Below are 115,343 nucleotides of genomic sequence, written 5' to 3'. Positions count from 1 at the left end.
TTTACAATCCCAGTGACCTGATTCATTGCATTCATCATTTGACCAGCTGTATTCATCATTTTATTCACATCATAGTTACCATCTGCGGTCTTAAATTGAGATACGAAACTAGAAAATTGACTTGGCTGTTGTTGTTGTTTTTGTTTGTTCATCGTTGGATATGGTTGAAAAGGCTGTTTTGGCGGGTAAAACATTGATGGTTGATTCATAAAGGATTGGGGTTGCTGTGGTACATAAAATTGTTGATTTGTATATGGCTGTTGTTGCTGTTGTGCATCAAATTGTTGATTTGTATATGGCTGTTGTTGCTGTGGTACATAAGATTGTTGATTCGTATATGGCTGTTGTTGCTGCGGTACATCAAATTGTTGATTCGTATAAGACTGTGGTTGCTGTGGTACATCAGATTGTTGATTCGTATAAGACTGTTGTTGCTGATTCATAAAAGATACTTCAAATGGCTGATAATAATTCATTTGATTTCCGTAATTAGGAGCGAATGGATACATATTATAACGTAAATATGTATCCTCATTATATTGATAAGCATTGGGGTGTGTATATACATTTTGCTGCGTATATGCATGTTGCTGCGTATATGCATTTGGTTGTTGAAACATGTATTCTCCCTCCTCTAACTAAGTTTCTACCTATAGAATATGTACCTATAAAATAAAATGTGTAACCTGATAAATGTCTGTTTTTGTCGGAAGTTTAAATTTTTAAAAAAATAAGAAAGTAAGCCTTTTCATGTTACGATAATAGCGAGGAAGATTCTCATAGGGGAGGAATCAACATGAAATTAGGGGATTTAAAACAGGCTTTCACTCAAAAAAAGGGGTACGCTACAGAGGATATGAATGAGTTGCTTGATTTTGCTAGACATCACTACTTAGAAGGAAAAATCTGCATCTCAGAATATCGAGTATTAATACGTGAATTAGAAATAAATGGGGCGAAACCCACACATACAACTGTAGAATCATAAAAACAAGAGGGTTTCCCCTCTTGTCATTTACATTGTTCTACTATATTTTGCAATGTATATAAAATCGCCTGATGTGTTTCATAAAATCGCTTACCTTTTCCCTTATTTACAAAACATTGCAGTGCATTATTTTGTAAATTCTCATATACTTGATCAATTTGTTGCACATGTATATACTTAGGCTTTTCATGTTTTATCCATTGATAAGCTAATTCTTTCCACACTTCTAACTCCCGATCAACCATATCCACAAAAGGCTTCATATCCTGATAAAAATCAAACTCTTTTTCTGCTCTTTTTTTTATAATTGTTTCATCATTGTACTGTATTAATTTCATTGAAGACTGCATTAATGTTTCATAATCCAATTTATTTCCACCCTCTTATGCGCTTACTATGACATTTTGAAACGTTTGGAGCCAACTCCCTTTTTCTTCGTGATGTAATAATTTATCCTCCATATGTTGAATGTGCATCTCTGTTACTTCTCCTCTATTACATATATCTTCACGTTTATCTTTTAAAGAATGATTAACTCTAATTGAGACATTCATTTCCAGCAAATCAAGAGCACTTAACATTTGATCCATTTTTTTCATTACATTTTCCTTCTGAACCATCGCCATTTATAAAACGCCTCCTTCTTTGCTTTTCCTTTGTCCTGTTATTTCGACGATTCCCTTATCACTCCTGCACGACTGACAAAACTAGTTGATATTCGGCAAAGAAATCGGTTTGTATGGGTTTTATAGAAATGGTAACAATACAAAAGGGAGGTGTTTACAATGGTTAAAAATAAAAATGAGAAGAAGAAAAAACAAAACAAACAACAAAATAAACCTGAAACTGGAAATCCGAAGCTAGATGGCCCGAACTTTCCTGCTACATAAAGCGAAACAATAATCAATTTGAGGGATTCATTCCCTATTGGTTAGTAGCTCTTATCTTCACGGGCAACTTATCTTCCATCTAGCTCCTTTGCTTCCGCTAAATTTTAAGGCGGGAGTATGAATGCCCATGAATAGCGGGATAAAGTGAAATTTAAATGGTGTGACTTCTCCTTTCACCTAGCTTCTTTAATTTTTCGTACCTTTGTATAAAAAATGTCGATTCATTTATGTAATCAAGTAGTCCCACCTCCCTATAAGAGAGTGGGACTTTTCCTATTATATCATGAAGTCATTATTCCTTTTAAAAAAGCTATTCAAGGCAGAAAAAATATGTATTTGATGTTGTTTTTGTAGAAACCATTCTGTAATATCTATTTCTTCTTTCGGTTCCTGGAACAAAAATAATGGCTCAATATTCATTTTTGTATGAAACCAATCTTTCTCTAAGCTATTTTGATGCAGAACAACTGGAAAAGCATCTCTTAACCGGGGTGTATCTTTTTCTTTTGGATTTGTAAAATACTGCTCGTAATCCACTCTCGATCCTGTAGGAAATGTTCGCAAAGAAAAATCATAAAATAACACTTCATATTTAGGGTGAAATAATAACCACGCCAATTTTTTTCCCAATTCTATCCGTTTTTGTAATTCTTCAAATTGATAAACCGAAAAACCATATAGCTTTCCTTTTGTTGTCGGAAAAATTACAGCATTGAAATGAAAGAGCTCTTGAAATTTAAACAGTAAAGTTTGAAATACGTATTTTTGAAAATATGGGTGTTCAATAATCGGTTTTTGAATCTTATTTTGTTCATTAATAACAAGTGCTGTAATAAGACGTATGCAATCTCTTTTATTCCAAAAATCTTTCCATTCCTTCTCCATAAAAATGGATACATTAAAAAACTGTGATAAATGAAAAAGTGGTCTATTCATTTTTTTACTATACTCATATAACAACAATTGTGGGTATGCATCTGAAAAAATAAGCCAATTTGCACTTTCGTAAGTAAGGAACAATTGCTTTCTCATTCTTTCAGATAAAACATTCGCATAGTATTCCCCCCCTAGATCTGTTATATTCCACCCAGCGTTTCTCGAAACCATACTCGCCAAAAATGACCACCGGATTTCTTTATTTCTTAAATAATATTCTTGATAAGTATGTGTACGTGAAATATTATCAATATTCGCTAGAGCTGTCTGCTGTTTAATATGCGTTATTAAGTACTTCTCTTCCATTGAACAAGCTATTCCACTACGCTCTCTATTTATTTTCTCATACTCATTCTGCATGAGCATATATGAATCACCACATCTCTCTTGAAAAAAATCGCATCTTTTTTGTTTTTTTTGATATAATCACCTTTGTAAGTGATTCTATGTAAGTTGGAGTGGACAAACTATGACCATTCGTTATCCAAACGGAAAAAGGTATAATCAAGCATTGCAACCTCAAAAAACACAATTTAAAAAGCATACTTATAGCAATAGAGGTATGTCTCTTGAAGAGGAATTAAATGAAACAAATCAATATTATTTAACTCATAATATTGCCTGTATACATAAAAAACCCACCCCTCTTCAAATTGTAAAAGTGGATTATCCCGCTCGAAGTGCTGCAGTTGTGAAAGAAGCTTATTTTAAACAGCCTTCTACAACAGACTACAATGGTGTATATAGAGGAAAATATATCGACTTCGAAGCAAAAGAGACAAAAAATAAAACAAGTTTCCCGCTGCAAAATTTTCATCTTCATCAAATTAAGCATATGGAACAAGTAATGGCTCATAACGGAATTGCATTTGTTATTATTAAATTTACACTTTATGATGAATTTTATTTACTAGATGCAAAACATGTCATTTCATTTTGGAATCGCCAAGATGCTGGTGGACGTAAATCGATTAAGAAACAAGAAATCGAAGAACACGGATACTTGTTATCATGCGGTTATCATCCTCGAATTGATTATATTCGTGTACTAGACATGGTTTATTTTTCGTGATAGAGTCAACAATAAGGCTCTTTTTTCGACTTTTGGGGAGAAAATGAAAGGTAGGAGAAAGTATAATGTCAGAGAATTATCGTTCTCGTACAGAACGAAAACATGCACAACATCAAAAACAAGAAACAAACAAAACGGAGAAACCAAAGAAGAAAGGTTCCTTTTTCAAGAAATTTTTAATTGGCTGCCTACTTCTTGGCATTGTTGGTCTTATAGCTGGAGTTTCCGCCTTTTTTATAATGGTAAAGGATGCTCCAAAGCTAGATAAAGCTAAACTTGTCAACCCACTATCAACTAAATTTTATGATAAAGACAAGAACTTCATTTATGAATATGGTGCCGAAAAACGAACGAATATCACTTACGATCAAGTTCCGAAAGTAGTAGAAAGTGCATTCCTAGCGACAGAAGATGCTCGCTTCTATCAACATAATGGAATCGACTTTAAACGTACAGGAAAAGCAATTCTTGAAAATGTCACAGGTGGTTTTGGTTCTCAAGGTGGTAGTACAATTACCCAACAAGTAATTAAAAACTATTTTCTAACGATGGAAAAAACATCAAAACGTAAAGTACAGGAATGGTATCTAGCTTATAAATTAGAGCAACAATATTCCAAACATGAAATTTTAGAAATGTATTTAAACAAAATCAACCTTGGCAATCGCTCTTATGGTGTTGCAACGGCAGCACAAAATTATTACGGGAAAGAGTTAAAGGATCTAAAATTACATGAAGCTGCGATGCTTGCTGGATTACCACAAGGTCCTAATATGTATGATCCAACAAAAAAAGAAAATATCGATCGAGCAACAAAACGTCGTAATACAGTCTTATCATTAATGAATCGACATGGCTTTATTTCAAAACAAGAAATGGATGAAGCGATAAAAATCCCAGTAACAGAAGGGCTTCTTCCATCTAAAGAAGTAACCGAAATGCCTTATCAAGCATTTATCGACGCGGCTGTAAAAGAAATCGAAAAAGAAATGCCCGATGTAAATATTGGATCTGACGGATTACAGATTTATACAACAATTGATACAAAAGCACAAGAATACGCTGACCAATTACTAGATGGAGATATTATTAACTATCCAAATGATCGTTTCCAAGGTGCTTTCGTATTTATGGATACAAAAAATGGTGAAGTTCGTGCAATTGGTGCTGGCCGTAAAGAAAATAAAGCAGCATTTAAAGGACATAATATGGCCGTTGATATGCAACGCCAAGTAGGTTCAACTATGAAGCCAATCTTTGACTACGGTCCTGCTATTGAATATATGCAATGGTCTACATACCATCAATTAAATGACTCAGAATATACGTATTCTAACGGTAAAAAAATTCGAAATGCTACAAACAGCTATAAAGGTGACGTATCGTTACGTGAAGCATTGAAAAAATCATTAAACATCCCTGCTTTAAAAACAGCACAAGCAGTTGGATTAGACAAATCAAAAGCATTTGCTGAAGGACTTGGAATGACTTTCAAGGACAACACAGTATACGAATCAACAGCAATTGGTAGTAACACCGCTTCTCCCTTACAAGTAGCTGGTGCATATGCCGCCTATGGTAACGAAGGAAATTATAACAAGCCACATTTCGTAACAAAAGTTGTCTTTCCTGATGGAAAAGAGAAAAGCTTTAAACCAAAAGAAGAACGAGTAATGAAAGACTACACAGCATTTATGATTACGGATGTTCTTCGTGATGTTGTAAAACCAGGTTCTGGTGGTACAGGTCCAACAGCTTATGTATCAGGAATTGATGTTGCTGGTAAAACAGGAACACAAAACTTTGATCCAGATACATTAAAAAAATATAATATTCCAGAAAGTGCTAACAGAGATAGTTGGTTTGCAGGTTATTCACCGCAATATACGATGTCGGTATGGACAGGGTATGAAAGAGATTCTGAAGAAAACTATATTCCAGATAAATCACCTTCGGTCCGAATAGCCCAACAAATTTTCAAAGAAATGATGAGTAAGTTCGCAACAGATACATCTCGTTTTGAGCAACCTTCTTCTGTAGAACGTATAAATGACGAACTCTATGTGAAAGGTGCGAAAAAGGATGCTGTTAAGCAGATCAAAGTAGATCCACCGACTGGTGTAACGCCATCTTATGACACAGCATCTAATACGATTTCACTAAGCTGGTCCGGTCCTTCAGATGCTGAATCATACTCCGCAAGCTATAAAGCGACTGATGGTTCTAGTGGCGGTCTCTCCGTAAGCGGCACAAAAGCTTCACTTAGCGGAGTGAAACCAGGTGTAACTTACAGCTTCTCAGTAGTAGCGAAAAAAGGAACAGGCACAAGCAATGCGGCTGGTGTATCCTTTACTGTTCCTGGCGAGAGTGAAGATGCTAAGAAGAAAGCTGAGGACGAAGCTAAGAAAAAAGCTGAAGACGAGCTGAAGAAAAAGGCTGAGGATGAAGCTAAGAAAAAGCAAGATGAGCAGAAAAAATTAGAAGAAGTCAATAAAAAAGCTGAGGATGAAGCTAAGAAAAAAGCTGAAGACGAGCTGAAGAAAAAGGCTGAAGACGAGCTGAAGAAAAAGGCTGAGGACGAAGCTAAGAAAAAAGCTGAAGAAGAAGCTAGAAGAAAAGCTGAAGAAGAAGCTAAGAAAAAGGCTGAAGAAGAAGCCAACAAGCCAAAACCAGATCAACCAACAGGTGGTGGAGATGTTCCTCCAGCAGAAAATGTTAATCCAGCACCATAATATAAAAAAGAAGTCACCTTTCTCTATTGAGACGGTGACTTCTTTTTTATTATAATTTTTTTCGCATATAGTTTTTCTATTTCTAGATACAGCTGCGTTAATTGAATATATGAATGATAATGATTTGGTTGCTCTATCATATATAAATATCGTTCCATAAAATTAACAGGTTTTATATTTAACTCTTCAATTTCTCTACACATATCTTTCAGCCCTGGTACGTGTTTTCCATTTAACCAGTATAAAACTGATAATACATGAGCGATAAATTGAATCATGGGATCTCTCGCTTCTTTTCGCTTTCTATTTCGAAACAATCTAGCTATATCCTCTTGCTTACTTTTCCATACATCTAATACAATTGGAATACTCTTATCAATTCCATTCCATGGCTCGTATTGTTTTTCAATATCAAATAAAAAATAAGTACTTTGTAACAGTTCTTCAAAAGTTTGCTCTGAACAATATACAATCTTGTCTATATTCCCTTCAAAAAAAGGAGTGCATCGAAATTCATCCGGTATTTGTACGACTTGTTCCATCTTTTTATTTTCCTTTCGTTCGCTTCTTACCTTCACGGCACACTTCTAGTAGCGGACATACTTCGCATTGCGGTCGCTGTGCTTTGCAATGATAACGTCCAAAGAAAATCATGCGGTGATGCGTAACTCCCCACTCTTCCATTGGAACTTTCTTCATTAACGTTTTCTCTACCTCTAGCACTGAATCTTTCCAACGGCAAATAGCCAAGCGTTTACTTACCCGTTCCACATGTGTATCAACAGCGATAGCTGGGATATCAAAAGCTACAGAAACAACTACATTTGCAGTTTTTCTACCGACTCCTGGTAGTTTTGTTAGTTCATCACGATCTTGTGGTACCTCTCCATTATAGTCTTCAAGCAACATTCGGCATAACTTTTGAATATTTTTCGCTTTGTTCCGATACAATCCGATCGAACGAATATCCTGTTGTAATTCTTCTAAAGATACATTTAGATAATCTTGGGGTGTCTTATATTTTTGAAATAAGCTTTTCGTTACTTTATTTACAAGGACATCTGTACATTGTGCAGATAATGCAACCGCAATTACAAGTTCAAATGGATTGTCATAATTTAATTCACAATGTGCTTCTGGATACATTTCTGCCATTGTATCTAAACAGTAACGAATTTGTGTCTTGTTTAACATACCTTTCCTCCTATATCACTGCTCCAACCAATTATAAAAGGGGACTTTCCCTGTATATTTCGTCTCTTGTTTCGTTACTTGTTGCGCTCGTTGTTGATTCGCTCTAAATTTTCGCCCTTGATCTTGCGCTTGATCAACCGTCTTAATTCCGTTCTTTTTCCACTCAAAGAGAATGCGATCAATATATCGAAAATTAAGTTTTCCACTCATTACAGATTCTCGAAGGGCTGCTTGAATTAAATTCGGATGATGTTGATCCTGATCTTGCCACATCGCTAATGTTTCACATTCAAAAGGCGATAACGGTCTACCAAATTCACGTTCAAAAATTGTATATAAATTTACTTGGAGCTGCTTTTGTTCTTCTTTTTCTTCTTCTATTGTCTCGTTCATTAAAAAATGCAAGATCTTTTCCCAAAGCGGTTGTAAGGAATAACTTTCGCACATCATCGCTTCAGATTTTTGACTACCTTCTAAGGCTAAAAAACCTTTTTGAATTAATGCTTGAATGATCTCCATACATTTCATTTCTGTTATTGTCATTCGTTCTGCAATCTCTGAAGGGGTTGGAAAAGAATTCCCCGACTCTAAAAAGGTATGGACATGGAGTACAACCATAAATTCCATCTCATTTAAACCTAATTTTCTATAATGCATCATAAGTAATTTCGGAATTGCGATGCTGCCTTGTTCAAACCATTGTAACATCATTTTTTTCTTCATAACCATACACCTCGCTTTCTAGTATAACACACCTGTTATGATTTCCTTTTACCACAATTCGTCAAAAAACCTCCCTATAGAATAGATAGGGAGGTCATTTTCATTTGCTCAGAGTTACTTATGTGATAAAAATGAACATAAGTAACTTTTTAAGCTTGTACTTTACTTCTCATAAACGTATTAATTCGCTCTAACGCTTTCTCTAATTGTTCAAGAGATGTTGCATAGGATAAACGAACATTGTTTGGTGCGCCAAATCCTGTTCCTGGAACAAGAGCGACTTTCTCTTCTTCTAATAACGCTTTTGCCCATTCATCAACTGTTTCATATCCAGCTAGCGCTACAGCTTCTTTTACGTTCGGGAATAAATAAAATGCACCTTGTGGTTTAATACAAGTGAAACCAGGAATTTGAATTAATTTATCATAAATAATGTTTAATCGTTCTTCGAATGCTTGACGCATCATCTCTACAGGCTCTTGCGATCCAGCATACGCAGCAATTGCACCGTATTGAGCAATTGAAGTAGGGTTTGACGTACTATGACTTGCTAAGTTTGTCATCGCTTTAATAAGCTGCTTATTTCCTGCTGCATAGCCAATGCGCCATCCTGTCATAGAGTGCGATTTTGATACACCATTAATAATAAGTGTTTGTTCCTTTAATGCATTAGAAAGCTGAGCAATAGATGTATACTCGATTCCACCATAAACCAATTTCTCATAAATCTCATCAGAAACGATTAAGATATCGTGTTCTAAACATACTTCTCCAAGCTGCTGTAATTCTTCCTTGCTGTAAATCATCCCTGTTGGATTGCTCGGCGAATTAATAATAACAGCTTTCGTTTTCTCTGTAATTGCCCCGCGCAGCTGCTCTGGCGTAATTTTATACTGATTGTCTTCTAAGCCTTCTACATAAACCGGTTTACCACCAGCAAGCTTTACTTGTTCTGGATAACTTACCCAATAAGGAGTCGGAATGATAACTTCGTCTTCTTCATCAAGTAACACTTGAAACAACGTATAAAGTGCATGTTTTGCTCCATTACATACGATAATCTCAGTAGGATCATAGGATAATCCTTGATCACGACTAAATTTCTTCGCAATTTCTTGTTTTAATGTAGCTAATCCACCAGTTGGTGTATATTTTGTATGTCCTTCTAGCATTGCTTGATGTGCGGCATTCATAATATGTTCTGGTGTATTAAAGTCAGGTTCCCCTGCACCTAATCCTATTACATCATGCCCCTCGGCTTTTAATGCTTGTGCCTTTGCTGTAATTTCTAAAGTTGAAGACGGTGTTAAGGCAGCTACTCGCTTTGCTAATTTCATTTGTGGTTCCCCCTGCATCTATTTTTCAATGCTGTAATATCCAGCATATTTCCCATCTTGAAATTCTAGATAATAATACGTATAACGACCTTCTTGATCAATATATGTAATTTCCCACAACGGAACATCGTTTTCAGCACCTAATTTTACCTTTACAAATTCTTTTGGATTACGGTCACTAGCCACAATCTGTAAAGCTTTCTTTTCAGAAATGCCTTCGTTCTTTTTTCGTACTAGAACATTTCCTTCTTTCTCAGGTACCCAAACGATAGTTTGTTCTCTTTTTTCATTTAAACCTTGTACGACTGTATATGAAGATTTTCCATTATAATAGTCAACGGTTTTTACCTCTGAAAGTTTTCCTTTTTCTTTCGCAATCTCTACGACTTTTGACTCTTTCGGAATTTTCTTTTCCATTGTCGCATTATAAACATGCACCCCATATAGCACAACGGCAACGATAACGATAATGATGGCAAAGATCCACTTTTTCATTGTATCACTACGTTCTGTATATCGTAAATACTGCTGTTTCTTTTTCGTTTTCGTCTAATGCCAATCCGAACATGAGGTCTTGCTCTTTTAAAGTGCGATTTAAACTATCAACGATTTTATATAAGTCAGACGAATATTTAATACGCGTCGTTGATAGCACTTCGATTTTCTTTTCCATGAAAACTCCTCCGTTACACAAAAATTTCTAATTATAGAAGAACGCAATGCGGTTACAATAAGAGTACATTCTTTACAACCCCTGCTTCATCACCCATCTATTATAGCAGGACATGTTCAGCAAAAAAAGGTTTCAAATTGAAAACCGAAACATTTGTATACAAGAAGTAAGAAAAAATAAATTTCCTCCTACCCACATTTCATGCCTGAAGTACATCGTACTTCAGGCATATTTTTATTTATTCCACTACTTATGGATCGTAACCTTTCCTACCTCTAGGAATAATACTTAGACAAGAGTACACTTTTCGTCTAAAAACCATTTGTAAAAACGAAGAACCGGTATAGAATGAAGAAACTCCTACTAACTAAAGTTTCCTTGTTTCGGCATTATTGTTCTAAGTGCTCTAATAGTTGTTCTAATGTCCCTTCATAAAGAGGAACATTCGGAATAGATTGCATAAACCTTTTTCCATAAAAAGAATTAGTTAAACGACGGTCTAACACAAACACCGTTCCAGTATCCGTCGTTGTACGAATTAATCGACCAAATCCTTGTTTAAAACGAAGAATCGCTTGCGGAAGTGCCAACTTCGTAAATACATCGTCCCCTTTATTTTTCAACCATTCGCTTTTAGCTTCCATCATCGGCTGATGAGGCGGTGTAAATGGTAATCGAACAATAACGAGACAGCTTAATGCATCTCCAGGAATATCAATCCCTTCCCAAAAACTACTTGTTCCTAACAAAATTGATTTATCAAACTCTTGAAACTTCCGAACTAAACGACTTCGACTACGATTATGAACACTTTGTGTTAGTAATACAAAATCTTCTAATTCCTCCGCTTGTTTTAAGTTTGTATATGTTTTCTTTAACATTTCATATGATGTAAATAATACGAGCATCCTTCCATTTGTCGCTTTAGCAATCTTCGTAATATGATAGGATACTTCTCTTATATACGTATCCTCGCTTACTTCCTTAATAAGAGGGACATCAGTAGGAACCATTAATTTCACTTGCTCCTCATAATGAAATGGCGATGAAACTGTTAATGTATCTGGTGCAAAGTCATATAAGCCAAGTTGTTCCTGCATATAATCAAATGTATTATTAACTGTCAAAGTCGCCGAAGTAAAAATAACGCTTCTCTTTTTTGTTAAGAACTCATCCGCAAATCTTTCGCCTATATGGACAGGTTGTGAATATAACACAGTGGAATGAATTGTACCTTTCGTTTCTGTTTCCATCCATGTCACATATGCTGTTTTTTCTAGTATAAGCAATTGTAATGAGTCGGCCATTTTGCGCAATATTTCAAGTAAATGCATAAATTCGCCTGTAACAACATGTATCTCCCATTCAATTTTACTTTGTAATATATCCGCTTGTTTATCTAGCACAGTAAGTATTTTTCTCAACTCGTATACGAAGCGATTAGTTAACTCGACTATACTCCTCCATAGTTTTCCATCCTCTTGATCCGCATTATATCGATAAATAAGTGGTATATTATTTGCCCCTTGTTCTTGCTGTGTTTGCTGAAATATAAATGTACGTAACATTTGAAATAATTCATCCGCATCAAATTTAATTTCTTTCAACCTATGACTTAACATCCGAAAAGTTGATCGTGGTGAATTTTTAGATTTTCCCACCAATTCATACACCTTTGATAGTACATCATCTGTTTCTAACGTACCCAATCGTGATAAGATCAATTGAAAATACATGCATGAAAACTGGTCTCCAAGTGTCCGAGTCGCTGTTTCTTCAATATGATGAGCTTCGTCAAAAATAATATATTCACATGATCCCAACAATGGATCTTCGCTAACAAAGTCTTGAAATAGTAATGCATGATTTGTAATAACAATATCTGCGAACAACGCTTTATTTTTTGCACGTTGATAAAAACAGCGACTAAACCAATTGCTTTGCATTCCACCTGGACTATATGTGTCACTACATATACGATCCCACAGTAACTTCCCACCCTCTGGGATATTAAGCTCATCACGATCACCAGTCTCTGTTTGCAGTAACCATACTAAAATTTTTGCTTTCGTAAGCGCAGCATCATAGTTCTTCTCTTCTTCTTGCAATGCATATTCAAATTTATGTAAACAAAGGTAGTGTTTCCTTCCTTTTAAGAGAGCCACTTCGAATGGAAATGGTAGTATACTTTGCAATAAAGGAATTTCATTTTCAATCATTTGTTGTTGCAATTGTACCGTTTGCGTACTAATAATAACTGGCTCTTCTTTTTTCTTTGCAAAATAAATACTTGGAAGCAAATAAGCAAGTGTCTTACCTGTACCCGTACCAGCTTCAATTAATGAAAAACGAGAATCTCTTAACGCTGTATATATTTCCTTCATCATTCGCTGTTGACTTTCCCTTTTTTCAAAAGTTGGCATCTTTAATTCAAGTTTTTCCATTGACTTGTATAAAAAAGCATCAAATTTAGATGAACAATCATCACCCATTTCTAATGCATAATTTCGTTTTCGCAGCGCAATATTTCGGTATACTTCGTACTCATTTGCCTCTTCTGTACCAAGCATCACTTTATTTAAAATATTTTCTGAAATGATATTCGCTATATCACTTTGTAATACATCGCTTAGCTCATAAAAAGATTGTAAGGTGACAAGGGGGAGTTTTTCTAATTGATTTAGAAATTGTAAAAATAATTCTGCTGTCACAAGAGCATCGCTATCCGCACGATGCGGTTGATCGTGTTCCAATTCATGTTTTTTTGCTAAATCGCGCAATTTATAGCTATCAGCTGTCGGCAATAAAATTTGTGCCAATTCAACCGTATCAATTTTTGGGCAGTTTACTTCTCCATATCCAGCCTGCTTTAATTCTTCCTTCAAAAAATTCCAATCAAAGTGAACGTTATGTGCAACAAAATAAGCACCATGTAATAGTTCAGCTACCATTGGTGCAATATCGCAAAATAGCGGGGCTTGTTTCACAAGATTTTCATCAATCCCTGTTAATTCTGTAATAAATGGGGGAATCTCTCTCTTCGGGTTAACAAAAGACGAAAAAATTTCCAGTATTTCTCCATCTTCTACTACAACAGCTGCAATTTGTGTAATTCTGTCCTTCCCATCTTTCCAGGAGTTCCCTGTCGTCTCTAAATCGACAACGACATAACGCTTACTCATATGTAACACCTCAATTTCTTACCCTTTCAAACAATAAAAATTCATATATTGTTACTATACCACGTTTTATATCATCTTAATGAAAAGATGCACAAAATGAAATGATTTCATTTCAAAATAAAAAAGCTACTCCATAAGGAATAACTTTTCTTTTGTTTCTCTCAATCGGTGAGGATGAAGTCCCCGACTAATTAAAATTCTACTTTATAAAATCGTGCCAGCTTTTTCAGCACCTAACATTTCAATAATTTGATTGTTATCATCTAACACCGCAATTTTTGGTGCTTGCTTGTATACTTCTTCTGCCGCTACGAGGCCGTAGCAAATAATAATAACTTTATCTCCAGGTTGTACAAGCCTTGCAGCTGCACCATTTAAACAAACAACACCGCTTCCACGTTCTCCTTTAATCACATACGTCTCTAAGCGAGCTCCGTTGTTATTATTTACAATTTGTACTTTTTCATTTTCTACAATCTCGACTGCATCCATTAAGTCTTCATCAATTGTAATACTACCTACATAATTTAAATTTGCTTCCGTTACAGTCGCGCGGTGTAACTTCGCTCTCATCATTGTGCGAAACATAGATGATCCCCCTTATTTAACTGTTAATGTTATATTGTCAATTAATCGTGCATTTTCAAATTTCACTGCAATTGCAAGAATAATACGTCCTTGAATTACCTCTAACTCTGTCAAAGCTGGATACGTATATAGATCTGCATACTCAACAGTACCTTGTGTATTTTTTTCAATGTATTCTTTCACGAGGTTTGTAACCACTTGTGGATTACACTCTCCCTCTTCAATCCGCTCTTTCGCTATACATAAGCTACGATATAAATGCGGCGCTTCCTCGCGCTCTTTCTCCGATAAATATACATTGCGAGAACTTCTTGCTAATCCGTCTTCTTCTCTAACAATATCAACAGGTACAATTGTAATTGGAATATTAAAATCACGTACAAACCCTTCAATAACAGCAACTTGCTGTGCGTCTTTCATACCAAAATAGGCACGATTCGGCATTGTAATATTAAATAGCTTCATCAATACAGTCGCAACACCAGAAAAATGAACTGGTCGTTGCTTACCGCATAACACGTCTGTCCGCTTTACAACCTCAACTTTTGTAGTCTGTTCTGCTGGGTACATTTCTTCCACACTCGGATAAAATAAATAATCGACTCCAGCTTCTTTTGCTACCTTCTCATCCCTAACAATGTCCCGAGGATAGCGATCCAAATCTTCATTCGGTCCAAACTGCAATGGATTTACAAATACACTTAAAATAACCACTTCATTCTCTTCTCGTGCTTGACGTAATAAAGTAGCATGCCCTTCATGTAAATATCCCATCGTTGGAACAAAGCCACTTTCTTTCCCACTTGCACGAATTTCACTGGCAATTCTCTGCATCTCTTGCACTGTTGTTACAATTTTCATTACTGTTTCCCTCCGTATAACGCTAAGCACTCTTCCTCTTTCATTGTGAATGAATGTTTTTCTTCAGGAAATTGTCTTGCTTTTACTTCAGCAACATATTGTGAGATCCCACGTACAATTTCTTCCTGAACAGACGTATATTGCTTCACAAATTTTGGAACACGCTCCACTCCATACGTAATGAGATCGTGATAAACAAGCACTTGGCCGTCTACTTTACTCCCTGCACCAATGCCTATTGTAGGAATTGTCAGTTGCTGTGATACAAGCTCTGCTAATTGCATTGGTACGCATTCTAAAACGATTGCCATCGCACCAGCTTCTTCACACCTCTTCGCATCTTCTAACAATTTCTTTGCACTTTCCGCATCTTTTCCTTGCACTTTATAACCACCTAATACCCCCACAGATTGAGGTGTTAAACCAAGATGGGATACAACAGGAATTCCTGCATTCGTTAAGAAGCGAATGATTGAGACTACTTCATCAGCCCCTTCCACTTTCACTGCATGTGCTCCGCTCTCTTGAATAATACGACGTGCATTATGCATTGTTTCTTGCAAAGATACATGGTAAGACATAAACGGCATATCCGTTACAATAAAAGTGTCCTTAGCTCCACGGCGCACTGCTTTCGTATGATGAATCATATCATCTACAGTTACTGGAATCGTTGAATCGTATCCAAGTACAACCATTCCAAGAGAATCCCCTACTAAAATCATATCGACTTCAGCTTCTTCTGAAAGCTTAGCAGATGGATAATCATACGCAGTAAGCATCGTAATCGGCTCACCTTTCTCTTTCATTTTCAAAAAATCTGTTGTCGTTTTCAAAAATTACTCCTCCTTTATTTCAGGAGAGAGGAGATGACCGAAATCATATAAAAAACCCCTCTGGCCACAAAAGAGCAGAAGGGTTGTGTTAGTCGGCAAAATTCATCCCTCTGTCCCAGTCCGTTGTTGGATCAAGGCAGAATCCAAATTATTTTTCTTCATCGCTTGAAATAACGGTGCAGTTCACTCAGATACTGCCCATGTTCGAACTAATTATAGCAAACAAAGAAATAAAATTACTACATTTTTTTGAAAAAATAATTTTCTATTTTATTACAGTATGTGAAATTTTCAAAATACCAATTAACGGTTATCCACAATTTGATTCCTATCCATCAAATATACAAATAAAAAGAAGCTCCCAAATTGGAACTTCTCTTCACTTAATTTCTATATCCGCAGAATGAATATGATGAATCTGCCCTTTATCATCTTCTAACATAAGTACACCATCTGCTGTAATTCCTCTTGCGATACCTGTAATCGTATCTTTCATCGTTCGAGCCGTAATTTCTTTTCCTATACTTATCGCATAACTTTCCCAAAGAAGTTTAATAACCGAAAAACCATTCGTTACATATTCTTGATATAACTTCTCCATTTGTAAAAAGATCTGTTGCATCAGGTCCGCTCGAACAATTGGTTTACCTGATTCAATCGCTAAAGAAGTTGCGATTTGCTTAATCTCATCAGCAAAATGCTCTTGCCCCTGGTTTGCATTAATACCTATTCCCATAATAACAGCGTTAATTTTATCTGGATCAGCCTGCATCTCTGTTAAAATACCAACAGCCTTTTTACCTTGTATTAAAATATCGTTAGGCCATTTAATTCCAACATGTACACCTACACATTTTTCAATCGCTTGAGCTACACTAACAGCTGCTAATAGTGTAAGTTGAGGCGCATGATGAACTGGAATAGCCGGACGCAAAATGATACTCATCCAAATTCCCGTCCCTTTTGGTGAATGCCATTTTCTACTCAAACGACCGCGCCCTGCCGTTTGTTCTTCCGCCACAACAATCGTTCCTTCTGCTGCACCTTCATAAGCAAGTTTTGCTGCAATATGCTGCGTAGACTCTACAGATTCTTCAAAATAAACCGTTCTCCCTATAAATTCTGTCTGTAAGCCTAATTGAATTTCATTCGCTGTTACTTTATCTGGTTTACTAGCAATCCGATAGCCAAGACGGCGTACAGCTTCTAGTTCATACCCTTCACTTCGAAGATCCTCCATATGTTTCCAAACAGCGGTTCTTGAGCAGCCAAGCTTGTCACTAATTATTTGACCAGATACAAACTCGCCATCTGCTTCAGAAAAAACTTGTAATAATTGTTTTCTTATAGTAGATTGCATCCGTGTAGCCACTCCCTTATTTTTTCTTTCTCATTTTCTAATCGTTCTTGTAAAATTTCTTCTTCAATTCTTTGCAATACTTCTGCCACCCATGGTCCTGGCTTTTTTTCTGTCCAACCTAATAAATCATTACCACTTACCTTCATTTCCTGACGATTATGGATAGATAATGAATTAAATAATGACTGCACTTGATTTACAGAAGACATATCATATTTTTCTATAATAGCTTGATATACTCTTTCAGCCATTAAAGCAGTCTGCAAACCTGTTTTGTATAGAAAGACTGCATCCCAAGACTTTGTTTTTCTAGAACGGATTGCTAATATAACAGCTACAATATCTTTTATTTTTTTATTTGAAAATTTCCATTGACGCAAGAAAACTGATGGATGTTCTTCACCAATACAATATAGGAAAAATGCCCACGCCTCAATTTCCGTTTCAAAAGAATCCCATTTATATTGCGCAGCTTTTAAAATTCTCTCTTCTGACATTTGTAAATACGGTAAATGCGTAAATAATTTTGTCTCTACTAGTTTTTGAAGCCCCTTTACACAATATGTACCTGTCAACAGCTTTTCAAACTCAACCGTAATTCTTTCAATCGCTATATGTTCCAACAAATGTCCATACTTTTCAATCGCATACTTCGTTTGTTCCTCTAAAGAGAAGCCTAAAGTACTAACAAAGCGAATACCACGCATCATACGTAGTGCATCTTCTTGAAAACGAGAAGATGCATCTCCTACAGTTATAATTTCTTTCGTTTTAATCGCCTCTTGCCCACCAAATAAATCAATGATTTTTCCCTGTTCAGTCATCGCAATTGCATTCATTGTAAAATCACGTCTCTGCAAGTCCTCTTCTAATGAACGCACAAATTGAACACTGCTCGGTCGTCGAAAATCCTCATATTCGCTTTCTGTTCGAAAGGTCGTCACTTCATAAGGAACTCCTTCTTGTAAAACAATAACAGTACCGTGTTCAAGACCGACAGGAACATGACGTGGAAATAGATTCATTACTTCTTCTGGTAAAGCCGATGTTGCAATATCAATATCACCAATTGGTCTACCAATAATAAAATCACGAACACTTCCACCAACGAAATACGCCTCATGTCCATGTCGGTTTAATATTTCAATAATCTCTGCAGCCTGCTTAAATCGTTTCATGTTTGTCATCCCTTAGTATGTCATAATAAATCTCCTCATATTGTGAAACAATTTTTCCTGAACGAAATTGCTCATATACAGCTGCCATCGCTTGCTCTGCCATATTTTGATGAAGCTCTTTATTCTTAAGGAGTTGTATTGCTTGTTTTGCTATGCCTAACGTATCACCAACTTTGCATATATATCCCGTTTCACCATGTTTAATAACCTCTGGAATGCCCCCAACCCGTGTTCCAATACATGGCACACCACAAGCCATTGCTTCTAGTAAAACAAGACCAAAGCTTTCTTTTTCCGATAAAAGTAACATTAAGTCACTCATGGCAAGAAGCTCTGCAACATTATCCTGTTTTCCTAAAAACAAAACATGTTCTTCAATATGTAAGCTTTTCACCAACTGTACAATTGTACAAAATTCTGGTCCATCACCAACAAGTAATAATTTCGCATCCACTTCTTTTACAATGTTAGCAAATGACTGGACAACATCTTGTACACGCTTGACCTTACGAAAATTCGAAATATGGATTAATACCTTTTCACCTTCACGTATGCCATACTCTTTTTTTAGTTGGGACATATCTCTCTTAAAATAGACACGCTCATCAATAAAATTATATACAGTCTGAATTTCTTTATTTGGCTTTACAAGCTCATTTGTTTCTTGAATTAACGAGTGAGATACAGCTGTAACAGCATCAGATCGCTCAATACCAAACCGTATTAAATTATTTAGAGAAGGGTCTGAACCAAGTACAGTAATATCAGTTCCATGTAACGTCGTAACGATTTTAATATCGTCTCCAATCATCTGCTTCGCTAAGTATGCACAAATTGCATGTGGTATTGCGTAGTGCACATGTAAAATATCCAAGTTTTCTCTCTGCGCCACCTCTGCCATTTTACTTGCTAATGCTAAATCGTAAGGTGGATATTGAAAGACAGAATATTGATTTACCGTTACTTCATGAAAATAAATGTTTGGATATACTTTATTTAATCGGAATGGAACTCCAGAGGTAATAAAGTGAATTTCATGACCTCGTTCAGCCAATTGCTTTCCAAGTTCCGTACCCACAACTCCAGAACCACCCACAGAAGGATAACATGTTATACCTATTTTCAATTTCATTTACATCCCCCTATTAAATCAGCATGTAATAAAACTGGCTTTTTACTCATAAATCCTTCAGCATACATAACTCCAACTTCTTTTCCAAACATTTTCTCACGAGCGATAATCGTTTCAACATACCCTTCCGTTAAAGGTGTCTTAACCCCATCACTTCCAGTTGTAAACTGACTTTCATACGCTTCTAACGCTGCTATCTTTTCAGAAAGCTGCTTACTAATATCTATACAGAAATTGGGTTTATGAAAACCATTAATCATATAATAATAAAAAGATTGCGCACGGTGTGGCGGAATTTCTGGCATATATTTACGAACACCCGCTGAAAATACCGCTTCTTCCACAAGTTTTGCACAATTCGCATGATCTGGGTGACGATCTTCATAATATGGTGCAAAAATTAGCGTTGGTTTATATGTACGAATAATCTTTACGATTTCCCGTATATATTCTTCTTTCATATACAAACCACGGTCCGGCATTGCTAAATTAATCCGCGTTTCTACTCCCATAATACGAGCAGCTGTCTGGGCCTCTTTTTTTCTTAATTCGACCGTTCCGTTTGAAGATAAATCAGCCTCTGTTAAATCACAGATGCCAACTTGATATCCTTGTTTCGTATATTTTGCAATGGTGCCTGCCATGCCGATTTCAACATCATCGGCATGGGCACCAAACGCTAATATATGTAATCCACTCATAATTGTTCCCCTCATTTTCTTAACTTTCGGTAGTCCAAATCCCCTCGATCTAATGCGTGCATTAACATTTCTGCACTTGCCATGTTCGTTGCAAGCGGAATTGCATATACATCACATAAACGAAGCAACGCATTTACATCCGGTTCATGTGGTTGTGCTGTTAATGGATCTCGGAAGAAAATCACCATATCTAAATCATTTTTTGCAATCATTGCACCAATCTCCTGGTCACCACCAAGAGGACCAGATTGATATCTTGTAACTTCTAAACCTGTCGCTTCCATAATACGAAGACCTGTTGTTCCTGTTGCAAAAAGTTCATGTTGTTCAAAGATTGGTTTATATGCGTATGCGAACGAAACCATATCATCCTTCTTTTTGTCGTGTGCAATTAAAGCAATCTTCATCCGTTTTCTCCCCTTTAGTCGATGATATTCTCTAATCCATATACAAGATGATCAAGATTCATTACTGTTTCGATAGATAATTTTACTCCAGACATAAATGATGCTCGATTGAATGAATCATGACGAACCGTTAACATCTGTCCGTCTCCACCAAACAATACTTCTTGATGCGCAATAAGGCCTGGTAAACGTACGCTATGAATGTGAATCCCATCTACATTCGCACCACGTGCTCCTTTTAATTGTTCTGTTTCATTTGGATGACCTTGTTGTTTTGGTTCACGATTTTGACGGATTAAGTCTACTGTTTTTACAGCTGTTCCCGAAGGAGCATCTAGTTTTTGATCATGATGTAATTCAATCACTTCAACATCTTGGAAATATTTCGCTGCCATTTGCGAAAACTTCATCATAAGTACTGCACCAACTGCAAAGTTTGGAGCAATAATTGTACCTACTTGTTTTTCTTTCGCAGTATCTGTTAAATGTTGAAGTTCTTCTTCTGTAAACCCTGTCGTACCGATAACAGAACGAAGACCATGTTCAACAGCAAGTGTAACGTGTTTTTTTCCGATTTCTGGTGTCGTTAAATCTAGCAATACATCCGCTTCTACTTCATTTAAACAAGTATGTAAGTCCGCATAGATTGGGGCATCTAATGCTGGCATTCCTGGAAGATTTGAAATTTTGTCACCACCATGTTTATAATCAACTGCTGCTACTAATTGAAAATGTGGTGTTCTCTCCATTAGAAGTACAGCTTCATATCCCATGCGTCCTCTTGGTCCAGCAATAATTACTTTAATATCTTTCATTACTCTTTCTCTCCCTCTTCAATACGTGTCCAGCGATCTTTATCACGTATATTAAATTTATTCATTACAATGTTATGTGCTGTTTCTAAATCAATATGTAAGCTATTTGCCATACAGATCATAACAAATAATACATCTCCAAGTTCCTCTTCAATTGTTCGAGCTTTTTCAGTCGTTTTCTTCGGTTTTTCACCGTAATAGTGATTCACTTCTCTTGCAAGTTCACCCATTTCTTCTGTCAAACGTGCCATCATTGCAAGCGGACTGAAATAACCTTCTTTAAATTGACTAATATATGCATCAACTTCTTTCTGCATATCTTTCATCGTTTTTTGTTCCATATTGTTCACCTCTAATCCTTCCTCTTTCATGTTAGCCAATTCATGGCGATTTGACAAATATTATTCCTCTTCCCCCCTATTTGCCACGTATTTTTGGATAGACTATAATAAAGTGAAACTTTCTTTCGCAAACGCTCTTCTTGCAAAAGATTAGCCCTAGCCAATCTGGCTCTTACGGATGGTCCGCCCATTCTTAGCTTTATCTCCTACCAACCGTTGGCGCAGGGCAAAGTAAAACTATTTTCTGTATTTTATCGTTTTAGCGGAGCAAAGTAACAATTACATATTAGGGGGCTTACGGCATGAAAACTAACTTGAAGATTCAAAACATTATATTTATTTTGATTGGTTCCGCTATCTTCTCTTTTGGCATCGTAAATATTAATATTGAAAATCACTTAGCAGAAGGTGGCTTTACAGGAATTACGTTATTACTTTATTTTCTATTTTCACTTGATCCATCATATACAAATTTACTCTTAAACATCCCTCTCTTTTTCGTCGGTTGGAAGTTACTAGGACGAACAACTTTCTTATATACATTAATCGGAACATTTAGTGTTTCTTTATTTCTTTGGATTTTCCAACGCTATGAATCATTAAATTTACATTTAAATTTGCAAAACGATATGACGTTAGCTGCATTGTTCGCAGGTGCCTTTATTGGCATTGGCCTCGGAATTATATTTAAATACGGCGGGACAACTGGCGGTGTCGATATTATTGCGCGATTAGCACATAAATATATTGGCTGGAGCATGGGAAAAACGATGTTTATGTTTGACGCTGTTGTCATTGTCATCTCAATTCTCACATACTTATCTTATCGCGAAGGCATGTATACGTTAGTTGCTGTCTTTATCGGAGCGAAGGTGATTGATTTTATGCAAGAAGGGGCATATGCAGCGAAAGGAGCAACCATTATTTCTGACAAAAATGACGAAATCGCAGCCAAAATTCTATCCGAAATGGAGCGCGGGGCTACCTTTTTAAAAGCTGTTGGTTCCTATACAAAGATTGAACGAAATGTCCTTTATTGTGTTGTTGCAAAAAATGAAATCGTAAAATTAAAAAATATTATCACTTCTGTGGATCCTCATGCATTTGTTGCAGTAAGCGATGTACATGATGTAGTTGGTGAAGGATTTACACTAGATGAGAATAAAAACCCGTTACATAATTAACTACATGAATTCTTCAAGCGTAAACCCATATGTGTACCTAGAAAAGCTTTCAAGCCCAAATAAGCTTTTCTAGGTGTTTTACCATTCTACTTTATATACTCCCTCAACTTTTCTAAATCAGCATAAATTAATTCCAATAAGCTTCTATTATAAAAAATTGAAGCTGGATGAAATGTCGGAAAGATATTATACACTTGCTCAGTCCATACAAAATCTGTGCTTTGATTATTTTTCAATTTCCGCACTGGTTGTTGTAATAATTCCCCATGAACATCAGTAATCTTTTTACCTGATCCCACTAAACGCTTTAGTGCAATATTTCCAAGTGTGACAATAACCGGCGCTTGCACATGCTCTATCTCATAATCTAACAAAGGAGCATGTGCAAGTACTTCTCTCTGATTAGGAGTTCGATTGTATTTCTTCTGAATAATTTGCCCGCTCCGCTCTCTTTTCTCTCTCCATGTATAAGGCCGACTACGAACAGCACTTGTAATATATACTTCTTCTCTTTTTAGACCAATATGTTCTAAAAAAACCATTAACTGCTCTCCTGCTCTTCCACTAAATGGAATACCATTATGAATTTCAGTTTCTCCAGGTGCTTCTCCAACAAGCATCAATTTCGGCTTTTCAGGACCCTGTCCACTTATAAATCCCTCTACGGCATAGTTAACACTACGCTCTTTCACATGCATCACTAATGAAGCTGGATATTGCATACTCATCACCTTTAATCTTAATCATTCTACCTATTCTTATTATAACTTTCTCTCTAGAATTCTATTACCGAATTACACGTAGAACAAAAAAACAAATGAAATTAAACCTAGTAAAAAAATTTCCATCTTCTTATTCTATAAAGATGAATTTCATCTCTACAAAAATTCACATTAGAATTCGTTCCAACAGTTAAGTTTGAGTTACCAAATTCCCCTAAAATCCAAGCATAATAAAAAAGACTATCAAAATTGATAGCCTTTAATCGTCACTACGTTGCATACCCGTATATACTAACACTAGACGAAGCAATTCAAATACTGCAACTGCTGCTGCTGCCACATATGTTAATGCTGCTGCGTTTAATACTTTACGAGCTTGCCCATATTCATCTGTCGATACAATTCCAAGAGCTTCAATTTGCTGCATTGCACGTTTGGATGCATCAAATTCAACTGGTAATGTAACAAGTTGAAACAGTACACCTGCAGCCATTAAAATAATCCCTAGTAACAATAAACCAGTCATTTGTGCAAACATACCAATTAAGATAAAAATCCATGACATATTTGATCCAAAATTCGCCATAGGCACTAATGAATGACGAAGACGCATAAAGTTATAATCATTTGCATCTTGAATCGCATGTCCTACTTCATGAGCCGCTACCGCTGTTCCCGCAACAGAATGACCATAATAGTTATCCGTTGATAAACGAACGGTCTTTGCTGTTGGATCATAATGATCTGATAAATGACCTGGTGTTTCTTCTACAGCTACATTGTATAATCCATTCTCATCTAAAATTTTCCGAGCCACTTCCGCTCCTGTCATACCGGATGTTGAATACACTTGTGAATACTTACTGTAAGCACTACGTACTTTAGACTGTGCATACAACGGTATGATCATAATGATCGCGAAGTAAATTAAATAAAACATCATGAACCTCCAGTGAAGTCTTAATTATTTAGTACTTTCCATTCTATTTTCTTCTTTACACATTGTCAATAAAGAAACCTTACAATCCTTGTCTATATTCGTAATATTATCGATTTTTAGAATGCATCCCGCTGGTACGCTTTGCTTTCTCTCCCTTATATTTTCTCCAGCCAACGTATGTTAATGTAAACAAAATGATCCCACCTGTAATTGTCATAAACCATATGAGAGAAGAATCCACTTCATCTTTCTTTGCTGTTTGGAATATTTTTTGTAAATCTTCTTTTATAATCCCTAATTGCGTTTGTCCACTTTTATTTTTTAACATAACATTACGAAATTCATCCAAATACGATAAATGCGCATTTACACGCTGCGATTGATTTTCTGGCAATGCAATCATTAAACTTGGATAAATCACATCAAATTCACGTAGAAATGTATTTAACGATCGTTGGAAACCTTCATTATCTCCTGCTTGAAGTGTTTTTTCAACTTTAGCAAAAGCCCCCATAACACGTCCTTCTCGTTCTATCCAAAGCGGTTGATACTTAGATACCTCCGCATCTACCGCCAGTTGTAATGCTAATACATCATCTATTTTTATTTGACGATCTACACTTTCTTCTCCAAGCGATTGCTGTGCCTTGTCATATGCTAAAGAAATTATCCGAAAATGCATAGGTGTTAGTTTATTTTCCTTTGTGTTCTCTCGTAATACAAATCGCTCTGAAAAACTTCGCAATACTTGCATTGCTTTCTCATATTCTTCCTGTTTTACAAGTTGTAAGGAATCATCTAGTAGTACCGTTAACTCAGTCCATTTTTCAGCATATATGCGTACTGGAAACAATATAATCAGAAATGCTATCATTCCAATTAAGACTCTTTTCATCCCGGTCCCCCCTATAACTACTAGTACAAAATATGTTAAGGTGGACAAGAATAGAACAGAACAAGGTTGAAAAATATTTTATGTTAATTGTTAAGGGGTGAACTCTCGACTAATGAAAGTTTTACTTTATGAATAAAGATTCTTCATTGAAGTTTTACTCTTTTTTCGTAAATAACGATACATAAAATAACAAATCGCACTACCGCATAAAATCAATAATAAAATAACACATGCTGCATGCATAAAAAACTGTTCTGGTAGCATTAAAATAACCGGATCCGTTTCACTATCAAACTGCCAATAATCATTAGTAAAAAGAAGTTTATGAAATAGTACAAAACTCTTTTCAAAATTAATGGCAATGGGTAAAGTAAGCGCAATCGGAAATATAATAGTCAAAATTGCACCATGTAATAAAAACTTCACCTTTCTTTTTCGTAATAAGTACCATCCACCCAATAAAACAATACCAAGCGCCATACACATTCCGTATTGAATTTTCACTAAAATATTTTTCACATCAACAAAATGAATTCTTCCGCTTGTTGACATATCCAGTGTAGGAAACTGTAATGATCCTTGATAAAAAGGAGAAAGATATGTAATCAGCACATCATAGTTTCTCTTAATTTCAGACTCTGTCATATTTGCTAAATCTGGTATATTTAAAAAATGTATATCTGCATAATATATCCATTTTCCATATACAACAATTGTAGTTGCAGCAGCAAAAATAAAAAATGCGATACAGTATGAAACAATAGAATTTATACAGCTATCCAGCACTCTTGGTCCTATCTTATTTGCATTCATTCATTTCCCCCAATTCCTCATTTAAATTCATAACAAAAACTGCTTTCGATTCCTTCTCAAACAATAATAATATGTAATAGCTAGTACAACAATACTTAGCCAAAATGTAAAATAACCAATCTGTTCAACAAACAAATGCATAATACCATATCTCGGCATTTGCCAAAATAAATAGTCGATTACATCATTATGTAATGTCCATATACTCGCTACAATAAAATGCCACTTTTTAATACGATAAAACGGAGCATACAATAAACCTTGCACGGCCATTGCAAAATGAGAAAATACCAACATATAGCCCATAAACCCAAGATCGCCCTGAACCATAAACATAATACCATTTACAACAACAGCCCAAATACCATATTTCATTAACGAAACGATTGCTAACGCTTCTATTAGTCCCCAATTTTTATTTCGTAAAAATGCGAATAACACGATTACAAAAAATAAGCTTGCGATAGGGCTATCCGGAACAAATGGCCAGAATATCATTGAAGTTTCCATCAGTTGTTCTCCATACCAAACAAAACCAAATATTGTTCCTAGAATATTAATAATAAGTAAAAATATTAAAACTGAACGCTGTCTTAATAATGCATACAAATAAGCCAATCTATATGTACAACACCTTTCAAATATAGTAATTCTTTATAAAAACCAGTCCTTTTAAGTAGGAGAGAGCATCCGTTCATGCATAGTAGTGGTCAGATCCTTTACCTCATGCCAAGTGAGAAACACAACGAGAAAACAAATAGCGATTACCTTTTGTTCTTCATAGCAGACACTTTTAAATTGAAAAACAAAATGTATATATATTATAACAAACTTCCTCTTCCAAATAGAAAAGCTGACTACAAAAAATTGCAGTCAGCCTTCACTTATTTCTTATTATATTTTGCAATAAATTCTGAAAGTTTCTTTACCTCTTCATCCGTACCTTTAAATACCCCTTTAGGCATTGCACCTTTTCCATCTTTCGCAATCTTTGCAATTTCTTCTGGTTTTAACGTTAAGTTTTGTAATGCTGGTGCTGCTGCACCCCCTTGTAAGTTATCACCATGACATGTTAAACATGTATTTTTTTGCATTAATTTATAACCATCATCATTTTTATCCACCTGTGTCGTTTTAACAATTGCACCCTGTTTTTTTGCAGCTTCCCAGTCATGATGTGCCACAGACTCCCATGTTAAAAAGATGATAGAAGCTATCGCTAATAGCATAAATCCAGTTGCCACTGGACGCTTCAACGGACGTCTTTCAGGGCCTCGATCGAGAAATGGAGCCAATAATAATGCTCCAAACGCAATTCCTGGCATAATAAATGCACCGATTACAGTATATGAGCCTGATGCGTATGAATATTTTAACAATTGATATAAAAATAAGAAGTACCAGTCTGGAAGTGGTATATATCCTGCATCTGTAGGATCCGCCATTCTCTCAAGTGGTGACGGATGCGCCACTGTTAAACATAAATAACCGATTAAAAAAACCGCACCAACCATCCATTCTTTTAACAAGAAGTTCGGCCAAAAAGCTTCTGTTTTCCCTGGATATTCAGAATAATCTTTTGGGATATTCGGTTTACGTGCTACAGGTACTCGTGAATCTCCCACAAACTTCATCCCTTTACCGCGATGCATAATCTCCCTCCTTTAATTCAGTTTTTCTTCTATTCTTTTAAATTAGCAATCTCTTATAGCGGACCAGAAATACCTTGTTTGCGAATCATGATGAAGTGGAAGGCCATTAGACCTAGAAGTGCTGCTGGTAAGAAGAAGACGTGAATAGCAAAGAAGCGAGTTAATGTTTGAGCCCCGACAATTTCGGAGTGACCAGCAAGTAATGTTTTAATATAAGGGCCGATAAGCGGTGTTTGCTCCGCAATTTGAATCCCTACTTTTGTTGCAAATAGTGCTTTCATATCCCATGGTAATAAATATCCAGTAAAACCAAGACCTAGCATAACAAAGAAAATAAGAACACCGACAATCCAGTTTAATTCACGAGGTTTCTTATATGCACCTTGGAAGAAAACCCTAAGTGTATGTAAAAACATCATTACAATTACCAGACTGGCACCCCAATGGTGCATGCCACGAACAATTTGCCCGTATGCAACTTCATTTTGTAAATAATAAACTGATTCCCAAGCATTTTTAATATCAGGTACATAATACATTGTTAAAAACATTCCTGACAAAATTTGAATTACAGTAACAAAAAACGTAAGTCCCCCAAAGCAGTAGACGAATGCAGAAAAATGATGCGCCGGATTTACATGTTCGGGTACTTCATGGTCTGCAATATCACGCCATATCGGTGTAATATCTAGCCGCTCGTCCACCCAATCATAAATTTTATTTAACATCTATTTCGCACCCCCTCTTGGCTTTGCTTTTCCTAAATAAAGCGTTCCATCCTTCACTTTAGATTCATACACATCAAGTGGAGCAAGAGGCGGCGTTCCTTTTATGTTTATGCCATCTTTTGTGTAACGTCCTCCGTGACACGGACAAAAAAATTGATTAGGATGCGACTTATCCGAATTCCAGTTAACCGTGCACCCCAAATGTTTACACACTGGCGAAAACGCTACAATGTCTCCGCTTTCATCTTTGTGCACCCAAGCAGATTTAGGTTCTTCGGACTTGTACCAACCATCAACCTGCTTTACCTTAAAGTCAAAGCGTTTTGGTTCTGTTGTAATCTCTTTAACTTGTGCAACAGGAACCATCTCTCCCCCCGCCTCTTTCCTTAAAACCGGATCAAGTGCAAAACGCGTCATCGGCATTAAAATACCAGCTGCCATAAACCCCCCTACACCTGTAAGCGTGTAGTTTAAAAACTGTCTTCTTGACACACGATGTTCTTTCTCGCTCACGAAAATTTCCCCCCTCTATCAGAAATTGTCCCCTCGTGACAAACCAGTATAAAAAATAAAAAATAGGACACTTTCATGATATAATACCCACATGCACAGGTCAATATCATACTACTCATAATCATAAGAACTATCTGTTTATTATTTATTTTCCCACTTTTCAGTCAATAGAGACATTATATTTTTTACATGTGCCTGAATTACTTCTCTTTTCGCTTGATCACTAAATTGTTCTAACGATAGAGATGGTAACCAAAACAAATGACCTGGTAGCATATCTTCAGCCTCTTTCCATCCCAAATCACTGGTAACATACGCAATATGTTTCAGTCCTTGGTCTTGTAAATGGCTTGCCCACTCTTGCAATCGCGCTTGCTCTTTCTTTTGTTGCTCCGCTAAATAAGTAAAAGGAGGTAGTAAGAGTACTCTTCCTTTATATTCTCTTTCTAATTCCATACTTAAAGTTTGAATAAATTCTCCTTGCTCTACAATCCCCTTCATTTCTTTTGCTACGGAAATAGAAAGAAGGGGTATAATACCAGTATCCACATACTCCCTAGCTTGTTCAAATTGCTCCGCATCTTTTACAACCCATTTCATCATAATTCCCTCCTTTACTTGTTATTTCAATCTAAATGACAGAACTTTCACTTTATATCTATTAAACCATACTAAAACGGGTAAAAAAAGAAAAACTACCTAATATAGGTAGTTTTTCTTTAAGTAGTCGGAAATTTGTCAAAATTAAATAAAAAATTATTCCTTATAAGCTTTTTAATTCCTCGGTTAACTTACAAAAAGTTTCCTTATCCTGATTGTCGAGCGCTTCATCAATTTGCTTTAAAAGTCGGTCTCTTCGAAATGAAAATACACTCTCTTCTAAAAATCGTTCCGCAAGTAAACGATCTTTTTCATTTACTTCAATATGCTTTGGTAAGTACGGATTTTCTTCTAATACTGCTACATAATTTGCATTTTGGAACGATGATTTAAAATTAAGCTGAATATAAATGTCCTCATCTCGATTTAAACGGATGTCATGAAACGATTTTTCTGCATCCGTCGTCATAACATTTTGTTTAAAGAAGTGAAACGGTGTATCTTTTACACAATTTGCTGACATCACTAAACCACGAGGACAGTATTTTGCATGTTCTACGAAGTGGACTTTGTGCATTAATTGATCATGACTCATTAAATAATTTAAAATCCATACACATTCACGCTGTTTCAGTTGGTAATTGTTTAAGAACCACTTTACAAAATCCTTCTTCTCGTTTACAGAAACAGGGGTATTCATAGCGCTTAGTCCCTCCTCTGTCTTTCTTTTTTTATTTAGATTCAAGAAGCAGCATGCACTTTCCTTCCAACTTATGAAAAATCCTCTAAATTATATAGCAATTCTTCGATGTGAATTTGTGTCGGGTCCAGTTGTAGTAAGCGTGTAAATACTTCTTTTGCCTTTCTTCGTAAGCCTTCTTCTAACAGGAAATAACCGTACTCTTCCAAGAAATCTGGATGATTCTTAAAAGAAGTATATGCACTCTCATAGTGTTTTAATGCATCAGAATACATTTCTAATTGTTTTTTCGCAAATGCTAGATCCCAAAGTAATTGTGTATCTTGCTCTCCACTATCCATTGCATTTTCTACAGCAGCAATTAGTTCTTCATATTTTTCTTGTTCTTTTAAGATATATGCATATTTTAATATCGCACCTAAATGTCCCGGATCAAGCTGTAATGCTTTTTGAAGCAATTCTTCTGCTTCTGCTAGCTTTCCTATCTTCGCTGCAATATTTGCAAGTTCTACATAAAGAGGTACGGATAATTCATCAATTTTAATTCCTTCATGAAGTGTTTCATAGCTTTCTTGAAGCATCCCTTCCTTTTCATAACATTTAGCTAAATACATATATAAAGAAGCATATTCTGGATCTAATTCTTTTAATTCTTTCCAAGCTCCAATTGCTCTTTGATACTCTTCGCCTTGATAGAGTGTAAATGCATAGCCGAATAAAGAATGAATATCTTTCTGCTCTTCTAGTCCTTCTTCATAATACGTAATGGCTTCTTCCCAGTTTCCAATTGCACTTAACGTTTCAGCTAAACGAAGAGCAATCACAACGCCTCCCATTACTTTATGCTCAGCAAGTAATGACTCATAATAGGCAATCGCTTTTTGCTCTTCACCTTTACTGCTATAGAGTTCTGCTAATCCAAAAGTAATAACAGGCTCTTCTGGCATCATTTCTTTTGCTTTTAATAGTTTTTGTTCCGCAACATCATCGAAACCCTGCATTTGAAATAAATCTGCAACAAGTAATAGAGATTGAACATATAGTTCATCATCTTCAGGAATATCATGAAGTACTTCGATCGCCTCGTCTTCTTTATCTAAATCAATGTATAATTCTGCTAAAAATATTGTAAACTCGCTTTCTTCGGGATATAACAAACGTAGGTCTTCTGTAATAGCTAACGCTTCATCAATAAATCCAAGTGTATGATAGTAACGGGCGATATCATATTTTTCTTCGTCCGTCCCTTGTTTTACCAATTCTTTTAATAGTTCTAATCCTTTTTCCGCTTCACCGTTTTCAATGTAAGAAACAGCTTGTTCAAACTTTTGCATAAATTTCTCCTTTAACTCTTATAATATTCTCTTCTGTTCATTAATAATAAACAACTGTCACCACGTACGCAACTAAAAGGAAACAGCAAAGAATCTTTCCCAACTGAAAAAATTCTTTTGCTTCACAGAGATTCTAACTGATCAAAAAATTGCGGATAGGATACAGCGACTGCATTACCATTTTCAATTTGCACTTCGCCTTCTGCTATACAGGACGCAATTGCAAGCATCATACCAATGCGATGGTCTCCATGACTATCAACAATATTTCCTTGTAATTTCTGATTTCCATTAATAATCATGCCATCTGAAGTCGCTTCAATTTTCACTCCCAGTTTTTGAAGCTCATACACAACTGTATCAATACGATTCGTTTCTTTTACTTTTAACTCCTCAGCATCTTTAATAATTGTTGTCCCGATCGCTTGTGTCGCCAGTAAGGCAATAATAGGAATTTCATCAATTAATCTTGGAATAAGTGAACCGCCAATTTCCATTCCTTTCAGCTCAGAAGTTTCAATTGTAATATCTCCACATGGTTCAAACTCTTCATTTCGAACATTGTGAGTTGAAATACGCGCTCCCATCTCTGATAACACATCTAGAATCCCTGTTCTTGTTGAATTTAAACCAACATTTTTCAATACAAGTTTACTATTCGGTACAATTGCACCCGCTACTAAGAAAAAGGCTGCTGAAGAAATATCACCTGGAACCTCAATTTCCAATCCCGTAAGCGATTGACCACCTTGTAATGAAACTGTTCGACTATTTACATCTACTTTACATCCAAATGCCCGTAGCATTCGCTCCGTATGATCACGTGATTGTAGCGGTTCGGTTACTGATGTTATCCCTTTTCCTTGTAAACCAGCAAGTAAAACCGCTGATTTCACTTGCGCGCTTGCTACAGGAGAATGATAGTGTATACCTTTTATATTTCCTCCACGTATCGACAAAGGCGTATATTGTCCCTCTTCCCTTCCGTCAATTTGTGCATTCATTTCGCGAAGAGGGGCCGTAACACGTTTCATAGGACGTTTTCCAATAGATTCATCGCCAATGATAGTGCAATGGAAAGGAGTATTTGCTAAAATACCGAGCATAAGACGAATGGTGGTTCCTGAATTACCTACATCTAGTACCTCTTTTGGTTCCTGTAATCCAGCTAATCCTTTTCCATATACATTGACATCGTTACCATCTTGTTCAATCATTACGCCTAATTTTTGAAAGCAAGCAATCGTACTTAAACAGTCTTCTCCTAATAAAAAATTTGAAATTTTTGTTGTACCCTCTGCTATAGCTCCAAACATCACAGCACGGTGCGAAATTGATTTATCTCCAGGTACAGCAATTGTGCCATTCAAACCATTCTTCCGCCTCATGATTCTCCTCATTTTTTATCACCTCTATTACAAATAATATATACTTTTGTACACCTATATCATCTATATATATTCATGTTGATTTTTTAACATATCAGTTGTTATAAAGAGCAAAAGGTGATCCATACTCTTTTACTCTCTTGATCTTCCCTTAGCACATGGCTAAAAAAGACACTGATCGGTTCCATGCACGGCCGAATCCTCTCTCTCACCTAAAGATTAGATTTTATGTCAGTTTTTCAATTTATATGTACATATCTTTATTGTACTGCTTTCCGTCTTCATCGCGCAAATATGGTCTAAAAGAAAACGACTCCTATAATGAGGAGCCGTGGCTTTTCTTAAGAATATGTTTCTTCTTTCTTTTTCTGCTCTTTCACAAGTTCCGTAAGCAATCCAATAATCTCATCATTCTCTTCTTTTAAACCAACAGTAATACGAATACCATCTGGCAATCCAAACGCAGCACCTGAACGAACTATATACCCTTTTTGCATTAATCTTTCAAATGCTTCATTACCAGGGATCCCAAGATCTAAGAAGATGAAATTTGTTTGTGATGGATAGTAAAAAACGTCGTACTCCTGACAGAACGTATAATATTGATTTAGCCCTTCAGCATTTCGTTTCACACATTCTTGTAAAAATTCTTGATCTTCTACCGCTGCCAAACCAACTGCTTGCGCAATAGATGAAGTATTAAATGGTAATCTTGCTACTTCTAATTGCCGTATAAGTTTTTCATTCCCCACAGCATATCCAATACGAAAAGCAGCTAAACCATATGCTTTTGAAAATGTACGTAACACCATGAGGTTTTCATATTTTTCAAGAAGCGGCAATGTTTGAGGATAGTCTTCCGCTCCTGCGTATTCATAGTATGCTTCATCCATAATAACAAGGGCAGTTTTGGGAACTGCCTCTAAAAATGAAAGTAATTTTTGTTTTTCTACATATGTTCCTGTCGGGTTATTCGGATTACAAATCCATACGATTTGCGTTTTTTCATCAATTTCCTTTAGCATCGCATCCAAGTCATGAATACCATCCTTAAGCGGCACTTCACGAACCTCTGCCCCTTCAATTACAGCATGGTGATGATATTGTGAAAATGTTGGGTTTGCCATCACAACATTTGTACCTTTTTGTAATAAGGCGCGACTAACCATTTGAATCACTTCATCTAAACCACTACCGAATAAAAGTTGTTCTGGTTTCACATGAAGGTGTGCAGCTACTTTTTCACGAAGTTCAAACGCTGCTCCATCTGGATACAGAGCGGATTGTGTACTTAATGCAGCTAACGCTTCTCCTACACGTTTTGAACAACCAAACGGGTTTTCATTAGATGCTAATTTTACAATTTTAGATAACCCATACTCTCTTTTTACTTCTTCAATGTTTTTACCAGGCACATATGCTTTCAAAGTTAACAATTGCTCTTTTACTCTCATTTTAGTTCCCCCTGTCATTTTACTAGATCAGACCGTAATACAATCGCCTTTTCACAATACATATGCTCTACTTCATGCTGCAACTTTTTTGTCATGACTGTCATCATACGAATACATTTCTATAAAGCATTCGATGTATCTATGTCTTTTACATACATCACTCATACATAAGTAAAGCCTTCCAAGCGTCTTCACGATGCCAGAAAACATGCATTTATGTCAGCCATCGATACAGTATCAGTGGGATAGGGTTCCATTATCATTTTTTATTCTTTTCATTAAACGCTCTGCTACAGTCAATATCTCCTCAACTACACGATCCTTACCTGTAATTGCGCCGTAAATTACACAAATCAAATGGATTCCGCATCTCTTTGAAATGCTTCTAATGCAGTATGAACAGTCTCATCAGAAATAGATACGACATTCACTACCCCATATTCCTGCATAAGTACCATACGAATTGTTCCTGCGTTCGCTTTTTTATCTTGCTTCATTACTTGCACAAGACGTTCTATATGTAGGTTCTTTGGCATATGCGGATAACCATACTGAGAAAACCAACGCTGTATTGCTTTATAACCAAGGTCTACCTTGTAAATTTGTTCACTTAAAAATATAGCGAATAACATACCAATCGCTACTCCATCACCATGTGTAATTTTTCCATACCCCATCTCTTTTTCAAGAGCATGTCCTAATGTATGTCCAAAATTCAAATGAGCACGTACACCTTTTTCCGTTTCATCTTGTGCTACAATATTCGCTTTTACAGGAATTGCTCGCTTTAGTATATAAATTAATTTTTCATCCCGTATATCTTCTAATCCTTTTACTTCTCGCTGTAACCAATGATACAATTCAACATCACCGATAAAGGCATGTTTAATTACTTCAGCAAACCCTGAACGCCACTCTTTTTCCGGTAATGAATTTAGAAATGGAGTATGATACAAAACTGCTTCTGGTTGATGAAACGCTCCAATCATATTTTTCCCTAGCGGATGGTTAATGGCAACTTTTCCACCAACTGCGCTGTCATGTGCCAGTAAAGTTGTCGGAACTTGAATAAAGCGAATACCGCGCATAAATGTAGCCGCAACAAAACCAGCTAAATCACCAATCATTCCTCCTCCAAGTGCAACAACTAGAGAATGTCGATCCATCACATTTTCAAGTGCTGATGTATGAGCCGCATAAAAATTTTCAAATGATTTTTCTTTCTCTCCACTTGGAACAATAAATGAAAAAACATGTTTTTCTACTTGTAATGCATTCATAACTGCTTCTAAATGGAATGATGCCACAGATTCATCAGAAATGACCATGATATTAGAAACAATTGGTTTCATATTTCGAACAAGCGTTGTCAAATGTGACAGCGCATCTTTTCCGACATATACATCATACTCTTTAGACTGTGTTTGAATATGTATTTTTTCCATTAAAACTCCCTCGCATATTCATTATGTTTCTTTATATTTTCACGAATACAATCCATACGATCTGCTCCAAATTGTTCTACTAAAGCCGCTGCTAATTCCCATGCAACAACTGCTTCTGTCACAACGCTAGCTGCCGGTACAGCACAGCTATCAGATCGTTCAATACTCGCTGAAAAAGATTCTTTTGTATCAATATCAACACTCTGAAGCGGTTTATATAGAGTTGGAATTGGTTTCATGACGCCGCGAACAACAACCGGCATTCCTGTTGTCATGCCACCTTCTAATCCACCTGCATGATTCGTTCGTCTCGTATATCCTTTTTCTTTATCCCAAAGAATTTCATCGTGTACTTGACTCCCTGGCTTATGTGCTGCTTCAAATCCAATACCAATTTCCACACCTTTAAAAGCATTTATACTCATTACTGCTGCTGCTAATTTCGCATCGAGTTTTCGATCATAATGTACATAACTCCCTACTCCAATTGGCATCCCTTCTACAATTACTTCTACAACCCCACCAATTGAATCTCCACTTGCTTTTGCATCATCAATTGCCTGCATCATCTTTTCAGACGATTCCTCATCTAAACACCGAACAGGAGATGCTTCTGTAATTTCTTTTAGTTGTTCTATTGATTCGTATGTAAACTTTTCTGCTTGCACACCACCAATTTCAATTACATGTCCAGCAACTTTTACACCTAGTTCTGCTAAAAGTTTTTTTGCAACAGCTCCCGCTGCAACTCGAACCGTTGTTTCACGTGCTGAAGAACGTTCAAGTACATTTCTCATATCACGGTGTCCATATTTAATTGCACCATTTAAATCAGCATGACCAGGTCTCGGTCTTGTAATTTGTCTCTTCATCTCTTTTTCTTCTTGTTCAGTTAACGGATCTACTCCCATAATCTTTGTCCAATGAGTAAAATCTCGATTTTCAACAACGAGTGTAATGGGAGAACCAAGCGTATGACCATGTCTGACACCACTAACTATTTGCACTTGATCTTTTTCAATTTGCATGCGTCTGCCACGTCCGTAACCTTTCTGCCTTCTTGCTAATTCTTCATTTATATCATCTGCTACTAAAGGTAACCCTGCTGGAATACCTTCCAAAATTGTCGTAAGTTGCGGACCATGAGATTCACCAGCTGTAATATATCGCATCGGTTATTCCCCCTTTTCTTGTAATTCTTTTATCCCACATTAACGGGCGGGAAGAGGCTCTGACCGCTTTTATGCATGGCCCGATGATCTCTTCCTAAAAAAGAAAAAGTTTATATCGTTTTTTCAATTTGTATAGTTATTCCAAAGTTATTCTTCATTTATAGAAGTTCCACTTTATGTATCAATATATCATACCAACCTTTACTTCGTAACTATTTGAAACTAAAAAAGTGCAAGAGGAGTATTCACACTCCCCTTGCACTTTTCACTGTTACCACAGTAATTAAAGCGTTTACAAATTATTTTAAAATAATTAGTAAATCCATTGATTCATTAATTTTGAGTAGTCTACTAATTCTTCTTCTTTAAAGAAAATACCAATCTCACGTTCTGCACTTTCTAGAGAATCAGAACCATGGATAATATTTTTCGCAACTGTTACACCAAAATCGCCACGAATTGTACCTGGTGCCGCTTCATGAGGTCTTGTTTTACCCATCATATTACGAGCAGTATCTACTACACCTTCACCTTGCCATACCATTGCAAAAACAGGACCAGATGTAATAAAATCTACTAATTCACCAAAGAAAGGTCTTTCTTTGTGCTCAGCGTAATGTTCTCCTGCAATTTCTGGAGTAACCTGCATTAATTTCGCACCAACTAATTGAAAGCCCTTTTTCTCAAAACGAGCTACAATTTCCCCAATGAAGGCACGTTGTACACCATCTGGTTTTACCATTAGAAATGTTTTTTCCATAAAAAATCTCTCCACTTCTGAATTATGTATGTAATTGTATATCCCCACACACATATTATCACCCTTGTCACAATTGTGCAATAGTTTTGAAATAGAGAGATTATTTTATTTATAAAAGAAAGTCATTAAAATTTTCGTTTCCCAATATACTTTGCAACATTTTGCAAAGCATATTTTGCTTGTCCACGTGGCAATGGTTTTATTACCTCTAATGCTTTATGTAAATAACGTTCACTAAATGCAAATGCCCGATCGATTGCTGAGCTTGTTTTAATATCATGAATAATTTCTTTCATCTCACTTGCAGTTGTATTTTCATGCACAGAAACTATTTTCGCGCGAAGCTTTGGATCTTCCATTGCATACAAAACTGGGAGTGTAATATTCCCTTGCAACAAATCTCCACCAGCAGGTTTTCCTAATTTTTCTTCTGTTGAAACGAAGTCTAAAATATCATCAATAATTTGATAAGACATACCAACAAAATAACCATACCAAAACAAACGATTTACTGTATCACGGCTCGCACCAGAAGCAATAGCTCCCAACTGACAACTAGCCGCAATCAACAATGCTGTTTTTCTCTTAATCCGTCGTAAATATGTTCTTAAATTTTGATTATAATTATATTTATCCTTAATTTGTTCGATTTCACCTTTACATACTTCCAAAATTGTATACGATAATGCCTGGTGTGCTTCAGGAACTTCTAAATTTGTAATACACTCAAGAGACTTTGCAAACAAATAATCTCCCGTATACATTGCAATACGGTCTCCCCATTTTGCATTTACGGTTGCACTACTTCTTCGTAAGAGTGCTGCGTCAATTACATCATCATGAACAAGAGAAGCCATATGAATGAGCTCTAAAGCAACTGCAACATGTTTAATTGCATCTAACTTGTAGTATCCAAACTTGCCTGCAAGAAGCACAAAAACCGGACGAATTCGTTTACCACCAGCTTCGATAAGCTGTAATGCCGCATCTTCTATTAGTTGTTGCTCTGAGGCAACAACCTTTTTTAATTCTTTTTCTATTACATCAATATCCGATCGTAAAAAAGAGTACATAAGTTGTAACTTCATATTGTTCACCTTAACCTAAAAACGTCTTTTTTCTTTTTTCTATTTTGATTTTGGTTTGAATCCTAAGTGCATAGCTGCTACACCAAAGGTAAATGGTTTCACTTGTACATGCTCAAGCCCTGCAGATTCAAACATCTTCCCTAATTCTTTCATCCCAGGGAATGTGCTAGCAGACTCCTGAAGCCATGAATATTCCTTATAGCTTTTCGCAAACATTTTACCAAACAACGGCATAATATATTTGAAATACAAAATGTACATCTGACGAAAACCAATCATTGTTGGTTGAGATGTTTCTAAACAAATTACTTTGCCGCCTGGTTTTACTACTCGAGTCATTTCTTTTAGTACATGCATATAATCAGGAACATTACGAAGACCAAAGCCAATTGTTACATAATCAAATGTATTATCTTCAAATGGAAGTTCCATTGCATTCCCATGCATAAGTTCTACCTGTTTTAAATTTAAAGCTTCAACTTTCTCTTTCCCAACAGATAGCATATTTTCACTGAAGTCTAATCCATATACTTTCCCAGTCGTTCCAACCGCATCAGCAAGTGCAATTGTCCAATCAGCAGTTCCACAACACACATCTAACGCCTTGCTTCCTAACTGCACATCCATAATTCGCATCGTTTCTTTTCGCCATGCTTTATGCCTTTGAAAACTTATAACTGAGTTCATTACATCGTATTTATCAGAGATTTTTTCAAATACGTCATGTACTCTTTCTTCTTTTGATTGTTGCATGCGCTTACCCTTCTTCCAATATAAAGTTGCTTATGTTTTCAGTTTATCTTTTAAAGTAGAAACTACCCCATCAATTTCTTTATGACTTTGTAGAAATATTTTTTCTTGTTCATTCATTTCTTCCATCCACTCTGTAAAGACAGCTTCCACATTTTTGTCATCATTTGACAACACTGCTTGAACCGCTTGAAAAACAGGTGTATTTTTTCTTTCAGCATGCAATTGATACTCTTTTTGAAGCCGATTATTCCCTAGCATATACGCTATAAACGGTTTCCAATGTGATAAATGAAAATGATCACACGTTTTTTGTAAAAGTGCCGATTCAATGGTCATAACACTTTTAACTACTTCATCTACTGTTTCATATGCTCTCTGATATAACATAATTTTATGTTCATTAATTTCTTTAATCCCCTCAGCAAGCGCACGAATTAATACAATATCACAATTCATTGAAAGTAAATAATAATACAATCCACTATAGTAATCACCTGCAAGTACTGTAAGCTGACGACGCTTATGGAATCCACTTGTTTCTTCATCTGCCTTGTTTGATACTTTTTCATGTGTATCAAGAGCGATTTGTACAAGCATAATCGTCACAACATAGTGATCGATTTGGTCTTTATGTAAATTTGCACTTTTTAAAGCAGCATATAAAAGTACTACCTTTTCTTCATCAATAAATGGTTCTTCAATATAGTTTATAAAATAAGGATGGCGCAGGTTTGATAACAACTGCTCCTTTATATCCGCATACCCTCCGTAGATGTCACACACAAAAAATCACCCTTGTTTTCTAATTCATAAAACCTATTATAACACATACACTCTATTTTCTATAACCAAAACTTAGGGAATCAAAACAAACTACAATTTAGAATTCTATTCGTGCGATACGCATAAAAAAACAAAATTTCATTCACCTATAAGTTTTTGAACAACCATAAAAAAATATAACCCTTTTTTAAAGACTATATTTCCTTAATAAATTCACATTAAAGTGAAGGTTTCCTTTCTATCTACCTCACTATAAACATGTAAATTTTACAAGCAGTAGTCCTCCACCTAATCTCTTTTTTTGATACTGATATTTCTTCTTACAAATAGCCTGCATCGACAGGAAACTCTTATTAAAATAAAATAATATAAATAAAAAAGAAAAGCAGTTTCCCGCTTTCCTTTACTTTGTCTTAATAAAAGACAAAATTTCGCTACGTGCCGCTGCATCATTTTCTAACACACCGCGCACTGCTGTAGTTACCGTTTTTGCACCCGGCTTTTTCACGCCGCGCATTGTCATGCACATATGCTCCGCTTCAACAACTACCATCACACCATGAGGTTCTAGTACTTCCATAATAGAATTAGCGACCGTTGACGTAATACGTTCTTGAAGTTGTGGACGACGTGCAATTGTATCTACGGTACGAGCTAATTTACTTAAACCTGTTACTTTTCCACCACGTGGAATATATGCAACATGAGCAACTCCGTAAAACGGAACAAGATGGTGCTCACACATCGAATAGAATGGAATATCTTTTACTAATACAAGCTCCTCGTGATCTTCTCCGAACACTTTGTGCAAATGTTCCTTTGGATCTTCATGCATACCTGAAAATACTTCTGCATACATTTTCGCAACACGTTTCGGCGTATCAAGTACTCCTTCACGATTTGGATCATCTCCAATTGCTTCTAGAATAAGACGCACTGCTTGCTCGATTTGTTCTAAGTTAACTTTTGCCATCCGCTTAACCCTCCCGAAAAACCTAAAAGTGATACGAACACATTCTAGCATATTTATGATTTTAAAAGCAAAAAGAAGAGTTCCCAAAAAGGAAACTCTTCTTCCCTGTTAATATGTAAGGATTATTTAACCGCATCTTTTAACGCTTTACCAGGTTTGAATGCAGGTACTTTACTTGCAGCGATTTCAATTTCCTCACCAGTTTGTGGGTTACGTCCTTTACGAGCCGCACGCTCACGAACTTCGAAGTTACCGAATCCGATCAATTGTACTTTATCACCTTGTTTTAAAGCTTCTAAGATAGAATCAAAAACAGCGTCAACTGCTTTTGTTGCGTCCTTTTTAGAAAGGGAACTTGCTTCTGCAACAGCATTGATTAAATCTGTCTTGTTCATGCCATTCACCTCCTCCCAAAGATAAGACTGTATAATGATCATAAAATGAGTCTTACTTTCATTTGTAGGCAATTTTTACAAATTCTATACTACAAAGATGTAGATAAATCATTATCAACGCCTATATTATACGATTCTCCTGTATAATTCAATATTTTTAAAGAAATTGTTACCGCGAAAATGTGAAAAAACGATGAAACTTGACAATATGCTACAAAGTATTAGATAATGTCTATTTCTATCTATTCCCCTACAAAGTAAAACTCTCCTTACGAATCAAGTATTTACGAATCGTTACCTTCCCATCTATCTTCCTCTCTTTTCTTTGAACCTTACCGTGAGCATCCTACCACCTGCAAATAGCGAGATAAAAAAACAAAAGCCCCCTGCCAGCAGGGAGCTTTTGTTTATAAAATAATAGCAATTAATCCGCCAGATCCTTCGTTGATAATTCTTTCTAGCGTTTCTTTTAATTTATAACGTGCATTTTCAGGCATTAAAGACAATTTTGCTTGAATCCCTTCTCGGACAATTGAACTAAGCGAACGTCCAAAGATATCAGAATTCCATATAGAAAGCGGGTCATCCTCAAAATCTTGCATTAAGTAGCGAACAAGCTCTTCACTTTGCTTTTCAGTACCAATAATTGGTTCAAATGTGGATTCAACATCTACTTTAATCATATGAATAGACGGTGCAACTGCCTTTAATTTCACACCAAATCGCGATCCATGACGAATTATTTCCGGTTCATCTAGACTCATATCAGCCAAGGCGGGCGCAGCCACACCATATCCTGTTTGTTTGACCATTCTTAAAGCATCTGAAACTTGATCATACTCCGTTTTTGCATGAGAAAGATCAAGCATAAGCTTTAACAAATGGTCTTTCCCTCTAATTTCTACTCCTACAACTTCTTTTAATATTTGATCGTACAGTTCATCTGGTGCGTATAAATCAATTTCCGCAACACCTTGCCCCATATCAATCCCAGCTAGGCTCGCTCGATCAATAAACTCATATTGACTAAACTGCCAGACAACGCGGTCTACATCTCGCAGGCGTTTTATATCTTTAACCGTCTCTTGAACAGCTTCTTGATAACTTTGGCGTAACCAATGCCCTTCATTTAACACCATGACCCAACTTGGAAGATTCACATTCACTTCCAAAACAGGGAATTCAAATAAAGCTTCACGAAGTACATTGTAAACATCTGTTTCTCGTAAACTCTCCACACTCATTGCTAGTACAGGAATATCATGCTCTTCTGATAAACTCTGGCGCAACTGTTCTGTATCTGGATGATATGGCTGTACTGTATTAATAATCATGATAAACGGTTTACCTACTTCTTTTAACTCATTAATAACACGTTCTTCTGCTTCTATATAATCCCTTCTCGGAATTTCTCCAATCGTTCCATCAGTTGTAATGACAACCCCAATAGTAGAATGCTCTTGAATTACTTTACGCGTTCCAATTTCAGCAGCCTCATGAAACGGGATAGGCTCTTCATACCACGGTGTATTAATCATTCGTGGGCCATTCTCATCTTCATAGCCTTTCGCTCCAGGAACCGTATAACCTACACAATCTACTAATCGAATATTTACTTCAAGACCATCATCAACATGGATGGAAACCGCTTGGTTTGGAACAAATTTCGGTTCTGTTGTCATAATTGTACGTCCAGCGGCACTTTGAGGTAATTCATCTTGTGCTCTCTGACGATCTGAATCATTTTCGATATTCGGAATAACAACAAGCTCCATAAATTTTTTAATAAATGTTGATTTCCCTGTTCGAACAGCTCCTACAACCCCTAAATAAATATCACCGCCTGTGCGCTCAGCAATATCTTTAAAAATATCGACCTTTTCCAATTGATTCCCTCCCTCGAAATTTTTGGGAATAATACAAGTTTGTATTCACAAACAATACCTTTCATTGATGTTTCCTATCCTATAAAGGATTCTAGAAGTGCGGACAATATATCATATGATTTTGTCCTAAATTCATATGACTATTTAAAAAGAAACTTTTTGTTTTCATCATAAGTTGTATTACATGAAAAAAACCTTTCTTCTAGAATTTATTCGCTAAAAGAAAGGTTCATGACTTATCATTTAAAAAAAATTGGTTCTCCGTTTTTTACTGTATACGGTAAAGAGTATGCAGGCACAAATGGTGTATCTTTTAAAAGCATATCCCGAATATCTTCTCCCTCTTTCATTTCTTCTCCATTTTTTTGTAATATTTCATATAAATCCATTCGGTAATCAACAAAAATCTCTCCTTTTTCATTGATTACAAGCGGTAATCCCTTTCCAGAATACGGACTTTTTACTTGTGGTACATCTTTATATCCCATTTTTTTGAAATCCAGTTCATAAACACCATCTGCAATCACCTTTTTAAAAGGAGGATATTGATGATCATCGCGATACATTTGCAACTTCAACTGAACATCTCGTATTTGTTCCGCCATTCTGACATCAAGTAACTTCACTGTTGGATTTGTTTCTACATCTACTAATACGTATTGATACACCCCACCACTTTCATACGCATTCCCAGGCGCTTCTTGTATATAACGTGGTGCAATTTTTTGAAAATCAATGGGGTATTTTTGATAAATCGGTGTGTTCATATCACGTGTTTTGATTGGTAATAAACCACTATTTTGTTCCTTATATGTATTAACTGCCTTTTGAACAGCTTGCAATTGATCTTCATAAGGGACAGCATTTTGTTTCAAATTTTCTTTAGGATACATACACCCCGATAAAAGGCTTATACAACAAAATATTAAAATAATATAAGTTTTTTTCACAGACAATCCATCCTTTATTTTCTCACTCATATCCATTAAAATTTGTTTACACATCTGCACCTACCTCCTCACAATCTATTTGAAAACAAAGAGTGGTGATGATTCATTCTTATTGTTCAACCGGTCCACTAAACACTACAAGGAAAATAACAATCCCGGATACAATCATAAGTGTATAGGCAATACTTGCTGTAATCCCTTTCAAAATTTTATTCTTCATTTTATGTCTGCTTAATAAAATGAAAACCACAGCAATAAACATAAAACCCATAGCCCCTAAAGAAAACCACATTTTGATAAGTCCTTCAGACATATGTACACCCCTTAATTATTAATCTATTTTTATATTATTTTAACAAATTAAAAATTTTAAACAAATAGAAAAATAATATAAGACCATTCTTTTTTAGGTGGGAGAGAGCAGTCCCATGTCATATAAAGGCAAAGAGAGTATATGAGTACGGGTCACCTTTTATTTTTCGTAGCAGTAACTTGTATATCTAAAAATCAAAATAGATTTCTATACAATCAATAAAAGTAAGCTTCCATTAATGAAAATCCCTTTTTCTCTCACTCCTTTACTTTCAGTTAAACTTTAAGACAAAATATTACCGCTCACAGCTAATCGTAAAAAAACAAAAATAAAACCGAAGCGAATATATCCCCTTCGCCTCGGTTGACCAAATATGCCCACAAACAGCTCTAACCCCGTTTCTTCATAGCTATCGTATGCAATCCTTAAGTCCTTTGTTTCCCATACTTTATTTTTTAAACATTTTACTTAACGAGCTAAAGTCTGTCGGCATGTTATTATTAATAATCGCTTTTACAATTTGATCTTCTTGTTCTTTTGGTACCTCTCGCCCTGCCATTACTGCGACTTGATGGATTAATTGACGTAGTACTTTCTCATCGCGTAAATTTGCATTTTGTACAGATGACGCTAATTTAAAAATATCGTCTTTATTTACTTTTGCTTCTTTCTCAATATTACTGAAAATGTTATTATCCATTCCCTTCACCCTCTCTTCAAGTTACAATCCATCGTATGCAAAAAGAAACAAATGGTGAAAAGACCCAGAAAAACAAAAAGCTGTATACGCGCTTTTCTGCACGTATACAGCTTTTACCTATAATAAATCAGGTATCGCTTCAACTTCGTGTTTACGAACACGTCCCATCAATGATCCTACTGCATCTTTCACATTATTCCCATTGAATAGTACATCATATAAAACTGACGTAATCGGCATTTCAACTTCCATTTTCTCAGCCATTTCGTATGCCGCTTTCGTTGTTCGTACACCTTCAACTACCATACCCATACTATCGAGTACTTCTTCTAATGAATATCCTTTTCCAAGCATATTCCCTGCACGCCAATTTCGGCTATGCACGCTTGTACAAGTTACAATCAAGTCACCCATTCCTGTTAAACCAGCAAATGTTAACGGATTACCACCCATCTTTCTTCCTAAACGGGCAATTTCCGTTAAGCCACGCGTCATAAGAGCGGCTTTTGCATTATCACCTAACCCAAGGCCATCTGTTATACCAGCGGCTAATGCGATAATATTCTTTAACGCTCCACCGAGCTCTACTCCAACAATATCAGGATTCGTATACACTCGGAAATAACTATTCATAAATAAATCTTGTACTTCTTCAGCCGCTTCCATTCGCTTCGCAGCAGCAGTCACCGTCGTCGCTTGACGAAGCCCTACTTCTTCCGCGTGGCTTGGCCCTGATAAAACAACAACATCACGAATAAGATGCGCTGGAATTTCTTCTTCAATCATTTCTGAAATACGTTTTGAAGTACCTGGTTCAATTCCTTTACTTGCATGAATCCAAGTAATTGGCTGTGAAACAATATCTTTCATATTTCTTAATACTTCGCGATAAGCTTTCGTCGGTACAACTAAAAGTACCGTATCTACATCTACTAATGATTCCTCTAAAGAAGAGTAGGCTACGATTGTGCTTGGCAATGTAATTCCTGGAAGGTATCGACTATTCTCATGTTTCATATTAATTTCATCCATAAGCTCTGAACGATTCCCCCAAATACGTACATCATGACCATTGTCAGCTAATACCATCGCTAACGCTGTTCCCCAGCTACCTGCTCCTACTACTGTGATTTTTTTCATAAAATCACATCCTCTCCATTAGTCTCTTGCTCTAGAAATAATTCGAATTGGCGTTCCTACGAAGCCAAACGACTCACGCAAACGATTTTTCAAGAAACGTTCATATGAAAAATGCATTAGTTCTGGATCATTTACAAACACAACAAATGTTGGTGGTTTCACTGCAACTTGTGTTGCATAGAAAATTTTCAAGCGACTACCATTATGTGTTGGTGTTGGATTCATTGCCACCGCATCCATAATTACATCATTTAGTACATTCGTTTGTACGCGAATGCTATGACTTTCATTGACTTCATTAATAACTGGTAATAATGTCTGTGTACGTTTTTTCGTTTTCGCAGATAAGAATACGATCGGTGCATAATCCAAGAATTGGAAATGTGCACGAATATTTTCTTCAAATGCTTTCATTGTCTTTTCGTCTTTTTTAACTGCATCCCATTTATTCACAACGATAATAACAGCTCGTCCTGAATCATGTGCATAGCCAGCAATTTTTTTATCTTGCTCAATAATTCCTTCTTCGCCGTCTAAAACAACTAAGACAACGTCAGAGCGTTCAATCGCTCTTAGTGCACGAAGTACACTATATTTTTCAGTGCTCTCGTATACTTTTCCCTTTTTACGCATACCAGCTGTATCAATGATAACGTAATCTTGGCCATCTTTACTATATGGTGTATCGACAGCATCACGTGTTGTTCCTGCTACATTACTTACGATTACACGCTCTTGACCAAGCAATGCATTTACTAGTGAAGATTTCCCTACGTTTGGGCGACCAATTAGTGAGAAACGAATTGTATCGTCATCATATGCTTCCTCTTCAATTTTTGGAAAATGATTTGCTGCTTCGTCTAATAAATCACCTAAACCTAATCCATGTGTACCTGAAATTGGGAATGGTTCACCAAATCCTAATGCATAGAAATCGTAAATATCATTACGCATCTCTGGATTATCAACTTTATTCACCGCTAGTACAACCGGCTTTTTAGAACGATATAAAATCTTTGCTACTTCTTCATCCGCAGCTGTTACACCATCGCGACCATTTGTCATAAAAATGATAACATCCGCTTCATCAATCGCAACTTCTGCTTGTTGACGAATTTGTGTCAAAAACGGCTCATCTCCAATATCAATTCCACCCGTATCAATAATGTTAAATTCATGATTTAACCATTCTCCCGCACTGTAAATACGATCTCTCGTTACCCCTGGGATATCTTCTACAATTGAAACTCTCTCTCCAACAATTCTATTGAAAATAGTAGATTTCCCTACGTTCGGGCGTCCTACTATTGCCACTACTGGTTTCGGCATATCATTTCATCCTTTCAACTTGCTTCTGTTTATTATGTAAAAAACCCTTCTTTGTGCAAGAAGGGATTTGCATTCCAGAATATTTCTCATCGTATCAAAACACCTCATATTATATCACACGTTACTAATGTTTCACAATAATATATACATTCTCTTGTAGGCGGTGTGCAATGCCGTCTAAAATCGCTTCTAAATTATTTGCTACAAATTCCATTTCTTCTTTTGAATCACACATAAATAAAGGCGCTCCACCAGCGAACTTTTCTGGCGTTGTTGTAATTACAGCAAGAATATAACTTTCTAACCTCATCTCATATCTCGCCTTCCTTTCGGGGCCTCTGATGACATGTGAACAGCACTTTCTAACGTTGGCACACTTCCTATTACTGCAATCGCTTTTTTTACATCTTGGTCTTGTGGGAGTACAAATAACCCTACCCTTCCATCTTCTAAATCACGTTTAGCCAATGGGACTAACGCTGGAGTTCCAGAATCTCTAAATACGCCTAATGCAACCGAAACATCATGCAAGATTGCTTGTCGCTGTCCAAGATTGGAAATCGTTACCCTTGCGTCAATAGACTTAGGCTTTAAAATAAAGCCCATTCCATACTTCATAATTTCTTCTTGTCTTGCTGGCAATCCAATATTCATAATATAAATATTATCAATATATAGTCCTGCTCCTTCAAAACGGAGAGGAGCATGTTCAATGTCTACAAGATCACGTAACCTTTTACCAGACATCAATGTTTTTGCAATAAAGAATCCCACTAAGCCAGCAACTACACCAGCAATCCATGAATGAAATCCTATATATGTAAATGTTGTCACAAACGCTGTTAACATCGCTAAATAGTTACGACTTTCAAACACAAGGGCTATCCCCTCAATATACGTATTTCCACGTGGTACAAGCTCATATCCATCTAATTGCTGCAGCGTATTCCTTTCCATATTTCGAACATCTCGAAATTGAGACGCAGCTAACGTCAAAAAGGTGATTGCTGAAAAGTCCTTCTTCAAAATAGACGGAATAGCAATCGCTCCTAAAGCTGCTGCAATTAGCCCCATAGCAACGTGAATGATTTTTCCATGTAAACGTGTCGGATACTGCCTCGTATCTGTACGAAGCATCAAAATTCGTGTTAGCGTTCCAGCTATGACGCCACATAAAATGGCTGATGTATATTCAGTCATGTATTACCCTTGCCTTTCTTTTACATGTTTTTTCCTAAACAGTCCTCTATACGCCGATATTTTTACGATATAAAACATCAGCATTACAAGTAGCGTAGAAACAGCAATGATATCAAAAAATGTCAAACTACCAAATTCGTATGGAAAATGAAGCCTGCGAAAAATAAATGTTACCAATATTTCTCCTTGTAGCGCTCCGGCATACAAGGAACATAGACGCAATAAACGATCTCTATGTAATAAAATCGATGCATACACAAGAGTACCACTTAACATAAAGGTTCGATCAATAACAATCCAAATCGGGTCGTACACCTCTAATAAATGAAAACTCGTGTATAACATAGCAATAATAAGTGCCGACAATAAAGCGTACATTTTTTTCCATATAGAATATAGAGCAACCCCAAAAAAAGAAATAACACCAAGTATAAGAGCATTTACTGATATAGTGAAAGAAGCAATAGATACGGTTATCTGGGAACAAATAATAAACATTAATATAACAGCACTGACTTTCCAACGAATTTCATCTTTTCTCAAAAAAAATGTTGTAACAATCCAACCCATCCATGCTACGAAATAAAAATAACTTCCCTCCATATTTTTCCCTCCTATCATTTCCATTATGGGAACTTTTTATGAAAACTAATCCTTTTCTTCTTTTTGCATAGTTTTTCTTATAACAGCAACACTTTCTATTAAGGAGGTGTATACAACAATGGGAAAAGACCGCCAAGAAAAGAAGTTAAAACAATCACGCCGTGTTGAATCAGATCGTGACCAATCATTACAATATCCTGGTGCAACTGGTCTTGATACACCAGAACAAGCTCGTAAACAAAATCAGCATTAAACAAAATGAAATGAAAAAACAGCCAATGTTGGCTGTTTTTTCATTTCATCGCCTCAAAGTTCATTATGTTATTAAACCAATTTTCATCGCTTTCTTAATTGCTTCTACACGATTAGAAACTTGAAGTTTCGTGTATATATTAATCATTTCACCTTATAATTAACAAATAGCCCATAGAAAAATCCTGATGTAAGAGTGTATTATCTCTGACTATAACATGTAGTATCAATTCCACGTTGTGCTAACCAATGATACGTATCACCTTTCACAATAAGTGGCACTCGCTGAAGCTCCGAAATCGTTCTCGCTCCAAGGGCCGTCATAATAAATTGTAAATCTGTATGTAAAAGTTCTATTTCTTCGATTAACTTGTCTACACCATCATTCATTAATATACGTAAAAAATAACCAGCAAAAGCCGTCGCTTGCGCACCTAGCGCGATTGCTTTTGCTACATCAAGTGCCGTTTGTATACCACCAGATGCAATAAGGGAGAGGGTGTTATTTGTAGAGGACGCTTCTATTATTGAGGTAGCCACCTGAATGCCCCAATCATTAAAATAAGAAAGCATTCGCTGCCTTCGTTCATTTTCAACTGCGGCAAAGTTTGTGCCACCATAACCACCAATATCTACAGCTGTAACGCCAACATTAACTAGTTGTTGTACCGTTTCTTTACTCATACCAAACCCTACTTCTTTTACTATAACTGGAACCGGTGAACTTATTACGATTTTTTCAATTCGCTCCAATACGCCTGTAAAATCTCGGTCGCCTTCTGGCATCGTTAATTCTTGAATGACATTCAAATGTATTTGCAACGCATTTGCTTCAATCATATCAACTGCACGCCTCGCTTGCTCAACGCTTGCTTCACTACCCAAATTTGCAAAAATGATTCCATCTGGATTCACCTTTCGAACAATTCGATAAGAGGAGGCTTCTGTTTCATCTTTTAAAGCAGCCATTTGAGAACCAACAGCCATCGTAAGATTGTGATACTTTGCCACATGTGCTAACTGCTCATTAATATGTAATGTGTGATCTCCCCCACCACCAGTCATTGCATTGATAAAAATCGGCGAACTTAATGAAAGTTCGCCGATTTTTGTTTCAAATGTAATGCTTTCATAACTTGAATTTGGCAAGCTTTGATGGACAAAAGCAATGTCATGAAAGCCATGTATACGAGACTGTCCGGTGGAAAGAGCATATTCAATATGTTCTAATTTTCGTTTCGCCCTTACCACTTGTATCCCTCTTTATTTTTTTAATTTTTTCAGTTGTTCACCAATAATATCACTAAATTGGAAAGTTGCAGATTCAGAAGTCGGCTCATATTGGCTATAATCTTCTGTTTCATTATTTTCTTCAATAGCTTCTTTTATACTTAAAGAAATTCGTTTTTCTGCCGCATGCACTTCAAGTATTTTCACTTTCACTTGTTGTCCCATTTCCAGTACTTCATTTGGGTTTTTCACATGACGATTTGCAATTTGTGATACATGCACAAGACCTTCTACACCTGGTAAAATTTCAACGAAAGCACCGAAGGTAACAATTCTCTTCACTACACCTTCTCGAATATCACCTGCTTTAACTTCAGCAGAAACGTTTTCCCAAGGTCCTGGCTGTGCTGCTTTAATCGATAAAGAAATACGCTGCGTATCTGCATCAACTGATAACACTTTAACTTTAACACCTTGTCCTTGTGTTAACACATCAGAAGGCTGTGCAACACGATCATGAGAAATTTGTGAAATGTGTACCAAACCATCTACGCCACCAACATTCACAAAAGCACCGAAGTCAGTTAATCGTTGAACTGTACCTTCCACAACGTCCCCCTCTTTTAAAGAAGAAATTGCTTCTTTTTTCTTCGAATCTAATTCTTGTTCGACAACTGCTTTATGTGAAAGAATAACACGATTCTTTTCACGATCTAATTCAACGATTTTCACCGCTAATGTTTTTCCTTTATAATCAGTAAAATCTTCTACATAGTGCATTTCTACAAGTGAAGCTGGAATAAATCCACGGACACCGAGGTCCACAACTAAACCACCATTCACAATATCTTTTACAGTAACATCAAACACTTCACCTGAAGTGAATTTCTCTTGCAACTCTACCCATGCTTTTTCTGCATCAATAGCACGTTTCGATAACACAAGATCATCATCTTCTAATTTAATAACTTTTAATTCCAGAGTTTGGTCTAATTCTACAACATCGCTCGCTTTTTCAATATGAACGTTAGCTAATTCACTAATCGGAATAACGCCATCTGTTTTGTATCCAACATTTACAAGAACTTGTTTTTCTTCAACCTTTGTTACAGAACCCGTAACAACGTCACCCACTTGTAATACTTTTGAATCCATAACTTCTTCATTCATTTTCTCTACCATGGAAATACCTCCCTACAGAATTGACAAAGCTTTTTTATGTATACACGAAATGAAAACAAATGCTTTCATTTGCATGTTATAAGAATGTTTTAGCATATACTCGCTTCTAATACATACAACAACCTATTGTTTATCCTACACTTTATAGAAGATATAGTAACCTATATAAATAGTATACAGCAAAATCTCCTTGAATAAAGTATGTTTTAAAATATAATAGCGAATATATTCTGACAGTTCCTCTTCTTTTACTAACTTCTTACAAATTGACTTATTTGTCAAGGAAAGCGTCTCACTATACTGATATTTTCAAAATAAAAAAGAAAGAGGATTCCCCCTTTCTTTATTTTGCAAATGCTACAGAAACAATATCCATGATTTCTCGGACAACTTCTTCAATTGATAAAGAAGTTGTATCTAATTCCAATGCATCATCCGCTTTTTTCAGTGGAGAAACTTCACGCTCTGAGTCCAACTTATCACGCTCAGCAATCTCTTTTTTCAGTTGCTCTAAACTAGAAGCGAAACCTTTCTTCGTGTTTTCAAGATGTCTCCGCTCCGCTCTTTCTTGAACAGAAGCAAGCATAAAAATTTTCACTTCCGCATTAGGTAGCACATGCGTACCAATATCACGCCCGTCCATTACTACGCCGCCCTTTTCTGCTAGAGCTTGTTGACGACGTACCATCTCTTCACGAACAAGACGATGCTTAGCAACAATTGATACGCGATTTGTTACGTCCGGTGTACGAATCGCGTCGGATACATCCTGGTTGTTTAAGAAAACTAGCTGTGTATTTTCACCTTGTTGAAACTCTATATTTACATTTTTTAAAACTTCCATTAAACTTTCTTCATTCTCAATATCTACATTTTGCTGAAGAGCAGCGTATGTAAGTGTACGATACATTGCACCTGTGTCAATATACACATAAGAAAGTTCTTTCGCAACAATCTTTGCAACTGTACTCTTTCCAGCAGCCGCTGGACCATCTATCGCAATTGAAATTCGTTTATCCATTGTAACACCTCATTTTTTCACTTGTAAAACAAAATGAAAAGCAGGTACAAATCCCCTGCTTCTCTGCGCTTGTTTCATGTCGATTAAATCCTCAATTATTGTAGCACAATCCTTACTAGAAGAAAATGAAAACTACTTATTCACTTGTAAAACATTCGTTATACCTTTATCTACAACACCTTCATAATAAACAATTTTCGATAAATATTTCACTGTAGATTCTTGCATAAAAAGCAATTGAATAATGCAAAGACAAATAAATTGAACTAATACTATACGAATTAAAACTCCCTCAATTTTTTTCAAAAAATGTCCTCTTCTCATTTTTTTATTCATTTCAACAACCTACAATACAAAACTAAAAATCCTCTCACTTCTATATATCTCAAATATAAAGTAGCTAACTTTATTTTCATTTTTAATACAAACTTTTATACATTTCCATTGTCGAATCTAGCAAAAACGTGGTATGTTCTTAATGTATTTTTCGACTAGAAAGGGGTATAAGCATTGAAAAAAATCCTAGTTTTACACACAGGTGGAACAATTGCAATGGAAGAAGATAAAGAAACTGGGGTTGTACAACCTGGAAAACAAAATCCTCTTTTAAAGTTCATTCCTGATTTAGAGGGTAATATTGATTTAATTGTTGAAGATGTCTTTCATCTTCCATCACCTCATATGACTCCTAGTGAGATGTTACAATTACAAGTCATCATTGACGAAAGAGTAAAAAATGAAGACATCCATGGTGTTGTCATTACACATGGTACAGATACATTAGAAGAGACTGCATATTTTTTAGATTTAACTGTACAAGCGAACATTCCAATTGTTGTAACGGGGGCAATGCGCTCTAGCAACGAATTAGGCGCTGACGGTTTATATAACTTTTTATCCGCTGTAAAGGTTGCAAGTAGTAGCGAAGCACTTGGAAAAGGTGTTCTTGTCGTGTTGAACGACGAAATCCACTGTGCAACAAATGTAACAAAAACACATACAAGTAATGTCGCAACATTCCAAAGCCCTCAATACGGACCAATCGGTATGGTAACAAAGCGCGGGGTTGTCTTCCATCACGCTCTCGTACATCATGAAACATACGAAGTCGGACAAGTTTCTAAAAATGTCGTTGTGTTAAAAGCTTACGCTGGTATGGATGATACATTATTAACAGCAATTGAAAGCCTACCGGTAGATGGGATCATAATTGAAGCACTTGGTCAAGGTAATTTACCACCACGAACGCTCTCTAGTTTGCAACGCTTAATAAATAAAGGAATTCCAATTGTTCTTGTTTCCCGATGCTTTAACGGAATTGTCCAAGATGTATATTCCTATGAGGGTGGAGGAAAACAGTTAAAAGATATGGGTATTGTTTTCACATATGGTTTAAACGCCCAAAAAGCTCGTATTAAACTACTTGTTGCTTTAGAATGTACTGATTCTAAAGACAAAATCCAACAAATGTTTATGCAGGATTAAAAAATAAGCTGTCGAAATTCGACAGCTTATTTTTGTTCTCTTGATACAACTGTTTGTGTAATTGCTCCACCATGAAATCTTCCATTCTCAATAAAAATTTCATTTGCATTATTGCCCGCTGCAATAACACCCGCAATAAAGATATTCTCAACATTCGTTTCCATTGTTTCTTCTGTAAATATCGGACGCCCTGTTTCTTTATCAATTTCTACTCCCATTTTTGTTAGGAAACTATGATCTGGGTGGTATCCTGTCATCGCAAATACAAAATCATTTTGAATTGTAAATGCCTCTCCTTTACTTGTATACGTAAGTGTATGTTCGGTAATTTCTTTCACGTGAGCATGGAACTGCATTTGAATTGTACCATTACGTACTAATGCTTCAAATTCAGGTAATATCCACGGCTTAATACTCGGTGAATATTCCCCCCCACGATACAACACCGTTACACGCGCTCCAGCTTTTACAAGTTCTAGCGCTGCATCTATACTTGAGTTTTTCCCTCCTATTACAACTACATCACGATCAAAATATGGATGTGCCTCTTTAAAATAATGGGAAACTTTATCTAAGTTTTCTCCAGGAACGTTCATATAGTTTGGATTATCATAATACCCTGTTGCCACTACAATATATTTTGCGGTATATATCTCCTTGTTCCCATCACGCTTCGTCGTATTTACTCTAAAAAAGCTCCCATCTTTTTGCACTTGTTCTACGCGTTCAAAGGCATTTACCCGTACTCCTTTACGCTTTACCACTTCACGATAATAAGCAAGCGCTTGATTACGAACTGGCTTACGATTTTCTGTAATAAAAGCAACATCACCAATTTCTAGTTTTTCACTAGAAGAAAAAAAAGTTTGGTGAGTTGGATAATGATAAATTGCATTCACAATATTTCCTTTTTCAATTACTAGTGGATTGATTCCTTCTTGCTGCAGTGAAATCGCTGCTGCTAATCCACACGGTCCGCCCCCGATTATAATAGCTGTTTCTTTTTGCATACCCGGTTCACTCCTAGTCTTCTGCTTCAATCTCTATTTATTATAAAACAAGAAAAAACCTACTTTCAGCAGTAGGCACCTATCTTCATTGTATTCATTTTTCATATATTTGTCATCTATACGATACGTACATTCGATAGACGTCCGCTAAAAACTGTCTAAAACTTATTCCTTGTTGCCCTAATACATTTTCTGGATCAATTTTTCTCGTAGGATCAAGCGTTTTATGAGATACAATATCCTTTTTAGGATTTAGATTGAATGTATGACATAAATAGGCATGGTACCATGTAAACCGCGTGTAAGAATCCCAAAAATTAACATTACCCCCATAACACATTTCAACACCAATCGCTGCTTTGTTCGCATCATAACCAAACAAATCATTATCCGTTGGTACACTATATCTTACGTGATACGCTACCTCATCAATTGGGATAATTTCTAAAATGGTCCTATCATCTACAAAAGTATGCGCCGATGCCTTTGGTTGTACTTCGTTAAAGTAATCACGATTTCCTATCGCGTTGCTCCCAGGATTCCCCGTATCATGACTTACAATAAATTTCACCTTCGAAAGGCGAATTCCTGGCCGTGAGCTTCCGTACCCAATATAATTCCGCTCTATAGGGAACATAACCATGTCTATCAACTCCGCTCTAGAAAATTACCTTTCTTCCTTATATATGTATTCGACCTCAATATCTATATAGCACATTTCTTTACGCAAAGAGAAAATCAAAAATGTTTGAAGTAAACACCATAAATAATAAAATACTTACAGCTGTTCCATAAAACCCATAAAACCAAACACGATCTTCTTTAGTATCTAAACCGAAAAATTTATTCACAGATTGTAACAAAGATGAACGTTTCACATCTTTTTTTCGTAAAACCTCTACCCGTTTCATAACATCTGTTGGCATCATAAGTCTTTGGTCTGCTATCATTTTCATTATTTATCTCTCCTTATTTTGTTTCCGTTTTGTTTATCTAAGGAAAGTATAGCACAAACGTTCTATAGGAACAAGTGTTCTTTTTTATTTTTTATAATCGTACATCCATTTTGAAAATAATATTTTAATCCCTATTATATATTCCAATAAAAAACGTGGTTCCCTCAAAAGGAAACCACGTTCTCTCTAAACTTTCCGTTCTATTATACCCAACCTCTAAAGCGGCTAGCTTCTGCCATTTTGCGTACACCAACCATATACGCTGCTAAACGCATGTTCACTTTACGAACTTGTGATGTTTCATAAATAGAATCGAATGATCTTACCATTACTTTTTCTAAACGTTGTTCTACTTCTTCTTCTGACCAGTAGTAACCTTGGTTATTTTGTACCCATTCGAAGTATGATACAGTAACACCACCAGCACTTGCTAATACGTCAGGAACAAGTAAAATACCACGTTCTGTTAAAATCTTAGTTGCTTCTAATGTAGTTGGACCATTTGCTGCTTCTACAACAATTTTCGCTTTAATATCTGCAGCGTTCTCTTCTGTAATTTGGTTCTCAATTGCAGCTGGAACTAAAATATCACAATCAAGTTCTAACAGCTCTTTGTTTGAAATTGTATTATTAAACAATTTCGTTACCGTTCCGAAGCTGTCGCGGCGATCTAGCAAGTAGTCGATGTCCAATCCATTTGGATCATGTAATGCACCGTAAGCATCAGAAATTGCAATTACTTTCGCACCAGCATCATGCATAAATTTAGCTAGGAAACTACCCGCGTTCCCAAATCCTTGAACAACAACGCGAGCGCCCTTAATTTCGATGCCACGTTTTTTCGCAGCTTCGCGAATACAGATTGTTACACCTTTCGCAGTCGCTGTTTCACGCCCATGAGATCCACCTAATACAAGCGGTTTACCTGTAATAAATCCAGGTGAATTAAATTCATCGATGCGGCTATATTCATCCATCATCCATGCCATAATTTGCGAGTTTGTAAATACATCTGGAGCAGGAATATCTTTTGTTGGACCAACAATCTGGCTAATTGCTCGTACATACCCACGACTTAATCTTTCTAATTCACGGAAAGACATTTCTCGCGGATCACAAACGATACCACCTTTACCTCCACCGTATGGTAAATCTACAATACCACATTTTAAACTCATCCAAATAGAAAGTGCTTTCACTTCGTTTTCTGTTACGTTTGGATGGAAGCGAATTCCACCTTTCGTTGGACCAACAGCATCATTGTGCTGCGCGCGATATCCTGTAAATATTTTAACAGTCCCGTCATCCATACGAACTGGAATTTTCACTGTCATCATACGAATTGGTTCTTTAAGTAATTCATATACCTCGTTTGGATAACCCAACTTTTCTAGGGCTTCATTAATAACAATTTGTGTTGAATTTAATAATTCAAAATGTTGTTCCCTCTGTTGTGTTTGTGTTTGAGCTCCCTTTTCGGCTACCATAGTAAGTAAACCCCCTGTAATTTCACTTGTTTAGTAAACCTTCATTGCCTAGTATACACCGTTAAATTTGGAATGCAATAGAAAACGCTAACAAATGTATACAAACTATTTTTTATTGCAAGCGTTTTCACTATTATTATAGTCCTTTTATTGCTTTTAGAAAAGTAAAATACTTAAATATTTAAATGTTTTTTATACCATACTGTATTTTAGTCTCTCCAATATCACAAAATACTAATAAAACCTCAAGCTATTTATATTAGCTGAGGTTTTGTTTTGAGACAAAATACTTGTATATTTGCTGAATTGCTTGAGAATCCATTAACTCTTTTCCATATTCCATAATGCGATAAATTGTCACCGTTGAAGAATTACCATATTCCGCTAAAATCGCAATGATATCTGCCTTTAATAATGGTGTTTCCTCTTCCATCCAAAGATAAAAACGTCCATCCCATGTGTAAAGTCTGCCTCCGGTTACTCCGAGATGATACAAACGTTTTGCCAAAGTAATCACATCTTCAAACGTTGCAAATTCATATAATATATGCTCACTCTCATCTAGAGTTACTTGCATCTCAATATACTCATCACGAAACTCATCTTCTGTATCTGTTTCATGATTTTCTTTTGTAACAATCACAACCATTCCTTGCGCCTGTAAAGAAAATACTTCAACTGCAATTGGACCATCTGCTTCAAACCCAAGTTCTTTATTTGCTTCTTGCATCATATCGCGAAATAACTGTTGCACTTTTGGAGCATTTTTCCACAAATCCTCCTTCGTCAACCCTCGCTCAGATAAATCATCAAACGTTATGAAAATTTTGATTTTATTATAATTCAAACGTTCCAGCCTCATCTTGTAACCTCCCTACGTAACCATTGTATCTAATTTTTATTATATGAAATAGAAAATAGATGGTTCTTTTCGAACAACTATTCCGACAGTTTTAACCACCTATTTCATTTTTTATTGTATAAATAACAAATGCCTCGTTTAATAATTCACGGGCATGTATTTCATCAAATTCTAGCAAATACTGTAGGATATCGTCTACTAAAAACACTTCTTGACTGTACGCCCTCTCAACTAAATTATGATTTTGCAACCGATTGTTCTCTGATAGCTGGACTGCTTGATCGATAATATGATATGATCTCTCCCAAGCTCACAGCGTACTTGGCTGAATTCCGTGCATATTCGAAACAACTTTTATATTTCCCTTTTAAAGTTGGCGTATGTTCTATCCTTTAAACCGAGCATCTCCTAATTTCCCCTTGCAACGTAATTAAGTGCGTTTGAGATGGAGCCCGAAAACGTAGCGGTATAAATGTCGTTCCATATCCGTTACTCACAAACAAAGTTGTATTCGGATACTCATACACACCACCTTTTAAATAACGTTTAGAATGAAATATACGAATTTGTCCTCCATGTGTATGACCACTTAATACGAGCGAAATTTGTTCTTGTCCAGACATTTTGTTCACAATATCAGGATTGTGGCTAATAAGAATACGAAAGCCATTTTCTTGACAATCTGCTAGCGCCAAGTCTAAACGATCCCTTTCTAATCCAACATCATCCACTCCTAATAGACAAAGCTTGTCGCCGCACTCTGATTCAAATAGTACTCTTGTATTATCTAAAATTTTGACACCATGTTCTAGTAATAACGCATCTAATTCATGATAGTCAATTTCATAATCGTTATTCCCCCATACAAAATATACGGGACCAATTTCACTTAACGTTTGAACATTAGCCGCAATTTGTGATAACGATACACCTTTCTCTGCTAAATCCCCACCAATAATAACAAGATCAGCTTTTCCTTTTACATTTTCAATTAAAGAAGGAGAAACAACTCTCCTATGAATGTCTGAAATAAAGAATATCCTAACTTTTCCAAAGCTTTCCGGGAAATTCATAAATGATAAAGTGTGTTCTAGCAATGTATCACGTAATGCTTCTCTATACATCATAAAAAGACAAATAAAGCCTATACATATGAATATACCACCTAAAATCCATACCATATACTTCCCTCTCAACAAAATGTAATAGAATCTCTTGAAATCATATTGCTATAAAATTGAATGCTTCATTCATTTTTTCAATTCACTCATATTAAAACTGTTTTACCTCTATTCTTTCCCGTTCTTTTCTTTAATAGGAATTTTTAATTCTTTTCCCACTTCTAACTGATTATCTTGTAAATTATTATAATTTTTAATGATTGTAGCCCCATCTTTATTCGGAAAATACTGTTTCCCAATACTTTCGAATGTCTCGCCTTTCTTTACAATATGCGTTTCAAATTTTTCTGAGTGCTTCTTTTCTCCTTCTCCATGTTTATTTGAATCGAAAAAAATCACATCAAATGCATTTTTTCCAGGGGCATTATTCTCTTTTGCACTTTTCACCTCGATATACTTATCCGTATACCATAAAATACTAAGTGGCAACAAAATAAATAGAAATGTTAAAACCCGAACAAAAAAATGGTTAATCTTAAATTTAGATTTTTTCTTTTCTTTATTTTGATGAATTTCACTTCGCGGCGGTAAACCTTCTTCCGTCTGCTCGTCTTCTAACGTTTCTTCAAGTTCTTCTTCAAAATCAGGAATTTGTTTTCTCATGCTGTTCACCCCACCTTCCATTTATCTCCTTAATTGAAGACCCATTATAAAATCAACAAGAAAATGTGCAAAGATTGTTATAAACAAATTTCCTGTCCATTGAAACACATACCCAAACACAAAACTGATCATACATACAAAGCAAAATAAAAATGGCTTCTTCACATACCGAACATGTAACACAGCAAAAATAACACTTGCAATTACAAGTCCAAAATGAGTCTGCAATACCCCTCGAAATAAAAACTCTTCAGCAAAGCCAATAACAAACGTAATTACGAATAATTGTATTACAGAAATTCCTTTGAACATTCGATCATTAATTCCACCATCATCAAACCAGGATTCTGGTAGTATTTGCATTGCAATATAATCAAGTAAGACAACACCGCCTGCAACCACACTGCCTATTACGAGAATGGAAACAGGCTCCCATTTCCACAAATCATAAAATTCATTCCTATTTGGAAATAGTATATAGGCCAACGCGCAGCCAACACCTATAATTATTAATTGTGTTATATAGAGATTAAGCCGTATTTCTTTCGGACCTATGTCTTCAATACTACGCCTTTGAATGTTCATCATTCCTCCGTTCTCTCATACCAAAGAGCAACTGTAACTCTGCTTCCCAATTATATTCGAAAATTGGTTGTCTTGCTCGTCTTTTTTTATACTCTTCTTTTGAAATACCACAATAGTCACAACAGTTTTTTATCTCAAATTCCTTCCTATAACCAAATTGCTGTAGCATTTTTTCACGTCTACACCCTTTAAACTGTATCCAGGATTTCATATTTTCTAATTGACTATATTTATTCCGAAGACGCCCTTCCACTTCTAACATTAATCTTTTCATTATCTCATCTGACAAGGATTCCATAATGAGCTTCTTCCCTTGTATGATTTTCATCTTTTCTAAATGATATCGTACAAAACGCCAATGTTGTTCACTAAACCTTGCAGCATTATAACAAATTTCTTTCACATCTTCTATTGGCAAGGCTTTCGTTTGGTACATCTTTTCTTGTAGTAAGGAAAACAAAAATTGAATTTGCTGTTTATTTGGTAATTCATCCTCAATAATAGAAACTGGTAGATCATGATCCATTGGACTACAAAGTAGAATCGCAATACTGGCCTCTTCATCTCTTCCCGCCCTACCAATCTCTTGCAAATAAGAAGCAATATTTGTTGGATAATGAAAATGAATAATATACCTTGTATTTGGCTTGTTTACCCCCATACCAAATGCACTTGTACATATAACAAGTTGCAGTTGATCATTCATAAATTGCTGTTGAATTAGCATTCGCTCTTCATGTTCCATTCCACCATGATAAAATGCAACATCCGCTATACCTTTACTCCCTAAATATTCTGTTAAGCGCTCCGTCCAAGCCCTGCTAGAGCAATAAATGATTCCTGGTCCTTGTAAATTAATCACTTGAGTAAGAAGTGCTTCCTTTTTTTCCTCTATCGTTTGTACAAATTGTACTTCCATTGCAATATTGGGGCGATCAATCGAATACAAATGCTCTGCTACATTCGTAAGTTTTAAAGTTTTTATAATATCTTGTAATACTTCTTTTGTTGCAGTAGCTGTTAATGCTAATACCGGAGGATGTCCAATAGCCACTATAACTTGATCTAGTTTTTTATAGTCCGTTCGAAAATCATAACCCCATTGGGAAATACAATGTGCTTCATCTACGACAAATAGCGAAATATGAATCCTTCTTAGTTCTCTTACTATTACTTCAGATTGCAACATTTCAGGTGAGACAAAGACAAATTTATAAGTAGATAATTTCCTTAGCGCTTCCTTTTTTTCGTTTAATGTGCGAAAACTATTAAGCGCAATCACACGATTCTTTACTACATATTTCAGCTGTGCTACCTGATCTTCCATTAAGGACAGTAATGGGGAAACAATTAGTACTGTTCCTTCTTGCATCAGACCAGGCAGCTGGTAACACATTGATTTTCCCCTTCCAGTTGGAAGCATCGCTACAACATCTTTTCCTTGCAATAAATCTGCAATCACTTCTTTCTGCCCAGGCCGAAATTCGCTATAACCAAACCACTTATACAGATAATCCTCAAGACTCATTTACAACCTCCATTTGCGCTAACACAAGACGGATCTCAAAATAAGAAATCTCTTCTCCTACAGCTTGCTTTAATACACGTAACTTACGTGTTTGCAATGTCTCAATAATGCGCTGTACATGCTTGATTTTATTTTTTCCCATAAATATTTCAATAGAAAAGTCTCTTTCTCTTAATGCAATTTCAACAAAATGATCTTCTATTGTTGCAACCTTTAAATTTCTAATTGTTGCAATCTCGTCTAAAGAACGCCCTTGTCTCCAAAGCTGATATGTTTTCTTTGTTGATAAACTAAACAAATCTGCCCTTTCATTCGGATAAGAAATAATCTTTGTTAATAATGGAAAATCTTTTTCATTATCTCGAACGGATTGAATAAAGAAATGAATGGTACCCCAAAATAAAAGATATACACGAAATACATCTTGGTTTGTAATTTCTGCAAGTTGTTTTACTGTATATCCAATTCGTTCATATCCTGTTAGTCGATATGTAAAAATTGTTGCTTCTATTGGCAAGGTATCTTTCAACAGCATATGTACCTCTTTCCATAAACCTTCCGCAAGTTTACTTCTTGCATATGGTATCTTGGTGAGAAACTGCTTGACCCACATCATTACCTCTGTATCTTGTTGAATTGGAAGAAATTTCGCATTCTGTTGTTGTAAATTTGACACAGTTTGGATAATTAATGAAAGTCGTTTCCAAAAGATTTCACCAATATCTCCATAGTTCAAACCGTGTAAATACTGCGGAAAAGGAAGTGCTTTCCCAAAAATTACCAGTTGATTCTTCCCAGCATTAGTTAATATGTATGTATTTTCATTTACAATTTGGATCCAACCCTTATGTAATACATTTTCAATTTCCTGATCATAATCAGAACGTTGTAATGATTTGTATATTCCAAATAAAAAAGAAATGTGAAATATATTTCCGTCTTGTAACGTTTGTGAAGAACGTTTTCCTTTTAAAAGGTGATAAATGGAAGAAACAGTTCGTTCACCATCTAATTGTTTTATACAATACAATAAAGTATATTGTAACTGCATCACCGCTTCCACCTTTCAATTACATTTATCTTGTTATGCGCTGACAGTAACAGCCTAATTGGTGAAGGTTCCCCATCAGCTAGGGATGAAAAGCTTCCATTGATGGAAGCTTTACTTTATATTGTCTATTGTATCAAACTGTACACCATTTAGGCATTTTGAAAATCTTGTGAAATAAATCAAAAATAAGTTGACACTCTAATTGATAAGCATTATCATTATAATTTTATGTTGAAAAGTTCGAAAAACCGTTTTACAATAAGGTTATAATTTTTATGGCGACTATTTTCACATACATATTATCAGGAGGGAAAAAAATATGGCAAAATATACAATCGTTGATAAAGACACTTGCATCGCATGCGGAGCTTGTGGAGCTGCTGCACCAGATATTTATGACTACGATGATGAAGGTATTGCATTTGTAACATTAGATGATAACCAAGGTATCGTTGAAATTCCAGATGTATTAATTGATGACATGATGGACGCATTTGAAGGTTGCCCAACTGACTCAATTAAAGTTGCTGACGAATCATTCGATGGCGACGCTTTAAAATTCGAATAGTCTTTTTATTAACTTCAAAAAATCCCCCCTCATAAAATGAGGGGGATTTTTTGTTATTCATCTAACTCACAAATAAAAAGACCATCAGCGGTACGCTCCCGCTGATGGCCAAAGTCTCTATGCATTTTTCATTTTTGCAAATACCCACACTTTCAAACGTGAAAACAGTGCTACAAATACAACTGTTACAACAATTCCCTTAATTAAATTAAATGGTAAAATTGCCGCTACAATCATTTGTCGCATACCACTACTAGACATAGCAGGCTGATTTAAAAACCAAGTGTAAGCTGGTAAAATGATAAAATAATTTAACACACTCATAATTACCGCCATTGTAACCGTCCCTAACATTAACCCTGTTGTTAAGCTTTTTACTGTACGATACTTTCGGAATAAGAAAGCTGCTGGTCCAATAAATAAACATCCCGCAATAAAGTTCGCTATTTCTCCAACTGGAACCCCCGTTAAACTCCCCTGAATTCCGTAGTGAAGAATATTTTTTATTGCTTCTACAATTACACCTGCAATCGGACTAAAAATAATCGCTGCAATTAAAGCTGGCACATCACTAAAGTCAATTTTTAAAAACGGCGGAAGTCCTGGAAATGGGAAATCCAACATTATAAGTAAGTATGCAATACTACTAAGCATTGCTACGCTCACCATTTGTACTACACTGTTTTTTTGTTTCATCCTTCTCTCTCCTTTTCCATCGATCATCTCATGGAAAGTGGAAAGGTTCTGCTATGCCTATTTTTTCATGAGATGAAAAAACCCTTTGTGTTTTACACAAAGGGAGAATTTTTAGGCACATCAAACAGACGTTCAAAGAACTATCTTTTTTGAACGCTTGAACCTCCATCTTCTCCCATCCAGACTGTACTGTCGGCTTTGGAATCTCACCAAATCCTGCCTTAACGGCTCGCGGGCTTAGAACGAAAAACAACTGTTCATCACCGCCGGTCGGGATTTTCACCCTGCCCCGAAGATAGACCGATATTCTATTTTCTTCACTATTATACAACATCATCATACAATTGTGAACAAAAACGTTTATAACTTACAAATAGTAAGTGTATTTTTTATTTTGAAGACCATATAAGGTGAAAATTTACTCAGTAGGTTTATTCTTCATCCTACTGATTATTAACCCTTACCAATCGAGCCTTACTGCCTACAAATTTTAGGATAAAGCATCCGTCGAATTATTTGACAACTTAACCCATATTTTTTTACAATCCGACTTTTTCCTACGCTACTCCCTAGTCATCTATACAGAAAAATGATAAGATGTTGAATTGTTAAGATAAGAGCATTTTCTTAATACGGAGGAAATGTCATGAAAAAAGAAAAAAGACACTCTATTCAAGAAACGATGAAAAAAAACCTTAGAAAAGAATACTTTTATTTAAAAAAGGTGTTACTTTTCTACTGTCCAATTGATTTAGGCGCATTTTCAAGAGAAACATACTATGCTACTTTTGATGAAGAAGGAATTAGTGTTTATCAGTATGATAAAACAACAGAAAGTAAACTAAAGCTATGTGAGCGTCATCCATGGAGCAGTTGGGATAAAGTGAAAATTGATCACTATTTAACAACATCGCAATTTATTTTCCAAGGAAAGCGTAATTGGATTCTTTCTCTCTTTCATAAAGGAAAAGAAGCACAAAAAATAATAGAAGAGCATACTTCTTTACAGACAGAAGTTGTTTCCCGATCCTTTTTGAAAAAGCTTCCTGGTTTTCGTTCTAATACAACTTTAAACAAATACATTGGTAGCATATGTTATACCGTACTTATTGCATTTTTATTAAAATGGATTATTCCATTCCACAAAATACAAGTTGCCTTGTATTCTTTTTCTATCGGTTGTATGCTCCTTGGTCTACTTTGCTTTACAATTGGACTAATCGAACCAACTATTGTATTATTTCGAACGAAGGAAAAAACGAGGACAAAGGTCTTTTATTATTATAGCTATTTAGTCATTTCCGGATTTATATGTGTCTTTATTTTTTGGTAAAAAAGGAGCTAGTTTTGCTAGCTCTTTTTTAATTTATATATAACTTTTGATTTGGATAAATTTGATCTTGTTGCAGTGTGTTTTTCACTTTTATCTCATGAACAGTCATGCCAAACTTCCGTGCGATACTGACCAATGTATCCCCTTTTTGTACAATATACATTGATACTGAGGCTACTTGATCTCTTTCTTCATTTAAAACAAGCAATGGATTCATTGCGTTTCTTTTCCCAAATGTCCAAGTACCTTTATGAACTTCTAAATGCAAATGTGCCCCGCGTGATTCACCTGTGTTTCCCACTTCACCAATTATCTCACCTCTTGCAATCTGATCCCCTTGAAATACATATCTCTTATTTAGATGAGCGTACACAGCCTCATATTCTCCATGTTTAATAAACACTACATGTCCATAACTATTGGAAAAATAGGATTTTGTTACTGTTCCACCTCGAATCGCTGCAACCGGCGTACCAATTGACGCTGCTATATCAATACCATAGTGTTTTCCATTTCTCGTTCCAAAATAGTCACTAATTCTTCCGTCTACAGGCCATATCCATCTCCCATCCTCGGCATAAGCATATGCTTGAGAACTAAAAAACAATCCAAAGACAAGTACCACGATTTTTAAGCCTTTCATATACATCCTCCATTTTTTAATAACCGTCACACTTTCTCTATTGTTGTATATCTCGGAAAAAAGTATACAAAAAAAGAAAGTGAATTACTCCACTTCCTCCTCTTCCTTACTACGAAAAACAATTGCACTTCGTTTATATTCGACGTCGTTCACATTAAGTCGGGCGTTTATCACTCTAGCAATTGCAAATAGATAATCGGATAATCGATTAACATATCGCAAGACAATTTCATTTATTTCTTCTTGCTTTCCTAACAATACAATATGACGCTCAGCTCTTCTCGTTACTGTACGTGCAACATGAATCATGGCGGATGCCGAGCTCCCGCCGGGCAAAATAAAACGCTCTAGTGGCGGAGCCTCTTCTATGTAGCGATCAATTCGTTCTTCTAAATACACCACCATCTCTTCCGTTACTGTATACGGCATTTTTTGCTGTACAATTGCTAAATCGCCACCGCAATCAAACAACTCATGCTGAATCTTTTCAAGCTCATCACATATGTCTTGAAAGCGTTCTTCTTGAATCATAGTCATCGCATATCCAATATAAGAGTTCGCCTCATCAATGGTTCCATATGCTTCTACACGAATATGATCTTTATCAACTCGCCCACCAATAATACTCGTTTGTCCTTTATCTCCTGTTTTTGTATATAGTTTCAAATATTCTACACCTCTCTTTTCAACTTTTATTCCATCACAAATGTAAGTATACATTGAAAAGACGACCTAAACCTTTCTCTTTGATGGAAGAGAGCATCCGACCTGTATAGAAACGGTCAAATCCTTTTTTCAGCACCATGCCGTGTGAAACAACAGGAGTAAATAAGTAATAATCTCCTTTTATTTTCAAAGCCGCGACTGATATGCCAGCAAATCAACATGGATTTATTCTTTATTCTATTTATCCTTCAATCAACTTTCATAAAGAGACTATCATCTACAAATAGCACAATAAAACAAAAAGCTCTAATATTCTTCATTCCATTGAGAAAATATTATAAACTCAAAAAGAATAAAAAATACTAGAACTTCAATATTCACTCATAACAATATCATTTATATTGATTGACCTGGTAAATATACTGAGAATGTTGTCCCTTCTCCAACGGTACTTGATATAGAGATTTTCCCATCATGACCTTGAACAATGTTTTTAGCAATCGCAAGACCTAGACCAGTCCCACCTGTTTTCCCACGTGTTCTTGCTTTATCAGCTTTATAGAAACGATCAAACAAGAACGGAATATCTTCTTTCGGAATACCAGCACCTGAATCTTGTACTTCAAAGACTAAACCATTATTTTTCGTATCAATTACAAGCTTAACATGACCACCTGCATTTGTATGTCTAATCGCATTATCAATTAAGTTTGTTAATACTTGTTCCATACGATCTGGATCAAACGGATGCTCTACAATTGGATTACGGAACTCAACCGTTAACTGCACTTCTTTATCCTGCGCAATCCCTTGAAATTTCCGCCCAATTTTCTCAACAAATGGATGAATATCCACTTCAGATATATGCAGCTCTACATGACCACTTTCCATTCGGGCTAAATCTAAAAGTTCATTCACAAGACGACCTAAACGAACAGACTCATCATAAATAATTTGTACAAACTCGTTTATTTCTTCTTTCGACTGAACAACATCATCTAAGATTGCCTCACTATACCCTTGTAGCATAACCATCGGTGTGCGCAATTCATGAGACACGTTCGCAATAAAATCTTTACGCATTTTTTCAAGACGACGTTCTTCTGTCATATCTCGAAGTACCGCCACAGCACCACGAATTTTCGTTTGATTATATAGCGGCGTCATAAGGACAACGTAATTACCCTTTTGTAAGTTAATTTCAATAACTTGCTGTTGCTCACTTTCTACTACAAGGTGGAACAACTCTACAAGTTCAGGTGGTAAATTCCTACTTAATTCTAATTCTTTTTCTTCTTGCCAAACTTGTAAAAAATGTTCTGCCGGCGGATTAATAACAACAACCTCACCCTCTTGATTCAGCGTTACAACCCCGTCAGCCATACTACTTAAAATACTAGAAAGTTGCTCTTTTTCTTGCTGCAGTGCATTAATATTAAACTTTAATTGTTTCCCCATTTGATTTAAGGCCGTTGCTAGCTCCCCTATTTCATCTTGTGAAACCATAGGGGCTTTCGTATCAAATTTCCCACGCGCTACTTCAAACGCCACTTCACGCATTTTACGAAGTGGGGCTGTGATTCGTGTCGATAAGAAAAATGCAAAGAACGTTGTTAAAATAATTGCAATTCCCGCTGATAGAAAAATAAAATCTGTCGCTTTTTCCATACCTTGTTTCGGAACTTGCAATGACTGATACACGAACACCGCACTATGCTTTGATGATTGCAGTGGTTTGCCAACAATCATAATATCATTTTCGGAATTTTTATTCGTTTTGTTATCAGACATTTTTTTTATTTTTTCTTTATTTTCTTTTTTATCTATAAAAACTGCAGCCAAATCTTTATCTTTTTTCAAGTCCTCTATTGTAAGATCTACTAATCCTTCTTGTTTCGGTGAAGAAGAAGCTTCACGATCCTCTTTCACAACAATAATACGGGAGAGTGGATCGGCAAACTTATATGCGATATTCTCAATCGTCTTTTCGTCTGCACCTTCTTCAATTAATTCCGAAACGCTTGTCGCTACTTTTGTAAGCCTTGTTTCACTCATTTCAATATAGTAATTATCAAAAAACTGTGAAAGCAAAATGGAAACAAAACCTAGAACAAATGAAACAAGAAGCAATATTGTCATCCATAGCTTTCCTACTACACTTCTCCAAAGCATCAGTCGTTCACAACCTCAAACTTATAACCAACACCCCATACAGTTACGATCATTTTCGCTGCATCAGATGATTTTTTACTTAATTTTTCTCGTAAACGCTTTACATGCGTATCTACTGTACGTAAATCTCCAAAGAATTCATATTGCCATACCTCTTTTAACAATTGCTCACGATCAAATACTTTATCAGGAGCCTTCGCTAAAAATAGTAACAATTCATATTCTTTTGGTGTTAAATTGACTTCATCACCATCAGCTGTAACGCGATGTGCATCGTTATCAATTGTTAAATGCGGGAATACAATAACATCTTTTGTTGTTGTATCTTGTGTAAAGAATGTTGTTGGCACAGAACGTCGCAGGACCGCTTTTACACGAAGAACCACTTCACGTGGACTAAACGGCTTTACGATATAATCATCCGAGCCAACTTCAAATCCTTGCACCCTGTTTACTTCTTCACCTTTAGCTGTAAGCATAATAATTGGCGTTGCTTTTTTCTCACGAATCCCTTTACACACTTCAATTCCATCTATTCCAGGCATCATGATATCTAATAAGATTAAATCATAGTCATTTTGCAATGCTTTTTCTAAAGCTGTATCACCATTATCAGCCTCATCGATTGTATATTGTTCTCTTTCCAAATACATTTTCAATAAACGACGAATACGATCTTCGTCATCCACAATTAAAATTCTCGGTTCATTTTCCATTGTTTCCCGCTGCCTCAAAAACATGACAACGGTTCACACCTACCTTCCTACAATATAATACTGTTTTTACTCTTATCTCATAATAGACAATTCTAAAGTGTTAAATTTCCACTTTAACAATTATACTTCACAAGAATAATAAAGTTTGTTCATTTCTTTTCCAAAAATATGTATTTTTTTTGACCAGGGCATTTAGGCCTCGACATCATTTTACAAAACCAACCTTTATTTTGCCATGTTTTTCTCAAAAAAGAAAAGAAATTGACAAAAATAAAATAGGAAAGTGACAACCACTTTCCTATTTTATCATGTGCAACTAAACAGTATGCCTCTTCTAAAATAGAGATAATACCTTACGCATATGAGTGTAAACCAGCAATGATTAAATTCACGGCTATAAAGTTAAACATGATAATAGCAAATCCAATTACTGCAAGCCATGCCGACTTTTCACCATGCCAACCTTTAGATAACCGTAAATGTAAAACAGCAGCGTAAAAGAGCCATGTAATGAGTGCCCATACCTCTTTTGGATCCCATCCCCAAAAGCGCGTCCATGCAATTTGCGCCCAAATCATCGCAAAAATTAAGGCTCCTAACGTAAAGACTGGGAATCCAATTGCAATAGATCGGTATCCAATTTCATCAAGCAAATCACTGTTAACATTTTTAACCACTGGCTGAAGAGCGGCTGATACTCTTTTTCGTAAAATTAATCTTAATACAATATATAATCCCGTCCCAATAAGTAGTGACCAGATTACTGTATTTAATTTCTTTGCATTAATGATAGCTGGCATTTCTGCAATAGGTTCAAGTTTTCCGGTAGTTATTAACTTCCCTTCATGAGGTCCAACAAGCGCAGGAAGGTTATATTTCATCTCGGCTTTTTGTTCATTTTTATCCACCCATTGAAACGTCGCTTCATATTTCGTTGCCGAATAAACTGTTGTTATCGCTATGAACCCGACAGTACAAACGAGCGTAAACACAACTGTTTCTAGCCAAAATGTTCGTTTAGTCCTTTTTGACTGATCTACATTTTTAAGCAGATACATGACACCTGTAATAAAACTAATTGCTAAAATAGCTTGTCCAGCTGCCGCTGTTGTTACATGAATATGTAGCCAGTTACTTTTCAGCGACGGAATAAGCGGTGAAATTTCTCTCGGAAACATACTTGCATATGCGATTAATAAAAGTGCCACTGGTAAAGCGAATAATCCCACTATACTTACACGATACATGAAATACATAACAATAAAAGCACCAACAAGCATCATGCCGAAGAATGTACCAAACTCAAAGAAATTACTTACTGGCGCATGCCCTGAAGCGATCCATCTCGTTACAAAGTATACAATCTGAGCGGCAAATCCTAAAATTGTTATCGTTATACCTATATTCGCCCACTTCCGGCCTTTTTCTTTAATTGCTCCCCCGAAGAACAGTGTTGCAATTAAATACAAGATGAAAGCAGCAAATAGGAAATTACTACTTATTTGCACCATATATTCTCCCCACCTTAACTAATTTTTTGATCATTTACTTTGTCGTATGGTTGTGGAATTGTTGTTCCTTCAAGTACTTTTTCAATATCTTTCCGCAAGCCAAACCAATTTTTATTTGTGTGGCCAGCAATCCACCATTCATCTTTAACACGTTGTATCCAGATACGACGATGATTCCAATACATTCCTTGAATCACACCAATCATGAAGATAAATCCGCCAACTCCAAGAATCCACAGTGTCAAATCTTTTCTTACGATAAGCCCTGTTGCATTTCGCATTTCTACTCCTGCAAAGGTCATTTTATATTGATTATTTCCTTCAGGTTCTATATTTTGTTGTATACCTACAAAACTCACTTCTCCTTCTGGCGTCTCTGGTGTAAACATTTTAAAAACGAAAGCTGGGTTGTTTGGAATCTTTGTTTTTGTATTTGGCTGACCATTCTCATCAAAATAAAAATCAGGAAAATAACTTAATAATTTTATAGAATATCCATCCCCTAAATCATAGGTTTCTTTTGGATTTTCTAAGTTAACTTTAATAGGTCCTCGCTTTTGATTATTATCTTTTTTCTGCAGAGTAAACGACATGCTACTAAACTCATTCTCTTTAAAATCAAGTTGGTATATAGCAAACTGATCAAATTTGAGTGGTTCATTTACTCTAATTTCACTTTCTTTTACCTTTTCTAACTTTGGTTTCTGCCCTGCAACATTTTCTCCTACCGTTTTATATAATACGGCATTTGTTTGATAGTTTTTAGCAATCATTTTATCGCCTACACGATCAATTGCATCATTGAATACTTTATCATCTTTACCTTTGTCATAAACCTCTTTTATAAACTTTTCATTCTTCAAATAATATTTCCCATCTGTTCCTGGTATTTCTTTTGTTTCTCCATCACGTAGCCATAGCGATTCATCCACATACATACTTGGAAGAAATCGTAGCATTGCTCCAAATAAAAAAATAATAAGACCAATATGATTCACATATGGACCCCAACGAGAAAATCTTCCTTTTTCCGCTAAAATATTTTCGCCTTCGACTCTTACATTATAATTTCTCTTCTTTAAATTAGTTTGAAGCTGTTCTAGATCCCCCTCTTTCGGAGAACCTGTCCCATACAACCTTTGTCTCTTTAAAAAACTTGGGTGTCTTTTTACTCCCTGCTTTTTTAAAGCTTTATAAAGTGGAATTACTCGATCTAAACTACATATCACAAGTGATACACCAATTGAAGCAATTAAAATCATATACCACCATGAGCTATATAACTTATTAAAGCCTAATTGGTAATATAGTTGTCCTAGAAAACCATATTCCTGTTCATAATATTCACTCGGCGTAACACCCGGAGGTATGTACATTTCTTGTGGAAATATAGTTCCAACTGCTGATGCTAACAGAGTGATAACAATGAGCCATACCCCTACTTTGACAGAAGAAAAAAAACTCCAAACTTTATCGACTATCGTTTTTGTATGAGTAATGGAGCGCCTAGCACTCCCCTCATATCGCATATCTAATAATCTTGTACCTTCTTTGTTTTCAAAAGGTTTCCCACAAGCTTCACAAAAAATTGTGCCTATTGGATTTACGTGCCCACATTCACACTTAATTTGTTCCAACATCCTCACCGCCTCTTGTTTCTATTGTACCGTCAAAGCACAAGTTACCTCAATACTCAGAATTTTAAAAACAGGCACTAAGACGAAGCAAAGCACCTTCATCTATCAAACTTACTATCACATTATATAAAAACTTTCTTTATTAAGGAGTAATTTTCTTTAAGTATTCCTCCATTTGCTCCTTCGTTTGCGTACCAGTAATTTTCTCGATTACATTTCCTTCTTTATCAATTAAAAATGTTGTCGGGAGTGGCCCAACGCCATATGTACCGATTATTTCTTGCCCTTTATCAATTGCAACAGGGAACTTTAATCCATATTGATTCACAAAATTTTTCACTGCAATATTCGTTTCATCGGCATCTAATGCAATGATTTCAACGCCCTTTTCTTTATATTTAGGGTATAACTCATTCATATAAGGCATCTCTTTTTCACACGGTTTGCACCATGTTCCCCAAAAGTTTAAAAACACACCTTTTCCCTTTAGATCATGTAACTCGATTTTCTTTCCTTCTAAATCTGAAACAACAAAGTTAGGCGCTTGTTTCCCGATTTGCATTTTTTCCTTATCAACAAAAAAACCTTGATAGAGTGTAAATCCTACCGCCACGCTCAAAATAAGCAAAATGAAAATCCGGAATATTAAGCGATTCTTCTTCATACTCTCTCTCCTCTCTTTGATGAATTTATATGTAAACAATTTCTGTAACTAATGACTTGTCCTTCGTTCACTTTAGTATTTATGTTGCCATAACCACTCACCAAAACGGGCGATTTAATTAACCATCCGAGGGATATAAAGTACCCCACGGATGGGAGTTTCACTTTATCGCTTATCTCGGTTTTGTAGAGGCAAGCGCACGTAATTGTTTCACTTCATGAGGTGATAGCTCTCTTGCATCACCTGGGCGTAGGCTTCCTGCTTCTAAGAAAGCATAACGTTCACGTTTTAATTTCATTACTTTACAGCCAAGCGCTTCAAACATGCGACGAACTTGACGATTACGTCCTTCATGGATTGTTAATTGCACAATTGCCATCTCTTTACGTTTATCCCAAGAAAGGATTTTCACACGTGCTGGCGCTGTCTTTCCATCTTCTAATACAACACCTTTTTCTAACATGCGAATTTTCTCTCCTGTTAATGGACCTTTCACCTTCGCAACGTATGTTTTCTCAACTTTATATTTCGGATGCATTAATATATTTGCAAACTCTCCATCGTTTGTCATAAGGAGTACGCCAGACGTATCATAATCTAAACGACCAATTGGGAATAGACGTTGCGTAATTTCAGGGAAAAAGTCTGTGACAACTTTTCTTCCTTTGTCATCTGATACACTCGAAATAACACCCGTTGGTTTATATAGTAAGAAATAAATCGGTTCTTCTTTTTCAAGAGGGATATTATTTACTTCTACTTTATCTTGAGGAGTTACCTTCGTTCCTAACTCAGACACTACTTTACCGTTAACTTTCACTTTTCCTTGCTGAATAAGTTCTTCAGCTTTTCTTCTTGACGCAATTCCAGCTTGCGCAATCACTTTTTGTAATCGTTCCATTTCCTTAATTCACCTCAAATTTATCTTACCTTCATTAGAAAGAGTTGGCAACCGCCTAAGGTTTACAGCGTTTTTCCTCTTCCACCGTAAACCACATAGCTATAGTGCAAACTTTTAAAGGTCAAATGCTACTTTTATCCTTTATTATTGTTTACCTGCTACTCACTGCTTACAACAAAAGTTCATTATTTTGTCAAAAACACCCCACAAAAAAAACCACTATTAAGCTACACCTTAATAGTGGTCGTATACGTATTATAAGCGAATGAAAGCAAAAAATGAATAGGTTTAACGAAACAATAGGGAAACAAATACGATTGAACAAATGATACCTATTAAATCTGCAAATAATCCAACCTTTAATGCATCTCCCATTTTACGAATTCCAACAGCGCCGAAATATACCGTTAAAATATAAAATGTTGTATCTGTGCTACCCTGCATCGTAGACGCTAACCTTCCAATAAATGAATCCGGTCCATATGTAGCGATTAAATCTGTCGTAATACTTAAACCGGCCGACCCAGAAATCGGGCGTATAAGTGCGAGCGGGACAATTTCTGCTGGTACATGAATCATATCTAACATCGGCTTCATTACTGATATCATCGCATCTAGTGCACCTGATGATCTAAAAATAGAAATAGATACAAGCATTCCTACCATAAATGGTAGAATAGAGACAGCAATTTGAATCCCTTCTTTTCCACCTTCTACAAACGATTCGTACGTTGGAACTTTTTTTATCGTTCCATATAATAAAATAAAACCAATAACACACGGAATCACCCATAATGAAATTGTATTCACAACGCTCACTTTTTCCGCCCCTTTCTACTCCGTCTTCGGTAAAAATAGCGGTCAATCCAAATCGCTCCAATCATCGATAATACTTGTGCGATAAACGTAACCCCAACAATTTCTGTCGGATTTGCCGATTCATACGTCATCCGAATTGAAATTACAGTAGTTGGGATTAATGTAATGGCAGATGTATTTAACGCCAGAAACGTTACCATAGAACGGCTTGCAGAATCCTTTCCCCCATTTAATTCCTTGAGCTGTTCCATAGCCTTAATACCAAGTGGTGTCGCTGCATTTCCTAGTCCAAAAAAGTTTGCCATCATATTTGATAAAATAAATCCCATCGAGGGATGATCCTTTGGTATTTCTGGAAATAGTCTCTTTACAACTGGCATAAAAAACGAAACCAATTTCTTTAATAAGCCAGCCTCTTCAGCAATCTTCATTAAACCTAGCCAAAAGACTAAAACACTAATCAGCCCAATACAAATTGTTACCGCATCTTTCGCCCCTTCAAAGACCGCTTTATTTACTTCCTCCATCGTACCGTTCACCATCGCATATACGATCCCAATAACCGCCATTGCTACCCATACGATGTTAACCATCTGTTCCAACACCTAACATATGAGAAAAGATTTCTCTCACGTCATTCCAATATACTCCGGTTGTAGCAACCAACTTGCGCTTGCTATAAAATAAGTTACGCTCTCCTACTTTCTCTTCATTAATATACACAATTGTCTTACCCACTTTTTCTCCATCTACTAATGTTGCATTTCTATCAAGTTCAAGCTCTAGCCTAACTTGCTTCTTCTCCTCTTTCCTTAGCGGCACTGAGAAATCATTTTTTATATAAACATGATTTATATATTTCTTTTCCTGTAGTCCAGGAAGCGCCCCTTTTCCTAGAACTTTCGTTGACTCATACTGTTCAAATCCTTGATTAAATAACGACATATGGTCGTCCCAATCATTAGATGCATTAAGCGTCACTACAATTAAGTCTAAACCATCTTTCGAAGCTGTTGTAACAAGTGTACGACCAGCTTTCTTTGTAAATCCCGTCTTTCCTCCTGTTGCAAATTCATAATAAGAAGTTACAAGTTTATGCTTGTTTTTCCATGGATAATCCCATGCTTTCGATTGATATGTTTTTGTTCCGAAAATTTTCCGAAACGTTTCATTTCCCATTGCATAACGTGTTAAAAGGGCCATATCATATGCAGACGAAAAGTGCGTACCGTCCCCATCTAAACCATGTGGATTTGAAAAATGTGTATCTTTCATTCCGATTTGTTCCGCTTTTTCATTCATCAAATAAACAAATCCTTCTATACTCCCTCCAACATTTTCAGCAATTGCTTGTGCCGCATCATTACCTGAACGAAGCATTAGGCCATACACTAAATCCTCTAACGGTACTTTATTTCCAGGTTTTAAATAAATGGCCGAACCCTCTACTCGAACAGCCTTATCGCTAATAGGTACAGCCTCTTTCATTCTTCCTGATTCAGCAGCAAGTAAGGCAGTCATAATTTTTGTAATGCTAGCAATCTTTTGTGGTTCATGTTCTAGCTTTCCATATAAAACACGTCCTGAATGTTCTTCCATCAATACGGCATTATGGGCGCTTACATCATTCATTTGTGCATATGTATGAACCGGTATAATACTTGCACCCATTAAAACAAGTGCAATTACAATCCAAATTCGTCTCATATTCCCCACCACGTCCTTTTGACACTTTTTGTACAAGTGTATGCTTGACCCTTTAAAATATGAACGAAATATTCTTTTTTACCAGCAAAAAAAGACGCACAAATATGCGTCTAATACGGTGTCCACTCAAGCTGTTTTGCACTTTCATAGCGCTTTTCCACATCCGGCCAATTTACAACATTCCACCAATTTTTAATGTACTCATCTTTTCGATTTTGGTACTGCAAGTAATATGCGTGTTCCCATACATCAAGCACAAGTAACGGTATTGTATCCCACTGTGTGAATAATTGATGAAGGGTACTTTGTAGAATTTCTAACCTTCCCGCACGAGGAACCCATACAAGAATAGCCCACCCAGATCCTTCTACCTTCGATGCAGCTTCTGTAAAGTGCTTCTGAAAACGTAAAAAGCTTCCAAAATTATTCTCGATTTCTCGAGATAATGCCCCTCTTGGACCTCCGCCCCCATCTTTTTTCATGTTATTCCAAAATATCGTGTGTAAATAATGGCCTGAACCGTGAAAAGCCGCTTCTCTTTCCCAATGCTTTATTAAATCAAATTGGTTTGTTTTCCTTGCTTCTTCCATCATTTTTTCCGCTTTATTCAGCCCTTCCACATAACTCCGATGATGTTTATCATGATGTAACATCATAATTTCTCGAGAAATATATGGTTCTAGTGCATTGTATGGATAGGGTAGTGGCGGAAGCGTGTGACCCCCTATTGGAACAGATCGTTCAGCATACGTTCTTTCATGCAATTCATATTGTTCACTTTCTTGCATAAATACTTCTTGTAAATGATTTTGAATATGTTCCACATCATCACTTATCTCATACAGTAATTCAGCATCTGTTTCATACTCATTTTCTTTCATACGATCTAGCAGCGTTTGAATTTTATAAGCAAGCATATGGACGTCATACACTTCAGTTGCACGACTATCTAATACATGTAACACACTTTCACACCAATTTTCTACTTCATAAAAGTAATCCGTAAATACCCCTTGCTGATTCATACGACACCCCCTCAACGCTATCCACTTTAACTATATTCAGCGTCCGCATTGTATATACCCTACAAAAAAGTAAAAGAAGCTAGTCTTTCGCTAGCTTCTTTTAGCATTCTCTAATACTTATGTAAATTGAAACTTTAATCAACCCTCACCAATCGAATGTTTACGTTCAGCCCAACCCCCATCTAAAAAATAATTTTCTATCAGTTCGTCAATTCAGAAATGCTTTCTACCTGCAAATCACTGCTATGTAGATAAAAAGAAAGCCCTACTGATGTTCTTCTTTTGTTCTCACTTCGGATAAGGCTGAAAAAGGATCTGACCACCTCTATCCATGGCCAAATCCTCTCTCCCACCTAATGAAAATAATTTCCTTCCAATCTTATACTAATACTTGTGTAACATCTTTGTTTGATAGTCCGTTTCGTAATATTCCAGCTCCTCACGCATTGTTTGGAACTTACTTTCTAATTCTTGCATTACTTTTTCGATTGAGCGAGGTGGTATTTGTTGAAATGCAATGGAATTTTTCCCTGTATATGCCGACCGACTATTTTCATACCACTGATCACTTTTTGGTGAAAAGAATTCAGCAATTACTTGATGATAAATTTTATATAATGTTTTCTCGGCAGCCATTTTTCGAAATGGTTGACTACTCAATAAAACAAGACACGCATCCAAGCCTTCTTCACAAAATACAAGGAGTCGTCTTAATGATGATAATAAACCTTCATAATAATGTTTATTCCCTTCTGGTGACTCTTCTAATAAAGAAGGTAATGTATGATAATTAACAAAATCCGTCATTAAATCAACAACTTCTTCTAAAAATTCAGAAACTTGATGCGTTTGATTTTCAACCATTGAATTAGACATATCCTTTTCTCTCCTTTGCCATTTTACGCTAGTTCTACTTTTTTATTTTTATGTAACTGAATCATTATGTCTTGTACTTTTACCACTGTTTCATCATCAAAATATTTTTGAAACTCCTCTATTCCATTAATATATACACGCTTTTGTCCACGAAGTTCTTTATTCTTAATAAAGCAAGCTAAAGCAACGATATCACGTAAATATATGTCTTGTTCTTCTATTTTAAAAACTGGATTTCCTTCAAACGGAGTAATTTCTTGCAAAATTTCTTCAAAATAACGCACATATAAGACAGAAAATGTTTTTTCTTGTTCACCCAAAATATACGTTACTTCAGATCGATTAAAGAAATCTTCTGATGTATTAGGTTGTGCTTTTTCTAGCTCATAGCCTGCGTAACCTATAATAACCATCCACTTTCCCTCTCTTCCTTATTTTGTTTCATTTTAACTTATTTTTCTGAATAAACAAATTTTAATTCATTATTCATTCTTAGTAAAAAATATATGATATTTTTATATTTATATAAAAAATAGTTTATATATCCTTCAATTTACCTTTTTATTTTCCATGAAGTTTGTCATAATAAGAATATTGTCTCAGTTTTCTTATGCAAGGAGAGTTGTATTTATGTCGTTTTCGTGGAAACGTTTCTTACAAATTGGAAAAATCATTTTCCCATTTGTTGTCTTGACAATTGTATTCTTTCAAGCTAAGAAAGAATTGTCAGGTATTTCATTTCAAGAAGCTATTGAAACAATTAAAAACATTCCGACTGGAGGAGTCTTTTTAGCTATTACGCTCGGTGCATTTGCTGTTTCAACAATGTTCTTTTATGACTTTGTTATGCTCCGCTATTTAAAAGCAGATGTGCCTGTTCAAAAGATCTTCCGTGTTTCTTGGATTGCTAACACCTTGAATGGATTTATCGGTTTTGGTGGACTTGTTGGAGCGGGTATACGGACAATGTTATATCGCCCTCACGTAAAAGAGAATGGTAAACTTATCAAAAGCATTGCTTGGATGACAACTGCTTTTATAAATGGATTATCCCTTCTCTCATTCCTCGGTCTTATAGGAATACTAGATACAACCTTTATATTACATGAAAAACCTTGGCTATGGCCTGTCCTCATCTTTTTTGCTCTTTTTGTACCGCTTTATATTGGGTTCTCCAAAATTAAAAATCGAAAAAAGCAACACATAGAAGGACAAGAAGAAACAAAGGAAAAGAATCCAACCGTTCTATATTCACTTGTTTCGTTAATGGAATGGGTTTCTGCCGGCATCGTCATGTATGTTATTTTAATTTTATTTGGAATTGACATTGATTTCCGAAAGTTTTTAGGTGTTTATGTTATTGCTGCATTAGCAGGGGTGGTCAGTCTTGTACCAGGTGGTCTCGGTTCATTTGACCTTGTCTTTCTATCTGGGATGGGTCAATACGGTATTGATACAGGTGTACTGTTACCTGCCATGTTATTATACCGACTTGTATACTATATTTTACCATTTTGCCTCGGTTTAATTTTTGCGGCTTTCGAAATGACTGGAGCTGCTCTAAAAAAGATTGAAGATAAACCATTTATTGCACCTGCCCTGGAAACAACAGGTGTCATTTGGACATTGCAACGTGATTTTTTAGGAAAGCTAGGCTCATGGGCATCCGCTGCTTTAACAGTTTTTGCTGGCTTAATGGTTATCTTATCAACCATTTTACCGACGAGTGTAAATCGTGCTCATGCATTACATATTTTAGCTCCAAAATATCTCATTCAATTTTCTTTTAGCTTATCATTAACATTTGGAATTCTACTCCTTATTCTATCAAGAGGTATTTATTATGGGACAAAACGTTCCTACTATATGACGATTATTTCTTTAATTGGAGCAGCCATTTTTAATACGCTAAAAGGAATCGACATTGAAGAGACTTTTATTTTACTAATCGTACTTGCCGTATTATATATGCTTCGCAAAAGATTTGTGCGTGAGAAAATGGAAGTTTCACTTTCTGATGTAGTAAAAGTATTTATATTTTTACTGCTAACATTATACTTATATAAAAATTTAGGTATCCTATTTGCAGGAGCAAAAGAAGCTTTCAAACCTGATTTTGTCGTTCGTAACATTACACAAGTAAAGCAAAGTGCACTTGCAGCTGCTTTCTTTGTTCCAACCTTTTTACTCATCGCTTCTCTTATCGCGAATCGGTACCGTAGCGTATTTCCTGGGCAACCAGCAAGCGCTAAACGTTTGCAAAACTTCTTAGATGAATATGGCGGAAATGTACTAAGTCATCTCGGTTTTCTAGGAGATAAGCAATTCTTCTTTAGTAGTGATGGAAAAGCACTTCTTTTATTTTCAACAACAGGGAAAAGACTTGTTGTACTTGGCGATCCAATTGGGAATCCGTCTTCATTCCGCATAGTACTACAAGAATTTTTAGCTGAAGCAGATCGATTCGGATATATTTGCGTTTTCTATCAAATTGAAAGCAAATGGATGAGCTTATATCATGACTTTGGCTATAACTTCTTTAAACTTGGTGAAGAGGCTGTTGTTGATTTAAACACGTTTACTATATCAGGGAAAAAACGTGCTGGATTACGTGCAACTTTTAACCGTTTTGAACGGGAAGGTTATACATTTTCCATCCATCAACCACCATTTTCAGATGAGTTATATGAGGAATTAAAAATAGTTTCAGACGCTTGGCTTGGAGGAAAAAAAGAAAAGGGCTTTTCTCTTGGATACTTTGATCGTGAGTATATAAATCGTGCCCCTATTGCAACTTTATCTGATACTGAGGGAAAAATCATTGCATTTACAACGTTTATGCCCGTTTACCAACCTGGTAAACTTTCTGTTGATTTAATGCGCTATTACCCTGATGCCCCTGGAGGGATTATGGATACAATCTTTATCCATTTATTCCAATGGGCAAAAGAAAACGATTATCATTCCTTTAACATTGGTATGGCTCCACTTTCTAATGTTGGTTTATCTACACAATCCTTTTGGTCTGAGCGTGTCGCTGCAGCAATTTTCAATAATGTTCGTTATACGTATAGCTTTAGTGGATTACGACATTTTAAAGAGAAATACAAACCAACTTGGAGCGGGAAATATTTAGCATTCCGAAAAAATCATTCCTTACCAATTACAATGCTTGCCGTAACAAAATTAATAGGAAAACGAAAAAACAGCTAGAGATACTAGCTGTTTTTTCGTTTCTGAACTCTTATTATAAATTCCTTTTCATACTTTTTTTCATTTATATAAAATGTGCCCCACATTTTATATGTCCCTTCTTCTGGAAATGTAATACGATATTGCAGCTGCTCTTCTTCATTTACAGGGAATGCATATAAGAAATGTTCACGTTTTTCATCTACGATATAAAGTGCAGCATTTTCTCCAGTACCTGAACTAAATTTCGCACTTTCTCCTTTTTTCATTTGCAGCTGAAATGTCAGTGTAGCAGCTTCATTTGGGTGTAACGCTTCAAATAAAAGTGACATTTGGTAATCACCAATTTTTTTTGTAAGTACTGTGTCTTCTATTAAATCCTTTTGTTTCTTCTCTTTTTCCTCTCCCCCAAAATTTTTCTTAGAAAAGGACTGTTCTGTTTTACTATGATCCTCATATAAGAAAACCGTATAAGCTTTACCTTTCGCCCCACTTGCCGATAGCTTATAAGAGCCATTTCCAGCAAATGCAGGTTTAATGTGCTGAATTCCCTTTAACTGCTCATCTACAATAATAGCCCGAATACGATCATTTACTCCACGAATTTCGTTGTTATTCTTATTAAACAATTGAAATGTAATATCTACCTTTTCAGTTCCCTCTCCATTTTTCATATCCCATTTTACTTCTCGAATGTCTCCTGCTGTTTCTTTCGTTCCTTTATACTTTTGCATGTAGAATCCACCAGCTACAATAAGTAGTAAAGCAATTAGCCCAATGACAAGATTTTTCAAACAATCACCTGCCATACTATTTTATAAATCGTGACGCAATTCATACAACTATCTTTCTGAACAGAATATTATAAAAAAATTCATTCTATTTTTTTTATAAAAATCCTCTATGAAATACAATAAAGTTCCTATTAGAAGAAAAATATCGCCAAATTGCAAATTACATAGCCAATTATTGAAAATAGGGTATCTTATATACTACAAACAAGTAAAATTTTTCAACAAACTTAAAGTCTTCTTCTGTAACTCATGTGAAGGTGCATTATCCAAACAAATAGACGGAGGATGTATTGACTTTTTACGTAGCAAAGCATATCTTTTATTGTTATACTCTAATTATGAAGTGTTCTTTGACAATTGATTATATACAGTTAAGTGGACAATTAAAATGCGAAAAAAAGCGAACGCTTCTACTCGTGAAATAATCCAGGCACCAGAAAGAATCTCCAATCGTCAGTTATCTACCGTAGAGACTACGGAAAGTAGCGCTTAAGCAGATAAAAGGTTACTTTCGGCTTGGAACTGAGAAACTCCCAACTTTACGCATTAGCGTGGCGAGTAGTTCACTTGATAGAATTCCTAGTATATAATGCAAATGATGTTGATTTATATCGATACATAACAAGGAGGATTTTTATGAGCGTTCATATTGAAGCAACACAGGGTGAAATTGCTGAGTCTATTTTACTACCTGGTGATCCATTACGTGCAAAATATATCGCAGAAACATTTCTAGAAGATGTAACTTGCTATAACAATGTACGTGGTATGTTAGGATTCACGGGAACTTACAAAGGGAAACGTGTCTCTGTTCAAGGAACAGGCATGGGTGTACCTTCTATTTCTATTTATGTTAACGAATTAATCCAAAGCTATGGAGTGAAAAACTTAATTCGCGTAGGTACATGTGGTGCGATTCAAAAAGATGTAAAAGTTCGCGACGTAATTATTGCAATGACGGCTTGTACAGACTCTAACATGAATCGTTTAACATTCCCTGGATTTGACTTTGCACCAGCTGCAAACTTCGATCTTTTAAAGAAAGCATATGATGCTGGAACAGAAAAGGGATTACACGTTCGCGTTGGTAATGTTTTAACAGCAGATGTGTTCTACCGTGAAAGCATGGACATGGTAAAAAAACTTGGTGAATACGGCGTATTAGCTGTAGAAATGGAAACAACTGCACTTTATACATTAGCGGCGAAATACGGTGTAAATGCATTATCTGTATTAACAGTAAGTGACCACATCTTCACTGGAGAAGAAACAACATCTGAAGAACGTCAAACTACATTTAACGAAATGATTGAAATTGCTTTAGACGCGGCGATTCAATAATAATGCAAAAAGAACTTGTCATACGTCTGGCGAGTTCTTTTTTGTCATTTTCTAAATTAAAGAATTACTTTATATGACTTTTTTAAAAAAACTGCTTCAAAGAGAGACAGATTTTTAGTCTCTTCTTTCTTTTTTCGTTTGTTATAATAAAGAAAATATTTATACGGGTATTCTTTTGTGAGGTGAAGAAGTGAAAAAGAGAAGTATTGTCTTTAAACTATTTTTATTAACATCAACATTATTTACTGTTACCTTCCTCCTTTTTTTCCTTGGGCAATCGTTGTTTTTAGAAAAATTTTATATTAATAAAAAAGTTCAAACCGTTCAAACTGCTTTTGAAAAGTTTTTATCAAATTATGAAAAAAGTGACAGGACATTTGAGGAAATAAGGAAGCTCAAACAAGACTTTCACGAAAAAACAAACGCTGATGTCGTTTTATTAGATCCAAATGGAATTATAAAAGATGAAAATAATTACTATATTGAGATTGTCGATAAATCCAATAAAACGTATTCCATTCCACTCAACAATATTTTAACAATTGATGAATATACCAAGTTTATGAATTTACAGTTAAAAAATAATGATGTTATTCTCATAGATGGAATTTTAAAAAAAGACGTAATTATACCCGTTACGATTACGACTCGTTATAATTCATGGAAAAATGATAATATCATTTCTGACTTTAAATTATTCAATATTGATTGGACAAACGCTAAGAAAAACAAATACGCAAAAGACACAAGACTTGGCATTCATACATTTGAAGGAATTGTATCAAAAATACATCTTCCTTCTAAAAACGACCTTCGTCTCGCAAATAATTTAGAGACATTACAAGGGATTCAACATTGGGAATTATCTGTAATACTAGGCAAAACCAATTCCAATGAATTGACAACATTTACAATCGGAGAAGAGGAGAATGGAAAAAGCCAAATTTTTGTAAAGCCAGTCATGGAAAACGGTAAAATTAAAGAATTTGCTTTTGCAACGACCTCCTTACAACCTGTAAATGAAGCAATGCTTGTTTTAAAAGATTATTATGTCTATGCATTAATTATCGTATTTCTCGTTATTATTTTATTATCTTTTTATTATTCAAAGATGATTGTCAAACCGCTTATTAAAATAAATCGAGTGACCAAAAAAATGGCTAACTTCGATTTCAGTGAAAAATTACCTGTTTCAGCGGATGATGAAATCGCTGGTTTATCTAGTAGTATTAATACGTTATCCGTAAACCTAAAAGACCGAATAGATCGATTAAACGTTGCAAATACAAAATTACAGCAAGACATCGAGCGAGAACGTCAATTAGAAAAGACGAGAAAAGAATTCATTTCTGGTGTATCTCATGAATTAAAAACGCCACTTAGTGTGATTAGAAGCTTTGCTGAAGGAATTAAAGATGGTGTCAGCAAAGATACTACTTACTATACAGATGTGATTTTAGAGGAAACAGAAAACATGAATCGACTCATCGTCGAAATGTTAGAATTAGCAAAACTAGAATCTGGTACGTATAAACTAGAAATGAATACTTTTTCAATCGGTGAACTTGTTCACCAAGTGTATACAAAGCTATTATTTAGTATGGAGGAAAAACACTTACAAGTAGAAATTGATGCAAATCCTTCTATACATGTTGAAGCAAATCGCAATCGAATTGAGCAAGTTGTTGTAAATTTACTCAGTAACGCAATTCGCTATACACCTGATGGTAAAGAGATTCGTATTCGCATCATAGAAAATGAAGAAAAAGTAAAAGTGGAAATTGAAAACACTGGTAATCCAATCCCAAATGAAAGTTTAGAAAAAATATGGGATCGCTTCTATCGTCTAGATGCTTCCCGTAGCCGCCATACTGGAGGAACTGGCCTTGGTCTATCAATCGTAAAAAACATCTTAGAACTTCATCATGCCGAATACGGTGTGTATAATACTAATGATAGCGTCGTTTTTTATTTTGATTTACAAAAAATAAAAGAAGTCAAATAATTTGTCTTAACTTCACCAGGAGTTCACATGAAATTCACACTCTCCCTTTATAGTTATAAACAAGTTAATCCTTTCCTTTACACACATAACAGAGGAGAGTGCGTGAAATGAAACAAGCAGGACAACCTATTCAAAACGAAACACAATTAGAAAAAATCAAAAATATACTTTTACAATCTTCGAAACGTGATGGCTTACTATTCGTACTAGCTGTAAATTCCGGTCTAAAAGTAAGTGAGATTTTACAATTAAAAGTCGGTGATGTCATCGATGAAAATGAAAATGTTCGTCACTCCATTTTATTTTACAATGAAAAAGTAAAAAAACATAAATGGTTTGCTGTAAATGAAGATTTACAGCATGCAATCGAAGATTATATGAGAGAGCGTAAAATATGGAAGCGAAATGAACCATTATTAAAATCGCAAAAAGGAACAAAATCCATTACAAGACAGCATGCATGGTATATTTTAAACAAAGCTGCAAAAGAAGTTGGTTTAGAAGGGATTAGCTCACATACACTGCGAAAAACTTGGGGATATTGTGCATACAAATCTGGTGTTGATATTGCATTCTTACAACACTTCTTTGATCACAGTACCCCATCAAAAACTTTAAAATATATCGGTATTGCATAAAAACAAACATGGTTCTTATACATAAAAAAGGTTGCCAACTTTAAACTTGGTAACCTTTTTTATGTTTCATTTTCTCTTTTCTTGTTTCTCTTATTTCGTAGTGGTACTCTAGTAATAAGGGGGAGAAATTATGAACACACTAACAATTGAATTACCAAAAGAAACAGCAGAAAAACTCGGCTTATTAAAACAAGCATATCAAAAGAAAACAGGTGCTACAATTTCAGAAAGCACTCTTGTTCAATCACTTATCTCAAGAGAGTTTATTCAAGAAATAACTCCATTTGATTTACAACAATATGTAAATGAAAAAGAACAGCGCTAAGCTGTTCTTTTTCTATTGAATCGCTTTTACATATTCTGCAATTGCATGAACTTCCTGTTTAGATAACTGTGGCTTTTCTTCATATTGATGCTTCTCCACTGCTTCCTCAATTGTTTTTGCACTACCATCATGTAAATATGGTGCTGTTGCCCCTACACCACGAAGTGTTGGTGGATCAAAAAATCCTTTTTGCCGCTTATTTTGAAAACTACCGCGTGCGTCACCCTCATAGCCTGTATCTGTTTCATTCGCAGTTCCAATATTATAAAGGAAATTTGTATTATTCGTTGTCAACTTTCCATTTTCATCTATCGCTTTTGTACTATTGGTCAAATTCTCTCCGCCGTGGCATGTTAAGCAATTTGCCTTTCCTTTAAACAATTGCTCTCCGTCTTTGGCCGTAGGAGTTAACGAGCCATCAGCTTGACGATACGGGCTCTTTGGTACTGGGAATGAATTAGGATCATCTAAAAATGCCTGCAGCGCATCATACATATGCTGGGCATCTTTTGGAATCTCTTTTCCTGGATCTAATTCCATCATCCCCCCCATTTCACCTTGTACAGTATGAATATAATCTGTGAAATCATCACGTGATCCATCCCACATAAATAAACCTGTTTGAGTAGTTAAAACATTACTTGGTACATTTCGTTTCCCTTTTGGTGTCATCAATGATAACCCATTAATTTCTCCATCACTATGACACGTCACACAACTCATCCAGTTGTTTCCGGTTATTGTTGTTGCATACTTATCACTATTTGCACTATAAAAAATTTCTTTCCCTTCGCGTACTAGTTTTGGTAAAGAATCTTTTTCAATTAATTTAACTGTCTTCTTATCAGCTTTCACCTTTGCGTATGAATCATCGCCACCTGTTTGTAGAAATGCCAGGTCATGACTCATTGCATTATGAACAGCCAACGTGTTTTCTTTTGGAAGTAAAATAATCCCCCGCGGGTTACTTCCTGGAATGCGTCTTACAATTTGTGTCGCATTGCCACCGCGAGTTAGATCAAACATGACAAGATCTTCACTACCTGACATAACAACAAATACTTTCGTCCCTTTTTCATTAAAAACTACATCGTATGGATTAGACACAATCATTGTTTCATTCTTTGTATCTTTCACATTCATCGCTTCAAATAATTGCTTACGTTGTTTTGTAACTTCTTCATCTTTTTCTAAATCGATAATTGAAACAGCTGGAAACACAGTTTCCTCAAATTGAATTGGTGTATCGGTATTCGTCAGCATGTGTGGCACCCAAGCTGTCTTACCATCTGGTGCAATTACAAATTGCTCTAATGTATTGGGAACCCCTTGACTCTTTTTACGGTCTTCTTTGTCTGGGGAAGGAGCAAGCGTAATTACTTTCTTTACTTTATTACTCTCTGTATCTACAACACTAATTTTCCCCTCTAAATAATGTGGCACATACAATTTTTTCCCGTCTTTTGTCATCGCTAACGTTCGTGGACGGTCACCAATTTGAATCTTTTGAATTGTTTTTTTCTTATCAATATCAATAACTGATACATTCCCTGAACGGAAATTTGATACGTACAACTTTGTCCCATCTGGATTTGTAACAATACCAAATGGCTCTATTTCTATTACAATTCGATCAATCACTTTTTTCTTTTCCAATGATACAACATCTATCTTATTATCATACATACAAGAAACATATAATGTCTTTTCATCTGGACTTATTGTTAATTGTCTCGGTTCTTTTCCAACTGGAATCTCCGATACTACTTTTCTACTTTTTACATCTGTCACCGTTACAGTATTTACATCAATATTTGCAGTATAAATCCATTTTCCATCTTTGCTTACTATAATATTATTACTATGAACAGCTTCGTCGCGTTTTACTTCTTTTCCTGACATTTTCACTTCGCAACTCGCAAACACCCCAATGCATAGAAGCAACACAACCGCAATAAACAAGCGCTTCATCATCTGACCCTTCCTTCTTATCCCTCATTAGACAACATTCCTACCACTTAAAAATTGACAATTAAACTGGTGGATACTAGTCTATAAAATCTCATCAATGAATGTATCATCTTACTACACCCTTACTTCACAAAAACCGAACAAGTTTCTACACTTGTTCGGTCTTAATACTACCATGAATTGCTTTTTCTTATTTCTCTTTTTTCACTTCAACATTTACAAGAACCGGAGCAATACCATTCTTACCATGCCCAGCTTGAATTTGTGGTACGTTATCCTTATCAGCATTTCCAAGCTTTCCTTTTATATAAACATCTCCAGTATCCCAAAATTCACTTGTTTGCATTCCTTCTTTTAATGATGGTCCATTGATTACTTGCTCATAAAAATCAACATAACGAGAAGTAATTACTTTTTGTTCCAATGAATCATATTTCGTTTTATCTGCATCTGTGTTACTTAAGTTTTGTAATGCAACGCGTAAAACTGCTGATACGCTACCAGCTGTATATGGTGTATATTTCATTTCACCTTTTTTCGTTTCATATGCACGTGCTTCTTTATTCCACATTTTACGATCAACTAAATCATATAGTTTACGTGCTTCCACGCGATACGTTTCATCTTTCGTTGCTAGAAAGGCCGCTGTTAACCCACGAATTGCTCCTAGTTGTGCTTCTAGTGTTACAGGTTCCTCATCTACCCCTTTACCGATTGTATAGCCATTTGCTATGAAACCATCTTTTGTTTTCATATTTTTTAACAAAAAGTCTGCTTGTGTCTTAATCATAGTAAGTGCACGTTTTCCTTCTTCTGTTTGTAACCCTTGTGCCTCTGCACCACTGGCATATCCCACTGGCATTCCATCAATCGCACGCTGGAACATACGAAGTGCTTCTACCATATAACTTGCATCAAATGTATCAATTCGTTTTCCTTGCTCTGTTCCGCTATGCTCTGCAACAAATGCTCCTGTTTCTTTATTGTAGTGCATCGCTTCAATATTTTTAAATACATGTAGCATTACATCACGATTTAAAGAATATGGGTCATCTGCTTTTACATCATTCACTACATCAAGATCTGTATTTTCTGCTACCGCTTTGGCAAATGGCGCACCATCGAATGTCGCTTGGAAGGCTGGATTTACATTTTTATTATCGGGACGTTGATCCGTCATTCCGAAAAATTCTGCTGTTGGCCATAATATCATCCACTGATCACGAAGCATACTGCGTGCATCTTTCACTTCTAATCCGCCAGCTTTTGCAATTCCGCCTTTTTCTTCTTCATTTACTTTAATCTCATGTGGTAAATAAACAAGGCCGTTATCTGGATTATATTTACTTCCAATTCCGCTCGTTAATTGTTTTGCATTCGCATCATAAAATAATCCATCACGAATATATGCAAGCTTATTCCAAATTTCTTCTGTTAAAATCACTCCTTGCATACCATCTGCACTACTTTTTCCAAGGCGAATATTTGCATCTTTATCTTGTGTGCTTGATGTTGCCTCTAACTCTTCATCTTTATCTAATGTATGGAAACCACCTAAAAAGTCCCCAGCCCATAATGTTTGTTTTAAAAACGTTGAACCGTACGCTGCTGGTGTTAACGTTTTATTCATTTTCGTACGATCCCAGCGTAATGTTTTAAAATCCATTTGGTACGCTGGTACATATGTTTTATCATCGTTTTCTGCATATACAGAAGTATCCACCTTTTGTGTATAATGCGGATCACCGCCAGCATATTCCATAAATGTCGGGTACATATTTGTAAATATTTCTTTACGTGGATACCCTACACTATCAGCTAATGTATAAAATCGACTCTCTAACCAAGTAGGAACATCTTTATTTTCTGCTTTTGTCATTTTTTGTACAATTGGTGCGTGCAGTAAATGCAGTCCAAGACCGGATTTCTCAACAACCTCATACATTGCTTCTTCTGAGTACTCATAAGATTCAATTCCAGCCATGTAATCAAATTTCGTTGGTTTATTTCGTTTTTGTGCATCCAATATGTCTAAATCTAATCCAAGTCCTTCTGCTAATGGTTCCCCAGACAATTCAAATTCCGTATATGCAAACATATTTGCTGCTGTATCAAACGAATAATCAGTTACTGGTATACGATATGTATTTTTTTCTTTTGACGTTTCTTCTTTTTTCCCTGCACACCCTACTGATAGTAGAAGTGAAGAAACAACAGCAACTGTCGTCATGACTTTCCATGGCTTTTTCATTCATTCCCGCTCCCTTAATTAACATTGATAATTATTATCAAATAAACGTTTTCATTATATTATTAAATTAATTTTTTGTAAACTTTAAATTTTCTACAAAAAATATTAAGAAAAGTATTGACAATGATAATGATAACCATTATCATTTATTATGAAGCCAACAATTGATGAATCAAACAAACGCTCAGTAACATTGTTACCCCTCTTTTTCATATAGAAAAACACTGTACATTCCCCCTGTTTGTACAGTGTTTTTCTTTTTTAATTTTATTCAAATAAATTGAGTTGTTCCGGTTTTGGTTCGCCGTATGTAATGTGCATCATCGTCATAAGCTGTTTTGCATTATCAGCAGCATCCCCGCCGGAATTATTATTAAATAACACATATATGTTCTTCGTCTTTTTCTGCAATACCTGTAACCTTTCTACCCATTCTTCTAACTCTTTTTTATTATAACGATACAAACAGCGCACAGCTCGCCAATTTTCTCCTTTATCAAGCCATCCATGAAAATTGCGGCCATGAAAGCGTATTAATGTCACTTCAGAATGAGTCGCTTCTAATACAATTGGAACTGAACCAATTCCAGCTTGTGGTTCATCACAAATCGTATGGATCCACTTTTCCTGCTCTAAAAATTGTAATGTTTTATCATGCATATGTGGATTAAACCATGTTTGATTTCGGAACTCTATAGCACACGGTAATCCTTCCATTTTTTCTTTTGTATAACGGAGTAAATCGACATTTTTCTTCTGACAATCAAACCAAGGTGGATATTGAAATAATATCGCCTTTAATTTATGTGCCTCTTGAAGCGGAACAATAGATTGTTTAAACATTTCAAACATCTCATCGAAATTAGAGAATGGAATCTCTCCCTGCATATGTCCTGTCATCCCCTGATAGGCTTTGACAACAAATGAAAAATCTTTTGGTGTTTCTCCGGCCCATTTCATATAATTCTTAACTGGTTGCATCGCATAGAACGAACTATCTACTTCTACAATAGGAAAATACTCACTATATGTTCGCAATTTATTTCTATTTCCATAGGAATCCGTATATAAAGAATCGTGATCTCCCCATCCTGTTAATCCAATAGAAATCACCCTTATCCCTCCTTATCCTATTTTTGTCAATCCATACATACTGAATTAACGAAAACAAATAGTTCAGCCTGCTAAAAAAGTTTCAGCTTTCCTCAAGAGCATCCTTATAAAAATATGATATACTAGATGGAAGAATTTTTAAATTGAGGAGTTATTTATTTATGATTCAAGAGGATACTACTTTATCTCATGAAAATCAAATAAAAGAATTAGAAAAGAAAGTGCAGTTTTATGAACAGTTGGTAAATCAATTACCCCATCATTTCACATACGAAAATTCACAACTAGGTTTACAATTACATAAAAAAGGAACTTCTCATTTCATTCATCACATCCCAAAAGAAGATATAGAATCAAATCTTGTACTAACTTGTGATTCCTTATTTCTATTTGAGCAACTTGAAAAGTACTTTGTTCATATTTTTGATGCATTTTCACATCATGTCACTTTCATTGACAATAAAGGTATCATTACATTATGCAACCAATCTGCAGCAGACGATCTTGGCGTATTACGAAATGATATAATTGGTGAACCAATCCAAAAGTTATTAAACTTACCAGAAGAAAAAATTAAAGCTTTAGAAACATTACACAGCGGGCAAGAAATTTACAATGAAGAAGTATTAGACTTAAACTATGGTATTATAAACAATCGTATTATTCGTGATTATAATGGAGAAATTTTCCGTGTTATCAGTGTTTTTCATTATTTAAATACCGAGCGTGATGCTGAAAAACTTGCATTAGCTGGTCGAATTGCAGCTGGAATTGCACACGAAGTTCGTAATCCACTTACAACAGTACGTGGTTATTTACAATTTTTACAAGAAAGCGTTTCACCTTCTAATAAAGAACTCTTTCAAAATCTGCTCATTCCTGAATTAGATCGTGCAAATAGTATCATCACTAAATTTTTATCTATTTCAAAAGCACACGAATTTAAAAGAGAACCATTTCCCATCAATACTTTTTTACGTGAATATATCCAACAGCTACTAGCTAGTGAAGTATTTTTACATAACATTTCTATTGAATATAATTTATCTTCCGATTTAGAAAACATATTAGTAAATATTGATCGATATGAGCTCGTTCAAGTTTTCCTAAACTTATTCCAAAATGCTGTGGATGCAAAAAGTGATAGACCTTTATCCATTCAAATCACTAGTCATCGTTTGGATAATTTTGCTCGCGTCACTTTCCAAGACAATGGATTTGGTATTCCTCCATCGATTCAAGAATATATATTTGATCCATTCTTTTCTACAAAAGATACCGGAACTGGCCTCGGATTATCAGTAACAAAAAAAATCATTCAAAATCACAATGGAACTCTAAAAGTTTCTAGTAATGAAAATGGAACAACATTTATCATCTCCATTCCATTGGCACAAAAAGAAGCGGGCTTATAGCATCTTCTAAAAAAGAATCAGTGGGGATAAAGCCCCACTGATATAACTACATAAATATATTCAAAATATACAATTTTATGTTTTTTTACATGCCCCAAGTTCTTCACTACTCAATCTCTTAATCCACATGTCTTCTATATTTTTTCCTCTTTCATATAGAAATAGCACAAAACTTAATGAGTTCAATGTCTCTTCTTTCATTCCAAACTCAACACACTCCGGTAAGGATGAACTCGAGGCTATTCTTCCCATCTTAAATGTTAGATGTCCTTCTTTACGTGTCTTTACTTCAAATTTACTCTACCTTAACGCTTATTCTGTATGATAGAGAACAAAGACAATGATATGAAAGAGGGATGAAAATGAACACCTTATCGTCAATACGCTTTGGGATCGTCCTTATGTCATGTATAATTTTATGTTCAGGACTCTTTTTGACTTTAGAATGCACCTCTGCATCAAAAGCAGCAGAAAACAGTAACATTGCTTCATACGAACTGCTATATGCAAACCAAAATATAGTACCTCTCTCATCTTCTTTATCTAAAGAAAAAAGAGTTATTAAAGGAATGATTATTACAGAAGCTTCTTCCCATCATGACCTGAATCAGATTGCAAAAAGAATTAAAGAACAATATAACAACCAAAAAATCGATGAAATTACATTATCCATTCACAATAAAAATACTGGAAAATATGAAGATGACTTACCTTTTGAGCCAATTAGCAAAGCAACAATTTCAATTTTTTATAATTCACAATCCCATTCTAACATCATTATTCGCCTCACTGAACAGTAAATACACCCGCTGAAAAAATTTTCAATTCATATAAAAAAGAGACGAATATAATAATCATTCGCCTCTTTTTATTCTTACAAAAATGGAATCCACTCTTTTACTTTATCAATCCACTCTTTTTGTTGTTCTTGACGCTTTTTTTCTTCCTCTTTTCTTCTTTTTTCTTCTTCAATTTTCTTTAATTGTTTTGCATAGTCAGTCTCTGATATTAGTGATAATTGAAATGCTTTTTGACTAGGGTTGGCATCAGCTTTTTTCATAATATCTCGAAACATTGTTGTTGTGATTTGACTACCGCCTGGAATATAGTGCTCTCTATCCGTTTTATCATACCCTACCCAAATTGCACCGACAAGGTCAGGTGTATAACCAACAAACCATGAGTCTTTCGCTCCGCTACTCGGACCGTCTACAAGCTGAGTAGTTCCTGTTTTACCAGCCGTATCTATATTTTTTACCTTTGCTTTTTCACCTGTTCCTTTTTCAACAACGCCTTTTAATAAATACGTCATTTTTTGAGCAACCTCTTCACTTGTTACACGTGTTTCTTTTTTATACCACTTTCCTACTATTTCTCCTTCAGCATTCTGTATTTCACGAATTGCATGCCCTTCAACTTGTACTCCATCATTTGCAAAAGTTGCATAAGCTTGAGCCATTATGAATGGTGAAGTTCCCGTATGCATTCCCCCTAAAGCAATAGGAAGGGTACGATCTTCCTCTTGCAATGGAATACCAAAACGCTCTAATGACTTCAACCCTTTGTCTAATCCAATTTGTTCTAACAACCAAACTGCTGAAACATTATAAGACTTAGCAATTGCTTCATACATTGTCACATCGCCATGAAAAGTATGATCACTATTTTGAGGCGTATAATCTTTTATATGAAGTGGCTCGTCCTTTAAAACATCATATACTTCATATCCCTGTTCTAATGCAGGTACATATACTGCGAGAGGCTTTAATGTCGAGCCAGGCTGTCTTTTTAATTGTGTTGCATGATTAAATTGTAAAAATTGATACGTTCCCCTCCCGCCAACTAGTGCGGGTACACCACCAGTTTTCGGATCCATCAGAACAATGCCCGTTTGCATAAGTTGATCAGCATTACTCCCTTGAAAATAACTATCATTATTCACAACATCTTCCACTGCTTGTTGTTTTTTCGGATCAAGTTCTGTATAAATACGATATCCACCAGCTAAAATTTCATTTTGTGTCAATTCATATTTCTCCATCGCTTCTCTGACAATGTAATCTACATATTGCGAGTATTTGCCCTTATACTTATCATCAACGCCACGGCGTAATACAAGGCCCTTTTCTTTCTCATTGCTGTACTGTTCTTCTGAAATATATCCTTGCTCTTTCATTAATGCTAAAACAACGTTACGTCTTTCGATTGATTTATTAAAATTTTTATATGGTGAATAAATTGATGGCCCCTTAATTAACCCTGCAATTGTCGCAGCTTCTGCTATTGTTAAATCCTTTACTTCTTTATTGAAATATGATTTAGCCGCTTTTTTTACACCCCAAGCTCCTTCACCAAAATAAATTTGATTCATATACATCTCAATAATTTCATCTTTTGTATACGTACGCTCTATCTTTTTTGTTAAAAAATATTCTTTAAACTTCCGTGAAAATGTACGTTCTTGTGTTAAAAATACATTTTTCGCAAGCTGTTGTGTAATTGTACTCCCACCAGCTACTACTTCTCCAGCAGTAATATTTTTTAACAAGGCACTCATAATCCCACTATAGTCAATACCATGATGGCTAAAAAATTCTTTATCCTCTACTGCTACAACTGCTTGAATCATAATATCAGGAATATCTTTTCTTTTGATTCCTTCCGCCTTGGAAGAAGATAACTTTGCTGCCACTTCTTTATTAGCATCATAAATAAGTGTCGGCTGCGGAACAGCTTGTTTTAATGCAGATATGTCTTGAATGGAGATCATTATATTTACTGCAATAAATAGGGTAACAAAAAAACTGGAAAAAATTAATAATATGTTGCGCAATTTCTTCCTCTTGTTGAACCACTCAAGCATTTTCTTGAAATGAGTGTTGTTCAATTTCATTTATTCACTTCCTCCATGAGTTTACACTTTCGATTAAAAAAGGAAAAAATGTCCTCTTTTTGAATTTATTATAATAACGTATTAGTTCCTCAAGTGTAAAGCATTTCTTTTACATTCATACTTTTTACAAGAAAAGGACATTCTACAAGTAAGATATTCATTATTGATTATTAATATTATTAATACATCAATGTGAGTTATGTTAAGTTTTTGTAAACTTTTCGATAAAATGTTTTAAAAAACGACAGTTTTTTGTTAGAATTGACTAGCCAATATATTTTACATATATTACTTTTCGTGGGGGTAACAATAATGGTCTTTAAATCTAAAAAAGATAAATTTTCCGAAATGTTAATGAATGTTTCCGAAAATTTAAAAGAAGGCGCGCAATTTTTCGTGGAGTATAAAATTAAAAATGCCAGCGATCTAAAAGAATTTTCTATGCGCATGAAAGAATACGAGTCAAAAGGTGACTCATTTATTCACGAAATCATTATGGAGCTAAACAAAGCGTTTATTACTCCTATTGAACGTGAAGACATCCTGCAACTTGCGATGAGCATGGATGATGTACTTGATGGACTAGACCACAGTGCAGGTTTATTCGAAATGTATTCTATTACAGAAGCAGATGAATACATGATTAAATTTGTGGAGGCAATTAATCAATGTGCAATTGAGATTGCAAATTCCGTTGAACTTATGTCGAATAAGAAATTAGTGGATATTCGCACAAATGCAATTAAAATTAAGGATTACGAATCACAGTGTGATGATATCCGTCGCCATGCTATTAAGAACTTATTCTCTCGTGAAAAAGATCCAATTAAGATCATTCAATTCAAAGAGATCTATGAAGAGCTAGAAGAAGTAGCTGATAGCTGTCAAAGCGTTGCAAACGTATTAGAAACAATTATTATGAAGAACGCATAAGGAGTTTGATCATGGATACACTCTTGATATTGACTGTTTTAATAGTCATTTGTGCTTTAGCTTTCGACTTTATTAACGGATTTCACGACACAGCAAACGCGATTGCAACGGCTGTTTCAACGAAGGCATTAAAGCCGAGACAAGCTATAATTATGGCAGCTATTATGAACTTTTTAGGTGCAATGACATTTACAGGTGTAGCAAAAACAATTACAAAAGACATTGTTGACCCATTTGCTTTAGAACATGGATCATATGTTATTTTAGCCGCTCTGCTTGCTGCAATTGCTTGGAACTTAATTACTTGGTACTATGGAATCCCAAGTAGTTCTTCGCATGCAATTATTGGTGCAATCGCAGGTGCTGCAATTGCTGCTGCTGGATTAAGTTCAATTAATTTCAAAGGATTTATTAAAATTCTTGAAGCTTTAATTATTTCGCCAATCGTTGCATTTGTTATTGGGTTTATCGTATATAGTATTTTTAAAGTTGTCTTTAAAAACTTTAATTTAACGAAAACGAATCAAAACTTCCGTTTATTCCAAGTGTTTACAGCCGCACTACAAGCTTATACACATGGTACAAACGATGCTCAAAAGGCAATGGGTATTATTACAATGGCCTTAATGACAAATGGCCTTCATAGTTCTGGAGATATTCCTTTCTGGGTTCAGTTCTCATGTGCTCTTGCAATGGGTCTTGGTACTTCTGTCGGTGGATGGAAAATTATTAAAACTGTTGGTGGACAAATTATGAAAATTCGTCCTGTAAATGGGGTAGCTGCCGATTTATCATCATCACTTGTTATTTTTGGTGCTACATTTATTCATTTGCCAGTTAGTACAACGCACGTTATCTCTTCTTCTATTTTAGGGGTAGGTGCTTCCCATCGTGTAAAAGGTGTAAAATGGGGAACTGCGCAACGTATGTTAATTACATGGGTAATTACACTTCCAATTTCTGCTTCATTAGCAGCCTTATTCTATTACCTATTACATTTTATTTTCTAATACAAAGTCGCCTTCCTTATTTTTCTAGGAAGGCGACTTTTTTGTGAACAATCTTATTTCTTTTCAAAAAGCATGTATAATAAATGTTGTATTAGTGATACAGAGGAGTTGGCAATTTTGGAATACATCATGTTACTTTTCATTGGATTAATCGCAGGAACAGTCGGAAGTTTAGTAGGACTTGGTGGAGGAATTATTATCGTCCCCTTACTGATTGGGTTGCATAGTTTATCACCACAACTCGCAGTTGGGACATCAATGGTGACCGTAGTTTTCACTGGTCTCTCCTCTACTCTTACTTATATGAAACATAAGCGAGTAGATTATAAAAGTGGACTTATTTTATTTATAGGGAGCGGCCCTGGAGGTATTATTGGATCGTGGGCAAACAAATTTTTGAATCAGGATTCTTTCTCATTATACTTTGGAATTTTCCTTATTTTCGTATCTATCCTTCTCATGTTACGCGATAAATTGAAACCTCTTTCCCTCTCAAATGCAAATGTTATTAAACGATCTTTCACAGATGCTGAAGGTAACACCGTTCATTATCAATTCCCACCGTTTCTTTCGATTATTATCGCATTTGTAGTTGGTTTTATATCTGGATTATTTGGCATTGGTGGCGGTGCATTACTCGTTCCAGCGATGATGCTTCTTTTTGCATTCCCTGCACAAATTGCTGTCGCAACTTCCATGTTTATTGTCTTTTTATCAGCAATCGTAAGTTCTATGACTCATATTTCTCTTGGCAATGTTAGCTGGATTTATGCATTGATTCTTATTCCAGGCGCTTGGATTGGCGGGAAAATTGGAGCTTTCATCAATACAAAATTAAGTGGTAATGCGATTATCAAATTATTGCGTGTCACATTAATTATTCTTGGAACTAGATTAATTATCATTTCTTTCTTGTAACGCGTTCTTTTTAGAATGCGTTTTTTTATACGCAGGAATACAAAAACACCCCAAAAATAAAACATAATACCGTACACATACACAACAACGTCAAATTTGAAATATGCAATTTACCCAAGTTGATCACTCCACTTCTATAGCTGTGACTATTACCTTTATGATAGCGAAAAAACAAAGGGGGTGCTGTTACAAAGCGCTAACAATGCAAAAGCAATTATTACAAATTTTATCAGTTTATTGCATCTGCTTGTATAATCTATCGATTCAACAAAAAAAGATGTCATATTGACATCTTTTTAGTGAAGGAGTGACCATCCCATAAAATCTTCATGTACTTGACGTGCTCGTTTATCATTCCTATCATACAATTCAGCGTAGCTATCCGTTTCTTCATCATAAGCCATTGTATAGATAATTTGACCATCTATTTCAACTGATAGAACGACTCCACCTTTCATCTCTTCCACATGTATTACAGCATTAGCTGGAATTTTCATATCAGTCATTTTCGCATCTAACAATATAGTAAACCCCCTACAGCGTATTTATTGCTAGTACTATTACACACTAAATAGTATACTACTGTAATAGCATACATTCCGTCAATTAAATTGCTGTTTTGTAAGCTTATCTTCTTTTATTCATCTATTTTTTAATACAAACAGACTATAAATCGGGTACAATGAACGAATAGAAATGATTAAATGAGGTGCTAACATTGATTCTACATAAAGGGGATACATTATTTCGTCAAGGTGAAGAAGGTCCCTTATATTTTATTAAAACGGGACTATTAAAAGTTATTCGATTACAAGAAGACGGAACACCATTTTTATTTAACATTATTGTTCCAGGTGAGACAATCCCTCACCATTCTTTAATTTCACCAAAGGAGTATCATGGTACAGCAATTGCTTTAATTAAAACAGAGGTCCAGCCCATTGTATGTAATACATGGTACGAAAAACTACAGGAGAATCCAGAATTATACGCTGATATCGCCATGCAACTACAAACAAAATTACGAATGATGCAGCAGCGAATCGATCAATTAACAACTGTTTCTCCGAAAGAACGTCTCTACCGTTTACAAGAGTGGTTCTCACTATATTTAGGGGAAATTCCAATCTATGAAATATTAACACAAACAGAAATCGGACAACTGATCGGTGTACGTCGTGAAACAGTAAATCGCTTGTTACGAGAACAAGTAAAAAACGAGGGGAACTAACACCTCGTTTTTTGTTTGCCTTATGATAAACTTGCTGCCGGCCCAAAAAATTCATAATGAATGTGTTCAGGTGAAACGCCCCATTCTACTAAATCCTTATTAATATGCTTCATAAATGGTACCGGGCCACAGAAATAAAAGTCCGCTTTATTTGTAGGAATAATTGATTGTAACCAATCTAAATCAATGAAACCTTCTTTATCAAAGTTTTTCGCTTGTAAATCTTGTTCTGTTGGTGAAGAATAGCAAGTGTATACTTCTACTTGTTCATGGTCGTTCTCTACTTGCTGCACATGTTCTTTCATCGCATGCACTTTGCTATTTAATGCTGCGTGAATAAAGTATACCTTGCGGTTTGAATCTCGCTCAATTAATGTATTTAACATACTCATCATCGGCGTAATACCAACGCCGCCACTGATTAACACAATCGGTAAATTTGAATCCATATTTAATACAAAATCCCCCGCCGGTGCACTTAGTGGCAAGATATCTCCCTCTTGAACATGATCGTGTAAATAATTAGATACCTTTCCATCAGGTCTTTCTGCAGCTGTTTCTCGTTTCACACTAATACGATAGTAGCCTTTTCCAGGAGCGTTTGATAAGCTATACTGACGATTATGTGTATATGTTTCACCTTCTATATTTAATTGGATCGTTACATATTGACCAGGTAAGAATGTTGACAGTTCTCCACCATCTTCTGGTTTGAAATAAAACGATGTAATTACGTCGCTCTCTTTCTCTTTTTTCACAACAACAAAGTTACGGAAATCTTTCCAACCGCCTTCTTTTTTTGCCGCTTCATCATACATTTCTGCTTCGATACTAATAAATGCATCAGCAATTACACCATACGCTTCTCCCCAAGCATCTAACACTTCTTGTGGCGCATTTGCTACCTCTTTAATCGCTTGTAATAAACATTTCCCGACGATTGGGTAGTGTTCTGCTTTAATTCCTAAACTTCTATGTTTATGACCAATTTGTTTTACAGCAGGAATAATAGCTTCTAAATTATCAATATATGTAGCAGCTGCATACACTGCACTTGCTAACGCCTGTTGCTGTCTTCCTTTTTTCTGATTTGTATGGTTAAAAATATTTAATAATTCCGGATGTTCCGAGAACATAATTTGATAAAAACGTGTCGTAATTTCAACGCCTTTTTCTTGTAATAATGGTACTGTTGATTTTACAATTTCAATTGTTTTTGCACTTAACATTGTATCCCACTCCTTTATTTCTTTAACTATTGTTAGTGTAAATGGAATGTTCACTGGATGTTGTGATTTTAATCACTATAAACACGGTGTTTTTGTGAAAAATGTATGAACGATTTAGATTTATCCTGTTATTTGCTGCTAAACCAAACAAATTTTTGCTTTATATCCCATCCTATCTTTTCTAAAAGAAAACAAACTAACCAAAATTCCCCAACTTAAGACTGGGCTTGAAGATATTCTTCGATTACTTGTATACCTTTTCCGTTCCCAAACTCAGTATATCCCCATATATTTGTTTCACCTGTATATTTGTTTATAATACTATTAAGTCGTGGTAAACACGATGAGCATAAACGACGTATTCACTCTTCCTGACTTCTATCCCCTTTTTCAAAACCTTAAACTTCGCCTTACATCTTGTTTTATCTGCTTCTTTTTTATTTCCGTATTATATCTTTTAAAAACGGTTCTCGTTTTTGAAACCTCTACACTAGATGATTCCTATCTCTCCCTCTTTATATGTATGTCATATTTTTTCTTTTATCAGAAATGACGTTTATATAATCCAAAATTAGCCAAAAATAAGAAAAGAATATGTTTCAAGCAGTTATTCTTCTTTTTCTTCAATACAATACTAAGATTGATTGCTTGAGAACAGAAAAATAACGGAAGGAGGTAGACATAAAATGTCATTACAATCTCTCATGATTGGCACTTTATCCTTTTTAGCCTCAACACTAATTTTTTATACAGTTGGCTATTTACTATTATTAGATTGGTTACCCAATCATTTGTTTATCGCTCTTATTGTCCTTTCTGCTCTTATGATTTCCTATCTTATTACACGAAAATCAATGAACGAACCATCTGCAAAAACAAAATAATAGAGTGAACCTTTTAGTTCACTCTATTTTTCATTTCCTAGGAAAGAGTTTAGCTATCTTTGCAAATTCATTTTTTCACCATAATCTTTTACAATCTGAATAATATTTTGAAACGCTCCTACTTTTTCTTTTTTGTAATTTAATACTTGTAAATCATACTCATCGTAATAAGTTTCTAATGCTTTTATTTGAGAGGTTGATACATGCTCTACTGGTACAACGATACTCACTTCATATTGTTTATACCCCTCTTTCACTTTCTCACCTTGCATGATTTCACTTATTTTCTTTCCAATCACTTGTTGTACTTTAGAAGGAAACGTCAATTGAAAATAGTACTCCCTATCTTTTTCCAACGTTTTATATAAAGAATCCGAAATCGTATAAAATACTGTATAATTTATGCTTTTTTCATTTGTTTTAATGTGAAAAGCAGTAATTTGTAAATCCTTTTTTGTCACTTCTGTTAATGTATTTACTTTCGTATCATCATTTGTTGATTCAGGCACAGTCGGAAGTATAGATAACAGTTGTTCTGTATCAGATTTTGTGAGCATATACGTACCCTTTTCATCTTGTAACCAACCACGTCGATCTTCTCCTCTTAACCATGCACGATATGTTTTCTTCTTTCCATTTTTCTCAATTTGTATTTCATACTCTGACTCTCCAAAACTCCCTGTTATTTGTTGTTTCTCAGCCTTATTAATAATCTCCACTACTTCTTTTGCTTCCTCTTGGCTTAAAACCTTCTCGAGCTTTCCTTTTTGTATAACTGTTACTTGTATACTTTCCTGCACAGAATTCACCGTCTTTTCTACTTGTTTTTTCTCCTTTTTTTGTTCAAACTGACTACACGATGCTAATAAAAAAATGAATATAATTAGCAAATATTTTTTACTCACTCCGCGCCCTCCTATATAGAACAATAAGAAAAGCTTATTGTCCTTGAAAATGAAACAAAAACGCTATGTATGATGAAATGAGATATACTATACACGAAAGGAGGCTTTTACATGTCCATTAATTTTCATGATGCCAATAATAAGTACACTTATGCCACACGAAAAGCAGATATTTCTTGGTGTGAAATAATCCAAAATATAATTGATGTAAAAGGTAAAAGCATAATTGATATTGGATGCGGTGGTGGTATTTATACGAAAGAACTGGCTCTCATGGGAGCTAGCAATGTCGTTGGTTTCGATTTCTCAAAAAAAATGCTACAAGCAGCAATAGAAAATTGCGATTCCATCCAAAACATCTCATTCATTCACGGTGATGCCCACCATATGCCATTTGCTAATGAAACTTTTGATATTGTAATTTCTCGTGCTGTTGTTCATCATTTACAAGACGTCCCAAAGTTTTTACAAGAGGCCTCACGTATCTTAAAGAAAAATGGCATGCTTATTCTTCAAGATCGTACCATTGAAGATTGTATAATTCTAGGAAGCCCAGAACATATTCGTGGGTATTTCTTCTCCATCTATCCTAAGCTCATTCCAATAGAGGAAAAGCGAAGACCAAAAGCAACCTATATACAGCAATTAATCACACAAAACGGTATGCATCCACTTCCCCTTCAAACAATTTGGGAAGTTCGAAAAATCCATGATTCCATTGAAACATTACTACAAGATTTATCACCACGGACAGGCCGATCTATTTTATACGAATTAACAGACGAAGAACTTTCTCAATTACTCCACCATATCCGCTCTGAGCTACACAACATAGCTCCCATTGTCGAACAAGATCGTTGGACCATTTGGAGTGCCACAAAATCTTAAGAAAGCCTCACATAATTTTGTGAGGCTTTCTCCTTTCATAACCTAATTTTGCAACACTCTTGATATCCTCCACTTCTAGCCTGTGCACTTCCACACTTTGGACACACTAAGTATCTAGATTGATTGGTCAACAAACTTCCTTTTTGAAAGAGCAACACTTCTGCTTGTTTAAACGAACGCGAATAATATAACCATATGAAACCACAAATTACTACAATTCCAAACAATATACCCATCGCAAGCATTTCCGTCACCTCTTTTTGGTCTGTTCTTTTCCGTAAGTGGATTGTAGTATTATTCGCTATTGATAAAAAAGATTCCTGCCTTTCCATCTCAATTGTCATATTTCTCAAAAAATTTACATTCCCTCTATACTTTACGATTTTTTTACAAAAGATTCCCTTTCACTCCTCATACAATAAAGTGAAACTTCCACATCCTAAAATATGTTTAATAGAGGAGTGTCAATATGAACTATTTCATATTATTCCCATTTCTTATCAAACTGATTTTTCCCGTGCTATTCTCTCCTTCTCTACCTGCCGACATATCCGTGCAAATCCTTGGCCTCAATGATTTGCACGGCCAATTAAATACCACTTCAACATTGCATGGTAAAGCTGTAGGACGCGCCGATTACATATCCGCCTACATTCAATCCTACCGCGATAAAAACCCCAACACCTTACTTGTTCATACAGGAGATATGATTGGCGGGAGTCCTCCGATTTCGGCACTGTTTCATGATAAACCAACGATGGAATTTTTAAATATGCTTCAAGTTGATGTTGGTACAATTGGAAACCATGAATTTGATAGAGGACCAGTTGCTCTGCAGCAACTCATTAGTGGTGAATCTACTGCACAAATAAATTCGTTTTCAGGCAGTTCATTCCCCTATGTATGTGCAAATGCTTTAGATAGTAAAACAAAAAAGGCACTCTTTCCTCCCTATACAATTAAATGGATCGATGGTATTCCCATTGCATTCATTGGTGTCGTCACAAAAGATACTCCATTTCTAACAATGCATACCAATATGTCTTCTGTCCTCTTTTTGGATGAAGCTACTTCCATTAATGCCTATGTACATCAACTACAAAAGAAAGGCATTCATGCATTTATAATTCTTGCTCATCTTGGTGGTAATACAACCGGTGATAATACCACTGGAGCTCTAGTTAATTTAGCAAATAACCTAGATACTGACGTCGATATTATCTTTGGTGGACATACCCATTCTTATGTAAATGGAAACGTAAACGGGAAACTCCTTGTGCAAGCTTATTCATATGGAAAAGCTTTTTCAAACGTCACTGTTACATTAAATCGTAAAACCAAAGACATTATAAGAAAAGATGCAACTATTGTCCCAGTCTACCAAAATACGCTTTCTCCTGATTCTCATATAAGAAAATGGATAGATTCTTATACATCTAAAATCCATCCTAAAATAGAAGAACAATTAGGAATAGCAAACTACGAATTAACCCGTGATCGAAACGAACATGGCGAATCAAAATTAGGCGCCCTTCTTGCTATAGCTCAACGTCAAACTATGCAAACGGATATTGCTTTTGTAAATCCCGGGAGCATTCGGCACGATTTACAAAAAGGAACAATTACGTGGGAAGATGCCTTCCTCATACAACCATTCGGTAACCCATTAATCAAGATGGAGTTGTCAGGAAAAGAAATTCGAAACATCTTGCAAGAACAATGGAAAGAAGAAACTCGCATGCTACAAATTTCTGGCCTTCGTTATAGCTGGAAAAATAATTTAATCCAATCTATTTCATTAGAAAATGGAACTCCTCTGCAAGATGATCAAACATACTCTGTTGTGGCCAACTCTTTTTTAGCAAACGGAGGAGATAAATTTATAACTTTCAAATCAGGAAGAAATCGTATAGAAGGCCCGACAGATCAAGAAGCTTTTGCAAATTATATTCGTTCCATTTCTCATATTGATACAATTCCTCAAAATTCTATTCAAAAAACATATTGACTTTTAAATAAGACATATGAAAGTCCTTTCAGAATACTTAAACAAAATCCATCGACGAGAACGTGTACGTTATACAGCTGTTCCCCAAAGAGTAGGCATCTTGCTGAAAGGTAATGCTCAGCGCGTAACCGAAAATCATCTCTAAGAAGTAGAACCGAACGATGTAGCAAGTTCTTACCTGTCGTCCCCCGTTACGAAGAACACGTATCATGTTGTACGTCGCAAAGCTTCGTACATATAAATATATTTCTATATGTATGAACTAGGGTGGTATCGCGGGTAAATAAAAAAAACTCCCTTAAACGGGAGTTTTTTTATTTGATAAGAAGTATGATTGAAACTACTTATTTTATATGCTTTTGTATAATACTTAATGTTCGTATCAACTGTTTCCACTTTTACAATATCATATTGTTCCTTAAGTGCTTGCAATACATTCACGTAATTTCCTAACTTTTCTTTTTTACTCGTTTCTACTCAAATGATAGCGCTCTCAAATGAATTCGTCAATAAAGTGAAACTTTAATCGGTGGGAAGTGGAGATCTTTCTGTCCACCAATCATAAGATAAAAAACTTCCACTAATGAAACCAGTCATATCCAGTGGAAGCTCCATCTTATTTCGTTAACTGATGTCTAAAAGCATAAATAACCGCCTGCGTACGATCACTTACATTCAATTTATTTAATATATTACTTACATGTGTCTTCACAGTTTTTAGTGCAATAAATAGCTCATCTGCTATTTCTTGATTACTTTTTCCTTCTGCAATTAATAATAAGATTTCAAACTCTCGTTCCGTTAAATCTTCATGAAGTGGCTGTTCTTTCTTTTGACGCATACGAGACATCATTTTTCCAGTAACTTTCGGCTCAAGTACTGTTTCTCCATCATAAGTCGCTCGTACTGCATCTGCGATATCGCTCGCTCTTGATGTTTTTAATAAATAGCTCGTTGCCCCTGCTTCAATGACAGGATATAGTTTTTCATCGTCTAAAAAGCTTGTCACGACAACAATTTTTGCTTCTGGCCATTCTTGAATAATCGTACGCGTTGCCTCCACACCATCCATTTCATCCATAACAAGGTCCATTAAAATAATATCTGGCTTTAATGCTAATGCTAATTCTGAACCTTTTCTTCCATTTTCAGCTTCCCCAACAACTTCAATATCCGGCTGAGTGGATAAATATGCTGATACACCCATCCGCACCATTTCATGATCATCAACAAGCAATACTTTAATCATGCTACTCTTCCTCTCTCTCTATCATAATTGGTACTTTCACTTCAATTTGTGTACCTTTATTCGGAAAACTTAGCACCTTTAATGTTCCACCAATTTCATGAACACGCTCTTGAATGGACCTTAGACCATATGATCCAGCTTTATTGACACCTACTTCAAATCCAACACCATCATCAATGATTTTCAAAATCGCATATTGATCAATTTGGCGAAGGCGTACCTCCGTTTTCTTCGCTTTGGCATGTCGTAATGTATTAGACAATGCCTCTTGTACAATACGGAATAAATGATCTTCTACACCTTTTTTTAATTGAATCGGTTCAATTAACCATTCAATTTTCATATGTTGTTTTCTAGAAAGTTCTGTTAACAACTCCTCTATACCCTCTGTTAACTTTTTACCTTCAAGTTGTACAGGACGTAAATGAAGAAGTAATGCTCTCATTTCCGATTGCGCATTGACAACCATATTTTCTACAAGTTGTAATTGTTTTTTCGTTGTTTCTGGCATATGATCTACTTGTTCATTAATCGCTGACATCATCATAGACATTGCAAAAAGCTGCTGACTCACTGAATCATGCAGTTCCCTTGCTAGTCGATGCCTTTCCTGAGAAATCGCTTCTTGTCTCATTTCTTCATTCCAATGAGCTCGTTCATTCGTTACCTTTTGAAATAACCCAGCTTGTTCCTCTAATCTTCGAGCAAGCGCAATTACTTTTCGTTCTACTTCATGAAATTCATCTTCTGCAGTAAACGAAACATCCTTTGGAAAGTTCCCACGCTCTACTTCAAACAAGAAAGTATTCAAGCCTTGAATACGCTGCTGCATATAATAACCAATCGCATATCCTACAATTCCACCCATAAGAAGACTTGTACTTATAATTAACAAGCCGATTGGAACAGAAGCAATGGATTCTTTCCATAATAAATCATATACATCCTGTCCGCTTTTCCATACATATACAACTGTACAAATAAGTGCAATACTAACAGAAGATAACATAGAATAACGAATGTACATCCATGAAATATTTCCTTGCTTTTTCATTATACTTTCCTCACTTCCGTATCGCCTACGACAAGCGAAGAAATAATTTTAATTCGGCGAGGAGTTTCTTTATACTGTTCTGTCCTAAACGTCACATTTCGATTAAAACCTGTTTCTTCATGCCCCGGAAGCGAAACTCTCCCCATGATGACAGAATGGTTTAAAGATAGTTCGATATCATACGGAACATATAAACGAATGTTCCCAATAACACCACGAATAACAATGACCGTTTCTCCTTCGGGAATCATTGCCGTTGTCAAATCAATTTCAACATCACCGACTCCGTACTGGACATTAATATCTTCTAACTCATAAATATGGTCCATCATTCTTATGTTACCAACCATTATATTCTTAAGGTATGGTTCTGTGCGATAGATTTGTTTTTCTTCATCTATATATCCTTTTTCCTTAATTTCAACTTGTATAGTTTTTGGTTTCTGCTGTCCTTGAATAAGTTGATAACCAATAAAAGCTATGCAAGCAAATACAACTAGCACGAAGGCCGCTGATGAAAACAGGAAGAATAAAAAAACAATCCCCCCAACAAATAAAAACACATTCCCTCTCACATAACGATTCTTTTTCCGATAATGCCTTCCGAACATAATCATAATAAACGCAAAAATAAGGGCCCCTGGTTCAAAATGTCCGAGAACCATATCAAGAAAAAGACCAAATCCAAATACGATGAGGAGCATCCCCAATAATTGTGTTTTTGAAAATTGTTTCTTCATTTCAGCTCCCCCCTTCTTGTTACATATAAATAGAAGAAAAAGGTATTGCTTTCCAACACCTTTTCTTCTACCACTATATCATAAGCTCATTTTATAATATACTACAATTATTTTATTACTTCTTTGTCTAAAGATACTTCATTTTTTTCTTTCATTTCGCGTTCAAGTTTTGCAATTTTCATATCAAATGTATCACGCTCATGATCCTCATTCATACGAAGCTCTAAATCACGAATGTGATCTTCAATTTCTTCAAATCGTAAGAACGGATTATTCTCATCCATTTTATGAAGAGCTGTATTCATACGACGGTTCGCATGAGCCATATTTTCGCGTGCCATTAATTCCATACGCTTTGCATTCATTTCTTTTAGCTTATTTTTCATTTCAGAAAGACGGCGTTCTAATTCATCAATTTGCTCCACTACACCTGCATACATTTCTTCTAGTCGAGCTACTTGCCCTTCGTAGTATGCTACTTCTTCTAATGCACGTTCATGCAATTGCATTTCTCCTGCTTCTTGCGCAATTACAGCTTGCTTTGATCTCTTATTTACGAAGTAACGAGCCTGTTCAAGTTCACGAGCAAAGTTAGATTTTAATGTTTTATGACGTTGGATTAACTTTTCAATTTTTGTTACTTCACGCTCACTATCGCGTAAATATTGGTTTAACATAGCGATTGGATTCTTTCTTTCTTTCTCATCTAATACATTATGAAAATCTGCTAAAATTGCATCGCGCACACGTCCGAATAAAGATTGTTTCATTATAAATCTTCCTCTCTTTTATTTTATGATTTAAGTTGTTTTATATTAGTTTTTCATTAACTTATTCCATTCATCTTCAAAGTTACTATATGGTTTAGAACCTTCTGAAGCAGAATCAACTACTACATGTTTTTCTTTTTTCCACTCACGGTATCCGTAGTATAGAACTACTAATGCCGCAATACCGATTAATGCCGGTGAATGAGATAGGGCGATTGACAAGCCGATTAAACCACCAATACCCCAAGCTAATTTCCCAAAAAATGATTGTGCCCGCACAAATGATTTATAGCTCCAATACACAATTCCTGCTCCAATTGCGAATCCTACTATACCAGCAAGACTTCCAAGAGCAATTAAAGCCAAAATACCAGCTGCGATAAACGCTAGAAATTGTTTCATCTTGTGCTTGCCTCCCTTCGATTTGATACTCTTATCTTAACTATTTTTTCGTTTTTCCATAACGAGCTTAAGAACCGTTTTCATCTCGGACTTAAGACTGAGTCGCATTCAGCCCTTTACAAATCTCATATATATAGAAACAAAGACTTTTTTGCTACTTTGAATGATAATATTCGCTTTAAAGTTAAATATAGTGAAGTTTAAACAAAATCAAAATTTTTAGAAATTAACTTTGAAAAATATGTTAAAATGAGGAAGAAGGCTATATCCAAATAAAGGGAGACTTATATTATGAATTTTCATATTGTAAAAGAAATGAATACTGCCGATAAAAACTATATCAACAATGCTCTTTACGAATATAATTTAAAACATTTCCCACCAGATTTAAGAGGAAGATACTCAGAAATTCATTTATTTCTTAAAGATGAAAATGACAAGGTCCGCGGAGGACTATTAGGTGAAGTTTGCTGGAACTGGTTAGAGATTCATACTCTTTTGATTGATGAAGACATCCGCAAATTAGGATATGGATCCAAATTGTTGTTAGAAGTAGAAAAAATTGCTTTAGAAAGAAGTTGTGATTTTATAAAAGTTGATACTTTAAGCTTTCAAGCCTTAGACTTTTATAAAAAGCACAGTTATCAAGAATTTGGTATTCTTGATAATGTAGGAAGAGACTATAAGCATTACTATTTAAAGAAGGATTTATAAGTAACAAAAAACGCCCAGCATTTATTGGCTGAGCGTTTTTATATTCTATACGATTCACATTAAGGTCAAGCAGTTTTATGATATTGCTTTTTTTCTGCTACTTTTGAAAATCGCGGAAAGCCTATTAAGATAGAAATCACACCACAAATCCCAACCAAAATTGGATAAAACGCATATGGTAACAATTCAACCGGTGACAATGCTGCAAATCCTGCTGCCGTTAACATTTGAGCACCATACGGAATCAACCCTTGTATACAACATGAGAAAAGATCCAATACACTTGCTGATTTTCGTGGATCAATTTCATATTGATCCGCAATGTTTTTTGCAAGAGGGCCAGTAAATATGATAGAAATCGTGTTATTCGCTGTGCACATATTTGTCATGCTTACTAAACCAGCAATTCCAAATTCAGCACCTTTTTTCGAACGAATATTACGTGTTAATACGTCCATTAAATACTGAATACCACCATTATATTGAATGATTTCAACCATTCCTCCGATTAAAATCGATAAAAGTACTAGCTCCATCATACCATTAATTCCTGTTGTTACACTTTTAAAGAAGCTTGCCAATGTGTAACTCCCATCAATAAGACCAATAATACCTGATAAAACCGTTCCGCCCGTTAATACAATAAGTACATTCCAACCAAGTAACGCGGTTATTAACACACCCGCATACGGTAAAATTTTCACCCAATCGAATGCATGAGCTTTTATTTCTGTATCATTTCCAAGTGTAAGCACAACCAATAATACGATGGTAATAACAGCAGCTGGTAATACAATTAAAAAGTTTGTTTTAAACTTATCCTTCATTTCCGTACCTTGCGAGCGAACCGCTGCAATTGTTGTATCAGAAATAAATGATAAATTATCACCAAACATCGCTCCGCCAACAACTGTTGCCATTACTAGTGCAATAGAAATATCTGTTTGTTGGCTAATACCGACTGCAATTGGTGCTAATGCAGCAATCGTTCCCATTGAAGTTCCCATTGCTAATGAAATAAAGGACCCTATAACAAAAATTCCAGCAACGATAAATCCTTGCGGTAAAATAGACAGCGCTAAATTAACTGTAGAATCAACTCCACCCATTCCTTTTGCTGCTTCAGAAAACGCACCTGCAAGTACAAAGATTAACACCATAATCATAATATCCGGATTACCAGCCCCTTTGGCAAACCGTTCTACTTTTGCTGTAAAACTTTCTTTTCTATTCATCGCTAATGCAATTCCTACAGCAATTAAAATCGCTACTAGTATCGGCAATTTATAAAAATCACCTGTAATGATTCCAGAACCAATAAATAGTGCTAAAAATATTCCAAGTGGTAATAATGCTAAGCCATTCCCTCTCGTTTGTTTCAAAATAACATCTCTCCCCTAATTCTAAACCTTTTCTATCCAATAACAAAAGACCTCTTCCAAAGAGAAGAGGTCTTATACATCTATAAGAAACACTCTCCTCATCTTTCAAGCACATGCTTGCTGGATTTGGCACAGCACTCTATCGTGAGTCCGCTGCCGAGGCATCGTAGGGCCAGTCCCTCCGCCTCTCTTTATAAGAAGGTTTCATATTTTATTTTTTAATAATAATTTCTTCCCTAACTTTACCCGCTTACTAATCAAAAGTCAATTATTATTTGTATAAAAATAGTTGGTATTTTTTTGATATTTATACAAAAGTACGAATAAATCAAGCATTACAAACGAAAAATATTCATTTTAAT

Annotated in this window: 119 protein-coding genes, 4 pseudogenes and 2 riboswitches (2 of these 125 running past the window's edge); of the genes and pseudogenes, 23 read left to right on the top strand and 100 right to left on the bottom strand. The window is 35.5% G+C overall.

Translation table 11 applies throughout. The features are described from left to right. Positions 1-620: the 5' portion of a YppG family protein gene (locus BLV40_RS14655; RefSeq protein ID WP_090691172.1), read on the bottom strand. Its footprint begins 31 nt before the window's first position; the window shows 620 of its 651 coding nt (coding positions 1-620); its start codon is at positions 618-620; the stop codon falls past the left edge of the window. Positions 621-796: 176 nt separating this feature from the next. Between BLV40_RS14655 and BLV40_RS14650 the strand changes: the two genes are divergently transcribed. Then, on the top strand, positions 797-988 hold the full coding sequence (locus tag BLV40_RS14650; RefSeq protein ID WP_026591161.1) for a YppF family protein: 192 nt from the start codon (positions 797-799) through the stop codon (positions 986-988). 23 nt (positions 989-1,011) lie between these two features. Here the strand turns inward: BLV40_RS14650 and BLV40_RS14645 are convergent, their stop codons facing one another. The 3 genes from BLV40_RS14645 to BLV40_RS14635 all read right to left on the bottom strand — a co-directional run bounded on the left by BLV40_RS14645 (position 1,012) and on the right by BLV40_RS14635 (position 3,180). After that, entirely contained in the window at positions 1,012-1,356 is a 345-nt protein-coding gene (locus tag BLV40_RS14645; protein ID WP_026591162.1) for a YppE family protein, read from the bottom strand. A gap of 15 nt (positions 1,357-1,371) precedes the next feature. Then, the gene (locus tag BLV40_RS14640; RefSeq protein ID WP_026591163.1) at positions 1,372-1,614 is read right to left on the bottom strand and encodes a hypothetical protein; all 243 of its coding nucleotides are present in this window, start codon (positions 1,612-1,614) and stop codon (positions 1,372-1,374) included. 540 nt (positions 1,615-2,154) lie between these two features. Then, entirely contained in the window at positions 2,155-3,180 is a 1,026-nt protein-coding gene (locus BLV40_RS14635) for a DUF2515 domain-containing protein (protein WP_090691169.1), read from the bottom strand. A gap of 103 nt (positions 3,181-3,283) precedes the next feature. Here BLV40_RS14635 and recU point away from each other — a divergent pair, with 103 nt between their 5' ends. After that, the gene (gene recU, locus BLV40_RS14630; protein ID WP_026591165.1) at positions 3,284-3,886 is read left to right on the top strand and encodes a Holliday junction resolvase RecU; all 603 of its coding nucleotides are present in this window, start codon (positions 3,284-3,286) and stop codon (positions 3,884-3,886) included. A 65-nt stretch (positions 3,887-3,951) separates the two neighbouring features. Next, the gene (locus BLV40_RS14625; RefSeq protein WP_090691166.1) at positions 3,952-6,618 is read left to right on the top strand and encodes a PBP1A family penicillin-binding protein; all 2,667 of its coding nucleotides are present in this window, start codon (positions 3,952-3,954) and stop codon (positions 6,616-6,618) included. A 23-nt stretch (positions 6,619-6,641) separates the two neighbouring features. On the opposite strand, the gene BLV40_RS14620 is transcribed toward BLV40_RS14625, so the two are convergent. From BLV40_RS14620 to BLV40_RS14535, 17 genes are all read right to left on the bottom strand, one after another. Continuing rightward, entirely contained in the window at positions 6,642-7,160 is a 519-nt protein-coding gene (locus BLV40_RS14620; protein WP_090691163.1) for a YpoC family protein, read from the bottom strand. Positions 7,161-7,164: 4 nt separating this feature from the next. Further along, positions 7,165-7,812, bottom strand: coding sequence for an endonuclease III (nth, locus tag BLV40_RS14615; protein WP_090691160.1), 648 nt, complete (start codon positions 7,810-7,812; stop codon positions 7,165-7,167). A gap of 15 nt (positions 7,813-7,827) precedes the next feature. Beyond that, complete coding sequence (gene dnaD / locus BLV40_RS14610) at positions 7,828-8,535, bottom strand: DNA replication protein DnaD (protein ID WP_090691158.1); 708 nt, start codon at positions 8,533-8,535, stop codon at positions 7,828-7,830. Between the two features lie 149 nt (positions 8,536-8,684). After that, positions 8,685-9,872, bottom strand: a complete 1,188-nt coding sequence (aspB, locus tag BLV40_RS14605) for an aspartate transaminase AspB (RefSeq protein ID WP_026591170.1) — start codon at positions 9,870-9,872, stop codon at positions 8,685-8,687. A gap of 18 nt (positions 9,873-9,890) precedes the next feature. Next, positions 9,891-10,367 (bottom strand): cell wall elongation regulator TseB-like domain-containing protein, encoded by a 477-nt coding sequence (locus tag BLV40_RS14600; RefSeq protein WP_090691155.1) that lies wholly within the window; start codon positions 10,365-10,367, stop codon positions 9,891-9,893. Positions 10,368-10,374: 7 nt separating this feature from the next. Continuing rightward, the gene (locus BLV40_RS14595; RefSeq protein WP_000412180.1) at positions 10,375-10,545 is read right to left on the bottom strand and encodes a YpmA family protein; all 171 of its coding nucleotides are present in this window, start codon (positions 10,543-10,545) and stop codon (positions 10,375-10,377) included. A 389-nt stretch (positions 10,546-10,934) separates the two neighbouring features. Then, on the bottom strand, positions 10,935-13,727 hold the full coding sequence (gene dinG, locus BLV40_RS14590; protein WP_090691152.1) for an ATP-dependent DNA helicase DinG: 2,793 nt from the start codon (positions 13,725-13,727) through the stop codon (positions 10,935-10,937). A gap of 204 nt (positions 13,728-13,931) precedes the next feature. Next, a complete protein-coding gene (panD, locus tag BLV40_RS14585; RefSeq protein ID WP_026591173.1) occupies positions 13,932-14,315 on the bottom strand; it encodes an aspartate 1-decarboxylase in 384 nt (127 codons plus the stop codon). A 12-nt stretch (positions 14,316-14,327) separates the two neighbouring features. Continuing rightward, positions 14,328-15,176 (bottom strand): pantoate--beta-alanine ligase, encoded by an 849-nt coding sequence (gene panC / locus BLV40_RS14580; RefSeq protein WP_090691148.1) that lies wholly within the window; start codon positions 15,174-15,176, stop codon positions 14,328-14,330. Next, the gene (panB, locus tag BLV40_RS14575) at positions 15,176-16,012 is read right to left on the bottom strand and encodes a 3-methyl-2-oxobutanoate hydroxymethyltransferase (RefSeq protein WP_090691146.1); all 837 of its coding nucleotides are present in this window, start codon (positions 16,010-16,012) and stop codon (positions 15,176-15,178) included. The genes panC and panB overlap by 1 nt, the downstream gene beginning before the upstream one ends. 379 nt (positions 16,013-16,391) lie before the next feature. Then, entirely contained in the window at positions 16,392-17,372 is a 981-nt protein-coding gene (locus tag BLV40_RS14565) for a biotin--[acetyl-CoA-carboxylase] ligase (RefSeq protein ID WP_090691143.1), read from the bottom strand. Then, positions 17,357-18,550 carry a CCA tRNA nucleotidyltransferase gene (locus tag BLV40_RS14560; RefSeq protein WP_090691140.1) on the bottom strand — a complete coding sequence of 398 codons (1,194 nt, stop codon included), beginning with the start codon at positions 18,548-18,550 and terminating at the stop codon, positions 17,357-17,359. The genes BLV40_RS14565 and BLV40_RS14560 overlap by 16 nt, the downstream gene beginning before the upstream one ends. After that, positions 18,537-19,682: an N-acetyl-alpha-D-glucosaminyl L-malate synthase BshA gene (bshA, locus tag BLV40_RS14555; RefSeq protein WP_090691138.1), complete on the bottom strand. Its 1,146-nt coding sequence runs from the start codon at positions 19,680-19,682 to the stop codon at positions 18,537-18,539. The genes BLV40_RS14560 and bshA overlap by 14 nt, the downstream gene beginning before the upstream one ends. Next, the gene (bshB1, locus tag BLV40_RS14550; RefSeq protein ID WP_026591179.1) at positions 19,679-20,383 is read right to left on the bottom strand and encodes a bacillithiol biosynthesis deacetylase BshB1; all 705 of its coding nucleotides are present in this window, start codon (positions 20,381-20,383) and stop codon (positions 19,679-19,681) included. The genes bshA and bshB1 overlap by 4 nt, the downstream gene beginning before the upstream one ends. An 11-nt stretch (positions 20,384-20,394) precedes the next feature. Then, positions 20,395-20,790: a methylglyoxal synthase gene (gene mgsA / locus BLV40_RS14545; protein ID WP_026591180.1), complete on the bottom strand. Its 396-nt coding sequence runs from the start codon at positions 20,788-20,790 to the stop codon at positions 20,395-20,397. A gap of 14 nt (positions 20,791-20,804) precedes the next feature. Beyond that, the gene (gene dapB, locus BLV40_RS14540) at positions 20,805-21,605 is read right to left on the bottom strand and encodes a 4-hydroxy-tetrahydrodipicolinate reductase (RefSeq protein WP_026591181.1); all 801 of its coding nucleotides are present in this window, start codon (positions 21,603-21,605) and stop codon (positions 20,805-20,807) included. Beyond that, entirely contained in the window at positions 21,605-21,946 is a 342-nt protein-coding gene (locus tag BLV40_RS14535) for a nucleotide pyrophosphohydrolase (protein ID WP_051588565.1), read from the bottom strand. The genes dapB and BLV40_RS14535 overlap by 1 nt, the downstream gene beginning before the upstream one ends. A gap of 302 nt (positions 21,947-22,248) precedes the next feature. On the opposite strand from BLV40_RS14535, the gene BLV40_RS14530 reads away from it, so the two are divergent. Next, the gene (locus BLV40_RS14530) at positions 22,249-23,130 is read left to right on the top strand and encodes a YitT family protein (protein WP_026591183.1); all 882 of its coding nucleotides are present in this window, start codon (positions 22,249-22,251) and stop codon (positions 23,128-23,130) included. Positions 23,131-23,216: 86 nt separating this feature from the next. Here BLV40_RS14530 and BLV40_RS14525 read toward each other — a convergent pair whose 3' ends face one another. From BLV40_RS14525 to BLV40_RS14375, 30 genes and pseudogenes are all read right to left on the bottom strand, one after another. Further along, positions 23,217-23,861, bottom strand: a complete 645-nt coding sequence (locus BLV40_RS14525; RefSeq protein WP_090691137.1) for a uracil-DNA glycosylase — start codon at positions 23,859-23,861, stop codon at positions 23,217-23,219. A 250-nt stretch (positions 23,862-24,111) separates the two neighbouring features. Beyond that, positions 24,112-24,795 (bottom strand): zinc metallopeptidase, encoded by a 684-nt coding sequence (locus BLV40_RS14520; protein WP_026591185.1) that lies wholly within the window; start codon positions 24,793-24,795, stop codon positions 24,112-24,114. A 103-nt stretch (positions 24,796-24,898) separates the two neighbouring features. Then, complete coding sequence (ypjB, locus tag BLV40_RS14515; protein WP_090691135.1) at positions 24,899-25,687, bottom strand: sporulation protein YpjB; 789 nt, start codon at positions 25,685-25,687, stop codon at positions 24,899-24,901. A gap of 126 nt (positions 25,688-25,813) precedes the next feature. Further along, on the bottom strand, positions 25,814-26,500 hold the full coding sequence (locus tag BLV40_RS14510) for a lipoprotein intramolecular transacylase Lit (protein ID WP_026591187.1): 687 nt from the start codon (positions 26,498-26,500) through the stop codon (positions 25,814-25,816). A 27-nt stretch (positions 26,501-26,527) separates the two neighbouring features. Further along, positions 26,528-27,118: a lipoprotein heptaprenylglyceryl N-acetyltransferase LhaT gene (locus BLV40_RS14505; protein ID WP_026591188.1), complete on the bottom strand. Its 591-nt coding sequence runs from the start codon at positions 27,116-27,118 to the stop codon at positions 26,528-26,530. Between the two features lie 266 nt (positions 27,119-27,384). Next, positions 27,385-28,152: a menaquinol-cytochrome c reductase cytochrome b/c subunit gene (gene qcrC / locus BLV40_RS14500; RefSeq protein WP_026591189.1), complete on the bottom strand. Its 768-nt coding sequence runs from the start codon at positions 28,150-28,152 to the stop codon at positions 27,385-27,387. A 53-nt stretch (positions 28,153-28,205) separates the two neighbouring features. Beyond that, positions 28,206-28,880, bottom strand: coding sequence for a menaquinol-cytochrome c reductase cytochrome b subunit (gene qcrB, locus BLV40_RS14495; protein WP_000932700.1), 675 nt, complete (start codon positions 28,878-28,880; stop codon positions 28,206-28,208). After that, positions 28,881-29,393: a menaquinol-cytochrome c reductase iron-sulfur subunit gene (gene qcrA / locus BLV40_RS14490; protein WP_026591190.1), complete on the bottom strand. Its 513-nt coding sequence runs from the start codon at positions 29,391-29,393 to the stop codon at positions 28,881-28,883. It abuts the gene before it with no gap. A 141-nt stretch (positions 29,394-29,534) separates the two neighbouring features. Beyond that, positions 29,535-29,996 carry a YpiF family protein gene (locus tag BLV40_RS14485; RefSeq protein ID WP_081810985.1) on the bottom strand — a complete coding sequence of 154 codons (462 nt, stop codon included), beginning with the start codon at positions 29,994-29,996 and terminating at the stop codon, positions 29,535-29,537. Positions 29,997-30,156: 160 nt separating this feature from the next. Then, positions 30,157-30,693, bottom strand: coding sequence for a ReoY family proteolytic degradation factor (locus BLV40_RS14480; RefSeq protein ID WP_026591192.1), 537 nt, complete (start codon positions 30,691-30,693; stop codon positions 30,157-30,159). 71 nt (positions 30,694-30,764) lie between these two features. Further along, positions 30,765-32,027, bottom strand: a complete 1,263-nt coding sequence (locus BLV40_RS14475; RefSeq protein WP_090691134.1) for a tetratricopeptide repeat protein — start codon at positions 32,025-32,027, stop codon at positions 30,765-30,767. A 122-nt stretch (positions 32,028-32,149) separates the two neighbouring features. Next, positions 32,150-33,427 carry a 3-phosphoshikimate 1-carboxyvinyltransferase gene (gene aroA, locus BLV40_RS14470; protein WP_090691132.1) on the bottom strand — a complete coding sequence of 426 codons (1,278 nt, stop codon included), beginning with the start codon at positions 33,425-33,427 and terminating at the stop codon, positions 32,150-32,152. 329 nt (positions 33,428-33,756) lie between these two features. Beyond that, positions 33,757-34,869 (bottom strand): histidinol-phosphate transaminase, encoded by a 1,113-nt coding sequence (gene hisC, locus BLV40_RS14465; protein WP_090691129.1) that lies wholly within the window; start codon positions 34,867-34,869, stop codon positions 33,757-33,759. 353 nt (positions 34,870-35,222) lie between these two features. Then, complete coding sequence (gene aroB, locus BLV40_RS14455) at positions 35,223-36,314, bottom strand: 3-dehydroquinate synthase (protein ID WP_090691126.1); 1,092 nt, start codon at positions 36,312-36,314, stop codon at positions 35,223-35,225. Further along, positions 36,314-37,486 (bottom strand): chorismate synthase, encoded by a 1,173-nt coding sequence (aroC, locus tag BLV40_RS14450; protein ID WP_090691123.1) that lies wholly within the window; start codon positions 37,484-37,486, stop codon positions 36,314-36,316. Before aroC ends, aroB begins: the two co-directional genes overlap by 1 nt. Before the next feature lie 313 nt (positions 37,487-37,799). Next, a complete protein-coding gene (ndk, locus tag BLV40_RS14445) occupies positions 37,800-38,246 on the bottom strand; it encodes a nucleoside-diphosphate kinase (RefSeq protein WP_000415880.1) in 447 nt (148 codons plus the stop codon). A gap of 125 nt (positions 38,247-38,371) precedes the next feature. Further along, positions 38,372-39,334: a heptaprenyl diphosphate synthase component II gene (gene hepT, locus BLV40_RS14440; RefSeq protein WP_090691120.1), complete on the bottom strand. Its 963-nt coding sequence runs from the start codon at positions 39,332-39,334 to the stop codon at positions 38,372-38,374. A 39-nt stretch (positions 39,335-39,373) separates the two neighbouring features. Next, positions 39,374-40,087 carry a demethylmenaquinone methyltransferase gene (locus BLV40_RS14435; RefSeq protein WP_026591199.1) on the bottom strand — a complete coding sequence of 238 codons (714 nt, stop codon included), beginning with the start codon at positions 40,085-40,087 and terminating at the stop codon, positions 39,374-39,376. A 30-nt stretch (positions 40,088-40,117) separates the two neighbouring features. Then, positions 40,118-40,870, bottom strand: a complete 753-nt coding sequence (locus BLV40_RS14430; RefSeq protein WP_090691117.1) for a heptaprenyl diphosphate synthase component 1 — start codon at positions 40,868-40,870, stop codon at positions 40,118-40,120. A 403-nt stretch (positions 40,871-41,273) separates the two neighbouring features. Further along, positions 41,274-41,843: a GTP cyclohydrolase I FolE gene (gene folE / locus BLV40_RS14425; protein WP_026591201.1), complete on the bottom strand. Its 570-nt coding sequence runs from the start codon at positions 41,841-41,843 to the stop codon at positions 41,274-41,276. 122 nt (positions 41,844-41,965) lie between these two features. Continuing rightward, positions 41,966-42,238, bottom strand: a complete 273-nt coding sequence (locus BLV40_RS14420; protein ID WP_001043860.1) for an HU family DNA-binding protein — start codon at positions 42,236-42,238, stop codon at positions 41,966-41,968. A gap of 407 nt (positions 42,239-42,645) precedes the next feature. Next, on the bottom strand, positions 42,646-44,124 hold the full coding sequence (gene spoIVA, locus BLV40_RS14415; RefSeq protein WP_026591202.1) for a stage IV sporulation protein A: 1,479 nt from the start codon (positions 44,122-44,124) through the stop codon (positions 42,646-42,648). A 239-nt stretch (positions 44,125-44,363) separates the two neighbouring features. After that, positions 44,364-45,074 (bottom strand): hypothetical protein, encoded by a 711-nt coding sequence (locus tag BLV40_RS14410; RefSeq protein WP_026591203.1) that lies wholly within the window; start codon positions 45,072-45,074, stop codon positions 44,364-44,366. 109 nt (positions 45,075-45,183) lie between these two features. After that, positions 45,184-45,387 (bottom strand): DUF2768 domain-containing protein, encoded by a 204-nt coding sequence (locus BLV40_RS14405; RefSeq protein WP_026591204.1) that lies wholly within the window; start codon positions 45,385-45,387, stop codon positions 45,184-45,186. A gap of 448 nt (positions 45,388-45,835) precedes the next feature. Then, positions 45,836-46,087 carry a stage VI sporulation protein F gene (locus BLV40_RS14400; protein WP_026591205.1) on the bottom strand — a complete coding sequence of 84 codons (252 nt, stop codon included), beginning with the start codon at positions 46,085-46,087 and terminating at the stop codon, positions 45,836-45,838. Between the two features lie 117 nt (positions 46,088-46,204). After that, the gene (locus tag BLV40_RS14395) at positions 46,205-47,227 is read right to left on the bottom strand and encodes an NAD(P)H-dependent glycerol-3-phosphate dehydrogenase (RefSeq protein ID WP_026591206.1); all 1,023 of its coding nucleotides are present in this window, start codon (positions 47,225-47,227) and stop codon (positions 46,205-46,207) included. Positions 47,228-47,245: 18 nt separating this feature from the next. Further along, the gene (gene engA, locus BLV40_RS14390; RefSeq protein WP_026591207.1) at positions 47,246-48,556 is read right to left on the bottom strand and encodes a ribosome biogenesis GTPase Der; all 1,311 of its coding nucleotides are present in this window, start codon (positions 48,554-48,556) and stop codon (positions 47,246-47,248) included. A 124-nt stretch (positions 48,557-48,680) separates the two neighbouring features. Then, a complete protein-coding gene (locus tag BLV40_RS14385; protein WP_026591208.1) occupies positions 48,681-48,866 on the bottom strand; it encodes a capping complex subunit for YIEGIA in 186 nt (61 codons plus the stop codon). Next, a complete protein-coding gene (locus tag BLV40_RS14380; protein WP_090691111.1) occupies positions 48,863-49,756 on the bottom strand; it encodes a YIEGIA family protein in 894 nt (297 codons plus the stop codon). The genes BLV40_RS14385 and BLV40_RS14380 overlap by 4 nt, the downstream gene beginning before the upstream one ends. After that, positions 49,749-50,359 (bottom strand): annotated as a pseudogene (locus BLV40_RS14375) (hypothetical protein). The gene BLV40_RS14380 and the pseudogene BLV40_RS14375 overlap by 8 nt, the downstream one beginning before the upstream one ends. Positions 50,360-50,477: 118 nt before the next feature. Between BLV40_RS14375 and BLV40_RS14370 the strand changes: the two are divergent. Next, positions 50,478-50,612, top strand: a complete 135-nt coding sequence (locus BLV40_RS14370) for a YpzI family protein (RefSeq protein WP_003206535.1) — start codon at positions 50,478-50,480, stop codon at positions 50,610-50,612. A 200-nt stretch (positions 50,613-50,812) separates the two neighbouring features. Here the strand turns inward: BLV40_RS14370 and fni are convergent, their stop codons facing one another. From fni to BLV40_RS28630, 4 genes are all read right to left on the bottom strand, one after another. Further along, on the bottom strand, positions 50,813-51,862 hold the full coding sequence (gene fni, locus BLV40_RS14365) for a type 2 isopentenyl-diphosphate Delta-isomerase (protein ID WP_090691109.1): 1,050 nt from the start codon (positions 51,860-51,862) through the stop codon (positions 50,813-50,815). Between the two features lie 12 nt (positions 51,863-51,874). Further along, positions 51,875-53,023: a 30S ribosomal protein S1 gene (gene rpsA / locus BLV40_RS14360; protein ID WP_026591212.1), complete on the bottom strand. Its 1,149-nt coding sequence runs from the start codon at positions 53,021-53,023 to the stop codon at positions 51,875-51,877. A gap of 343 nt (positions 53,024-53,366) precedes the next feature. Next, a complete protein-coding gene (cmk, locus tag BLV40_RS14355; protein ID WP_090691106.1) occupies positions 53,367-54,044 on the bottom strand; it encodes a (d)CMP kinase in 678 nt (225 codons plus the stop codon). Between the two features lie 132 nt (positions 54,045-54,176). Further along, positions 54,177-54,350, bottom strand: coding sequence for a DUF5359 family protein (locus BLV40_RS28630; RefSeq protein ID WP_090691103.1), 174 nt, complete (start codon positions 54,348-54,350; stop codon positions 54,177-54,179). A 204-nt stretch (positions 54,351-54,554) separates the two neighbouring features. Here BLV40_RS28630 and BLV40_RS14345 point away from each other — a divergent pair, with 204 nt between their 5' ends. After that, positions 54,555-55,529, top strand: a complete 975-nt coding sequence (locus BLV40_RS14345) for an asparaginase (protein ID WP_081810986.1) — start codon at positions 54,555-54,557, stop codon at positions 55,527-55,529. Positions 55,530-55,555: 26 nt separating this feature from the next. Here BLV40_RS14345 and BLV40_RS14340 read toward each other — a convergent pair whose 3' ends face one another. The 11 genes and pseudogenes from BLV40_RS14340 to BLV40_RS14290 form a co-directional block, all read right to left on the bottom strand. Next, entirely contained in the window at positions 55,556-56,539 is a 984-nt protein-coding gene (locus tag BLV40_RS14340; RefSeq protein ID WP_090691101.1) for a YpdA family putative bacillithiol disulfide reductase, read from the bottom strand. Positions 56,540-56,651: 112 nt separating this feature from the next. Then, positions 56,652-57,182, bottom strand: a complete 531-nt coding sequence (locus BLV40_RS14335) for a peptidoglycan recognition protein family protein (protein ID WP_090691097.1) — start codon at positions 57,180-57,182, stop codon at positions 56,652-56,654. 79 nt (positions 57,183-57,261) lie between these two features. Next, positions 57,262-57,498 (bottom strand): DUF3961 domain-containing protein, encoded by a 237-nt coding sequence (locus BLV40_RS14330; RefSeq protein WP_170833663.1) that lies wholly within the window; start codon positions 57,496-57,498, stop codon positions 57,262-57,264. 200 nt (positions 57,499-57,698) lie between these two features. After that, complete coding sequence (gene gudB, locus BLV40_RS14325) at positions 57,699-58,982, bottom strand: NAD-specific glutamate dehydrogenase (RefSeq protein WP_026591218.1); 1,284 nt, start codon at positions 58,980-58,982, stop codon at positions 57,699-57,701. A gap of 259 nt (positions 58,983-59,241) precedes the next feature. Continuing rightward, entirely contained in the window at positions 59,242-59,844 is a 603-nt protein-coding gene (locus tag BLV40_RS14320; protein WP_090691090.1) for a genetic competence negative regulator, read from the bottom strand. Between the two features lie 109 nt (positions 59,845-59,953). Beyond that, positions 59,954-60,233: pseudogene (locus tag BLV40_RS29800) on the bottom strand (MerR family transcriptional regulator); the annotation flags it as partial. Between the two features lie 3 nt (positions 60,234-60,236). Further along, positions 60,237-61,025, bottom strand: a complete 789-nt coding sequence (locus tag BLV40_RS14310) for a metallophosphoesterase (protein ID WP_090691088.1) — start codon at positions 61,023-61,025, stop codon at positions 60,237-60,239. 108 nt (positions 61,026-61,133) lie between these two features. Next, the gene (locus BLV40_RS14305; protein ID WP_090691235.1) at positions 61,134-61,628 is read right to left on the bottom strand and encodes a LysM peptidoglycan-binding domain-containing protein; all 495 of its coding nucleotides are present in this window, start codon (positions 61,626-61,628) and stop codon (positions 61,134-61,136) included. 21 nt (positions 61,629-61,649) lie between these two features. Next, positions 61,650-62,213 carry a CPBP family intramembrane glutamic endopeptidase gene (locus BLV40_RS14300; RefSeq protein ID WP_090691085.1) on the bottom strand — a complete coding sequence of 188 codons (564 nt, stop codon included), beginning with the start codon at positions 62,211-62,213 and terminating at the stop codon, positions 61,650-61,652. Continuing rightward, on the bottom strand, positions 62,194-63,741 hold the full coding sequence (locus BLV40_RS14295) for a RecQ family ATP-dependent DNA helicase (protein WP_090691082.1): 1,548 nt from the start codon (positions 63,739-63,741) through the stop codon (positions 62,194-62,196). Before BLV40_RS14295 ends, BLV40_RS14300 begins: the two co-directional genes overlap by 20 nt. After that, the gene (locus BLV40_RS14290) at positions 63,731-64,792 is read right to left on the bottom strand and encodes a YpbB family protein (protein ID WP_090691079.1); all 1,062 of its coding nucleotides are present in this window, start codon (positions 64,790-64,792) and stop codon (positions 63,731-63,733) included. Before BLV40_RS14290 ends, BLV40_RS14295 begins: the two co-directional genes overlap by 11 nt. Before the next feature lie 319 nt (positions 64,793-65,111). Here BLV40_RS14290 and BLV40_RS14285 point away from each other — a divergent pair, with 319 nt between their 5' ends. Beyond that, positions 65,112-65,360, top strand: a complete 249-nt coding sequence (locus tag BLV40_RS14285) for a ferredoxin (protein WP_003206564.1) — start codon at positions 65,112-65,114, stop codon at positions 65,358-65,360. Between the two features lie 117 nt (positions 65,361-65,477). On the opposite strand, the gene BLV40_RS14280 is transcribed toward BLV40_RS14285, so the two are convergent. Further along, complete coding sequence (locus BLV40_RS14280; protein WP_026591225.1) at positions 65,478-66,056, bottom strand: ECF transporter S component; 579 nt, start codon at positions 66,054-66,056, stop codon at positions 65,478-65,480. 163 nt (positions 66,057-66,219) lie between these two features. After that, a riboswitch (FMN riboswitch) is annotated at positions 66,220-66,357 on the bottom strand. 345 nt (positions 66,358-66,702) lie between these two features. Here BLV40_RS14280 and BLV40_RS14275 point away from each other — a divergent pair. Further along, positions 66,703-67,389: a hypothetical protein gene (locus BLV40_RS14275; RefSeq protein WP_026591226.1), complete on the top strand. Its 687-nt coding sequence runs from the start codon at positions 66,703-66,705 to the stop codon at positions 67,387-67,389. Positions 67,390-67,417: 28 nt separating this feature from the next. Here the strand turns inward: BLV40_RS14275 and BLV40_RS14270 are convergent, their stop codons facing one another. The 14 genes from BLV40_RS14270 to BLV40_RS14205 form a co-directional block, all read right to left on the bottom strand. Continuing rightward, entirely contained in the window at positions 67,418-68,032 is a 615-nt protein-coding gene (locus BLV40_RS14270; protein ID WP_090691076.1) for a peptidoglycan DD-metalloendopeptidase family protein, read from the bottom strand. A gap of 84 nt (positions 68,033-68,116) precedes the next feature. Next, positions 68,117-68,698, bottom strand: coding sequence for a cob(I)yrinic acid a,c-diamide adenosyltransferase (locus BLV40_RS14265; RefSeq protein ID WP_090691233.1), 582 nt, complete (start codon positions 68,696-68,698; stop codon positions 68,117-68,119). 396 nt (positions 68,699-69,094) lie between these two features. After that, positions 69,095-70,870: an ATP-binding protein gene (locus tag BLV40_RS14260; protein ID WP_090691074.1), complete on the bottom strand. Its 1,776-nt coding sequence runs from the start codon at positions 70,868-70,870 to the stop codon at positions 69,095-69,097. Continuing rightward, a complete protein-coding gene (resD, locus tag BLV40_RS14255) occupies positions 70,870-71,586 on the bottom strand; it encodes a DNA-binding response regulator ResD (RefSeq protein WP_026591230.1) in 717 nt (238 codons plus the stop codon). The genes BLV40_RS14260 and resD overlap by 1 nt, the downstream gene beginning before the upstream one ends. 353 nt (positions 71,587-71,939) lie before the next feature. Next, positions 71,940-73,097, bottom strand: coding sequence for a c-type cytochrome biogenesis protein CcsB (ccsB, locus tag BLV40_RS14250; RefSeq protein ID WP_090691071.1), 1,158 nt, complete (start codon positions 73,095-73,097; stop codon positions 71,940-71,942). 14 nt (positions 73,098-73,111) lie between these two features. Further along, positions 73,112-74,737, bottom strand: coding sequence for a cytochrome c biogenesis ResB family protein (locus BLV40_RS14245; protein ID WP_026591232.1), 1,626 nt, complete (start codon positions 74,735-74,737; stop codon positions 73,112-73,114). 139 nt (positions 74,738-74,876) lie between these two features. Continuing rightward, on the bottom strand, positions 74,877-75,398 hold the full coding sequence (locus BLV40_RS14240) for a thiol-disulfide oxidoreductase ResA (RefSeq protein ID WP_026591233.1): 522 nt from the start codon (positions 75,396-75,398) through the stop codon (positions 74,877-74,879). A gap of 172 nt (positions 75,399-75,570) precedes the next feature. Further along, on the bottom strand, positions 75,571-76,299 hold the full coding sequence (gene rluB, locus BLV40_RS14235) for a 23S rRNA pseudouridine(2605) synthase RluB (protein ID WP_026591234.1): 729 nt from the start codon (positions 76,297-76,299) through the stop codon (positions 75,571-75,573). 288 nt (positions 76,300-76,587) lie between these two features. Continuing rightward, positions 76,588-77,118, bottom strand: coding sequence for a spore maturation protein SpmB (gene spmB / locus BLV40_RS14230; protein WP_090691068.1), 531 nt, complete (start codon positions 77,116-77,118; stop codon positions 76,588-76,590). Then, positions 77,115-77,711 carry a spore maturation protein SpmA gene (gene spmA, locus BLV40_RS14225; protein ID WP_026591236.1) on the bottom strand — a complete coding sequence of 199 codons (597 nt, stop codon included), beginning with the start codon at positions 77,709-77,711 and terminating at the stop codon, positions 77,115-77,117. The genes spmB and spmA overlap by 4 nt, the downstream gene beginning before the upstream one ends. Next, positions 77,704-78,825, bottom strand: coding sequence for a D-alanyl-D-alanine carboxypeptidase family protein (locus BLV40_RS14220; RefSeq protein ID WP_035414733.1), 1,122 nt, complete (start codon positions 78,823-78,825; stop codon positions 77,704-77,706). Before BLV40_RS14220 ends, spmA begins: the two co-directional genes overlap by 8 nt. A gap of 110 nt (positions 78,826-78,935) precedes the next feature. Continuing rightward, positions 78,936-79,850: a superoxide dismutase gene (locus tag BLV40_RS14215; protein ID WP_090691064.1), complete on the bottom strand. Its 915-nt coding sequence runs from the start codon at positions 79,848-79,850 to the stop codon at positions 78,936-78,938. A gap of 384 nt (positions 79,851-80,234) precedes the next feature. After that, the gene (locus tag BLV40_RS14210; protein WP_026591239.1) at positions 80,235-80,726 is read right to left on the bottom strand and encodes a DUF3907 family protein; all 492 of its coding nucleotides are present in this window, start codon (positions 80,724-80,726) and stop codon (positions 80,235-80,237) included. 23 nt (positions 80,727-80,749) lie between these two features. Beyond that, a complete protein-coding gene (locus BLV40_RS14205; RefSeq protein WP_090691062.1) occupies positions 80,750-81,139 on the bottom strand; it encodes a hypothetical protein in 390 nt (129 codons plus the stop codon). Positions 81,140-81,356: 217 nt separating this feature from the next. Between BLV40_RS14205 and mprF the strand changes: the two genes are divergently transcribed. After that, a complete protein-coding gene (gene mprF / locus BLV40_RS14200) occupies positions 81,357-83,939 on the top strand; it encodes a bifunctional lysylphosphatidylglycerol flippase/synthetase MprF (protein WP_026591241.1) in 2,583 nt (860 codons plus the stop codon). Positions 83,940-83,944: 5 nt separating this feature from the next. On the opposite strand, the gene BLV40_RS14195 is transcribed toward mprF, so the two are convergent. Further along, complete coding sequence (locus tag BLV40_RS14195) at positions 83,945-84,727, bottom strand: hypothetical protein (protein WP_139265535.1); 783 nt, start codon at positions 84,725-84,727, stop codon at positions 83,945-83,947. 621 nt (positions 84,728-85,348) lie between these two features. Between BLV40_RS14195 and deoD the strand changes: the two genes are divergently transcribed. The 4 genes from deoD (at position 85,349) to BLV40_RS14175 (ending at position 89,021) form a co-directional block, all read left to right on the top strand. Then, positions 85,349-86,053 (top strand): purine-nucleoside phosphorylase, encoded by a 705-nt coding sequence (gene deoD / locus BLV40_RS14190; RefSeq protein ID WP_026591243.1) that lies wholly within the window; start codon positions 85,349-85,351, stop codon positions 86,051-86,053. A gap of 190 nt (positions 86,054-86,243) precedes the next feature. Continuing rightward, on the top strand, positions 86,244-88,058 hold the full coding sequence (locus BLV40_RS14185) for a sensor histidine kinase (protein WP_026591244.1): 1,815 nt from the start codon (positions 86,244-86,246) through the stop codon (positions 88,056-88,058). Positions 88,059-88,165: 107 nt separating this feature from the next. Beyond that, complete coding sequence (locus BLV40_RS14180) at positions 88,166-88,696, top strand: tyrosine-type recombinase/integrase (protein WP_026591245.1); 531 nt, start codon at positions 88,166-88,168, stop codon at positions 88,694-88,696. 130 nt (positions 88,697-88,826) lie between these two features. Further along, positions 88,827-89,021, top strand: a complete 195-nt coding sequence (locus BLV40_RS14175; RefSeq protein ID WP_026591246.1) for a DUF3924 family protein — start codon at positions 88,827-88,829, stop codon at positions 89,019-89,021. 12 nt (positions 89,022-89,033) lie between these two features. Here the strand turns inward: BLV40_RS14175 and BLV40_RS14170 are convergent, their stop codons facing one another. The 3 genes from BLV40_RS14170 to BLV40_RS14160 all read right to left on the bottom strand — a co-directional run bounded on the left by BLV40_RS14170 (position 89,034) and on the right by BLV40_RS14160 (position 94,356). After that, positions 89,034-90,995, bottom strand: a complete 1,962-nt coding sequence (locus BLV40_RS14170) for a beta-propeller fold lactonase family protein (RefSeq protein ID WP_090691057.1) — start codon at positions 90,993-90,995, stop codon at positions 89,034-89,036. Between the two features lie 187 nt (positions 90,996-91,182). After that, on the bottom strand, positions 91,183-93,243 hold the full coding sequence (locus tag BLV40_RS14165; RefSeq protein WP_090691055.1) for a hypothetical protein: 2,061 nt from the start codon (positions 93,241-93,243) through the stop codon (positions 91,183-91,185). Positions 93,244-93,510: 267 nt separating this feature from the next. Then, positions 93,511-94,356 (bottom strand): DUF72 domain-containing protein, encoded by an 846-nt coding sequence (locus BLV40_RS14160; protein WP_090691053.1) that lies wholly within the window; start codon positions 94,354-94,356, stop codon positions 93,511-93,513. A 161-nt stretch (positions 94,357-94,517) separates the two neighbouring features. Between BLV40_RS14160 and BLV40_RS14155 the strand changes: the two genes are divergently transcribed. Further along, the gene (locus BLV40_RS14155) at positions 94,518-95,771 is read left to right on the top strand and encodes an ATP-binding protein (RefSeq protein ID WP_026591250.1); all 1,254 of its coding nucleotides are present in this window, start codon (positions 94,518-94,520) and stop codon (positions 95,769-95,771) included. A 75-nt stretch (positions 95,772-95,846) separates the two neighbouring features. Here BLV40_RS14155 and BLV40_RS28920 read toward each other — a convergent pair whose 3' ends face one another. Then, on the bottom strand, positions 95,847-96,023 hold the full coding sequence (locus tag BLV40_RS28920; RefSeq protein ID WP_211482123.1) for a hypothetical protein: 177 nt from the start codon (positions 96,021-96,023) through the stop codon (positions 95,847-95,849). A 110-nt stretch (positions 96,024-96,133) separates the two neighbouring features. On the opposite strand from BLV40_RS28920, the gene BLV40_RS14150 reads away from it, so the two are divergent. Next, a complete protein-coding gene (locus BLV40_RS14150) occupies positions 96,134-96,571 on the top strand; it encodes a hypothetical protein (RefSeq protein ID WP_090691050.1) in 438 nt (145 codons plus the stop codon). Positions 96,572-96,645: 74 nt separating this feature from the next. On the opposite strand, the gene BLV40_RS14145 is transcribed toward BLV40_RS14150, so the two are convergent. Then, positions 96,646-98,664: a transglycosylase domain-containing protein gene (locus tag BLV40_RS14145; protein WP_026591252.1), complete on the bottom strand. Its 2,019-nt coding sequence runs from the start codon at positions 98,662-98,664 to the stop codon at positions 96,646-96,648. A gap of 312 nt (positions 98,665-98,976) precedes the next feature. Here BLV40_RS14145 and BLV40_RS14140 point away from each other — a divergent pair, with 312 nt between their 5' ends. The 3 genes from BLV40_RS14140 (at position 98,977) to BLV40_RS14130 (ending at position 101,525) form a co-directional block, all read left to right on the top strand. Next, positions 98,977-99,597, top strand: a complete 621-nt coding sequence (locus BLV40_RS14140) for a DUF47 domain-containing protein (protein WP_000231449.1) — start codon at positions 98,977-98,979, stop codon at positions 99,595-99,597. An 11-nt stretch (positions 99,598-99,608) separates the two neighbouring features. Beyond that, positions 99,609-100,607, top strand: coding sequence for an inorganic phosphate transporter (locus BLV40_RS14135; protein ID WP_026591253.1), 999 nt, complete (start codon positions 99,609-99,611; stop codon positions 100,605-100,607). Between the two features lie 117 nt (positions 100,608-100,724). Continuing rightward, positions 100,725-101,525 carry a sulfite exporter TauE/SafE family protein gene (locus BLV40_RS14130; RefSeq protein ID WP_026591254.1) on the top strand — a complete coding sequence of 267 codons (801 nt, stop codon included), beginning with the start codon at positions 100,725-100,727 and terminating at the stop codon, positions 101,523-101,525. 296 nt (positions 101,526-101,821) lie between these two features. Here the strand turns inward: BLV40_RS14130 and BLV40_RS14125 are convergent, their stop codons facing one another. Beyond that, entirely contained in the window at positions 101,822-102,046 is a 225-nt protein-coding gene (locus BLV40_RS14125) for a hypothetical protein (RefSeq protein WP_003196257.1), read from the bottom strand. 197 nt (positions 102,047-102,243) lie between these two features. Between BLV40_RS14125 and BLV40_RS14120 the strand changes: the two genes are divergently transcribed. After that, the gene (locus BLV40_RS14120) at positions 102,244-102,756 is read left to right on the top strand and encodes a Crp/Fnr family transcriptional regulator (protein WP_090691047.1); all 513 of its coding nucleotides are present in this window, start codon (positions 102,244-102,246) and stop codon (positions 102,754-102,756) included. Between the two features lie 20 nt (positions 102,757-102,776). Here BLV40_RS14120 and hmpA read toward each other — a convergent pair whose 3' ends face one another. Together hmpA and BLV40_RS29355 are read right to left on the bottom strand one after the other, a co-directional pair. Next, positions 102,777-103,985 (bottom strand): NO-inducible flavohemoprotein, encoded by a 1,209-nt coding sequence (gene hmpA / locus BLV40_RS14115; protein WP_090691045.1) that lies wholly within the window; start codon positions 103,983-103,985, stop codon positions 102,777-102,779. Between the two features lie 215 nt (positions 103,986-104,200). Further along, positions 104,201-104,467, bottom strand: a pseudogene (locus tag BLV40_RS29355) (hypothetical protein); the annotation flags it as partial. 204 nt (positions 104,468-104,671) lie between these two features. Between BLV40_RS29355 and BLV40_RS14105 the strand changes: the two are divergent. Next, positions 104,672-104,869 carry a hypothetical protein gene (locus BLV40_RS14105; protein ID WP_026591257.1) on the top strand — a complete coding sequence of 66 codons (198 nt, stop codon included), beginning with the start codon at positions 104,672-104,674 and terminating at the stop codon, positions 104,867-104,869. Positions 104,870-104,922: 53 nt separating this feature from the next. Here BLV40_RS14105 and BLV40_RS14100 read toward each other — a convergent pair whose 3' ends face one another. Beyond that, positions 104,923-105,774: a YhfM domain-containing protein gene (locus tag BLV40_RS14100; RefSeq protein WP_090691042.1), complete on the bottom strand. Its 852-nt coding sequence runs from the start codon at positions 105,772-105,774 to the stop codon at positions 104,923-104,925. A gap of 111 nt (positions 105,775-105,885) precedes the next feature. Between BLV40_RS14100 and BLV40_RS14095 the strand changes: the two genes are divergently transcribed. Next, positions 105,886-106,662 (top strand): class I SAM-dependent methyltransferase, encoded by a 777-nt coding sequence (locus BLV40_RS14095; RefSeq protein WP_090691039.1) that lies wholly within the window; start codon positions 105,886-105,888, stop codon positions 106,660-106,662. Positions 106,663-106,697: 35 nt separating this feature from the next. Here the strand turns inward: BLV40_RS14095 and BLV40_RS14090 are convergent, their stop codons facing one another. Continuing rightward, entirely contained in the window at positions 106,698-106,907 is a 210-nt protein-coding gene (locus BLV40_RS14090) for a hypothetical protein (protein ID WP_026591260.1), read from the bottom strand. A gap of 224 nt (positions 106,908-107,131) precedes the next feature. Between BLV40_RS14090 and BLV40_RS14085 the strand changes: the two genes are divergently transcribed. Continuing rightward, complete coding sequence (locus tag BLV40_RS14085) at positions 107,132-108,670, top strand: bifunctional metallophosphatase/5'-nucleotidase (RefSeq protein WP_090691037.1); 1,539 nt, start codon at positions 107,132-107,134, stop codon at positions 108,668-108,670. Between the two features lie 315 nt (positions 108,671-108,985). On the opposite strand, the pseudogene BLV40_RS29350 reads toward BLV40_RS14085, so the two are convergent. From BLV40_RS29350 to BLV40_RS14055, 6 genes and pseudogenes are all read right to left on the bottom strand, one after another. Next, positions 108,986-109,180 (bottom strand): annotated as a pseudogene (locus tag BLV40_RS29350) (DUF3992 domain-containing protein); the annotation flags it as partial. A 106-nt stretch (positions 109,181-109,286) separates the two neighbouring features. Further along, on the bottom strand, positions 109,287-109,919 hold the full coding sequence (locus BLV40_RS14075) for a response regulator (protein WP_090691031.1): 633 nt from the start codon (positions 109,917-109,919) through the stop codon (positions 109,287-109,289). A 1-nt stretch (position 109,920) separates the two neighbouring features. Next, a complete protein-coding gene (locus BLV40_RS14070) occupies positions 109,921-110,973 on the bottom strand; it encodes a sensor histidine kinase (protein WP_026591263.1) in 1,053 nt (350 codons plus the stop codon). Continuing rightward, positions 110,973-111,713, bottom strand: a complete 741-nt coding sequence (gene liaF / locus BLV40_RS14065) for a cell wall-active antibiotics response protein LiaF (protein ID WP_090691029.1) — start codon at positions 111,711-111,713, stop codon at positions 110,973-110,975. Before liaF ends, BLV40_RS14070 begins: the two co-directional genes overlap by 1 nt. A gap of 107 nt (positions 111,714-111,820) precedes the next feature. After that, positions 111,821-112,483, bottom strand: a complete 663-nt coding sequence (locus BLV40_RS14060) for a PspA/IM30 family protein (protein ID WP_026591265.1) — start codon at positions 112,481-112,483, stop codon at positions 111,821-111,823. Positions 112,484-112,528: 45 nt separating this feature from the next. Next, positions 112,529-112,885 carry a lmo0954 family membrane protein gene (locus BLV40_RS14055; RefSeq protein WP_026591266.1) on the bottom strand — a complete coding sequence of 119 codons (357 nt, stop codon included), beginning with the start codon at positions 112,883-112,885 and terminating at the stop codon, positions 112,529-112,531. 291 nt (positions 112,886-113,176) lie between these two features. Between BLV40_RS14055 and BLV40_RS14050 the strand changes: the two genes are divergently transcribed. Continuing rightward, positions 113,177-113,599 (top strand): GNAT family N-acetyltransferase, encoded by a 423-nt coding sequence (locus tag BLV40_RS14050; protein WP_090691026.1) that lies wholly within the window; start codon positions 113,177-113,179, stop codon positions 113,597-113,599. Between the two features lie 65 nt (positions 113,600-113,664). Here BLV40_RS14050 and BLV40_RS14045 read toward each other — a convergent pair whose 3' ends face one another. Then, the gene (locus tag BLV40_RS14045; protein ID WP_090691023.1) at positions 113,665-114,981 is read right to left on the bottom strand and encodes a Na+/H+ antiporter NhaC family protein; all 1,317 of its coding nucleotides are present in this window, start codon (positions 114,979-114,981) and stop codon (positions 113,665-113,667) included. 95 nt (positions 114,982-115,076) lie between these two features. Further along, positions 115,077-115,181, bottom strand: a riboswitch (SAM riboswitch). A 152-nt stretch (positions 115,182-115,333) separates the two neighbouring features. Further along, positions 115,334-115,343, bottom strand: partial view of a ribonuclease FAU-1 family protein gene (locus BLV40_RS14040; RefSeq protein ID WP_090691021.1) — the final stretch only. 509 nt of this gene lie beyond the right edge of the window; 10 of the gene's 519 nt are visible here — the last part of the coding sequence; its start codon lies beyond the right edge, outside the window; it ends in the stop codon at positions 115,334-115,336.

The organism is Bacillus sp. 166amftsu (assembly GCF_900107445.1).
In the GTDB taxonomy this organism is placed as follows: domain Bacteria; phylum Bacillota; class Bacilli; order Bacillales; family Bacillaceae_G; genus Bacillus_A; species Bacillus_A arachidis.
The sequence above is the reverse complement of the archived record's forward strand: the minus strand, read 5'-3'. Positions and strand labels throughout refer to the sequence as shown.

Coding starts and splice junctions, on each gene's coding strand:
- BLV40_RS14175 (WP_026591246.1), top strand. CDS start 88,827: ATGAACACACTAACAATTGAATTACCAAAAGAAACAGCAGAAAAACTC.
- BLV40_RS14150 (WP_090691050.1), top strand. CDS start 96,134: ATGAACACCTTATCGTCAATACGCTTTGGGATCGTCCTTATGTCATGT.
- BLV40_RS14140 (WP_000231449.1), top strand. CDS start 98,977: ATGGTCTTTAAATCTAAAAAAGATAAATTTTCCGAAATGTTAATGAAT.
- BLV40_RS14395 (WP_026591206.1), bottom strand. CDS start 47,227: ATGAAAAAAATCACAGTAGTAGGAGCAGGTAGCTGGGGAACAGCGTTA.
- BLV40_RS14260 (WP_090691074.1), bottom strand. CDS start 70,870: ATGCTTTGGAGAAGTGTAGTAGGAAAGCTATGGATGACAATATTGCTT.
- BLV40_RS14405 (WP_026591204.1), bottom strand. CDS start 45,387: ATGTCTGAAGGACTTATCAAAATGTGGTTTTCTTTAGGGGCTATGGGT.
- BLV40_RS14145 (WP_026591252.1), bottom strand. CDS start 98,664: ATGAAATTGAACAACACTCATTTCAAGAAAATGCTTGAGTGGTTCAAC.
- BLV40_RS14165 (WP_090691055.1), bottom strand. CDS start 93,243: ATGAAAAAGCCATGGAAAGTCATGACGACAGTTGCTGTTGTTTCTTCA.
- BLV40_RS14385 (WP_026591208.1), bottom strand. CDS start 48,866: ATGAGGTTAGAAAGTTATATTCTTGCTGTAATTACAACAACGCCAGAA.
- BLV40_RS14220 (WP_035414733.1), bottom strand. CDS start 78,825: ATGAGACGAATTTGGATTGTAATTGCACTTGTTTTAATGGGTGCAAGT.
- BLV40_RS14475 (WP_090691134.1), bottom strand. CDS start 32,027: ATGCAAAAGTTTGAACAAGCTGTTTCTTACATTGAAAACGGTGAAGCG.
- BLV40_RS14280 (WP_026591225.1), bottom strand. CDS start 66,056: ATGAAACAAAAAAACAGTGTAGTACAAATGGTGAGCGTAGCAATGCTT.
- qcrC (WP_026591189.1), bottom strand. CDS start 28,152: ATGCATCGCGGTAAAGGGATGAAGTTTGTGGGAGATTCACGAGTACCT.
- BLV40_RS14400 (WP_026591205.1), bottom strand. CDS start 46,087: ATGGATAATAACATTTTCAGTAATATTGAGAAAGAAGCAAAAGTAAAT.
- bshA (WP_090691138.1), bottom strand. CDS start 19,682: ATGAAATTGAAAATAGGTATAACATGTTATCCTTCTGTGGGTGGTTCT.
- BLV40_RS14060 (WP_026591265.1), bottom strand. CDS start 112,483: ATGAAACAATCTTTATTCGGACGTGTGCGCGATGCAATTTTAGCAGAT.
- qcrB (WP_000932700.1), bottom strand. CDS start 28,880: ATGTTAAATAAAATTTATGATTGGGTGGACGAGCGGCTAGATATTACA.
- BLV40_RS14560 (WP_090691140.1), bottom strand. CDS start 18,550: ATGAAACGATTTAAGCAGGCTGCAGAGATTATTGAAATATTAAACCGA.
- BLV40_RS14210 (WP_026591239.1), bottom strand. CDS start 80,726: ATGTCTAATTCAATGGTTGAAAATCAAACGCATCAAGTTTCTGAATTT.
- BLV40_RS14155 (WP_026591250.1), top strand. CDS start 94,518: ATGATTCAAGAGGATACTACTTTATCTCATGAAAATCAAATAAAAGAA.
- BLV40_RS14595 (WP_000412180.1), bottom strand. CDS start 10,545: ATGGAAAAGAAAATCGAAGTGCTATCAACGACGCGTATTAAATATTCG.
- ypjB (WP_090691135.1), bottom strand. CDS start 25,687: ATGAAAAGAGTCTTAATTGGAATGATAGCATTTCTGATTATATTGTTT.
- BLV40_RS14485 (WP_081810985.1), bottom strand. CDS start 29,996: ATGATGAAATGGGTTGTAAAAGATGCGGAGCAATTTGAACAAGCTAGG.
- ndk (WP_000415880.1), bottom strand. CDS start 38,246: ATGGAAAAAACATTTCTAATGGTAAAACCAGATGGTGTACAACGTGCC.
- BLV40_RS14215 (WP_090691064.1), bottom strand. CDS start 79,850: ATGAATCAGCAAGGGGTATTTACGGATTACTTTTATGAAGTAGAAAAT.
- BLV40_RS14295 (WP_090691082.1), bottom strand. CDS start 63,741: ATGAGTCTTGAGGATTATCTGTATAAGTGGTTTGGTTATAGCGAATTT.
- BLV40_RS14245 (WP_026591232.1), bottom strand. CDS start 74,737: ATGTTGGAACAAATTAAGTGTGAATGTGGGCACGTAAATCCAATAGGC.
- BLV40_RS14535 (WP_051588565.1), bottom strand. CDS start 21,946: ATGGAACAAAAAACGATGAAAGATATGCAGAAAGAAGTTGATGCATAT.
- BLV40_RS14095 (WP_090691039.1), top strand. CDS start 105,886: ATGTCCATTAATTTTCATGATGCCAATAATAAGTACACTTATGCCACA.
- BLV40_RS14135 (WP_026591253.1), top strand. CDS start 99,609: ATGGATACACTCTTGATATTGACTGTTTTAATAGTCATTTGTGCTTTA.
- aroA (WP_090691132.1), bottom strand. CDS start 33,427: ATGAGGAGAATCATGAGGCGGAAGAATGGTTTGAATGGCACAATTGCT.
- BLV40_RS14050 (WP_090691026.1), top strand. CDS start 113,177: ATGAATTTTCATATTGTAAAAGAAATGAATACTGCCGATAAAAACTAT.
- BLV40_RS14275 (WP_026591226.1), top strand. CDS start 66,703: ATGAAAAAAGAAAAAAGACACTCTATTCAAGAAACGATGAAAAAAAAC.
- BLV40_RS14300 (WP_090691085.1), bottom strand. CDS start 62,213: ATGAACATTCAAAGGCGTAGTATTGAAGACATAGGTCCGAAAGAAATA.
- rpsA (WP_026591212.1), bottom strand. CDS start 53,023: ATGGTAGAGAAAATGAATGAAGAAGTTATGGATTCAAAAGTATTACAA.
- ccsB (WP_090691071.1), bottom strand. CDS start 73,097: ATGGTGCAAATAAGTAGTAATTTCCTATTTGCTGCTTTCATCTTGTAT.
- BLV40_RS14240 (WP_026591233.1), bottom strand. CDS start 75,398: ATGAAGAAGAATCGCTTAATATTCCGGATTTTCATTTTGCTTATTTTG.
- hisC (WP_090691129.1), bottom strand. CDS start 34,869: ATGAGAGTAAAAGAGCAATTGTTAACTTTGAAAGCATATGTGCCTGGT.
- aroC (WP_090691123.1), bottom strand. CDS start 37,486: ATGCGATATATTACAGCTGGTGAATCTCATGGTCCGCAACTTACGACA.
- BLV40_RS14650 (WP_026591161.1), top strand. CDS start 797: ATGAAATTAGGGGATTTAAAACAGGCTTTCACTCAAAAAAAGGGGTAC.
- BLV40_RS14640 (WP_026591163.1), bottom strand. CDS start 1,614: ATGGCGATGGTTCAGAAGGAAAATGTAATGAAAAAAATGGATCAAATG.
- BLV40_RS14055 (WP_026591266.1), bottom strand. CDS start 112,885: ATGAAACAATTTCTAGCGTTTATCGCAGCTGGTATTTTGGCTTTAATT.
- BLV40_RS14520 (WP_026591185.1), bottom strand. CDS start 24,795: ATGATGTTTTATTTAATTTACTTCGCGATCATTATGATCATACCGTTG.
- BLV40_RS14090 (WP_026591260.1), bottom strand. CDS start 106,907: ATGCTTGCGATGGGTATATTGTTTGGAATTGTAGTAATTTGTGGTTTC.
- rluB (WP_026591234.1), bottom strand. CDS start 76,299: ATGGAACGATTACAAAAAGTGATTGCGCAAGCTGGAATTGCGTCAAGA.
- BLV40_RS14285 (WP_003206564.1), top strand. CDS start 65,112: ATGGCAAAATATACAATCGTTGATAAAGACACTTGCATCGCATGCGGA.
- BLV40_RS14565 (WP_090691143.1), bottom strand. CDS start 17,372: ATGCAATCTACTATAAGAAAACAATTATTACAAGTTTTTTCTGAAGCA.
- BLV40_RS14335 (WP_090691097.1), bottom strand. CDS start 57,182: ATGGTTATGTTCCCTATAGAGCGGAATTATATTGGGTACGGAAGCTCA.
- panC (WP_090691148.1), bottom strand. CDS start 15,176: ATGAAAATTGTAACAACAGTGCAAGAGATGCAGAGAATTGCCAGTGAA.
- BLV40_RS14370 (WP_003206535.1), top strand. CDS start 50,478: ATGGGAAAAGACCGCCAAGAAAAGAAGTTAAAACAATCACGCCGTGTT.
- dnaD (WP_090691158.1), bottom strand. CDS start 8,535: ATGAAGAAAAAAATGATGTTACAATGGTTTGAACAAGGCAGCATCGCA.
- BLV40_RS14195 (WP_139265535.1), bottom strand. CDS start 84,727: ATGGCAGGTGATTGTTTGAAAAATCTTGTCATTGGGCTAATTGCTTTA.
- BLV40_RS14070 (WP_026591263.1), bottom strand. CDS start 110,973: ATGAAAAAGCAAGGAAATATTTCATGGATGTACATTCGTTATTCTATG.
- BLV40_RS14290 (WP_090691079.1), bottom strand. CDS start 64,792: ATGCAGTTACAATATACTTTATTGTATTGTATAAAACAATTAGATGGT.
- panD (WP_026591173.1), bottom strand. CDS start 14,315: ATGTTTCGCACAATGATGAGAGCGAAGTTACACCGCGCGACTGTAACG.
- hmpA (WP_090691045.1), bottom strand. CDS start 103,985: ATGTTAAGTGCAAAAACAATTGAAATTGTAAAATCAACAGTACCATTA.
- BLV40_RS14435 (WP_026591199.1), bottom strand. CDS start 40,087: ATGCAACAATCAAAAGAAGAAAGAGTACATGACGTATTTGAAAAAATC.
- BLV40_RS14320 (WP_090691090.1), bottom strand. CDS start 59,844: ATGAGGCTGGAACGTTTGAATTATAATAAAATCAAAATTTTCATAACG.
- BLV40_RS14380 (WP_090691111.1), bottom strand. CDS start 49,756: ATGACTGAATATACATCAGCCATTTTATGTGGCGTCATAGCTGGAACG.
- aspB (WP_026591170.1), bottom strand. CDS start 9,872: ATGAAATTAGCAAAGCGAGTAGCTGCCTTAACACCGTCTTCAACTTTA.
- mprF (WP_026591241.1), top strand. CDS start 81,357: ATGTCGTTTTCGTGGAAACGTTTCTTACAAATTGGAAAAATCATTTTC.
- gudB (WP_026591218.1), bottom strand. CDS start 58,982: ATGGTAGCCGAAAAGGGAGCTCAAACACAAACACAACAGAGGGAACAA.
- BLV40_RS14085 (WP_090691037.1), top strand. CDS start 107,132: ATGAACTATTTCATATTATTCCCATTTCTTATCAAACTGATTTTTCCC.
- dapB (WP_026591181.1), bottom strand. CDS start 21,605: ATGAAAGATATTAAAGTAATTATTGCTGGACCAAGAGGACGCATGGGA.
- engA (WP_026591207.1), bottom strand. CDS start 48,556: ATGCCGAAACCAGTAGTGGCAATAGTAGGACGCCCGAACGTAGGGAAA.
- resD (WP_026591230.1), bottom strand. CDS start 71,586: ATGGAAAATGAACCGAGAATTTTAATTGTGGATGACGAAGATCGTATT.
- BLV40_RS14170 (WP_090691057.1), bottom strand. CDS start 90,995: ATGATGAAGCGCTTGTTTATTGCGGTTGTGTTGCTTCTATGCATTGGG.
- BLV40_RS14270 (WP_090691076.1), bottom strand. CDS start 68,032: ATGAAAGGCTTAAAAATCGTGGTACTTGTCTTTGGATTGTTTTTTAGT.
- BLV40_RS14205 (WP_090691062.1), bottom strand. CDS start 81,139: ATGGTTATTATAGGTTACGCAGGCTATGAGCTAGAAAAAGCACAACCT.
- BLV40_RS14625 (WP_090691166.1), top strand. CDS start 3,952: ATGTCAGAGAATTATCGTTCTCGTACAGAACGAAAACATGCACAACAT.
- BLV40_RS14305 (WP_090691235.1), bottom strand. CDS start 61,628: ATGAGAAAACAAATTCCTGATTTTGAAGAAGAACTTGAAGAAACGTTA.
- BLV40_RS14620 (WP_090691163.1), bottom strand. CDS start 7,160: ATGGAACAAGTCGTACAAATACCGGATGAATTTCGATGCACTCCTTTT.
- folE (WP_026591201.1), bottom strand. CDS start 41,843: ATGGCAAAAGTTAACTTAGAACAAATCGAGCAAGCAGTGCGTCTTATT.
- BLV40_RS28920 (WP_211482123.1), bottom strand. CDS start 96,023: ATGGGAAGAATAGCCTCGAGTTCATCCTTACCGGAGTGTGTTGAGTTT.
- nth (WP_090691160.1), bottom strand. CDS start 7,812: ATGTTAAACAAGACACAAATTCGTTACTGTTTAGATACAATGGCAGAA.
- BLV40_RS14530 (WP_026591183.1), top strand. CDS start 22,249: ATGAAAACTAACTTGAAGATTCAAAACATTATATTTATTTTGATTGGT.
- BLV40_RS14600 (WP_090691155.1), bottom strand. CDS start 10,367: ATGAAAAAGTGGATCTTTGCCATCATTATCGTTATCGTTGCCGTTGTG.
- BLV40_RS14310 (WP_090691088.1), bottom strand. CDS start 61,025: ATGGTATGGATTTTAGGTGGTATATTCATATGTATAGGCTTTATTTGT.
- deoD (WP_026591243.1), top strand. CDS start 85,349: ATGAGCGTTCATATTGAAGCAACACAGGGTGAAATTGCTGAGTCTATT.
- cmk (WP_090691106.1), bottom strand. CDS start 54,044: ATGGATAAACGAATTTCAATTGCGATAGATGGTCCAGCGGCTGCTGGA.
- bshB1 (WP_026591179.1), bottom strand. CDS start 20,383: ATGAGTGGATTACATATATTAGCGTTTGGTGCCCATGCCGATGATGTT.
- mgsA (WP_026591180.1), bottom strand. CDS start 20,790: ATGAAGATTGCTTTAATTGCACACGACAAAAAGAAGGATGATATGGTT.
- hepT (WP_090691120.1), bottom strand. CDS start 39,334: ATGAAGTTACAACTTATGTACTCTTTTTTACGATCGGATATTGATGTA.
- aroB (WP_090691126.1), bottom strand. CDS start 36,314: ATGGAAAAAATACATATTCAAACACAGTCTAAAGAGTATGATGTATAT.
- BLV40_RS14180 (WP_026591245.1), top strand. CDS start 88,166: ATGAAACAAGCAGGACAACCTATTCAAAACGAAACACAATTAGAAAAA.
- BLV40_RS14480 (WP_026591192.1), bottom strand. CDS start 30,693: ATGAATACCCCTGTTTCTGTAAACGAGAAGAAGGATTTTGTAAAGTGG.
- spmA (WP_026591236.1), bottom strand. CDS start 77,711: ATGGTTAACATCGTATGGGTAGCAATGGCGGTTATTGGGATCGTATAT.
- BLV40_RS14420 (WP_001043860.1), bottom strand. CDS start 42,238: ATGAACAAGACAGATTTAATCAATGCTGTTGCAGAAGCAAGTTCCCTT.
- BLV40_RS14340 (WP_090691101.1), bottom strand. CDS start 56,539: ATGCAAAAAGAAACAGCTATTATAATCGGGGGCGGACCGTGTGGATTA.
- recU (WP_026591165.1), top strand. CDS start 3,284: ATGACCATTCGTTATCCAAACGGAAAAAGGTATAATCAAGCATTGCAA.
- liaF (WP_090691029.1), bottom strand. CDS start 111,713: ATGAAGAAACAATTTTCAAAAACACAATTATTGGGGATGCTCCTCATC.
- BLV40_RS14075 (WP_090691031.1), bottom strand. CDS start 109,919: ATGATTAAAGTATTGCTTGTTGATGATCATGAAATGGTGCGGATGGGT.
- BLV40_RS14105 (WP_026591257.1), top strand. CDS start 104,672: ATGTCATTACAATCTCTCATGATTGGCACTTTATCCTTTTTAGCCTCA.
- BLV40_RS14635 (WP_090691169.1), bottom strand. CDS start 3,180: ATGCTCATGCAGAATGAGTATGAGAAAATAAATAGAGAGCGTAGTGGA.
- dinG (WP_090691152.1), bottom strand. CDS start 13,727: ATGAGTAAGCGTTATGTCGTTGTCGATTTAGAGACGACAGGGAACTCC.
- BLV40_RS14510 (WP_026591187.1), bottom strand. CDS start 26,500: ATGAATGCAAATAAGATAGGACCAAGAGTGCTGGATAGCTGTATAAAT.